Annotated in this window: 74 protein-coding genes and 4 pseudogenes; 22 read left to right on the top strand and 56 right to left on the bottom strand. The window is 33.3% G+C overall.

Features of this window, described 5'->3' with window-relative positions:
- The first annotated feature begins 146 nt into the window (after positions 1 to 146).
- A complete protein-coding gene (locus ACSULM_RS07535; RefSeq protein ID WP_436861805.1) occupies positions 147 to 1040 on the top strand; it encodes a VOC family protein in 894 nt (297 codons plus the stop codon).
- Between the two features lie 76 nt (positions 1041 to 1116).
- On the opposite strand, the gene ACSULM_RS07530 is transcribed toward ACSULM_RS07535, so the two are convergent.
- The 6 genes from ACSULM_RS07530 to ACSULM_RS07505 form a co-directional block, all read right to left on the bottom strand.
- Positions 1117 to 1692 carry a dihydrofolate reductase family protein gene (locus tag ACSULM_RS07530; protein WP_436861802.1) on the bottom strand — a complete coding sequence of 192 codons (576 nt, stop codon included), beginning with the start codon at positions 1690 to 1692 and terminating at the stop codon, positions 1117 to 1119.
- Between the two features lie 171 nt (positions 1693 to 1863).
- On the bottom strand, positions 1864 to 2532 hold the full coding sequence (locus tag ACSULM_RS07525; RefSeq protein ID WP_436861799.1) for a transglycosylase family protein: 669 nt from the start codon (positions 2530 to 2532) through the stop codon (positions 1864 to 1866).
- Positions 2533 to 2955: 423 nt separating this feature from the next.
- Positions 2956 to 3984 (bottom strand): sensor histidine kinase, encoded by a 1029-nt coding sequence (locus ACSULM_RS07520; RefSeq protein ID WP_436861796.1) that lies wholly within the window; start codon positions 3982 to 3984, stop codon positions 2956 to 2958.
- On the bottom strand, positions 3985 to 4668 hold the full coding sequence (locus tag ACSULM_RS07515; protein WP_436861792.1) for a response regulator transcription factor: 684 nt from the start codon (positions 4666 to 4668) through the stop codon (positions 3985 to 3987).
- The gene (locus ACSULM_RS07510) at positions 4643 to 5098 is read right to left on the bottom strand and encodes a DoxX family membrane protein (protein ID WP_436861789.1); all 456 of its coding nucleotides are present in this window, start codon (positions 5096 to 5098) and stop codon (positions 4643 to 4645) included. The genes ACSULM_RS07515 and ACSULM_RS07510 overlap by 26 nt, the downstream gene beginning before the upstream one ends.
- 107 nt (positions 5099 to 5205) lie before the next feature.
- Positions 5206 to 5649: a DM13 domain-containing protein gene (locus ACSULM_RS07505; RefSeq protein ID WP_436861787.1), complete on the bottom strand. Its 444-nt coding sequence runs from the start codon at positions 5647 to 5649 to the stop codon at positions 5206 to 5208.
- A gap of 238 nt (positions 5650 to 5887) precedes the next feature.
- Between ACSULM_RS07505 and ACSULM_RS07500 the strand changes: the two genes are divergently transcribed.
- Positions 5888 to 6136 carry a hypothetical protein gene (locus tag ACSULM_RS07500; RefSeq protein ID WP_436861784.1) on the top strand — a complete coding sequence of 83 codons (249 nt, stop codon included), beginning with the start codon at positions 5888 to 5890 and terminating at the stop codon, positions 6134 to 6136.
- A gap of 91 nt (positions 6137 to 6227) precedes the next feature.
- Here the strand turns inward: ACSULM_RS07500 and ACSULM_RS07495 are convergent, their stop codons facing one another.
- Both ACSULM_RS07495 and ACSULM_RS07490 read right to left on the bottom strand, forming a co-directional pair.
- Positions 6228 to 6737, bottom strand: coding sequence for a YfiT family bacillithiol transferase (locus ACSULM_RS07495; protein WP_436861782.1), 510 nt, complete (start codon positions 6735 to 6737; stop codon positions 6228 to 6230).
- 100 nt (positions 6738 to 6837) lie between these two features.
- Complete coding sequence (locus ACSULM_RS07490; protein ID WP_436861779.1) at positions 6838 to 7281, bottom strand: VOC family protein; 444 nt, start codon at positions 7279 to 7281, stop codon at positions 6838 to 6840.
- Between the two features lie 368 nt (positions 7282 to 7649).
- Here ACSULM_RS07490 and icaA point away from each other — a divergent pair, with 368 nt between their 5' ends.
- The 4 genes from icaA to ACSULM_RS07470 all read left to right on the top strand — a co-directional run bounded on the left by icaA (position 7650) and on the right by ACSULM_RS07470 (position 12142).
- Complete coding sequence (icaA, locus tag ACSULM_RS07485) at positions 7650 to 8879, top strand: poly-beta-1,6 N-acetyl-D-glucosamine synthase IcaA (protein WP_436861777.1); 1230 nt, start codon at positions 7650 to 7652, stop codon at positions 8877 to 8879.
- A 267-nt stretch (positions 8880 to 9146) separates the two neighbouring features.
- The gene (icaB, locus tag ACSULM_RS07480) at positions 9147 to 10001 is read left to right on the top strand and encodes an intercellular adhesin biosynthesis polysaccharide N-deacetylase (protein ID WP_436861775.1); all 855 of its coding nucleotides are present in this window, start codon (positions 9147 to 9149) and stop codon (positions 9999 to 10001) included.
- On the top strand, positions 9994 to 11049 hold the full coding sequence (gene icaC / locus ACSULM_RS07475) for a polysaccharide intercellular adhesin biosynthesis/export protein IcaC (protein ID WP_436861772.1): 1056 nt from the start codon (positions 9994 to 9996) through the stop codon (positions 11047 to 11049). Before icaB ends, icaC begins: the two co-directional genes overlap by 8 nt.
- A 511-nt stretch (positions 11050 to 11560) precedes the next feature.
- Entirely contained in the window at positions 11561 to 12142 is a 582-nt protein-coding gene (locus ACSULM_RS07470; RefSeq protein WP_436861770.1) for a TetR family transcriptional regulator, read from the top strand.
- Positions 12143 to 12671: 529 nt separating this feature from the next.
- Here ACSULM_RS07470 and ACSULM_RS07465 read toward each other — a convergent pair.
- The 5 genes from ACSULM_RS07465 to ACSULM_RS07445 form a co-directional block, all read right to left on the bottom strand.
- On the bottom strand, positions 12672 to 12860 hold the full coding sequence (locus ACSULM_RS07465; protein WP_436861769.1) for a hypothetical protein: 189 nt from the start codon (positions 12858 to 12860) through the stop codon (positions 12672 to 12674).
- A 113-nt stretch (positions 12861 to 12973) separates the two neighbouring features.
- Positions 12974 to 14452, bottom strand: coding sequence for a DUF6056 family protein (locus ACSULM_RS07460; protein ID WP_436861767.1), 1479 nt, complete (start codon positions 14450 to 14452; stop codon positions 12974 to 12976).
- Positions 14433 to 15401, bottom strand: a complete 969-nt coding sequence (locus tag ACSULM_RS07455; RefSeq protein ID WP_436861765.1) for a glycosyltransferase family 2 protein — start codon at positions 15399 to 15401, stop codon at positions 14433 to 14435. Before ACSULM_RS07455 ends, ACSULM_RS07460 begins: the two co-directional genes overlap by 20 nt.
- Positions 15402 to 15723: 322 nt before the next feature.
- The gene (locus ACSULM_RS07450) at positions 15724 to 16944 is read right to left on the bottom strand and encodes a putative glycoside hydrolase (protein ID WP_436861763.1); all 1221 of its coding nucleotides are present in this window, start codon (positions 16942 to 16944) and stop codon (positions 15724 to 15726) included.
- Positions 16945 to 17325: 381 nt separating this feature from the next.
- A complete protein-coding gene (locus ACSULM_RS07445; protein WP_436861761.1) occupies positions 17326 to 17529 on the bottom strand; it encodes a zinc ribbon domain-containing protein in 204 nt (67 codons plus the stop codon).
- A gap of 174 nt (positions 17530 to 17703) precedes the next feature.
- Here ACSULM_RS07445 and ACSULM_RS07440 point away from each other — a divergent pair, with 174 nt between their 5' ends.
- Entirely contained in the window at positions 17704 to 17922 is a 219-nt protein-coding gene (locus ACSULM_RS07440; RefSeq protein WP_436861758.1) for a hypothetical protein, read from the top strand.
- Between the two features lie 115 nt (positions 17923 to 18037).
- Here the strand turns inward: ACSULM_RS07440 and phnE (ACSULM_RS07435) are convergent, their stop codons facing one another.
- From phnE (ACSULM_RS07435) to ACSULM_RS07420, 4 genes are all read right to left on the bottom strand, one after another.
- A complete protein-coding gene (gene phnE, locus ACSULM_RS07435) occupies positions 18038 to 18853 on the bottom strand; it encodes a phosphonate ABC transporter, permease protein PhnE (protein WP_436861756.1) in 816 nt (271 codons plus the stop codon).
- Positions 18850 to 19647 carry a phosphonate ABC transporter, permease protein PhnE gene (gene phnE / locus ACSULM_RS07430; protein ID WP_069995467.1) on the bottom strand — a complete coding sequence of 266 codons (798 nt, stop codon included), beginning with the start codon at positions 19645 to 19647 and terminating at the stop codon, positions 18850 to 18852. The genes phnE (ACSULM_RS07435) and phnE (ACSULM_RS07430) overlap by 4 nt, the downstream gene beginning before the upstream one ends.
- The gene (phnC, locus tag ACSULM_RS07425) at positions 19648 to 20421 is read right to left on the bottom strand and encodes a phosphonate ABC transporter ATP-binding protein (protein ID WP_069995466.1); all 774 of its coding nucleotides are present in this window, start codon (positions 20419 to 20421) and stop codon (positions 19648 to 19650) included. It abuts the gene before it with no gap.
- A gap of 105 nt (positions 20422 to 20526) precedes the next feature.
- Positions 20527 to 21450 carry a phosphate/phosphite/phosphonate ABC transporter substrate-binding protein gene (locus ACSULM_RS07420; protein ID WP_436855919.1) on the bottom strand — a complete coding sequence of 308 codons (924 nt, stop codon included), beginning with the start codon at positions 21448 to 21450 and terminating at the stop codon, positions 20527 to 20529.
- Between the two features lie 312 nt (positions 21451 to 21762).
- On the opposite strand from ACSULM_RS07420, the gene ACSULM_RS07415 reads away from it, so the two are divergent.
- Together ACSULM_RS07415 and ACSULM_RS07410 are read left to right on the top strand one after the other, a co-directional pair.
- Positions 21763 to 23355, top strand: coding sequence for a DNA-binding protein (locus tag ACSULM_RS07415; RefSeq protein ID WP_436861754.1), 1593 nt, complete (start codon positions 21763 to 21765; stop codon positions 23353 to 23355).
- 11 nt (positions 23356 to 23366) lie between these two features.
- Positions 23367 to 24944 carry a bifunctional metallophosphatase/5'-nucleotidase gene (locus ACSULM_RS07410; protein WP_436861751.1) on the top strand — a complete coding sequence of 526 codons (1578 nt, stop codon included), beginning with the start codon at positions 23367 to 23369 and terminating at the stop codon, positions 24942 to 24944.
- Positions 24945 to 25040: 96 nt separating this feature from the next.
- On the opposite strand, the gene ACSULM_RS07405 is transcribed toward ACSULM_RS07410, so the two are convergent.
- From ACSULM_RS07405 to ACSULM_RS07395, 3 genes are all read right to left on the bottom strand, one after another.
- A complete protein-coding gene (locus ACSULM_RS07405; RefSeq protein WP_436861749.1) occupies positions 25041 to 26753 on the bottom strand; it encodes an ABC-ATPase domain-containing protein in 1713 nt (570 codons plus the stop codon).
- A gap of 157 nt (positions 26754 to 26910) precedes the next feature.
- On the bottom strand, positions 26911 to 28419 hold the full coding sequence (locus tag ACSULM_RS07400; RefSeq protein ID WP_436861746.1) for a poly-gamma-glutamate hydrolase family protein: 1509 nt from the start codon (positions 28417 to 28419) through the stop codon (positions 26911 to 26913).
- A 188-nt stretch (positions 28420 to 28607) separates the two neighbouring features.
- Complete coding sequence (locus ACSULM_RS07395) at positions 28608 to 29879, bottom strand: amidohydrolase family protein (protein WP_436861744.1); 1272 nt, start codon at positions 29877 to 29879, stop codon at positions 28608 to 28610.
- Between the two features lie 259 nt (positions 29880 to 30138).
- Between ACSULM_RS07395 and ACSULM_RS07390 the strand changes: the two genes are divergently transcribed.
- From ACSULM_RS07390 to sph, 5 genes are all read left to right on the top strand, one after another.
- Positions 30139 to 30342 (top strand): helix-turn-helix transcriptional regulator, encoded by a 204-nt coding sequence (locus tag ACSULM_RS07390; RefSeq protein WP_069995459.1) that lies wholly within the window; start codon positions 30139 to 30141, stop codon positions 30340 to 30342.
- Positions 30339 to 31067, top strand: coding sequence for a DUF3169 family protein (locus ACSULM_RS07385; RefSeq protein WP_436861742.1), 729 nt, complete (start codon positions 30339 to 30341; stop codon positions 31065 to 31067). The genes ACSULM_RS07390 and ACSULM_RS07385 overlap by 4 nt, the downstream gene beginning before the upstream one ends.
- Positions 31068 to 31092: 25 nt before the next feature.
- A complete protein-coding gene (locus ACSULM_RS07380) occupies positions 31093 to 31935 on the top strand; it encodes an ABC transporter ATP-binding protein (protein WP_436861740.1) in 843 nt (280 codons plus the stop codon).
- Positions 31935 to 32570 (top strand): ABC-2 transporter permease, encoded by a 636-nt coding sequence (locus tag ACSULM_RS07375; protein WP_436861739.1) that lies wholly within the window; start codon positions 31935 to 31937, stop codon positions 32568 to 32570. The genes ACSULM_RS07380 and ACSULM_RS07375 overlap by 1 nt, the downstream gene beginning before the upstream one ends.
- Positions 32571 to 32751: 181 nt before the next feature.
- Positions 32752 to 33732, top strand: a complete 981-nt coding sequence (gene sph / locus ACSULM_RS07370; protein ID WP_436861813.1) for a sphingomyelin phosphodiesterase — start codon at positions 32752 to 32754, stop codon at positions 33730 to 33732.
- Positions 33733 to 33861: 129 nt separating this feature from the next.
- On the opposite strand, the gene ACSULM_RS07365 is transcribed toward sph, so the two are convergent.
- Entirely contained in the window at positions 33862 to 34938 is a 1077-nt protein-coding gene (locus tag ACSULM_RS07365; protein ID WP_436861737.1) for a YkvI family membrane protein, read from the bottom strand.
- A 191-nt stretch (positions 34939 to 35129) separates the two neighbouring features.
- Here ACSULM_RS07365 and ACSULM_RS07360 point away from each other — a divergent pair, with 191 nt between their 5' ends.
- Positions 35130 to 38246: a choice-of-anchor I family protein gene (locus ACSULM_RS07360; RefSeq protein ID WP_436861735.1), complete on the top strand. Its 3117-nt coding sequence runs from the start codon at positions 35130 to 35132 to the stop codon at positions 38244 to 38246.
- Between the two features lie 154 nt (positions 38247 to 38400).
- Here the strand turns inward: ACSULM_RS07360 and ACSULM_RS07355 are convergent, their stop codons facing one another.
- From ACSULM_RS07355 to ACSULM_RS07340, 4 genes are all read right to left on the bottom strand, one after another.
- Complete coding sequence (locus ACSULM_RS07355; protein WP_436861734.1) at positions 38401 to 39393, bottom strand: hypothetical protein; 993 nt, start codon at positions 39391 to 39393, stop codon at positions 38401 to 38403.
- A gap of 80 nt (positions 39394 to 39473) precedes the next feature.
- A complete protein-coding gene (locus tag ACSULM_RS07350; protein ID WP_436861732.1) occupies positions 39474 to 39845 on the bottom strand; it encodes a DUF5084 family protein in 372 nt (123 codons plus the stop codon).
- Positions 39835 to 40248 (bottom strand): DUF4064 domain-containing protein, encoded by a 414-nt coding sequence (locus tag ACSULM_RS07345; protein ID WP_436861729.1) that lies wholly within the window; start codon positions 40246 to 40248, stop codon positions 39835 to 39837. The genes ACSULM_RS07350 and ACSULM_RS07345 overlap by 11 nt, the downstream gene beginning before the upstream one ends.
- Positions 40249 to 40509: 261 nt before the next feature.
- A complete protein-coding gene (locus ACSULM_RS07340) occupies positions 40510 to 40851 on the bottom strand; it encodes a winged helix-turn-helix transcriptional regulator (RefSeq protein WP_436861728.1) in 342 nt (113 codons plus the stop codon).
- A gap of 104 nt (positions 40852 to 40955) precedes the next feature.
- Here ACSULM_RS07340 and ACSULM_RS07335 point away from each other — a divergent pair, with 104 nt between their 5' ends.
- Together ACSULM_RS07335 and ACSULM_RS07330 are read left to right on the top strand one after the other, a co-directional pair.
- A complete protein-coding gene (locus tag ACSULM_RS07335; RefSeq protein ID WP_436861725.1) occupies positions 40956 to 41621 on the top strand; it encodes an MBL fold metallo-hydrolase in 666 nt (221 codons plus the stop codon).
- The gene (locus ACSULM_RS07330) at positions 41618 to 42397 is read left to right on the top strand and encodes a carbon-nitrogen family hydrolase (protein ID WP_436861722.1); all 780 of its coding nucleotides are present in this window, start codon (positions 41618 to 41620) and stop codon (positions 42395 to 42397) included. Before ACSULM_RS07335 ends, ACSULM_RS07330 begins: the two co-directional genes overlap by 4 nt.
- Before the next feature lie 89 nt (positions 42398 to 42486).
- Here the strand turns inward: ACSULM_RS07330 and ACSULM_RS07325 are convergent, their stop codons facing one another.
- Complete coding sequence (locus ACSULM_RS07325; protein ID WP_436861721.1) at positions 42487 to 43101, bottom strand: DUF5067 domain-containing protein; 615 nt, start codon at positions 43099 to 43101, stop codon at positions 42487 to 42489.
- 261 nt (positions 43102 to 43362) lie between these two features.
- On the opposite strand from ACSULM_RS07325, the gene ACSULM_RS07320 reads away from it, so the two are divergent.
- Positions 43363 to 43755 carry a hypothetical protein gene (locus tag ACSULM_RS07320; RefSeq protein ID WP_436861719.1) on the top strand — a complete coding sequence of 131 codons (393 nt, stop codon included), beginning with the start codon at positions 43363 to 43365 and terminating at the stop codon, positions 43753 to 43755.
- Between the two features lie 103 nt (positions 43756 to 43858).
- Here ACSULM_RS07320 and gtfB read toward each other — a convergent pair whose 3' ends face one another.
- The 20 genes and pseudogenes from gtfB to ACSULM_RS07220 all read right to left on the bottom strand — a co-directional run bounded on the left by gtfB (position 43859) and on the right by ACSULM_RS07220 (position 70039).
- Positions 43859 to 45190, bottom strand: a complete 1332-nt coding sequence (gene gtfB, locus ACSULM_RS07315; protein WP_436861718.1) for an accessory Sec system glycosylation chaperone GtfB — start codon at positions 45188 to 45190, stop codon at positions 43859 to 43861.
- A complete protein-coding gene (gene gtfA, locus ACSULM_RS07310; protein ID WP_436861716.1) occupies positions 45183 to 46691 on the bottom strand; it encodes an accessory Sec system glycosyltransferase GtfA in 1509 nt (502 codons plus the stop codon). Before gtfA ends, gtfB begins: the two co-directional genes overlap by 8 nt.
- 16 nt (positions 46692 to 46707) lie before the next feature.
- Positions 46708 to 49094: pseudogene (gene secA2, locus ACSULM_RS07305) on the bottom strand (accessory Sec system translocase SecA2).
- Positions 49078 to 50046, bottom strand: coding sequence for an accessory Sec system protein Asp3 (gene asp3 / locus ACSULM_RS07300; RefSeq protein WP_436861715.1), 969 nt, complete (start codon positions 50044 to 50046; stop codon positions 49078 to 49080). Before asp3 ends, secA2 begins: the two are co-directional and overlap by 17 nt.
- Positions 50033 to 51592 (bottom strand): accessory Sec system protein Asp2, encoded by a 1560-nt coding sequence (gene asp2 / locus ACSULM_RS07295; protein ID WP_436861714.1) that lies wholly within the window; start codon positions 51590 to 51592, stop codon positions 50033 to 50035. Before asp2 ends, asp3 begins: the two co-directional genes overlap by 14 nt.
- Entirely contained in the window at positions 51592 to 53139 is a 1548-nt protein-coding gene (gene asp1, locus ACSULM_RS07290; RefSeq protein ID WP_436861712.1) for an accessory Sec system protein Asp1, read from the bottom strand. Before asp1 ends, asp2 begins: the two co-directional genes overlap by 1 nt.
- A gap of 10 nt (positions 53140 to 53149) precedes the next feature.
- The gene (gene secY2 / locus ACSULM_RS07285; RefSeq protein ID WP_436861811.1) at positions 53150 to 54352 is read right to left on the bottom strand and encodes an accessory Sec system protein translocase subunit SecY2; all 1203 of its coding nucleotides are present in this window, start codon (positions 54350 to 54352) and stop codon (positions 53150 to 53152) included.
- Between the two features lie 147 nt (positions 54353 to 54499).
- Positions 54500 to 56032 (bottom strand): annotated as a pseudogene (locus ACSULM_RS07280) (LPXTG cell wall anchor domain-containing protein); the annotation flags it as partial.
- Between the two features lie 1290 nt (positions 56033 to 57322).
- Positions 57323 to 57442, bottom strand: a pseudogene (locus ACSULM_RS07275) (KxYKxGKxW signal peptide domain-containing protein); the annotation flags it as partial.
- Positions 57443 to 57897: 455 nt separating this feature from the next.
- A pseudogene (locus ACSULM_RS07270) lies at positions 57898 to 58959 on the bottom strand (GTP-binding protein).
- Between the two features lie 90 nt (positions 58960 to 59049).
- Positions 59050 to 60294, bottom strand: a complete 1245-nt coding sequence (gene cntE, locus ACSULM_RS07265; RefSeq protein WP_436861710.1) for a staphylopine family metallophore export MFS transporter CntE — start codon at positions 60292 to 60294, stop codon at positions 59050 to 59052.
- 19 nt (positions 60295 to 60313) lie between these two features.
- Positions 60314 to 61063 (bottom strand): ABC transporter ATP-binding protein, encoded by a 750-nt coding sequence (locus ACSULM_RS07260; RefSeq protein ID WP_436861708.1) that lies wholly within the window; start codon positions 61061 to 61063, stop codon positions 60314 to 60316.
- The gene (gene cntD / locus ACSULM_RS07255) at positions 61056 to 61871 is read right to left on the bottom strand and encodes a staphylopine uptake ABC transporter ATP-binding protein CntD (protein ID WP_436861706.1); all 816 of its coding nucleotides are present in this window, start codon (positions 61869 to 61871) and stop codon (positions 61056 to 61058) included. Before cntD ends, ACSULM_RS07260 begins: the two co-directional genes overlap by 8 nt.
- Entirely contained in the window at positions 61868 to 62731 is an 864-nt protein-coding gene (gene cntC / locus ACSULM_RS07250) for a staphylopine uptake ABC transporter permease subunit CntC (protein WP_436861704.1), read from the bottom strand. The genes cntD and cntC overlap by 4 nt, the downstream gene beginning before the upstream one ends.
- A complete protein-coding gene (gene opp1B, locus ACSULM_RS07245) occupies positions 62731 to 63666 on the bottom strand; it encodes a nickel/cobalt ABC transporter permease (protein WP_436861703.1) in 936 nt (311 codons plus the stop codon). The genes cntC and opp1B overlap by 1 nt, the downstream gene beginning before the upstream one ends.
- 17 nt (positions 63667 to 63683) lie before the next feature.
- Positions 63684 to 65279 carry a staphylopine-dependent metal ABC transporter substrate-binding lipoprotein gene (cntA, locus tag ACSULM_RS07240; RefSeq protein WP_436861701.1) on the bottom strand — a complete coding sequence of 532 codons (1596 nt, stop codon included), beginning with the start codon at positions 65277 to 65279 and terminating at the stop codon, positions 63684 to 63686.
- Positions 65280 to 65307: 28 nt separating this feature from the next.
- Positions 65308 to 66627, bottom strand: a complete 1320-nt coding sequence (locus ACSULM_RS07235) for an opine metallophore biosynthesis dehydrogenase (protein ID WP_436861699.1) — start codon at positions 66625 to 66627, stop codon at positions 65308 to 65310.
- Positions 66620 to 67444, bottom strand: coding sequence for a staphylopine biosynthesis enzyme CntL (cntL, locus tag ACSULM_RS07230; RefSeq protein ID WP_436861698.1), 825 nt, complete (start codon positions 67442 to 67444; stop codon positions 66620 to 66622). The genes ACSULM_RS07235 and cntL overlap by 8 nt, the downstream gene beginning before the upstream one ends.
- Positions 67445 to 67453: 9 nt before the next feature.
- Positions 67454 to 68299, bottom strand: a complete 846-nt coding sequence (gene cntK, locus ACSULM_RS07225) for a histidine racemase CntK (RefSeq protein WP_436861697.1) — start codon at positions 68297 to 68299, stop codon at positions 67454 to 67456.
- A 1341-nt stretch (positions 68300 to 69640) separates the two neighbouring features.
- Positions 69641 to 70039: an Lrp/AsnC family transcriptional regulator gene (locus tag ACSULM_RS07220; protein WP_436861696.1), complete on the bottom strand. Its 399-nt coding sequence runs from the start codon at positions 70037 to 70039 to the stop codon at positions 69641 to 69643.
- Between the two features lie 104 nt (positions 70040 to 70143).
- On the opposite strand from ACSULM_RS07220, the gene ACSULM_RS07215 reads away from it, so the two are divergent.
- Positions 70144 to 70581, top strand: coding sequence for a VOC family protein (locus ACSULM_RS07215; RefSeq protein ID WP_436861695.1), 438 nt, complete (start codon positions 70144 to 70146; stop codon positions 70579 to 70581).
- A 113-nt stretch (positions 70582 to 70694) separates the two neighbouring features.
- On the opposite strand, the gene ACSULM_RS07210 is transcribed toward ACSULM_RS07215, so the two are convergent.
- From ACSULM_RS07210 to ACSULM_RS07190, 5 genes are read right to left on the bottom strand one after another with little or no spacing between them, the layout of a single operon-like run.
- Positions 70695 to 70997 (bottom strand): PTS lactose/cellobiose transporter subunit IIA, encoded by a 303-nt coding sequence (locus ACSULM_RS07210; RefSeq protein ID WP_436861807.1) that lies wholly within the window; start codon positions 70995 to 70997, stop codon positions 70695 to 70697.
- 20 nt (positions 70998 to 71017) lie between these two features.
- Entirely contained in the window at positions 71018 to 71335 is a 318-nt protein-coding gene (locus tag ACSULM_RS07205) for a PTS sugar transporter subunit IIB (protein WP_436855406.1), read from the bottom strand.
- 16 nt (positions 71336 to 71351) lie between these two features.
- Positions 71352 to 72602 carry a glycoside hydrolase family 16 protein gene (locus tag ACSULM_RS07200; RefSeq protein WP_436861694.1) on the bottom strand — a complete coding sequence of 417 codons (1251 nt, stop codon included), beginning with the start codon at positions 72600 to 72602 and terminating at the stop codon, positions 71352 to 71354.
- A 14-nt stretch (positions 72603 to 72616) separates the two neighbouring features.
- Entirely contained in the window at positions 72617 to 73513 is an 897-nt protein-coding gene (locus ACSULM_RS07195) for a DUF7916 family protein (protein ID WP_436861693.1), read from the bottom strand.
- 20 nt (positions 73514 to 73533) lie between these two features.
- Positions 73534 to 74856 carry a PTS sugar transporter subunit IIC gene (locus tag ACSULM_RS07190; RefSeq protein ID WP_436861692.1) on the bottom strand — a complete coding sequence of 441 codons (1323 nt, stop codon included), beginning with the start codon at positions 74854 to 74856 and terminating at the stop codon, positions 73534 to 73536.
- Between the two features lie 158 nt (positions 74857 to 75014).
- On the opposite strand from ACSULM_RS07190, the gene ACSULM_RS07185 reads away from it, so the two are divergent.
- On the top strand, positions 75015 to 76235 hold the full coding sequence (locus tag ACSULM_RS07185) for an ROK family protein (RefSeq protein ID WP_436861691.1): 1221 nt from the start codon (positions 75015 to 75017) through the stop codon (positions 76233 to 76235).
- 97 nt (positions 76236 to 76332) lie between these two features.
- Here the strand turns inward: ACSULM_RS07185 and ACSULM_RS07180 are convergent, their stop codons facing one another.
- From ACSULM_RS07180 to ACSULM_RS07170, 3 genes are all read right to left on the bottom strand, one after another.
- On the bottom strand, positions 76333 to 77490 hold the full coding sequence (locus ACSULM_RS07180) for an MFS transporter (RefSeq protein ID WP_436861690.1): 1158 nt from the start codon (positions 77488 to 77490) through the stop codon (positions 76333 to 76335).
- A 193-nt stretch (positions 77491 to 77683) separates the two neighbouring features.
- The gene (locus ACSULM_RS07175; protein WP_436861689.1) at positions 77684 to 77884 is read right to left on the bottom strand and encodes a hypothetical protein; all 201 of its coding nucleotides are present in this window, start codon (positions 77882 to 77884) and stop codon (positions 77684 to 77686) included.
- A gap of 185 nt (positions 77885 to 78069) precedes the next feature.
- Entirely contained in the window at positions 78070 to 78933 is an 864-nt protein-coding gene (locus ACSULM_RS07170; RefSeq protein WP_436861688.1) for an alpha/beta hydrolase, read from the bottom strand.
- Between the two features lie 210 nt (positions 78934 to 79143).
- Between ACSULM_RS07170 and ACSULM_RS07165 the strand changes: the two genes are divergently transcribed.
- Positions 79144 to 79881 carry an NAD-dependent protein deacylase gene (locus ACSULM_RS07165; protein ID WP_436861687.1) on the top strand — a complete coding sequence of 246 codons (738 nt, stop codon included), beginning with the start codon at positions 79144 to 79146 and terminating at the stop codon, positions 79879 to 79881.
- Positions 79882 to 80281: 400 nt separating this feature from the next.
- Entirely contained in the window at positions 80282 to 80551 is a 270-nt protein-coding gene (locus ACSULM_RS07160; protein ID WP_436861686.1) for a DUF3892 domain-containing protein, read from the top strand.
- Positions 80552 to 80869: 318 nt separating this feature from the next.
- Here ACSULM_RS07160 and ACSULM_RS07155 read toward each other — a convergent pair whose 3' ends face one another.
- Positions 80870 to 81688, bottom strand: coding sequence for a helix-turn-helix domain-containing protein (locus ACSULM_RS07155; protein ID WP_436861684.1), 819 nt, complete (start codon positions 81686 to 81688; stop codon positions 80870 to 80872).
- Positions 81689 to 82141: 453 nt separating this feature from the next.
- A partial coding sequence (locus ACSULM_RS07150) for an Ig-like domain-containing protein (RefSeq protein WP_436861682.1) occupies positions 82142 to 83131 on the bottom strand: 990 nt, incomplete at its 5' end.

Raw genomic sequence — 83131 nt, 5'->3', positions numbered from 1 at the left:
TATAAATCATCGACCAAGAAAGTGTCTTAATTGGTGTACACCTTATGAAATTTTCACTGTAAGTCTGTTGCAGTTAAATTGACAATTCATCGTTTAAAAAAGGGGTATACATATAAAAACACTCTAAACATACAGGAGCTGAACTTATGAAAAATCAGAAAATCGTTCCACATTTATGGTTTGATACTGAAGCAGAACAAGCAGCAAATTTTTATACCAACATATTTCCAGATACGGAAATCATTAAAAAAGTTACGTTAGAAGATACACCTTCCGGAGATGCTCAACAACTTATTTTTAGTATTTTTGATTTCCGTTTTATGGCCATTAGTGCTGGTCCATATTTCGTTAAAAATCCTTCTGTTTCATTTACAGTCCTTTTCAAGGAATCCGAAGTCGAATTATTAGAAGAAATTTATCATAAATTAATAGAAAATGGAAAAGCAATTATGCCATTAAATCAATATGAATTCAGCACACGTTATGGATGGGTCCAAGACCAATACGACGTGTCATGGCAATTACTTGTTACTGATGAACCGATTGAACACCGTATTGAACCAACCCTCATGTTTATGAATCAAAATGTAGGTCGTGCTGAAGAAGCAATAAATTTCTATACTGATATTTTTAAAAATAGCAAACAAGGTGGAAAATTTTATTATCCTGAAGGTCTCGAACCAAACAAGACATCTCACCTTGCGCATGCCCGCTTTAAAATCGAAAATCAATGGTTTACATGTATGGATAGTGCCTACGACTATGATTATCAATTTAATGAGGGTATCTCATTGCTCGTAACCGTTGAGGATCAAACAGAATTAGATGCTTATTGGGAGCAGTTGTCTGCAGTACCAGAAGCTGAACAATGTGGCTGGTTAAAAGATAAATTCGGCGTTTCTTGGCAAATTGCTCCAAGGCAACTCAATGAAATGATGGTCAATGGTTCTCCTGAACAAATCAAACGTGTTACAGAAGCTTTTCTAAAAATGAAAAAATTTGATATAGCTACATTAGAAAAAGCATATTATGGTGAATAAATAATAATAGTACGTAATTTAAGCACGTGTTTCCATAAGTAAAGGGAGCGGTCTACATAACCACTCCCCTTTTTTACTATTTTATTGTTTGATAAGTTAAGCCAAGTGCTCCAGATTCGAATACTTGATGCGTGTTTAATGTGAGATCTGTTTGTTCTTTAATATTTTTAAATAACGGGAGACCCTCACCAATAAGCGTTGGGGATACAGTTATTTTAAATTCATCTACTAAATTCAACGCCATTAATTGATGTGCAAATCTAGGGCTACCTAGAACTACAATATCGCCATCTTCTTGTTGCTTCAAATGATTAATTTCCGCTTCAACATTGTCTTGTACCAATTTTGAATTATGCCAGTCAACTTTACTTAATGTTGTTGAAAATACAACTTTCTCTACATTTTCAATCCATTTTGCATGATTCAACTCATGCTCATTTGCATTTTCATCAGATGGTACCGTTGGCCAATAATCATACATCATTTCATAGGTTTTACATCCCCATACAATCGTATCAGCAGTACCCAACACTTTATCTGCAAAATCTTCTAATTCGCTATTATAAGCTACCCAACCAATGTCCATAGCACCTTGTGGCCCCTCTACAAAGCCATCTAAAGAGCTATGTAAAAACACTACTAGTTTTCTCATAAACAGTCTCTCCTTTTCACTACAATAATACCTTATACCCAAAATTCAATATTACATACATAAAAAAATTATTAACCATGTCATTTGCACCTATTTTTCCTCAAAAAAACTCCAAAGTATTTAAAATACTTTGGAGCTAAATATATTGAAGTATACAATTTCAAATTTTAATTATGCAGTTACCCATTGTGAAGCGCCTGCAGTGTTGTAAAGTTTTACAGCTGCTGCGTCTTGTACTGCTTCAGGAGCTTCTGTTGGAGAAACACCTTTATATTCTGCTGGTGCTACTGAATCCCAAGTGCTTTGTAAGAATTGGTATTTACCTGCTGCACCTGATGATGGGTTTACAGCTTTAAGGTCGCCACCTGATTCACGTTGCGCGATTGCTTGTAAATGAGCGTTAACATTTACTGAAGAACCTTCGCTTGCACTTGATTCATTTGAACTTGAAGAAGCTTGTGTAGTTGCTTCTTGTTGTGGTTGTTGTGTTGCTTCAGTTTGTGGAGCTTCTGTTTGTTGTACTGGCTCTTGCTCAGTTTGTTGCGCTTGTTGTGGTTGTTCAACTTGTTGCGCTGAAGCGTTTGATCCTTCACCATAGCTCCAAGTCCAATATTCACCATTTGATTCAAAGTTATAGTTTAAACCTTCATAGTTAAAGTTAATGTTATAAGCACCGTCTTGTACTGGTGCTGCATTTAATGATTCTGGATTTGTTTGTGCTTGTTGTGCTAATTGTGCTTTATCAATACCTTGTTCTGAAGCGTCTGCTGAGTTTCCTGCTGCGAAACCTGTTACGCCTAAACCTACTGCTAACGTTGATGCTACTACTGTTTTTTTCATTATTAATAATCCTCCCAGAAGATAATTTTTAGATTTTATTATTTTTAAAATTTGAATGTCGAACTTCAATCACCTTACTCGAAAGATGATTTACTACTTCATTCAACTCACAAATAGTACTATAACATCCATAAAAAGCGTGTAGGTTACAGTGAAATTAAAATCCCTCCCGCTTTTTTACAGCCAAATTACAATAAAACCAGTATTTTTTCATCATTATTTCTCTCCTCAATACTGCCATGAAAGTCTATAACAGTTTGAAAACACGAATCCTCTTTGTAATATTCATGTAATTAGTGTGACAATAATACTGAAAAAATAGATAAAATAGTAACTTAAAAACTATTTTCTGTTATGGATTATTTAAAATCATCAATTTTTAAGGTTAATTTCTAAAAACTTCTATAATTAATATTATGAAATTCAGTTTTTCGGGAAAAACAATGTCATATTAGTCCCTTTTCCAAAAGTGCTATCAACTGTAATTACACCATTGATTTGTTGTGATAAAGAATTCGCAATATATAAACCTAATCCAGACCCACCTGTTTGTTGATTTCTAGAATTTTCTACACGATACGTTCGTTTAAATATATGATTTAAATGCTCTTCTTTTATGCCAATACCTTCATCTTTCACAGAAATTGCTAATATATGCTCATTTTCTTCATATACATTAATAGTGATTACAGATGAGGGGCCAGAAAATTTAAGCGCATTATCTATAAAATTAGTAATAATACGTTCTAAAGCTATTTTATCTTGTTTAAATGGTTGTATTTCAGGGTCGATATTAACCTCGAAATGTCTGTTTTCTTTAAGAATTAGTTGTTGATAAGATTCTAAAATAGGCATTAACAATTGATCCATACTCATTTTTGTTTTTTTACGTTGAACATTTAATGACATAACTCCTGTTAAATCATCAAACATTTGGTTAAGTCTGTCAGCTTGTCTAATTAGCACTTGATACGCTTCTTGTTGAGCGGCCTCTGTATGAATCATATCGTCCTTTAGGCCTTCTGAATATGACTTAATACTTGCTAATGGCGTCTTTAAATCATGTGCTAAATTCTGTATCATGCATAACTTTTCCTCTTGTTCAGCCTTAATTACATTCATCTGTGTCTCAACTTTACTCGTCATTTGATTAAATGACTCGCTCAGCGCCTTTAACTCTTTAGGTGATTTAATATTTAAATCATTAACTGTGTAATTCCCCTTGGCAATTTCTGTAGTTTGTTCATTTAACTTCTCTATTTTATGGATTGTTGGCACAGAAAAAAATAAGGCAATTGTCATTGTCATCAAGCTTGCAATAAAAGAACTAACTGTTAATAATATGGTTTGATGCGCATCAAACCACATTAATTTATATAAAACAAAGACTAAAATTGTAGTTAAACACAAAGAACCAATAAAAGAATATATTAACTGTTTACGAATCGTCATTTAGACACTCCTTTGAAACTTGTAACCAAGTCCCCAAACCGTAGAAATTGTATAATCTTGATACTGATACGTTTCGAATTTTTCTCTAATGCGGTGAATATGAACATTTAATGTATTTACATCCTCATAGAATTCATAACCCCATACTTCTTCTATTAAATCAGTTTTGGAAATTGCTTCATTCTCATGCGTCACAAAATACCACAAAAGTTCAAATTCTTTTATACGAAACGGTACTGTCTGTCCGTTTATTTCTACGGTTTTTGTAACATTATTTAAATTTAATGCACCACAACTCATGTATCCTTCATTTTTAGGTTCTTGTGATACTCTATTCAATAAATTTTTAGCACGAATTACGACCTCTCTTGGACTGAATGGCTTTTTGACATAGTCATCTGCCTCTAACATAAGACCATAAATCGTGTCCGTTTCACTTGTCTTTGCAGTCAAATAAATGTACGGAATGTTTAGATGTTGTGCTTTCATTTCCTGCACTACTTCATAACCATCCATTTCAGGCATCATAATATCAAGAATCATTAAATCTATATTTTGATTTAATAATGCGATAGCTTCTTTCCCATTTTCAACAAGTGTTACTTCATAACCTTCAAATTCAAAGTACGTTTTACAAATTTCTCGGATATCCTTTTCATCATCCGCTATAAGCACGTGAGTCATCTTTATCATTCCTTAATTGTTTTCTTTTTATAAAATGATTCAAACTGATTGTTTTTAACGTGTTTTTATTCATTAATAATATTATAAAGAAAAACAATTGGATTGGATACGTAAATATCATATCTGCCAGAATATAATTCAACATGATAAACACACCAAAAAAGCTTGCCGTATACGAAAACACACCTAAAATTAATCCTAGCCCTATAGCTATTTCACCCAGTTGTACCATCCATTTAAATAGCTCTAGATGATTTGCAACAATTACATCGAAAAATGTTTTAAACCACTCTGGTGAATCTTGGTTTTCTTTTATCACAGAAACTAATCCATCAATTGCAAAACCACCCGTCAATTTTTCATATCCTTGGAATAACATATAAAATCCTGATCCTAAACGAATCATCAATAATACAATTTTAGCTATCATTTGAAATCTACTCCTTATATATAAAAGGATGAAACAGAAATCAACATTTCACCATGTGATTTTTCAGTCTCATCCCATTTATGATTTATTTAATTAATTGGATTTTACTATTTCAACATCGCTGAGCCGAAAGTCACATGCGCTTTATCACAATAGATTGTTACAGTGTTATAACCTTTTACGTTAACACCTTTTAAATCAAATGATTGTTCGGATTTATCATAATCCACCATATCTATTTTTTTACCTTTTTTAATATCGCCATCTTTAGTCAAGTACACATGTAAATCTGGACCTTTCGATGAACTAAAGTCTTTCAACATTAATTTACCGTCTTTAATCATCGCCTTACCTTCTACTTTTTCTTTGTTTTCACCTTTAAACATGCCTTCTTTCATAACTTTTGCATTATCCATATCTTTATTTTCCATTTTCGATTCTGATTTTGTTTCTTCTTTCATACTGTCTTTTTTATCGTCCATGTTGTTACATGCGCCAAGTAATAAAGAAGTTGCAATTGTACCTGAAAGTAATAGTGTCTTGATATTCATAATGAATTCCTTTTTCGTTTTAAGTTTTATAATTTACAACTCTTATATTACTGTCTGCGCAGCTGATATAACATTAACTGACTATTAACAATTCTTAACTAAGTCTTAACTTCCAATTGCTAATAGCGTTATATCAATCACATTAGGTGAAATTTGCTCAAACACACTACTTATTAGGTTTTACATCTAAACATTTTTATGTAATGTTTTATTTAACCTGATTTTAAGGAGTATTCATATGAAAAAACAAAAAAGAACTTGGAAATTATATGAAAAAATATTCTTTGCTATTTCAGTCATTTCTATCATCTTACTTTTCATGATAGTCGTTGATTTGATTCCTTCTACAACGTTATTCCAAGCCATTGTACAAACCGTTTTGCCCTTTTCAACTGTGGTTTGGATAATTCGAGAACATAAAGTAGTGGGCATCTTATTCATTATTGCTGGTGTCTTGAATTTAATCAGCTGTATTCAATTACTTTAGTGTGCCGGCACACTAATTTAATACTTATTTCATCTTCATAAAGCATAAAAAACACAGTTCAATTAATTAAAAATTGAACTGTGCGTCTCTTTTATTTTGATAATGCTATTTTTATATGTTCCAAATGATGATTTTCGTGCCATGATAATTTAGCTATTTTAGTAGCTACACTAATCTCACCACTATCTTTAAGCGTAAAGGTTCTTGCCAATTGATCTTCATTAAGGCTTTCACCTATCGCAACAATACGTTCATTGATACCTTCTAAAAGCCTAATAGAACTTTCAATAGGAAGTTCACTATCTGGAAGCTTTGCCCATTCATCTTGAATAAACGCTGGAACCGTAGGATTGTTATCTGTTAATGCGAGTTTTAATCTTTGAAACATATTAAGCTGTGAATCTGCAATATGATGAACAAGTTGGCGGATATTCCAACTACCTTCACGGTATGTCTTAGCCAGCTCCTCCTCATTTAGACCCTCTACTGTACTTCTTAAACATTCAGTATACTGAGCAATATCTGAAGTCCATTTATGAATATCATCTAGCGTTACCTCATTAGGAACTGACAACTCACCAATTGGAAATCTTACATCCATATTTATCACCTTACTTTTATTTATTCACTAGCACTTTATGTTTAATTACATAATTATTATTCTCGTTTTCTAAGTCTAGTAAACATATCCAGATTAACTATTATTCAGGTATAACCAACATATCTTGATCGTCAAATTCCCACATATCACCGTATGCTACTTCCCAGTAATATCCATCTAAATCTGTAAAATACCCACCATAGCCGCCCCAGTCTAATGTTTGTGCTGGTTTGACTATTGTTGCGCCGTAACTTTCAACATTGCTCAAAATGTCATCCACTTCTGATTTAGATTTAGCGTTATATGCAAGTGTAATACCAATGAAACCACCCGTCGTAATTGTTGGCGGATTTTCAGGATCAATATCTCTTGCGAGTTCAGTTATTGGAAACAATTCTAATTTTGTGCCGTTATTATTAAAAAAGACTATTGCTAAATTGTCATCTGTTTCTTCACTAGTCGTCTTAAAACCAATATTTTTATAAAACTGCAACGATGCTTTCAAATCTTTAACACCTAATGTAATTAAATTAATTCTATTCATAGCATTTCCCACCCTTATTAAAGTATCATTCTCCGATTAATGAAGTTTATCTATCTTTACATAATTGATTATATACTTCTCAATATTCAATTCCTAATTCTAAGTATAATTTTGCACTTCGTATTTTATGTCAATTTTTTCTATATTTACTTTTAAAATAACATCAAAAAAATTCATTAAATTAAACATCATATGTTGAATGAATTACTATGTTATCTACTACTTTAATCATAAACACAAAATAATTTTACAATAGTTTTAGAGGCCAGTAATATTTTTGTAATTTAAAAATAATTAAATAATTGTTGCATAATTCAAAATAAAGTAATAAGATTTGTATACTAACTAACGAAAGGTAGGTAGGTAAATTGAAAATATTCAGTCTTTTACTAATGTACCCTCTGTTCATGTCCATTTTTTGGGTTATTGGGACTATTTTCTATGCACTATTTATCGAATTACGGTTAAAAAAACAACCTAACAAAGACATTGGAGACCAAGGCATCTCATTTTTAATTCCTTGCTTCAATGAAGAAGAAACCATTAAAGAAACCATAGAAAGTGTTTTGAAATTAGAATTTCCAAACAAAGAAGTCATTGTAATCAACGATGGTAGTTCGGATCGTTCTGCAGAAGTTATTGAAGCATTAAAAGAAAAATTAGAATTTACTTTTGTCAATTTAAGTGTCAATCAAGGCAAAGCAAATGCACTTAATGAGGGGATTAAACATGCTAGTTTTGAGTATATCATGGGTATTGATGCTGATACTGTCGTTGACAATGATGCGCCGTATTACATGATTGAAAATTTCTTAAATGACCCTGACCTTGCAGCAGTTACTGGAAATCCTAGAATAAGAAATAAAGGTTCAATTTTAGGCAAAATACAAGCTGTAGAATATGCGAGCATGGTCGGCAGTATTAAAAGAGCACAATCTATTACTGGCAAAATAAATACAATTTCAGGTGTATTTACTTTATTTAGAAAATCGGCAATAACAGAAGTTAATAAATGGGATATAGATATGATTACTGAAGACATTGCGATATCGTGGAAATTTCATCTTTCAAATTTAAAAATCAAGTATGAACCGCGTGCACTTTGTTGGATGTTAGTTCCTGAAACTGTAGGTGGTCTTTGGAAACAACGCATTCGTTGGGCTCAGGGGGGACAAGAAGTACTCATTCGAGATTTTAAAAAAGCTGTAAAATCTAAACATCCCGCAATCTATTTATTACTTTTCGAACAAATATTTTCATTAGTATGGGTCTATTTAATTCTGTCTATTCTTATACTTTCGGTTATCAACATGAACTTTTTTGATTACTACTATATGGAATATCAATTCACGATTGTCATATTATCTGCCTTAATTTTAACTTTTATTAATATCATACAGTTTACTATTTCACTTTTTATAGACAGTCGATATGAAAAAATTAATGTTCTAACAGTATTTTTCTTAAGTTGGTACCCCACTATTTATTGGATTATCAACGCATTGGTTGCAATTATCGCTTTTCCAAAAGCATTAAAGAGAAAGAAAGGAGTTTTTGCTACATGGTCCAGTCCAGACAGGGGCAATATCAAACGCTAAAGTCACATCTTAATATTATTCGAGAAGGTATCATACTAATTTTCAGTTTTATGTTTTGGTCTTATTGCAGTATTTCGTTTGTAGTAATTGGCGGCTCGCTACTTCAAATCAACAGTTACCCAGTATTACTCATACGTACCATTCTCAATATTGAACTTGCGAGTATGCATCATTTATTTGAAATTATGTTTATTTTTACGATAATCTCATTATTTATATTTACAAGTAGTTTATTGATTTATAAATATAAAAACAAGGATGCTCATCATGCCAACTAATATTAAAAAAATTTGTTTCATAATTACCTTGTTATTATTTGTTACGCTACTTTCGTCTAAAAATGAATCACATGCTAAAGCAAAGCAACTTAAATTCGAAAAAAATAGCGCACTTGCTTTAAATTATCACCGTGTTCGAAGTGATAGCATTTTAGATAAAATTCTCTACTATGGTTCAAATAGTAAAGAATTAAAAATGTATAGTGTTAGTGAAAAGAAATTCGAGCAACAAATTAAATGGCTTAAAGCAAAAAATGCCCGATTTTTAACAGAAAAAGAATTTTTGTATTATAAAGCCAAAGGTAAATTCCCTGCAAGAAGTGTTTGGATTAATTTTGATGATATGGATTCTACTATTTATCAAAATGCCTTTCCTATATTAAAAAAATATAATGTACCTGCAACAGGTTTCGTAATTACTAGTAAAGTCGGTGCAAATAACTATCATAATCTAAATTTGATTACACTCAAACAGTTAAAAACTATGAAAGACTCAGGTTTGTGGGAATTTAGATCACACACTTCAAATCTACATCGTTTAGATAAGGACAAATCTATGATGGTCAAATCCTCACCTAAAAAATTAACTCAAGATATTAAACAGAGCAATCAATATTTAAAGAAACATTTTGATGAAAACAATCAATCTATAGCCTATCCCTATGGCCAAATAACACCTCAGAATATCCCACCTATCAAGAAAGCGGGCATTAAACATGGTTATATTTTAGAAGATGCAGCAGTTAAACCAAATGCTAATAATTACTTAATTCCGAGAATACTCATAAATGATGACTCATTCGATGAATTAATACGCAATTGGAAAGGATTTAAAGATGAATAAATCTAAAACTGAACTCATTTACTTTAGAGCCATCATTTGTATGCTCATTATTTTGACTCATATTATTACACAATATATGAACAATATTGATGATACTGACCTGAATGCATTAAAATTAGTCTACTTTGTTCAAAATATTTTTATTTTTGGTACGCCTAGTTTCATTATATTGTCCCAATTATTGACAACATTAAATTACAAAGCAGTAACACTTAATTATTTATGGACACGATTTAAATATATTTTTATACCCTATTTACTTATTGGATCATTTTATTGTTATAGTGAAGCATTGAATACGAATACTAGTTTTGTTCACCAATTTATGGAGAACGTAGTTTTAGGGTATTGGTACGGATACTTCATTATTGTTATTATGCAGTTTTTTATCTTAAGTTATATTATATATAAAATTTCTAACAAACTATTTAATAGTAAATTGGTGTTATTTATCTCGTTAATAGTGCAAATCTCATTTTTATATTTGCTAAATCATTCTGAATCATTTGCTCATTATTTTCATATTTTTTATCCATTAAGCGAAAATACTTTTATTCTTGGATGGGTGTTCTTCTTTTTCTTAGGTGGGTACATTGGTGCGAATTATAATCAAGTAACTAACTTTTTGACAAATTATTTATTTATTATTTTATCTCTCGCAATTATTGCTTATACATCATTTGTGATTCTTACACATCATGATTATTGGAATGTAACTAGTTTCACGTACACACTCGTTTTTTATCATACATTTATGTTTTTATTATTACTTGGTATCTGCCTTCATTTTAAAACACTTATGTATGGATCTATTAATTTAATAAGTACTTTTTCATTTTTCATTTATTTACTTCATCCATTTATTTTGGATGCACTTTATAGCTATACCTCTATTTTTGAAAAATCAACAGTTGTTTTTATAGCCATTTCACTATTATTCATTATTGGTTTATGTGTAGGTGTCGGCATATTCCTGCGTGAATTTTATATTTTTCGATTTCTCATAGGAAAGCAACCATATAAACTAAAAATATTTTTAAGTGAGTAAATATACATCACTCATATATCATAACTTCTAAGATAGTATGAACTATTTCGTTCATACTATCTTTTTTATTCGTCTTTAGTCCTCCAAACATTTTCACACTCTCTTAATTTTCTTCACAAAAATTTTGCTTTTATTTCTTCATGCTTTATGGAATACTTTAAATAAGTTAATTAAATACATAAACATCAAATATTATGAAATATTTATTATAATCAATATCAACTCAAGTGAAATTCCATGCATCAGAACAATGTAGAATGTACATTTCAATACATTACGATTCATTTAATCTCGAATAAAAAAAATCCAAATGTTTTACTATTCAAAATTTAATATGAAAATTTAGCACGAATTAACCATATAAACTAATTTTTCCCGAAACACATATTACACTACATTAATACAAATGCTTTCATTTTGTAAATGATTACTGTTATACTGGAAACAATTTATGTTTTGAATTAATTTTGATTTTGACAATATTTGATATAGATGGAGGCTCAAACCTAAATTGACACTAGGAGTAAAAGAACAAATTATTGAAAATGCCATCTCCTTATTTTCAGAAAATGGCTATGAAGGAACTACACTAAACCAAATTGCGAGTAGCGTTGACATTAAAAAAGCAAGTTTATACTATCATTATGCGAGTAAGGAAGAAATTTATCGATCTTGTGTTAATACATGCATCAAGTATTTTATTAATTTCATTGAACAATCACATAATCATTCAATTTATAACGTCCAAACTTTGCATAGATTCCTTTTTGATTTTATTTTCAATATTGATGAAAAATACATTCGACTTTACTTACAACTTTCTTATGCACCATATCAATTTAAAGATGAATTTTTAGAACAGATTAAAAATATACATCTAATTTTAGATGCTAAAATTGCTGAATACTATAATAATATTGATTTCGTTGTAAATAAGGAAGAATTCATAACAGTTATATCAATGTTTTTAGAAAGCTGGTACCTCAAGTGCTGTTTCATTCAAAGATATAGTATTTTAGAAAAATTCAAGCCTTCTTTTGAAAGTGAACTTTCCGCACTATTCAAAATGATACATGCCAAACCAGAAATTTAGACCCCCTTTAGACATACGACCGTCTTCACAGAAAACACTCTTATTAATATAAAAAGCAGATTCATTTCAAAATGAATCTGCTTTTTATTACGAGCGTACTCTCATGTATCTTTACCTGAAATAGAATTTTTGATTAACCTACAGGTCTCGGTCCATTGTCATGCATGCACTAATAATAAAATCTGCATCTTAAACATTAATAAATATACTATTTCTGCAATTCTTCCAATTAACTCATTCGATAGCTATCGTTCTCGTCATTGAAAGCACTTCAACTCTGGCTTCAACCTTTCCGTATCACTGCCACCACCAGTTACAATAAACACTTTATCTTTTATAAGCATAACCTTTGAAACAAAACCTATAGTAAGCAATTGTATTTGAGTATATCAAAACTCTTAAAAATTTATAATCAATTAGTTGTTAAAAGTTTTTAATACAGAAAAAGTCACTCCTTCAAGTAAATATTGAGGAATAACTTTATAAACATAAGATGCTATATTTTAATTTTAACATTACATCGTTCGTATCACATGAATAATTTAACTAAGCTACCTAACATTAATAGCACTAAAATAAGCATACAAACAAATTTAATTGTCAAATACTGTTTCTTTTCTTTTTCAAATAATTTATTAGAATCTGCATTATTTAGTTCATTTTCTATCTCTTTGTTAATTTTTTCTAATTCATCATTGTTATAATCTTCTTTATTCATTACAATACCTTCTCAACTCATATTTTATGTGAACTATTATATCAAATAAGTATATCTCTCTTAAATTAAATAGTGAACTAGGATGTGTCAGTTTTAATATAAAATGATTAGTGTTATTCAGCTTGTGTTCCAAAAGGTACATATTTTATTTTTACATTTTTTGGTATAACCTCATATTGATTAAATAACATTTGGTATTTTGAACTTGTTGGCGTTGCATGATGAAGATAATTTTCAAACGGTAATTTTTCCATGGTATATACTTTGGATTTTGGATGAGCTTTTATTTCCGCTTTTACTTGTGCAATTCTTGACTCATTCACATGATGGATAAAGTAGAATGCGCCTAAATACATCATTGCCAATAGAATCGTTGCCCCAATTAACCATTTTATATTTGAACGATTAAATAACTCTAATCTTGAAATTAAAATAACTGATATAACGACATAAATCACATAAATTGTATAAAAATTGCGCGGTCCAATTGGTGAAACAATGATTAATGGTGCACTCACACATAGAATTGCCCCAATTAAAAAGAATAATGTATACCTTACCTCTTTATCAAAAATCACAGCATGAATTGCAGCAATTAAAGCACATAAAAATACGAAACAAACCAATGTATTTAAAGCATTTGTAATTGTAATCATGTGTGCATTTTGTAATTCAAACTGGCGGTATATTAAGAAATAATAAACTGGTAACAGTATCAATCCACTCACTATAAAATATTTTTTAACACCTTGTACATTGGCATTGCGATAAATCATATATAGTAATATTCCAATTATCAACATAATGATTACAATTTGATTGAAAAATAACCAATCTGGCATCGTTGTAGTTAGTGTTCGATAAACTTTATCTATTAAACCTGTGTCACTTGAAACGTTTTGATAATCGCTACCTTCAAAAAATATCTTTCGATAATTTGGATTTAAAAACATAATAATGGTACCTGATAATGAAATGAGTATGCCAACTACAAACTTCGGATTCATTTTTTTATGCAAAATTACGTGAAGTATAATCGCAATAAATAGAATCATAGTGTTAAATAGCGTAGTATTTTCCATAAAAAATTGTCCTATAAAACAGACAACGTAAAAAATAATATTTAAAATCAGTGATAACCTAGAATTTTTAAAAAGCACACTTACAATGTACCAAATGATAAATAATGCACAGAAAGTTGCTGGTACATAATTGTAAAATCCGGCAAACCAACCATACGTTTGCTTATAAATTTCACTAGGTATCGTCAGCATTAATATGAATGCTAACATGTAATTAACCTTGTCATTAGAATGCTGTGCAAAACGACTAATGACCCATAATATCAAAATACTCATTACTGCATAGGTCAACCATCTAAACAAGTCAATACGTACAGCGACTATTTCTAACATATTACCTAAATAGCGCCCATTTAAATTAGCAAATCGCTCTTGCAACATTTGAATACCATATTGACTATACCAATCCCAATCATCATGAGTTAAAGGTGTGAAGAAAGCCATCAATATATAAAATATAAATAAACCAGCTATAATTAAATACGTTTTATTAATATTTAATATTCTCATATGAAGAAACCTCACGATCTTGTAAATTGGTTTGGCGTACAATATACAGTGGACGGTGCTTCACTTCATAATAAATTCTGCCAATATATTCACCAATAACTCCTAGCGAAGTCAATTGCACCCCACCTAAAAACAGCACTGCAAAGATGGTCGTAAAGTAACCTGGAGTTGCTACGCCATAAGTCACTGTGTATATAAAGTTATATAAAATATAGATAAAACTTATGCCGCATACCAACAAACCAAGGTATAAAATAGCTCGAAGTGGTTTATTATTAAAAGAAATCAGTCCATCTATTCCATAATTCAATAACGAGCTAAATGACCACTTAGACTCACCTTCAACACGTGCAACATTTTGATATTCGATAATTTTAGGTTCGTATCCAATCCAAGCAAACAAACCTTTAGAAAAGCGGTTGTATTCTCCAAGCCTCACTATTTCTTTTACTGCACGTTGACTTAATAATCTAAAGTCGCCTACGCCATCAACTAAATCAACATCCACAATTCTATTTATCAATTTATAATACAATTTAGAAATTGCCTTTCTTGCGATGTTTTCACCTGTTCTATCTCTTTTGGCCACAACCTGATCTTCACCATTTCTATAATGTGCAATCATTTGTGGAATTAATGTCGGCGGATGTTGAAGGTCTCCGTCTAGAATAACAGTTGCTTCTGCTTCTATACTCGCCTGTAATCCTGCATACATTGCAGATTCTTTCCCAAAATTTCGCGAAAACGAAATATACTTTACTGCTGTGTCTTTCATTGCCATTTGTTGAATCATAGATAACGTACCATCTTTACTACCATCATCCACAAATAATAATTCGTATTTATAATTATTGATGTTACTATCTTGTTGCATAATTTCTGTTAACTTAGCATATGTTTGTTCAATAACGGATGCTTCATTAAAACATGGAATTAATAATCTAATCATAAATCAGAGTACTCCTCTTTTTTTATTATATATATAAGTATTTTCATAATTTATATTATACAATATGAATGGGTGGATGTAGTATATTTTTATACTCTATTCACAAAATAATTTTATTACTTAGAAAAGTTATTATTATATTTTTGGGTTTACATATACTTGAATAGTTTAAAAACTTTATTCCCCAAATTAACTACCAACTTTTTTACTGATTCAACAATGTTGCTATCTTTCCCTTTTATCACATCACTAACTACCATATAAACAAAGAGCCTTTGACATATAAATCCATGCCTCAGACTCTTTGATTGTTAAAATAATTTTATTTAGATGCTGCTTCTTTTTTGTTCTCAGCTAGTTTCTTTTCATCTGCTTTTGGTGAGTAATCTACATTTGTTGTATAATCATTGCCAGCATTCCACAGTAAGAATTCATTGATACCATGGTCTTTTAATGCTTTAATTTGCGCTTCAACTGCTTGACTATCATACGTCATATAATTACCTTCATCAAGGTATTGTGCTGTGAAATCTTGTAACCACGGACGTGATTTAGGTTTTTGCTTACCTAGTTTATTCAATACTTCAGTTTCTTTATCTAAATATTTGTCCACAGCACCATACGGCTCTTTGTCAGGTGCATCATATCCAAAGTCACCAGGGCTCCAGTGCGATGGATAAATCATTGAAGAAATTGCATCTGTATTTTGCGCAATTTTAGGGAAACTTTGTCCAATACCTGGTGCTTCTTCCACCATTGCTGAATAACCAAATACATCAGCTGAAATTTCTACCCCATACGGTTTTAATTCTTTACGTGCTGTTTTCAAAAATTGAGTAATTGTATCTACACGTTGATCAACATCACTTAATTTACTATTTTTATAATCGCCCTTATCATACGACAAACTGCTTTCTACATTTTCAAAAGCTTCAGGAAATCTTACATAATCATATTGTATATCTTTAAAGCCTGCTTTTGCTGCTTCTTTAGAAACATCAATATTATATTTCCATACTTTTTTATTAAATGGATTCACAAATTTATCGCCGCCATCGCTTTCCCATACAGAACCATCTGATTCTTTAAAAGACCATTCTGGGTGATTTTCTGCTAAATTTTTATCTTTAAAAGTAACAATTCTAGCAATTGGATAGATATTTTTCTCTTTCATTTTCTTAAGCAAAGGTTTCGCATCTACTAAATCTAAAGTGTTTTTATCAATTTCTTTATTTCCAGTATTAAAATTAACAGTGATATTTCCGCTGTCATCTTTTACATCAATAACCATTGCATTCAAATCAGTATCATCAATGAATTGTGTGAGCTCATTAAATTTGTCACCTTTTGTCGAATTTGCACTTACATAGATACCCTTCACGCCATCTTTAGGATACTTAATAGATTTATTGTTTTTTGTTGCTTGCTCTGCCTGTTTATTGTGACTTTCTTCTTTATTGCTTTTTCTTCCGTCGTTATTAGAACAAGCAGTTATAACTAACATACTCGCGAGTATGGTTGATACAACCCATTTCCCCTTCATTTGCATTGCCCCCTAGGCTTTTTCATCCTTTATTTTTAATATTTCTATATCAAGTGTACGTCACACAATTAATATTGCAAGCATTGTTTTGTGTATATAATTTTGTTTGTACAATATTTAAAAGAATACATATATAATTTCTGGAATTGTTCCATCAACCATATTTTATCAATATTTATGACTTCTTCATTCGCGCATAGTGCCCTCAGACAACCCGATGACTGACCTGACTTCAAAATGCTTGTAATCTATCTACGCTACACTAAATTTAGCAAAGTACTGTTAACGTTTAATTAAATAGACGTAAATATTTTAACTAAAAAAGTTGGGAATTAACCCTCCCAATTTAAATCGTCTATACTTTCTATTAACCTTACACAGCTAACCACCCAAAAAGAAATCTACAACATCACTTGTGGTGTTTTTTCGTGCTTTATATAATTCAGTATAACCACAGCTTTTGTAAGTAATTGTTGTAAAATTATTATGCTGCACATCAAACATTTTAGACAATCCTGATCCATTAGCAGATAATGTACCTTCTTCAATTTCTGTGTAACCATATTTGATACATCCCTTTTCCATAATCTTTTCCCATCTTTTCAAATGAATTATTTATCTTTATCACTCGTCCAACAAGATTAAAACTTATTGTAGTTATATTCACCAAAACCAAAGTACTGTAAAATATATATAACTATTTACTTTCATTTTTAGATTAAAGAGGTGATTAAAATCGTATTCGGCGCCGAAATAATTTTGTTAAAACAGAACAAAGTTATACGCAATTTTTATCAACATCAAGCATTAACTGAAGATTCTGCACTAAGTTACCAAACACTTCAAATTACAAACCATCGCACATTCACCAATCTTTTAAAGGTAGGTGTCATCGTTGAAGTCAATCAAACTTACTACCTTTCAGAAAGTAAGTGGCATGATTTTAAACGTTCAGTAATACGCTTTTTCTTAATTTAAATCTAAAATTTTAAATGAGGCTGGAACTAATAACATTGTTCCAGCCTCACACTATGTTGTATGTCACATATTAATGCTTCTATAACTTACTTTTTATTTAAATACTACTGCCATCTTAAACTATTTTCTTTCTAATTTTCCCAGAAATAAAATCAATAACTGCCACCATAATTACTAAACCGATTAATATGATGCCTACTCTATCCCAAGATCTTGTTTGAAGTGCAAAAATCAATGGCGTACCAATACCACCTGCACCAATCAGCCCTAATATAGATGCCGAACGTAAATTTAATTCAAATCGATATAATACCAATGATAAGAATGATGGTAATATTTGTGGAATAACTGCGAATACTAATGTTGTAATTTTGTTTGCACCACTCGCTTTTAATGATTCTGTCGCGGTTAAATCCAAATTTTCAATGTCTTCAGCGAACAATTTACCCAACATACCAACAGAATGAATACCTAGGGCTAACACACCTGAGAACGACCCTGGACCCACAGCTTTGATAAAAATTAATGCCATTACAATTTCAGGAAACACACGAATGACACTGAGCAAAAACTTACTTGTTCCAGAAACTGGCTTAAATTTCACAATGTTTTTGGCACCTAAAAATGCAAAAGGAATACACACAATTGCAGCGATGAACGTACCAATCACTGCGATGGCAAAGGTTTCTAATAAACCACGAAGTAAATCTTCTCCACCCTTAATGTACACAAATCCAAAATCCGGATGAATCAACCCACTAAAAATAGAACCTAATATCTCCATAGATTTCGATTTAATCTCTAGTGCTGGCATGCCAGCAAATGCCCAAATGAGTATCACTAACACAACTACAGAGATAACGGCACGCTTAATCACTTGCTTATTCTGCTTATTGCTTTTCAATGCATCATATTTTGTCATATCTGTCATGTTAATTTCTCCCTCACTTTCGAGCTGATTAAATCAATCACTACCACAATGACTAATGTGAAGATAATAATCATAGCAGTACGGTCATATTGAAACAGCCCTAGTGTTTGGTCGTAATACAAACCAATACCACCTGCACCAACTAATCCTAATACGGCAGCTGCCCTTATATTGATTTCAAATGCGAATAGTACGTAAGAAAAGAACGAGGCTAATGCTTGTGGCACAACGCCAAAGATAATCCACTTAATTCGATTTGCTCCAACAGCAGTCATCGCTTCCAATGGGCCACGTTCAATACTTTCTAAAGATTCATAGAGTAACTTACCAACAATACTAATCGTGAGAATCATTACTGCTAAAACACCAGGAATTTGACCAATGCCAAATACCGCAACGAATACGGCCGCAATCAATAATTCAGGAATAGTACGTACAATATTTAAAATTAATCGCATAGGTACAGATATCCATTTAGACTGTGCAATATTATGTGCACACAGTAACGCTACAGGAACTGCGATAATCGACCCGATAAACGTACCTACAATCGCCATGCGAATTGTATCAATCATAGGTTGTAATATATCACTTAGGTATGACCAATCTGGTGGAAACATAGCTGTAAACAATTCCCCGATTTGTGGAATACCTATAAACAAATCAGTGATACTGAAACCTGTGTAAATAAAGCTCCAAATAACCAAAAATAGAATTAATAACATTGAAAAGAGTGTCTTTTGGGATAACTTTCGTGTTAAATATTGATCAAATGATTTTTCTGGTGCTGCCATTTAATCCACCCCTAACTTCTCATCCGCACTGATAGAACGTCCATAAATTTCACTAAATGCTTCATCTGTCGCTTCTTCAACTGGACCATCAAATACAAGTTTACCGGCGCGTAATCCAATAATTCTTGTCCCATATTCACGTGCTAAATCCACGAAATGGAGATTGATAATAATCGTAATCCCTAATTCTTTATTAATTCTCTTTAAATCATCCATAACTTGTTTGGTTGTAAGTGGATCTAAGGAAGCTACTGGTTCATCGGCTAATATAATAGATGATTCTTGGCACAACGCACGTGCGATTGAAATACGTTGTTGTTGTCCACCAGATAGTTCATCTGAACGTGCATTATGTTTTTCTAAAATATTCACACGTTCTAATGCTTCTAATGCTTTAATTTTGTCTTCTTTTGGAAATAATCCCAGGACCATTTTCCAAGTTGGATGATAACCAACACGCCCACTTAAGACATTACGCATGACGGAAGACCGCTTCACTAGGTTAAAATGTTGGAAAATCATGCCTATATTACGTCTCATTTCCAATAACTTTTTACCACTCGCTTTTGTAATCGATTCACCTTCAATAGTAATATCTCCAGATGTGATATCATGCAATCTATTCACAGAACGCAATAACGTTGATTTCCCAGCACCGGATAAACCTACAATTACTGCAAAATCACCCTTCTCAATATTTAAATTAATATCATCTAAACCAACATGCCCGTTATCATAAACTTTCTTCACATTTTTGAATTCAATTTGGCTCATTTTCTAACACCCTTCTCATACAAAGAAAAGCTAGCTCAAGTTGAGCGTAGCTTTTAATTTTTTAAATATACTTACGAATCTTGTTCAATATCACATATTATGTGATTATTTTAGGTCTTTAACTTTTTTATCGTATTCTCTTACTTGATCAAAGTTAGAATCTTTACTATCTGTATATCCTTCATGTGAGTAAACTTCACTGATGATCTTGTGACCTTTTTTAGTTTTTGAAATGTCTTTAAATGCTTTTTTCAGTTTATCTCTCCACTTGTTATCCATGTCAGATCTTACAGAGATTGTGTCATTCGGAATTTTTTCAGTAAGTTTTAAAATTTTAGTTTCATCAAAAACTTTAGGTTCATCTTTTTTAACAATATTACGCGCATCTTGGAATACTGCTGCTGCATCAACGTCACCATTCATTAATGAAATAATTGCTTGGTCATGTCCTTTAACATTAACAACTTTCATATCTTTATTAGGGTTAATGCCTTCTTTATCCATATCAACAACTGGATACGTGTAACCTGCAGTAGATGTTACATCTTGTAATGCAATTTTTTTATCTTTTAAATCTTTAATACTCTTGATACCTGAATCTTTTTTCACAAGAATTTCTGATTTATAATTGTCTACTAATTTATCACTGTTAGAACCGTCTTTATTTACACCAAAACGTTGTGCTTGTAATAACACGTCTGCTGCTTTTTGGTCATGCGCTAATGTATATGCAGTTGGTGGTAAGAAACCAACATCTACTTTTTTAGATTTCATTGCTTCTACAATTGTATTGTAGTTTGTAGATACTGATACTTTAACTGGAATATCTAATTCTTTTGATAATAATTTCTCTAAAGGTTTCGCTTTTGCTTCTAACTTATCTGCATTTTGAGAAGGTACAAATTGTACTTTTAACTCTTCTGGTTTATAATCTTTCTTCTTACTATCGCCATCTTTACCACTATCTAACGAACTTCCTTTGCCCCCACATGCTGCTAACAATAACGTCACTGCAACAACTAACACCATTATTGATTTAATTGACTTAAATCTTTTCATAAAAATAATAGCCCCTTCCAATATATGTATAAATTTCACATGTTACTTACAAAATTAATGCTATCATATAATTCTTATATAAATTATTTAATTAAAGTAAAAATAGTAAGCGTTTTGTTAAACTTTATTCATTTTTTAAGTCACTCTTAAGTTTGTGTAAATATTCACTGTTAACCTATGCAATATTTAATTTTAAATTATAATGGAAAAGAAACTGTTTCCATCTTTATTTTCCAAATGATTGATACATAAATAAAAATCAAATTTAGAGGAGTTACTTTAATGAAAAAATCATATCGACTATTATCTAGCCTTTTAATTACTTCAGCCATTACTTTAACAAGTGTCAGTACAATGCAAGCTGCAGAGGAATCTGCACCAACCATCGGACAAAATCAAAACGGTGAAGTACTATTTGACAATACACATGGCCAAACAGCTGGCGCAGCGGACTGGGTCATTGATGGTGGCTTCTCAGACTATGCCAACAGTATTGCGCAACAAGGCTATCAAGTGAAAGAATTACGTGGTGAGTCTAATATTACTCCCGAAGCATTAAGTGGTAAAAAAATGCTCGTTATTCCTGAAGCGAACATTCCTTTCAAACAAACCGAGCAACAAGCAATGGTAGATTACGTTAAACAAGGTGGTAATATTGTATTTATCGCAGACCATTACAATGCAGACAGAAATTTAAATCGTATAGATTCATCAGAAGCAATGAATGGTTATCGTCGTGGTGCTTTTGCAGATATTACAAAAGATATGTCTAAAGATGAAAAATCCTCTAAAGCGATGCAGGGTGTGCAAAGCTCAGATTGGTTATCGGACAATTTCGGTATCCGTTTCAGATATAATGCCTTAGGAGATATGAATACAACGAATCTTGTTAAAGGAAAAGACGGTCTCGGCATCACTGATAATGTGTCATCATTATCTATTCACGCAGGATCAACACTTGCGATTACCAATCCAGAACTTGCTAAAGGGATTGCCTATGCACCAGATAACCTAGATCAGTCTAAAAAATGGTCACACGCTGTTGACCAAGGTGTCTATGCTGGCGGCGGAAAAGACGAAGGTCCTTATGCTGCTGTTTCTAAAGTCGGTAAAGGGAAAGCTGCATTTATCGGTGATTCTTCATTAGTAGAAGATAGTTCTCCTAAATACAAACGTGAAGATACTGGACAATCGAAGAAAACATATGATGGTTTTAAAGAAGAAAATAACGGGCAATTTTTACAAAATTTAACAAAATGGTTAAATAAATCCGATGACAGTCAATCTATCAAAGACATGGGCGTTACATTAGATAATAAGACACCATTAAAAGATTTCGAAGCACCTGCAAATTCAACAGAAACACAAGCAGAGCCATGGAGCCAACCAAGCCCAAATTATAAATGGTATGACCGTTCAACATTTGCTGCAGGTAGCTATGGTTCGGACAAACAAGGTAACACAGGCGGTAGCGGTGACGGAAATACAGGTGGCGATACAAACCCTCCAACTGACCAAGGGGATAGCTCAAGCACCATTCAAAACGCTACTTTCGAACTTCCTGAACATGTGAAATCTGGTGAAACTTTCAAAGTAAATGTAAACATTAAATCAAATCAGCCTAATAGCACACTGAAAGATTTAAAATTAGGTATTTATACTGAAAACGGTACACAAATCGGTCAATTTTCTGCAGATGGTAAAAACTTTACTCAAGCAGGCTATAGTGATAGTCAAACAGTGAAGACAGATGGATCTGGTAACGCGACTTTAACACTTTCTGCTAAAATTATTAAAGATCAACACGGCCAAGCCAATATTAGATTAAAACAAGGTAAAAAAGCACTCAATACACAAACAATTACAATTGACTAAGGAGGACCCATATGACTGAGCTCGTATTCTATGTCGTCAGCGATGTACATGGCTATATTTTTCCAACAGATTACCAACAAGCACACCAGTCATTACCTATGGGACTATTGCAAGCCAAGCAAACTATTGATCAAGACCGTTTACAGCATGACCACACTTTATTAATAGATAATGGGGATTTCTTACAAGGATCTCCATTCTGTTCATATTTATCTTCACATTTAAATAGTAGTCAACCACTTACCAACATTTATAACAATATGGGGTTTGATGTAGGTATTATCGGTAATCACGAGTTTAATTTCGGTATGCGCTACCTAAAAGACACGCTACAGCAATTGAATTATCCTGTACTTTGTGAAAATATTTTAAAAAATGACCAACCATTTACGGGTGAAGGTGTCACTTATATCAAAAAAGCCGGCGTACAAATTGGAGTTATTGGTTTAACCACACAATTTATACCAAATTGGGAACAACCGCAACACATTAAAGATCTTACCTTTGAAAGTGCGAAACAAGGGTTACAACGTGTTCTGCCTAAAGTCAGACAGCAAGCCGATATTGTCGTTGTTTGTTATCATGGTGGCTTTGAGAAAGATATCCATACAGGAGCAACAACCGAATTACTTACAGGGGAAAATGAAGGCTATGATCTTCTTACTGAATTTGAAGGCATCGATGTACTCATTACTGGCCATCAACATCAAACGATTGCTGAAGTGATAAACGGTGTTCCTGTCATTCAACCCGGTACTAAAGGTCAACATGTTGGGAAGATTACTCTGAATATCGAGGAAACGTTAGCGACTAATGTGGATGAAATTAGTGTTCAAAACGCTACGAATAAGCATATTCGTCATGTAAAAAGTGAATTACTGCCAGTAACTGGCGAGCGTCCTTTAATTTTAACTGATTCACAAAAATCATTAGAAAGTGACGTCGAAACTTGGTTAGATACGAATATTGCTACATTAAACCAACCAATGCGTATCGATGACCATTTTGAAGCACGCAAGCAGCCTCACCCGTTTATCAATTTATTGAATTATATTTTATTAGAAGCATCGGGGGCAGATATTTCAAGCACAGCATTATTTGACACAGCCACTGGTTTCGATAGAACTGTGACAATGCGAGATGTGATTAATAACTATCCATTCCCTAATACATTTAACGTATTAGCTATGTCCGGTCATGAGATAAAAGCATCTTTAGAAAAATCCGCAGCTTATTTCGATATTGAAAATGGTGAAGTTGTAGTCAGTCCGACTTCAATTAAACCTAAACCACAGCATTTCAATTATGATATGTATGGTGGTATTTATTATGAAATTCATGTTAATGCGCCCGTTGGTGATCGTGTTAAGAATATCCTGTTTAAGGGTGAACCTATGGACATGTCAGCAACTTATACTATCGTACTTAATAACTATCGTGCTGTTGGTGGTGGTGGTTATACAATGTTCAGTTCCGACAAAATCGTCAAAGATATTCAAACAGAAGGTGCACAACTCATTATTGATTACTTAACACAACACCCAGATGTCAATGTGCCGACCGTTACAGATTTCAAAGTACTGAAATAAACTTGGACAATTTTCGAGAAACAAGACATCCCGCAGTATTAAAAAGACATCAATTTTCGATGAGCCTCGAAAATTGATGTCTTTTTTGTTTCTAAGTTAATTTTTATTTTTCACTTTTAGTCCACGGTAACGACTCAGCGTTGCACAAAACTCCTGTTTTCTTGGTAACGCGAGATTTCCTGGATGACCTTTAAACGATGAAATTACGTCTAATCCTTGTTTTTCAACAACGTCATACAGTTTGTTTGTAGCTTCAAATAATGTATCGTGCTCATTCAGTAAATTCTGTTGATAGTAGTCCAACATTTCCGCCAAACATTGTGTCTGGCTACGATCAACAAGTTGTTCTAAACCTGAAATATCAATAAGTTCTTTTCCATATAAAATCGAAAATTGACCTTTTACTTTAAAACGTGCATCCTTCCCTTTTTTAGCAAAACTAGATTTCAAAGGTACTCTAGCTGGCAATGCACCGAATGTCTGATTTGTCTTCATATTACTCTGACTAGCATCTGCACGTACAATAGATTTAGCATTTTCTGTAACATCCTTGAGCACATATTCATCCATCATCAACACATGATCTGCCGCATCAAAGTAATTTCCAGAACCACCAACGATTAATATTGTAGAAACATCATAATCTTTATAAAGTGCACCCACTTTACTCGCAAACGGCGTAATTGGTTCCTTTTCAGGTGCAATCAACTGCTGCATACGACTGTCACGAATCATGAAATTTGTCGCAGACGTATCTTCATCGATGAGTAATAATGACGTATTAGCTTCTAATGCTTCCATAACATTAGTCGCTTGTGACGTACTACCACTCGCATTTTCAGTTGAAAATTGATGTGTATTTTTATTTCCTGGTAAATTATTAATAAATGGACTAATATCTACCTTCTCAATATTACGACCATCTTCCGCACGTATTTTCATAGCATCATGACAAGTGATAACATATTCTCTACCATCACCAGCAATATGGTTATATACGCCACGTTCTAATGCCTCAAGTATGGTTGATTTCCCGTGAAAACCACCGCCGACAATTAATGTAATACCTTTAGGCACACCCATGCCAGAAATATTTTTACCACTCGGAAGTGACAATGTGACCTCTACACTTTTCGGACTTTGAAAGCTTACAGCCCCTGATAATTGTTTATCTGAAACGCCACTTTTACGAGGTAATATCGAACCATTTGCAACAAATGATACAAGCTGTTTATGTTCAAGCGCTTCACGAATATAAACTTGATCTAACATTAAAGTAACTTGCTGCTCAAGTTCAATTTGATCTATATTTTTATACAATAGTGCCTCTTCCACTATTTTAGGTAACATTTCTATTAATATATTAGAAGCAATATTTCCTAAAATTTTCCTACCAGCAGCCGGTAATCCAATTTCTACTCGAACTTCTATATCTTGCTTATTGATTACAACGGCAGTACGTTCTAGCATTTCTTGACCACAATGATCAATGGAAATATTTCTCACACTTTTAGAATATTTATTACTCTGTTTGAAAGTTTCAATCTTTTCTTTAAATGCTCGCGTTAGAAAATCAGAAGTTGCAACAATTTTTTCTTGTGAATCTAAGAAGTTGTTTGGAATATTTGCAGTTTCACGTTTCATTATGACTCTCATTTTAGAAGGTGGTGCATACGGATCCACTTGTGCATGATCTACTGCTAGACGAAATTGTTCAAATTGATACTCACCCTTAAGCCGTTTGTATGCCCCATATTTCTGACCATCTAATGATTTTAAAAGTTGTGCCAAATCTGTAGCCTGTTTCAATAGAATGCCTCCTAGAATAACTTTGATTTATTATTATTTATTCAATTGACCATTATAGAACAATGAATTCAACGTGTACAACAAAAGTAAATGCATTAATTGTCTTAACAAAAAAAGTACCAATCTCAATGAGACTGATACTTTTTAAAAAATAAAACTATACAGGATAAACATTCTTAATTGCATCATTTAACGCCGTTGCAAAATCATACATCGTTGTTGTCCAATTATCTATATTTTTACGGGCAGCTGTGCTTGAGTTTCCATCTTTAAAGAAAGCTTTTCTTAAAGCCGTCGTTAACTCTAATTGAACACCCGTACTTCCATCTACTTTATTTATAAAATTATTACTATTTGCACCTCCGAGATATTCTGGTGGTACTTTTACGACAAACCCTTTATTTTCTAATTGGCTTTGAATCGCATCTCTTAATGGAGACTTAGCCCCACCTAAATATACGCTTGGTTCGTCTCCCTGAGCTCCATGTATTGAAATCGTAGCAGTACGATCTTCTATCATTTCATGTAATGTCGCATCGTCATAATGTGTAGATGTGACGTGCAATTGTGTATTATTAGACGGTCGGATAGCTTCAAAAGAAAAATAATCATAATTCCCATCATCAGCAACTAATTTTGTTAACTCTGTAGTACCCTGTTCAATATTTCCGCCATGTGGTGCTACAATCAGCACTCGACTTCCTGAATCACGCGTATCTTTTTTCCAATCTATACCTTCTTTAGTATCATTATATAAATCAGTCATTGATTTATAATAGTCTGGTTTACTTGTTTCAACTGGCATATCTAGAGCAAGATTCGTGATTGCTGGTACTGCGGCCGGTTGTTGAGTATGCGTATTATCCGATTTTGACGGTTCTGTTGCTGTTTGCACTTCACTTGGTTTCGTAGGTTCTATTGGTGCCGTCGGTTTCTTCGTTTCTGTACTTGGTTCTTTCACTGATGTTGTTGGTTTCGTAGGTGTTGTGCTCGGTTCTTTCACTGACGTTGTTGGTTTTGCCGGTGTTGTACTCGGCTTCTTCACTGATGTTGTTGGATTCTTCGTTGTCGTGCTCGGCTTCTTCACTGACGTTGTTGGTTTCGTAGGCGTTGTGCTTGGTTTCTTCACTGACGTTGTTGGTTTCGTAGGTGTTGTGCTCGGTTTCTTCACTGACGTTGTTGGTTTCGTAGGTGTCGTGATCGGCTTCTTCACTGATGTTGTTGGATTCGTAGGAGTTGTGCTCGGCTTCTTCACTGATGTTGTTGGTTTCGTAGGCGTTGTACTTGGTTTCTTCACTGATGTTGATGGTTTCTTTGGCGTTGCGCTCGGTTTCTTCACTGTTGTTGTCGATTTAGCAGGCACAACTTTAGAAGTTGTAGGTGCTTTGGTTGTTACCGCCTTAGCTTTGGCTGTTGATTTTGTTGTAGTCGTTGGCTTAATTGACTTAGCTTTAACCGTTGTAGTATTCACATTTTTTAATGTAGTTTTATTAGTTGATGTACTCGTTTTTGGTGTCTTAGTTACAGTATGCGTTTGCGTTGATACAGTACTAGCATGTGCCTGTCCACTCGCTAATATAATAGAGCTTATCCCAATGACAGTTGTTACAATTCCCAATGCCGCTTTTTTATTTGAAAAGGTGCGGACTTGTTTAATCAATTTCATTTAATTTCCCCTTAAAAATTCATCTGTAATTTTAATGATACACAATATTTTGGTTAAAGCAATCATTCAAATAATCTTTTACTAAAGATTCAAATAGCGGTAAAATAATAAACTAATTTGTCATGAAATCTTAATTTAAAAAGACTATTCAATCATTTGAAATTGAATAGTCCTTATGTTTAAAATCTTTATTTTGTTTTTCGATCAATATCTAATTTCGTTACATAATTGGGTCTTTCTTTTCTAAATAAAAACTCACTATTTCTAATAGAAGCAAGACAATCTACCCTACGACGTTGAGCTTCAAATATATCCGGTGCGTCTAACACAATAAAATTTGCTGGTTTCCCTTTTTCTAAACCATATTCATCTTCAATTTGCATCAATTTGGCACCATTGTACGTGATCAAATCAAAATTACGTGGGAAGTCCTCCTCACGCATTAATTGTGTCGCATGAAGGCCGTTGTCTAAAATATTCATTAAGTTCCCTGAACCTGCCGGATACCACAAATCTACAATAGAATCTTGACCAAAGGCAATATTAATATTATTATCTACAAATTCTTTTACACGTGTTAAACCACGGCGTTTAGGATAAGTGTCTTGGCGTCCTTGTAAATATAAATTTTCAGTCGGACATGCCACAAAATTCAAACCAGATTGTTGGAATAATCCCATCATGCGGAATGCATAAGCATCGTCAGCCGAACCGAATGAGCATGTATGTGAGGCAGTTGTTAATTGACCATAACCTTGTTTCATTGCCTCAGCATTCAATTTTTCTAAAAACCTTGCTTGTGAATCATCTGTTTCGTCACAATGTACATCAATCAACTTGTTGTATTTAATTGCGAGACGGACAATCTCTCTTATTGATTCAGCACCTTCTTCTGGCGACCACTCGTTGTGTGGAATACCTCCAACACAATCTGCTCCTAATTGTAGCGCTTCTTCTACCAAGTCTCGTCCGGTTTTACCTTTTTCTTTAAATGAATACATACCATTTTGAGGAAAAGCTACTACTTGAATCATAATATTATCTTTTAATTCATCTCTTACTTCAATCGCTGCCTTAATCCCTGTTAAATTAGGGTCTGTGCAATCTGTTTGTGCACGGATATACTGCGTACCATAACCTGCGACATCATTCACAGCTTGACGCATACGTGATTTCATTTCTGCTTTAGTCGTTCCTTTTTTATAATCATTCCATAAATCAATAGCTTCAAATAGTGTTCCAGATTCATTTTTTATCTTAGGATCTTGACCTGTAAAATAATAATCTAAATGCAAGTGCGCGTCGACATAAGGGGGTAAGACTAACCCACCTTCTAAATCTACAACTTCATCCGCTTCGCCAAGATTGTTACCAAATTCTACAAAGTATCCATCTTCTGTTAAGATCTCGGAAGCCGCATCATGTTTATAAATCGATACATTTTTAAATTTTTTACGCATTTAATAACCTCCTAAAATGACTATTACACTTCATATTATAAAAGTTTGGCCATTGCTTTGCTTAATAAACGCATTACTACTTTTGATAATAAACTTTTATTTTATGTGTTTTTCTATAATTTATGCCATAAACGCCTATTCTATGCTTACTATTTTTAAAAATTAGAACTAAAAAAGACAATTATACTTATCATTTTGACTAATATAGTTGTCAAAATGACATATATGTTATATATTGTATGCAAGGAGTTGATACCATTTGCGAAATCGCGTTAAAGAATTACGTGCTCGTGATGGCTACAATCAAACGCAACTAGCTAAGAAAGCTGGTGTCTCTCGACAAACCATTTCTTTAATAGAGCGTAATGATTTCATGCCTTCCATATTAACTGCAGTTAAAATCGCACGTATATTTAATGAACCTGTAGAACATATCTTTATTGTAGAGGAGACTGATTTATGAAAGTAGGACGTTATTTACTGCTTATAGTATTAGGTGGAATTATTGGTGGCATTATTGGTGCACTGATTGGCGCTTTTGATAGTGTTTCTCGATACACTGATATATTATCACATATTATTCTCTCATTTAATGGTTTAATCATACTGTGTGTTATGGCTTCAATCATTAATATAGTACTTACTTTAGTACTCTATAAAGTACAGCAACAGGCAATTACTTACAAACAACAAACAGAACAAGTAATCGATGAACAACAAGCTGATCATTATGAAAAAAAGGCCAATATAAAATTTATTAACTCGAATTTTATATATTATATTCAAATTTCAGTAAGTTTAGTGACTATGTTAATCATTATTCTCACACATAGTTCTGACGATGCAATTTTATTTTCAATTATTCCATATTTAATTACCATGGTTCCATCAATTATAATTGGCTTTTTTGTACGCAAGTTTGATTCAAGATATCCAAAACAAGGTGAAGAACAATATACCGAAAAGATCCTAGCCATAATGGATGAAGGTGAACGACATATCACGCTCGTATCTATGTTCAAAATATATCATTATAATTTAGTTATCGTTATAACTGGCGGCATTATACTTGGTTTATTCTCACTTAGTACTGGCATCAATCAATCTGCCGGCCTATTCATATTAATCATTCTTTTCATATACAATGCATTCGGATATACATTGAAAGTACGCAAATTCTATAAATAAATTAAATTTTGAAAGTGGGGCAATTATGGAACAGTTATTAAAAGTACAAAATCTCAATAAATCATATAAAAAATCAGAATTTCATCTAGCTAATATCTCACTCACACTTAATTCAAATGAAGTCATCGGTGTCATTGGTAAAAATGGTTCTGGAAAATCCACATTATTTAACACCTTAGTCGGCAATCGTTTTAAGGATTCTGGAGAAATTGTATATTTCGGAGATGCCATTACTGAAAAAGACAATACATTTAAGGAACATATTGGTGTTGTGTTTGACGATTTACGTGTTCCTAATAAGCTTACAATGAATGATATCAATAAGATTTTCTCTAATATTTATAGTACATGGAATTCTGATAAATTCTTTTCACTTATCAAAGGATTTGAGTTACCTACCAAAAATGAAATCAAGTCATTTTCTCGAGGTATGCGTATGAAAGCTGCGCTATCTATTGCGTTAGGTCACGATAGTAAGATTCTCATTCTAGATGAAGCAACTGCTGGCATGGATGCCTCTGGACGTGAGGAAGTCGCAGAGATACTAGAAGATTATGTTGCTGAAGGAAACGGTATTTTAATTTCATCACATATTTCTGAAGATATTGAACAATTAGCAACTAAGCTCATTTTTATGAAAGATGGACAAATCATCCTCGAAGAAAACAAACAATATTTGTTAGACCATTACGGTATTTTAGAACAACCTGAAGCCGAATTTAATGTACCTAACGATATCATTGTTGCTTCAAGATCTCGTAAAGATATGAGAATCACACTGGTTAATCAACGAGATGCAGTAGCTGGTGCACGTCCTCTATACAGCATTGATGATGCTACAAAATTAATTATGAGAGGTGAACACTAATGAAAGGTTTAATATTAAGCAGCTTTTACACTGCAAAAAAATCACTTTACACGTATCTTGTAGTCGCAATTTTTGCCAGTATCGCTTTTTCATTTCTGAATCCAATTATGGCATGTTTTTTACCTATGATTTTCCTTATTTCACCAGTCACAGATAATATCAAACATGAAAAAGACTCCAAATGGATGTACTATATTTCTACTTTGCCAAGCGGTAGAAAGGCATATGTAAACGGCTATTTCACTTTTTATGGTGTGCTAATTCTTATCGGTTTAATACTTGGTACTGTCTCCGTATCAATTGTCACTCAAGATATTGCAATGATTATGACGGCTATATTGGTTGGCATTGGTGGCGCTGGTACTTATGCGATGATGTTTCCACTAACGTTTAAATTCGGTCCTGAAAACTCTAACGTTATTCTTATAACAACATCTATCATCGTAATCGCTCTATTTTTCATTGTCTTTTACGGTGTGATTTTCACAAATTTAGATTCTTCAGTGTCATCGTTAGATACATCAAATATGGGCATCACTTTCATATTTGTTGGTATTTATGCAGCGATTGGTCTGTTATGTTTAATCATTTCTTACATTACATCCATGCGTATTTTCAGTAAACAAGAATTATAATAACTTATTGTTCTATACTAATAAACTATAGTCTTACTTTTCATCACTAAAGCTTGAGGTATATACCCTAGGCTTTAGTTTTTTATTAAAATTTTATTTAGATATAGTAAATTTCAAAAATTACATAATTATATTTGTTATATTCAATACATCAAATGAAGTGAGGTATATCAAGATGTCTTTGAATTGGCAACGCAAGAGTACAATAACAATTTTTTTATTATTAAGCAGTTTAATTTTAGTATTTTCAACAATAGCCCAAGCTGATGAACAAAGTAATAAAGATAGTCTAAAGATTACAACACATAATGTTTATTTTATGCCTACAGCAATATATCCGAATTGGGGACAATCGCAACGTGCTGATTTAATTCCACAAGCTGACTATATCCAAAATCAAGATGTTGTTATTTTAAATGAATTATTTGACCAAAAAGCATCAAATCAACTTTTAACAAATTTACAAGCACAATATCCTTATCAAACTCCGATTGTTGGTCAAGGTACAGAAGGTTGGCAAAATACATCAGGTACTTATAGAAAAATAAAACAAGTAAATGGTGGCGTTGGTATCGTGAGTAAATGGCCAATTGCCCAACAAGAGCAGCACATTTTTAAAAATGGTTGTGGTGCTGATAAGTTAGGTAATAAAGGCTTCGCTTACATTAAAATAAATAAAAATGGCAAATTCCAACATATTATCGGAACTCACCTTCAATCCGAAGATTCAATGTGTATCAAAGGCAAAGATCAAACGATTAGGCAAAGTCAGATGGAAGAAATCAAACAATTTATTAAAGACAAAAACATTCCTCAAAATGAACCTGTATATATTGGCGGTGATTTAAATGTCATTAAAGGATCAGATGAGTATCAACAAATGCCTGATAACTTGAATGTTACAATGCCTACAAAATATGAAGGCCATACTTATAGCTGGGATACACAAAGTAATGGTATAGCAAATTATAATTATCCTAAATTAAACCCACAGCATTTAGATTATATTTTAGTAGACCGAGACCATGCACAACCAAGTTCATGGCACAATTATACACACAAAGCGAAATCGCCAATGTGGTCTGTGAAATCTTGGGGCAAGACTTATCAATATGATGACTATTCTGATCACTATCCAGTTTCTGCATATAGTTCGAAATAGCATGACTTTATTTACATCAAAACTTTAAATACAGATACTTAAAATGGGAGCTATACGGAAATCAAAGTTTTATAACTGATTTCTCATATAGCTCCCTTATTGTTGTAATTTTATTTCAGCATTTTAGTACTATAATAGCTTTTTCTTCGTGAATTTGTTCTGTATCCATCTAATAAAGAGTGCTGCCGTGATGAATAAACCGAGGTAACCAACTACTTTAAATACAAAGTTAACAAGATCAACAAAGCCTACAAAACTTAATATATATGCTAAGATCAAAGTTACTGATAAAAGCAATACATAAGATTTAGACCCAGGTTTTGTAAATCTATTTAAAAATGGATATAACATTCCAATACAACTATTAAAAATAACACCAAACATAACCACTGACATTAAAATACCAATCATTGGATGTATATCATTCGCCAATATTAAGGTCGGAATATCCACTTTGTTTGCATTTTCAATATTCGCCATTAAACCTGCTACCATAATTAATAATAATGCACTAAAAGCAAGTCCACCAAAGTATGCTCCTCTGCCGGCAGTCTTATGACTATGTGCATCATTACCAACAATTGTTAAAAAACTAAAGCTATTACCAATGATTAAACCACCATAAATCATCGCATCCCACCACCAAGACGGACTTGATGATTTAGAAGGTTCAACATGTTGTTGTACTTCCGAAAATGGAATCGTTGGATTTAAAATATTCGTACCTGCAATAATTAATACGGCAATCACTAAAAATGGTGTCACTGCACCCAAAACTGTTAATATCTTATCAAATTTAAGCTGGAGCACAATGAATAGCAGTATCACTATTGCGAGTGACCCTATCCACATAGGTATGTTAAATCCTTGGTTAAGTGCTGATCCGCCACCTGCAACCATAACGACGGTTAAACCAAAAAGGAAAAAGATAATTAAGAAGTCTATAATTTTTCCCATAATTTGACCAAATAAATTATATAACGATATATCGTATGATTCAGCATCAACACGATATCCTAATTTTGAAATTTGACGCGTCCCAAATGTGACAATAATCCCCGTAATAATTGCCGCAAGATAAGCATAATTACCGTGATTCACGAAAAACTGTAATAATTCTTGTCCAGTAGTGAAACCCGCACCCACTATAAAACTGAGATATGCAAGTGCAATTCCAATCGATGCTTTATTATCTTTACTCAACATGATGTAAACTCACCTCAAAAATTATGTATTTCACAACAATCAGTTTAACATATATTTATTTTTTGTAATTTTGCTTTAATTGCGCAAAGTATAATTGCGGTTTACGAATTCTTTATTTTTAAGTAATAATCACCAAACATAACAATGAGATAATTAAAAAGTAAGGGATTTTAACTATTTAGGGGGATTTTATGTTTAAACATATTAAAAAAAACACGAGATATTCTATACGTACAAGTGCAATGGGAGCCGCTTCAATCGTTATCGGTACTTGTCTATTCGTAAGTGCACACAACGACGCATCTGCTGATGAAATTAGTTCAACTCAAAAGCAGCAATCAACAAATACAATTGAAACATCAAATAATGAAAATGCGGTCGACCAAACCGCTGAAGTATCTAGTACAGAACAACAACACGATAATCAAAGTCAAAATCAAAATAAACAAAATATTAGTGATAACCAACTTGAACAACAAGAGACTAAAGTAGCTAATACACCAAAAGAAGAAATTGTTAGCGACAGTAAAAATGTACAGCAAGAAACTGATACGCAAGCTACTGCCAACACAAACAACACTAAAAACATTTCTGATAAAAATAAAGAAACAAATAAATCAAATGAAACAAAAAATAATGATGCAAATTTAACTAATGAACCTAGTATTGATCCAAAATTTTCGGTAGATAAACAAAAAGAGAAACAGCTTGTTGAAAGTACGCCAAAAAAACAAGCTATACCTGAACAATCTAATAATGAAAAGTCGCAATTACATAAACAGGCTAACTCAAATGCAGCTGAAACAACTCAAGTAGATGATAATGTTACTTCTAACCAACATAAGCAAACAACTAAAACAACCAATGATACTAACCAACCATCTAACTCAGTAAAAATACGTACTAAAAACGAAGCTATCCAAGCAGAAACACCTACTTCAGAACAAGCTGTTGCAAGTGCACCTGCAAGTAAACCTAGTGAAAGTCAAAATAATAAAAATGAAGAAATCCATACAAATAAGACATCTTTCAACAAAAACACAAATACTAAAAAAATCGAAACATTAACTACGAAAGAATGCAAACAGCTTTATAACAAAATTCAGAAAGATGCAGCGAAGCAAGATAAGGCACCTAAAGCTACATTAAGTAATGTTTCATCAAACTCAACTACGAGTAACAAAACGCGTAAGACATCAGACAAGTCTTCTTTAAGTATTAATCACTCAGGTCGTTACGAAAGTGGTTCGGATTTTGGAAAAGGCGGCACTGAAATTGTAAAATATAACCCAAAAAACGGTTATGCTTATTCAATAAATGGAGATAAAGAATCATTAGATATTTTAGATATCAAAAACACCAAAAACAAGAATATCAAACATATCAAACGCATTTACTTACAAGATGCTGGTATAGCATCAGGTGATTTAACAAGTGTAGCCATTCATCCAAGTGGTAAATATATTGCACTCTCCGCACCTGCAAAAGACAAAACGCAACCCGGACACGTTGTGTTTTATACTGAAGATGGAAAATATATAAATAATTTGACTGTAGGCAGTCTACCAGACATGCTTACGTTTACAAAAGATGGCTCTTATTTACTCGTAGCCAACGAAGGTGAACCTTCAGATGATTATAAGACTAACCCGGAAGGTTCTGTCTCAATTATTGATACATCTGGTGACCCGGCACACTTAAAATCTAAAAATGTGCGTACCGCTTCCCTGACTAAAGCACATATGAATGATTCAATCCGCAAATTAGGTCCAAACAAAGATGATGCTTACTTAAACTTAGAACCAGAATTCATCGCCGTTGATAAAAGTGGTAAGTATGCATATATCACAATCCAAGAATCAAGTGCGATTGCGAAATTAGATATTAAAAAAGGTGAATTTACAAAAGTTCAAGGATTACCATATAAGGATCATTCTTTACCTGAAAATGCAATGGACCCTTCAGACAAAGATGAAAAAAAAGAATTACGTACTGTACCAGTATTAGGTATGTTACAACCAGATACAATCACGTCTTATGAACATAATGGTGAGACTTATCTATTGATTGCTAACGAAGGTGACTCTCAAGATTATGATGGCTATTCAGAAGAAGTTCGTGTCAAAGATATCAAAAATGATATTGAACTAGACGCTAAATATTATAAAGGCTACACACAAGCTGAATTAGATGAACTTGTAGCAAATGGACTATTCGACGATGACCAGTTAGGTCGACTTAAAGTCACGACTTCTCATAAATTTAGAGATGAAAATGGAAAATATAAAGCGCTTGTCTCATTCGGTGGAAGATCATTTTCAATAGTAAAAGGATCTGATTTATCCCTAGTCTACGATAGTGGCAAAGATATTGAAGAACGCATCAAAGACATCCTACCAGAAAGATTCAATGCCAATTATGAAGATTACAATGACATTGAAGTCGATGGCCGAAGCGATGATAAGGGACCTGAAGTAGAGTCTATTGAAGTGGGTGCAGTCGGTGACAAAACTTATGCCTTCGTTGGATTAGAACGTACAGGTGGTATTATGATTTATAATATTACAGACCCTACCCATCCTGAATTTGTAAAATATGTTTATGACCCAGAAAATAAAGACATTTCACCTGAGGGTGTTACATTTATCCCAGCAGAGGATAGTCCTAATGGAAAAGCAATGTTAATGGTTTCTTACGAATTATCCGGTACAACGTCGACTTATACATTAGATGACCTTTCTGAAACAGACCAGCCAGATTCTAATAATCCGAATGGTGATAATGGCGAAAATGAAGGGCATAACGATAACGGCAATCATAGTGAAAATGGTTCGAATAATTCAAATAATGGGCATCACGAAAACAATCCTGATATGCCAAATTCTGGACAAGATACAGATTCAGAAACTCCTCACAATGCTAATAACAACCATGGTCAAATGACTGATGCTGAATTCAACAATTGGGTGAACCAAACTGACGATGTGCATGGGCAAAGTGAACAACCCATTGATGCAGAATTTAATAATTGGGTGAATCAAGCACACACAGATTCAAATATCGCGCAATCTAGTACAACAGCATCAACAAATATGACACATCAAAATGCGATTCAACACCAAGCAGCTATGACTTCAAATGCAGCTTCAGATAACACTAGCAATTCGAAGTCTGATCAACAATCAAATACTGCAAGTCAATTACCGGATACGGGTAAAACACCAAATCAAGCACCAATATGGAGCGCATTGATTTTAGGTGCTTGCTTGTTATTAATAGGTAGAAAACAAAAAACGAAAACAAAATAACACAGTCATTTCAATTTTCTAACATTTAAGTGAACATGACATCAAAAAATAAAGCGGAGACACTTCTATATGAAATGTCTCCACTTCTATTGTGGTTAAAATTCAAAAAAATATCATACTGATCTTTGATTCCATTTAAATCATTATTGCGTATTTATTCGTAAGAAATATTTTCGGCTTGATCAGCTTGATCACCGATATCATCTGAGCCATCTTTCTCCGTCTGTCTAATATAGTGATACAAAGCAACATATGAAGTATTCCCAAAGTCTTTAGCTGCTTCTGTAAATGGTATGGCACCCACATTCATAAGTAAGTGTTTATCGTCATCATTATATACAATAGGCGACATAGTAAAATAAGCCATAACCGCTGAATCTAGCGCACTTTCTTTACTTCCATCATTTGTTAAAACAGATACATTTGTTAATGGGAACCCTTCGTACTCCATTTGAACTACACCATATGACATCGGTTTAGGATTTTTAATATTCAGTAAATCATCTATCGTTTTTGCATCCTCAAATTCACTTTGTTTAATTATATTTTCAGGTTTCACTGTATAAGCACCTGGTTCTACTGATACTGAAATTAATTTATCGTCTTTAAATTTTGTTAAAATCTCAGCATAGAACACTGGTATATCGGATTTCCCTTGCTTCTTCCCACTCTTGTCGACATACCAATAATCTATCTGTTTGACACCTTTCTCTCCGGAATTCATTTCTTTACGTTGAACACCTTTTTTATCTTTGAAAAACGCGTCTACTTCTTTTACGGAAGATCCTTCTGATTCTTCGACAAATTTACTATCTGCCAATTTGACCTCATCCATTAATTTTTTATAATCTTCCCAACCTCTCATACCTATTTCATTAGTGAATGCTTTTTTAGTCATTAAAGGATCTAATTTTTCTAAAATAGGTAATCGATCAGCAGTACCAACATCTTCTTGAACTTTCTTATATTGTTCCTCTTTACTAGTAGCACCATCTTCTACTTTTGCACTATCGCTATTTTTTTTAACTGTTGTATGTTGTTTTTTCTCAGGTTTATCCGCCAATTCATCATAAAAGTCTTTCATAGAAGAATAACCCGCTAAACCTAACACCATTGATACAATCATATAACCAATTAAAATTCTCATTTTGTTATCCCCTTATTTAGTTTTAAATGACATCACTGCCACTTCTCATACCTCACTTCTTTAACTGCATATGTTGCATTTTAAACACTAAGATAGTGCCAACAATATACAATATACAATATGAATCCCAATACCAACATTATTAAATTAAAACTGTGGAATATATTTCCATAAATCTGTGCACCAATGCTATTAAAGCCCTGGTTCATGGTCAACAGAAATACGACTCCCATAAATGTTATTACTGAAAATGTACCTATAATTGATATGTATATTGTGGGTTTTGCCACCATTTCAAATATACGTGTATTACGTTGCGGAGTGTACACGACAAGCCACATTGCATTCAATGCAATCATTGCCAAACATCCAAATCCTAAAATAAATCCTTTGACACTCAACATGCATAAAATAATGCCACTTGCTAAGACAATCCACCAACTACGATTCATATCTCATATCCTGAGCATCATGGCCCACTTGTTTTTTATTTTGTTGAATCAATAAAATGCCACAAATTAACCAAGCAATAAAGGTAATCATGTTAAAACTTAATACTGCACCAATAATATAAATTATCCCACTTGCTTTTGGCGAAGTTTTCATTTTTTTCAAACCGACGATACCTAATATGTCTACAATAATTGCTCCAATAAAAAACGCACCAAACATAATCGCAAATGTTAATTGCGCTGTTGATTCATCTTGCACAGTCACTTCACCATTTACTGTTGTAGTTAAATCTGGGCTAAGTACCCCTGTCATCGTTAAAATCAATAATAATAATAAAATCAATGCTAAAAAGCTTTGTAATATAATCCCAATCAGCGATGTCACTTTAATCATTTTTCCCATTTAATCCCCTACTTATCTCTTATTTGAAAATCTTCCAAAAAGCTTCATTAAAGCAAAGTCGAACTATTTTATTTATCAAACTTATTATAATCATAATAATATATTGCCTGTCATATTTCTATGCTTTCTAACAATATTCTTCTATTTATTTGAATTAAACAATATATTTAATTACTTAGTTTATTGCTTTTCAGTGAATACACAAATAAAGTCAACGCATCATCTAATACGCTGACTTTATTATTCAAATCTATATACAGTTTAATTTCTTTGTAATAACTGGGACATTTCTTTAATTAAAGGATAGATAGATTTTCCTCTTTCGGTTAATGAATAACAAACTTTTTTTGGATAATCCTTCGTTTCTTCTCTTTTAACTATTTGTAAATCGATGAGTTCATTCAATTGTTCTGTCAGTATTTTCCTACTAATTCCTGAAATATCTCTGTGTAAGGAATTATAAAAATGCGATTCATCATTTAATGTATTTATGATAATCCCTTTCCATTTGCCACCTAGTAACCTTAGCGTTTGTTCTATAGGACATCCTCGCTGAATGATATAGTTACATGTTCCGTATTTAATATTACTTTTAATCGTCATTACTTCCTCCTTATGAAACGAGTTACTTATTTGTGCCTTCTTGTGACTCTGTTTTTAATCATCTACCCTTTATTTATAACACAAATTGAAAGGAAGCGATTGTATTGCAATTCACTCAGATTTCATCACATATTTACAAATTAAGTATCGAAATGACAGTAGGGGTGCCGATAATAATCAACACTTGGTATGTCGTTGAAAATAACGAAGTCTATATTATTGATACTGGTATGGCATCCTATGCTGATTTGCAAATTAAAGCAGCTCAATCTCTCGGTGAACCTAAAGCAATTTTTTTAACGCATGGACATTTAGATCATATAGACGGTGCACAAATCATTTCAGAAACATTAAACATACCTATATTTGCTCATGAAAATGAACTTCCCTTTATAAACGGTGAAGTGCCGTATCCAAATAAAAATAGCGTTGAAAAGACAAAAGTAAGTCAAAAAGTATTGCCTTTCGAACGCGCTGATACTGTACCCTTGGAATATTTTTTAACGCCTGGTCATGCACCTGGACACGTCGTATTTTTCCATAAGCAAGATGAAGTACTTATCTGTGGTGACTTGTTTATTTCAGATTCTAAACATTTACATCCACCAGTTTATCAATTCACCTATAACATGCTAGAAAATATTGATAGCGGTCAAATTATTGATGACATTTGTCCTTCCCTAATCACCACTTCACATGGCCATGATTTAAACTATTCAAAAGACATCTATTCCATTTATAACTTTAAATATAAGGAGCACTCCCAATGAAAATACAAATGTTTCAATTTGAAATTACGGAAGCCAATTTTGAACAAAACAAAGTAAAAATAAGTACCATGTTAGAAAAAAATTATACCGATGCAGATGTAATTGTCATTCCAGAAATGTGGAATAATGGTTATGCTTTACCTCAATTATCTCAAAAAGCTGATAATAACCTACAACAATCACTACCTTTTATCCAGGAATTGGCACAAAAATATAACACGCATATTATTGCTGGTTCTGTTTCAAATAAAAAAGCACAGGCTATTTACAATACTGCGTTTGCTGTATCTAATTATGCATCGCTCATCAATGTTACTGATAAAATTCATTTAGTACCTATGCTTGATGAACACCATTATCTTGAATCTGGTGAAAATGTCCCGAATACTTTTTATATAAATAATGTTAAATCATCACAAATTATTTGTTATGACTTAAGATATCCAGAAATTGCGCGTGCATCTGTCAGAGAAGGTGCAGAAATTCTATTTGTTGTCGCTCAATGGACGACAAAAAACTTACACCACTGGCGTACATTGTTGCAAGCACGCGCAATTGAAAACAACTGTTTTGTTGTTGCTTGTAATAGCATTGGACAAGTACACCACGCAAATCATAAAGGTAATACTTACGCTGGTCATTCAATGATCATCCATCCAAATGGTCAAATTCTCATTGAAGCTGATGCATCGGAAACGGTGTTAGAATTAGAAATTCAAACGGAAGATGTCGCTTCACAACGCACCGCCATACCTACTTTAGATGATCTCTACTAAGATCTTATGTTTTATAGAAATGCTTCAAAATAAAAAAGTCTATCTCCTAATAATAAGGAAATAGACTTTTAGCTCTAAACATGTACCTTCTAGTTCAATTTAATTTCTTTTTTACCGATGTCTTTTCTTTCATAATTTGATGGGTCTTTGGCTTGGACTGTAACAGGTGTTTTTGTATCTTTCAATTTATAGAATTGAACAGATTCAACTTCTCCATCTTTATTTATTTTATCAGTGCTAGTATCTTCATATTTTTCATATAGATCACTTTGATAGCCACCACCAGTTCTCAAATCTCTCTTTGTATCTTTAGAGTTTTGATAAACTTCAAATGCGTCATAGAATGCAGAATTAGCAGTAACTTCTTTATCGCTCTTATTTTTAACTTTAAATATTAATGCAATACTTGGTTTGTCATCCTCATCATATTCTGAAGCTTTAACAATTTTAGTATCTTTCAATTCAATATCGAAGTCTTTACTTTCAAGTTTGTCATTTTTAAATGTTGCATCTGACTTACTGGATTCATCTGATGAATCAGAGTCAACATCTACTGAATCAGTTTCTCCACTTTCATCTTTTGAAGCAGTATCTGATGATTCTTCGCTTTTATTTTCAGAATCCTTTTTAGAAGAATCATCTTTTGCAGCACACGCTGTCAATACAAGCAATGATGCAAATAATAAAGCTAGTAATTTTTTCATTTAAATATCCCCCTATATTATAATTAAATAAATATGTATACCTTAAAATAGTATATCACTATCTTTTTGAAATAGTAACTTGTTTTTTAGGAATATTTTCAAAAATTTAAATAGGTTTTGCATATATTTAACACTCATAAAATTTGACCTACTATAAGTAAATTAGCATGACATTTCAAAAATACAGTTCCCTACTTTGTTCGTTTAATATATAATTGTATACATAATTAATGTAGCTTTAAACAAATGGGGGGCTTTTATATGCAATTTAAGTTAAAAGAAGAGGAAATTATAGATTTTCTAGAATTGAATTTTCCTGAGGAACAGTTTGAAAAAGGGAGATTATTAGTAGGTCAAAACAAACAAAACGAGTTACATATTTTTTACTTAGGGGAAACGTTCAAAGCATGTGTCTTCACTAGCTTTAAGACTTTTGAACACCGCCTTGCAGAATCTATCACAGAGGGTGCCTTACAACGCATTACATTGAAAGACGGATTGCTATATAGAAAAATGTACATTGAATTTGTAGCAGATAATTTCAAATATGGCACTTCTAAATTATTATTATCTGATTTTCAAAACGATAACTATAATGCGTTTATTAATGGAGAAAAAGAACGCGTTATCTTTGAAAATGGTAAGTTCGTATAGCACACAATTTAACTACAACAACCAGCGTCGTTAGTATCTAATATTCTATAATACAAAAAGCAGAACCCTAAATTTGGATTCTGCTTGTCTCGTTTATCAACTATTATTGGAGCGCTTGATTAAAGGCTTCAACAGTTATTTCATTAGCATGCGTGTGTTGCGTTTTTAATGCTTTTTCAAAATTTGAATCTTGTTGATAAATTTCTTGCATATACAGTTTCAGTTTTTCAGAATCATTGGATTTATCAAATCGATGTTGCTGTGCAGTCACAGTGTGATTATGCGTAACATCTGTATAACTTAAAATCAATAAATCGTAATCAAAGGCTTTTCTCACTGCATTTTCAATTTCGTTGCCTTCATTAATATCTAAATATATGTCACATAATGCATATAGCGTTTCAATTGTTTCCTTATCAATTGCTGGGAACAATTTAACATTTTGATATTGTCCTAGATCTAACAGTTTTGATGACATCTCTGTAATCGCACCAATATAGAAATCAATATCTTCGTTTGCTTTCACGATGGCCTCAAGATTGATGATTTGATCAGAATTAGTCATAATCAGTGCCTGCTTTTGATGTTTATTTTCTTTTTTGTACTGATAAATGTAACCAGCAGAAGCGACTAAACGCTGACTATGTTCATCAAGCTGACCGTATATCGAATGAAATTCTTCTTTATCTGGAATAAGCACGCGTGTCTTACGATTCGTCCGTCCATTCAGAATAAGTTGCATGTTACCTGGAATTTCACCATTACTATGTTCTTGCCAGAATAATAAATCGCGCCCTGGCGAATCTAAATTGTAAGTCACTGAGAACGGCGTTGCTAGTGAATTAATAACAATTTCTGTTAAGTCTACTTCAATTTGTTTTAAATAGAATATTAAAAATGCAACTTGTGATTCAAATAGATATGTTCTGCCCTTCCAATCCAACACAATGGTTTGTGTTTTATAATTTTCATAAAACACTTCTTGTCCTTGTTGGTTCATATATTTTTTTAGAATCGGTTCGCCTTGGGCATCCAAAGTCATTTGTGCGAATTTGACACCGTGCTTTGTATAATAGTCGATAAAACGAACTGTGCCATGTTGATCAAGCCACTCTACATGATTTACTATTCTATTTTCATAGTGTTTTTTATAAAAAATTTTACCGCGAATGACGCCCATATCTAAAATTAGAGCCTGATCATTATTTCCTTCAATTTCCCAATATTGTGGAATTTCTACATCATTAAAAAATTTGGCGTTGGCGTTGTCATTTTCAACGTTATAACCAGCGAAAAATTTATATGGTGAATGAATCTCGTCTGGCAGGAAACCATCCTCATGAATGACAATCGTTTCGTTATCATGACCAGCTAGTTTCAAGGTTTGATGCAACTGTTCCGTCTTTTGATTATAATGTTCAAATAAATTAATCATGTAGCACCTCTTCTATCAGATTTTGCCATTTCTGCTCAATTTTTTGGGTTAAAAAGTCAGTTGCAATGTCATAAGAAGTGCGATGTGGATTTGCCATATTACTTTCAAAATAGGCAATGATATACTGTGCGATGCGTTCCACAATGTCATCAGTGCTATCTTCTTTCAACGAGATAGGTACTAGGTACCCATTTTCATTATGCTCAATAAATGTAGGATTACCATAATTGACATCAAAACCTATCATACTTAATCCAGAGCCAACTGCTTCCATAAGTGTCAACCCAAATCCTTCACTTGTTGATGCCGATACAAACAGCTCATACTGACTGTAAACTTCATCTAATTTCACATGACCTAAAAGTCGAATATAAGATTCAGCTTCATGTTGTTGGATTATATTTGAGATATTCTTTTTCTCTCCACCTTCACCGTAAATATCAAACGTAAGTTCCGGCACTGTTTGTTTCGCTTTAATGACTGCACGAACAAGCCAATCAATGTGTTTTTCGCTAGCAAGTCTTGAAGCCGTAATGATAGTGTATGGTTGTCGTCCACTTTGCGGCTGTTGTAATGACGCTAAGCTGCCAACTGGTATCGTGTAGATATTAGGTTGAAACCCTTTATATCTTTGAAATTGTGCACTCAAGATTTTATTTTGTAAGTCTGTTGCTGTGATAAAGAAATCAATATCTTTTGCATTTGAAAATTGATATTCATAATAATTATTCCATAAAATATGTGAGTCATTCATTATGTTATTACTGAAATGTTCCGCGTGCACAACAACGCCTATCTTACTTGGACCTTTATGCTGAAGTACAGCTTGTCCTATTTTTGTCGCTCGGTCTAAAATAATCATATCTTTCGATGTTAACTGTAATCGACGTATGAAATAGCCAACAAACTCTGCCTTGCTATATAACTTGGCATCATCAAATGCAAATGAACTCTCGTCTCCATCCACATATTCATTATATGCAATAGAACCATCCTCATTATAAAATTGTCGCATATAAATTTTTGCACGATTTTCAAAAGGTGCATAATACTCAGAAAATATGCGTACATAGCTATAAAAATCTTTTCTCACTAAGATACCATTAATAACAAACTCAGCACGATCGACATAGGATTCATCATGATTTTTTAAATAACACGTCACGAATGTTTGTTCGTTATTCAAAAACAATCTTACTTTCTTATCAATTTGCTCAGTACGAATGACAGTGTCACCCAATGTATTTTTCAAATCATCTATCGTAAAAGTTGTGGGTGCAATTTTAATATCTGTAAAATATTGATACAACCAAATAATCTCATTGTCATGAAAACCCATATTACTCGTAAGTGTTTGTATGTTCTCATTTTGTATAAAATCTAAATAGACAAATTTTATATTTTGATTCGACTGTCTTAACAACTTTGCACGGTACGCTTGAGCATACTCTACTCCACTACTTGCCCAACCAATTCCAAAATTTATATTATATATAGTCATGCATACTCACCTCATTTTATGGAAAATGTATAACTAAATCATCGTATTCATCATAGGTAATCATACTTTGACATAGATTTCTAATCATGTTGCGTTTAATTTTTATAATCATTTCATCATAAGCGTCCAACGCAACTTTATGATATTCAAAAATAGCATTTCGTTGACCATTTTGACGATTGCCTACACTTGCTTTCAACTGTTGCAAGTTGTCAACTTGGTCAATCCAACCACTATCCACAGCTTTCAATATTGCTTTGCGAACAAAGTTTACATAAAAGTAATCATTTTTAAGTTTTTGTTTGTTCTCTGCCATTTGTTCATGGAATTGATGCATCAAACTTTGTATTGCTGTTTCTTTACTTTGCGTTTGAATACTTGTCATTTTACCTTCAAATTTAAAACTAATATTATTATAAATATAATGCATCAGGCTTTCTTGTGTTAAACGTACCTCTTTGTTCAATGCATATTCAAATACATCTTGTGCCAATCTATCTAAATTGAAATCATCACTTTGAATCATTTCCAAGATTCTGTCGCGTTCTGCGTATACAAGTTCCCTTTGTATACTAATACTTTTTTCATATTCATTTGCCATTTCGCGCATTCTAACACCTTGCTCTTCTGAAACACGTTGCGCTTTATTAACACTGTGCTTTACTCTGTGTTGAAAGACGCGGCTATTTTCAAGACTGTCTGAATCATAACGGTTGAGTCTGAAGTTATGTTTAAGTTTAGCATCTCCCCATCTTTGAACAAGGTAATCATCTAATGAAATATAGATTTGAGAGCTCCCAGGGTCACCTTGACGCCCTGCTCTTCCACGCAATTGCCTATCTACACGGCTATTTTCCATATGTTCACTAATTATTACAGCAAGCCCCCCAAATCATGAACGCCTTTGTCCAACTTAATATCAGTTCCTCGACCTGCCATACTCGTCGCAACGGTAACTGCTGATAAATAGCCCGCTTCTGCAATCATTTGAGCTTCTTTCGCAACATTTTGTGCAATGAGTAAATTGTTGGGGATATCCATTTGAAAGAGTGCTGCTGAAAATGCTTCTGCTGCTTCTGCAGTACGTGTGATCAAAAGTACTGGACGTTGTTCATTGTGGTAGGCAACGACTGCATCTAAAATAGCACTATTTTTATCTTCTATATTGATAAAAACTTTATCTTCATAGTCCTTACGTTGAACAACTTTATCTGTTGGGATTTGAACGACAATTTTTGAGTACAATTCAAAAAATTCTTGTTCTCCTAATTTACCAGTTGCTGTCATTCCTGAAAAATTATCAAATTGCTTAAACAAATTTTGGAAAGTAATCGTAGCCATGACACTTAAATCTTTGGAAATTTCTACATCTTCCTTAGCTTCTACCGCTTGATGTAATCCGGCTTGCATTTTCGTGCCTGGTAGCATTCGTCCTGTGATACGATCAATTAGTATGATTTCACCATTCTGAATAAAATAATCTAAATTTATATCAAATAAATATTGTGCACGTATGGCCAAGTTGATATTGCGTACTAAATCAAAATAAGGCGCATCATAAATATTCGATACGTTGAAATATTTATTTGCCGCTTGTATTCCTTTATCTGTTAACCAAACTTCTTTCTTAGATTTATTAAGTTTAAAATCTTGCTCATCCATTGTTTCGACAAAACGTTTAACGATATGAAACAAGTTAGATTGTACTCTTGGTGCCCCAGAAATAACTAATGGCGTTTGGGCTGCATCTAATATAATGGAATCCACTTCATCTATAATTGCAAAATTTAAATTGGGTAAAAATTTATTTTCTAGATTATCTGCTAAGTTATCAATCAAATAATCAAAACCAAGTCTACCATTCGTTGTATAAATAATATCATGCTCAAATATTGCTCGCTTTTCACCTGGTCCATATTCATAATCCACAATATCAACAAAACCTAATGAGGAAGATAAACCTAGCCATTCGTAAAGTGGTTGCATTTCTAAAAAGTCTCTCTTTGCAAGATAATCGTTTGTAGTGATTAGATAAGCACCTTTCCCCGTTAAAGCATTCAAATAAAGTGGCATGGTTGCTGTCAATGTCTTACCTTCACCGGTCTGCATCTCAGCTATATTGCCTTGATGAAGCACAATAGCCCCCATCACTTGTACATCTTTAGGATACATACCTAAAACACGGCGACTTGCTTCTCTTACTACAGCATACGCTTCTGGCAATAATTGATCTAAAGTCATCTTACCTTCTGACAACATCACTTTGAACGACTCCGTCTTAGCTTGTAGCTCTATATCGCTACATAACTGAAATTGTTCGCTATAAACATTTACTTTCTTAAGTACTCGTTGGACTTTATTTAATCGAATACGATTGACTGTCGAATTAATTTTTTGTTTCATGACTAACCTCACTATTAATAAGACTGCGTTCTAAATATTTTAAGTAACGTGCATGGTTGAGTATATTTCTGAAAATATTCAATTCATCACTTTGCGTTTCATGATTGAAATATATATAAGGTGTGTGGCCATTTATATTGCTTGCATTATTTAATTCAGTCTTTAAGTATTGTGCCAATTGTAAATCTCTATGTGACGTTATATAGACTTTACTTTGAACAATCCGATTTAGCGCTTTCGCTAATTCGTTTGATTGAGCGCCATACCCTATAAGCCTAATCTGTTTGTTTGTATTTTGCTTTTTTAAATAGTCTATTAAAATTTGTAAATTGCTATGAAGACTTTCTGTATTCCAATTGCGTACGACTATAACATTTTGAATATGTTGAATAGCTTGATTCGATAAAGGTAGTACTTCGTCCGTTGATGGTTCTTCAATTACTAAATTTAATACATTTAACAAAATGTTTGTATTTTTCAAATCACTTATTTCAATATCTGTGTGATTTGCTTTTAATACCTGATCATCTTCTATACTAATTTTTTTGAATTTCAAGTGCGTCGCTGCTGCGTTAATCATCTGAATTTTATATGCATAGGCATCTTTAGGATAAGCAACACTTTCCCGTTTTTGCTTGATAATTTGATGACGAATCACTGTTCCATTTTTACGATAAAAAATAATTTTAAAGTAAATGGCTGCTTCAGGCGTCACATCGTAATCAAAATTGAATTGATAATCTTGACCCTTTTCTAAGATTGGTAACTGAGGCGTTGTTTTATCACTATCATAGGTACTTAACATTTTCCATTCTTGAATTATAATTCCTGAAGGCATCAATACATTTTCAAAAATTGTTTCTCTAGGTTTAAATTTTATTTTTGTACCATATAAAAATGTAGATTTATCTGTGTGATTCCATCTTATTGTGAATTGTTTATTTACTTTCATTTTTAACTCTCCCAAATCTACTTTCTAAAATAATATGATAAAAATTTACAAACCAACTTGTAATCGTTGGTGAGTCATCATTGTGTCGCCCTGGTACTGCACGACTCATAACTCTAGCTTGTTGACTGCTCAATAAGGGTAACAATTCTGCAAATGCCTTTGTATCATAGTCATCATGTTTCATGTACGCAATAGCAAATGTCGTATCTGTCAATGTCGCTTGTTGCATGACATCCCAAAATTTCCTATTCAATTTATTAATATCACTCTGAGTTAAATCGCCTTCATTTTTCATCAAAACATCTAATGCCGTACCGAAGTCTTCCGGGCGCTTCAATGTCATATTATCTGCGACTGTACCCACGTTAATTAACGGTTTCCCTATCACAACGCCTGCTGGGTTCAAACGTGCACCATAATAAAGTGCGCCAAAAGATCCCATAGATAAACCTGATAGAATTAAATCCTGTGACTCAAAGCCTAACCATGCTAACTTTTCCTGAATAATATTTTGAATCTCATTTTCATATGCTTCAGACCCCAGATAAAATGCGCCACCTTCAATTCTTGGATCACTGATTAATAAAAACGGTGCATCGAGACCATTCATCATAAAGTATCCTTCAAATCCTTCTTGAGAACGGTAACCACTAAAATACACATTCAGTGGTGGTTTCATATCACCTGGATTGAAATAGTGGAAAAACTCTTCTCTATTTTCATCAACGAAACGCTTTCCACCTAAAATAAATTGACCCAATTCTTTACGTGACCATCGTTTATGAATCGCACCAATATATAATTTCCCTTCACCACTTGCCTTTACAGAAACGCTCACATACGCTGCCTTAGGTCTCGCTTTAATTTCTATAGGATATTGTAATGCTTGCTCATCAACAATATGTTCTTCAATTACGGTATCAACGGTACCACTTTGAATGACTCTGAATATATATTCAACTTTAACAGTGCCTTCCGTCTTAAATTCCGGCCAAATTTGAGTACCTTTCTCTTTGTCACAAACCACGGTATTTCTCCATGAAGCGACAGGAGTGTTAATTTCTCCAAAATCACCAGACAACACTAAATATTTATTACCAATATATTCCATTTCCCCTCTAAAATTGGGATTAACGGTACAATATTTTGGATATATCTTATCTCCATATTGACCTGAAAATGTAATAGCCTGTAACTTTTCTTCAAGCACAGTCTGTGATTCATATGACAACGGTCTTATGAAATTATTCCTTGCAATTAATGACTGTTCAAAATCCGTTCCCCAGTAATATTCGTCAATATACGTGTTATATGGTGTAGTCACTAAATTCAAAACTTCTAGTAACGCATGAGAATACGGTGTTTGAACAAAAACAAAATCAAATTTACCGTTCATTTCTAATACATCTTTAACACTTTGTAAATAGTCTTGATTACTTTGAAATAGCGACGCATCTAAATAATCCCATACTACTTGTTGCTTATGCTCAACGACATATTCTAAGTCAGTTCCACCTATCTGTAATACATTAAATTGTCGCGCCATTATAAATCACCTTCTATAAAATGGTTTAAACGTTCAATAATTTTCTCAGAGGCAAAGGCTTCAACTAATTTTATAGAATAAGCATAAGCATAGTTCCAATTTTTTAAATGCCCTAAAAAATAATCTAAAGCCGGAAGAACGCTGTTAATATCTGAAATAACTAATCCATTCACTTTATCTTTCACGTAGTCTGTGTGTCTTATATTAATTTGTGGAATACATGCACTGATGCTACTAATTTGTAAAAATAAATTGGGTTCTTGATTCAAATCAATAATTATTCGTAATTTCGAAACTGTTTCAATGATGTCTGTTTCAAATGGTACATGTTCGAGTTCCATTACAGTAATATATTCCTCTTCTTCAGCTAATAAAGCTGCGATACCATCCTCAGTTTCACCAATAGTGTTACGACTATCATTAATCTCTTTAATTTGTTCTTTCAACCATGCTGGGATATCTTTGGCTTCTTTTTGACTTAATAAAATGATTCTCATATCAGCATTCTGACCTATATAAGTAATCATCTGGTTTAATAATATCTGTAGTGATTCATCTGTCAAACCGTCTATCCACATTCCGATATAAGTTTCATATAGTTGACTACTAATATTTGGAAGGACTTGAGCATTAAATGGTGTGATACGCATTATTTTGGAGGTAAGATCCTGTTGTACTTTATATTTTTCTAGCATCTGCTTACTATCTACTAAGTCAACTAACCAATAATCACTATTTTTAATTGATGAAAGTTGCATTTCTGACATTGGATAATTCCTATTTTTAAAGATTGAAAAACATATTTTGAATGACTCCAGTGTAGTAGATAAAAAGTTATTATGGCGCTCATCAGCTGCAATAATAACTGAATTCACACCTTTTTTTTCGGTTACATATGTTTCTAATTTTTCTTGTATTAATAAATCCATTCGCTCATAACTCGGCGCATTAAATTCTTGCAAATACGACTCTGTAACCGTGACTTTACCAGTCTTAATATTTTCAGTCAGAATACAATCCCCATTAATTGTCATATATTCTTGTTTAACAGATTGTCCATTAGAATCAAAGTAACGAATTGCAGATAAAAAACCTCTATCGTCTAATATATAACGCTTCGTACGCACCTTCTGTTCAAATACTTCAATCCAAACTATATAACCATCTTGGTTAAAATAAACATTCGAATATTCATGTTTATTCGTGATACATTGTACAAGATACGGTGTATACACAAACTCGGTGCCTTCTGGCCAATTTAATGCTTTAAAATCAATAGGTTTTGGTGTTTGATGTTGAAACCCTTGTATATCATCAAATAAAGACCAATAATTTATTTCAAATAAATCGTGTCTGTGAAGAAATGTTCTTAAATCTGGTTGATAATTCAATACTAAGGTTTGAAAGTTCACATGGTTCTGATGATGCATATTCATCAAACTAATCATTTCATCAAATTCAGAAACTTTACGCTGATGATAAAACGGTACAGACTGATTTCGCCACCATGTCTCTTTGTCATACCACGCTGGAATAAAATATTTCATAAATAGCTCCTCACCAATACTTGTTCAAAAATCTCTTATATTTATCAAAATATAAATACGTTTTAATCGTTTCTGCAATATTAATACTAATATACACTAAAACTATCAACTGTATTGCAAAGTAAATTTGTTGTGCTAATTGTGGCACAAACAATGTACTATACAATGGTACTGCAATAATGCACGCGACAACAATTGATCCAATCCAACATATTTTTCGTGCTTTCTGATTTAAAAATCTCTCAGTTTCTTCACCTGGTTGAATCCCTACAAAATAATTACCGGACCGTAGAAAGTCTTTCGCTTTGTTTTTAGTGTTTAATATGAATCTAGATAACAAGTAACCTAATATAATTTGTAAAAACATATAAAGTGTGATACCCGTTGCATTATTAAAAGTAAGTAACTGCATGGGTGATTTGTCGTGATCCATAAACATAGCTAATACCAGATTAATTACATTATTAAGTATGATAAATACAGATACACTTATCATGATTGAAATACTACCTGCTGGGTTTACTTTCCATGCAAGGTATTTTTTTATTTCCTGATTTTCAAAATTCATAATATCTCGATAATTCATTCGATATTCAATGAGTTCCATCAATAGCAAAACAAATAACGCTATAACAATAGCCACAATAATAAAACTTAAGATGATAGTACTTGTATGTAGCGCTGCTAGTTTTTGTTGAAATAATGATTTCACAATACTCATTAATACAATTGGCATTGGTCCTGCTATGCCATACCTTATATTCTGATCTGCCATCCAAACCAATAACATCGTTCCTGTCACTATGACTAAAAGTAATATAAATATATTTTCCGAATGAATTTTATCTTTTATAACATATTCATGAATTACAAAGTATCCCTGGATAATACTAAGAACTAACGTTAATATTTTTTCTTTATAATGTTTTTCCTTACGTGTTTGTCTAGATGCCTTATCCATGTTTCTATACGCCAACAAACTAAAAAATATTAAGGCAGTCAGCCACGGCCCTAGCCCTAACGAGAAAATATTCAGTGTATGAATGTCTCCTCCCATATTTGAAACTGCTATTTTGTAAAATGAATCATCATGTTTCTGTACCCCATTTTCTGCAACCAATGAGATATTACTTCCTAATATATATATAAATAAAATCAAACAAGTGAATAACAGTCTTTTATAAAGTACTTTATACTCATTTTGCTTAAAAATATGTTTTGTAAATTTATTTTTCACAATACACCTCTTTTTTGAATCATTATATCAAAAAGGCTAAGGATATTATCATTTTATAGCCATAAATTATATGGACTTTAAAATGATTTATCTCTTAGCCTCTTTTTTAACTGAAAATCTTAATTAAGATTTTTCTTTGTTGTCTTTTCGATTCTTTTTAGATTTTCTAACTAATCCAAGACCTGCAAGCATTGCTAATACTGCACCAATCAATCCTGATTGATTATCATAAGACTGGCCTGTTTCTGGTAATGCTTCAGTTTGCTTCGCATGATGACTTGCTTCAGATCCTCTATTAATTTGTGAATCTGTTGATTGCCCCACAGTTGTCTCAGAAGTGCTTAATGATGTTAACTCACTAGCAAAATGACTATTTGATGTTGAAGTATTATCACTTCCACTATTTGACTCTGAGTGTATCACTGATGTACTCATTGATGTCGACGCACTATCTGATCCTGACACTGATGTACTCATTGATGTCGACGCACTGTCTGAATCACTTACTGATGTACTTAATGATGTCGACGCACTGTCTGAATCACTCACTGACGTACTCAATGATGTTGAGGCGCTATCTGAATCACTCACTGATGTACTCAACGATGTTGAGGCACTATCTGAGTCACTCACTGACGTACTTAATGATGTCGACGCACTGTCTGAATCACTCACCGACGTACTCAACGACGTTGACGCACTGTCTGAATCACTCACTGACGTACTCAACGACGTTGACGCACTGTCTGAATCACTCACTGACGTACTTAATGATGTCGACGCACTGTCCGAATCACTTACTGATGTACTCAACGATGTTGAGGCACTATCTGAGTCACTCACTGACGTGCTCAATGATGTTGAGGCACTGTCTGATCCTGACACTGATGTACTTAATGATGTCGACGCACTGTCTGAATCACTCACTGATGTACTCAACGATGTTGACGCACTGTCTGAATCACTCACTGATGTACTTAATGATGTCGATGCACTATCTGAATCACTCACTGACGTACTCAATGACGTCGATGCACTATCTGAGTCACTTACTGACGTACTCAACGACGTTGAGGCGCTGTCTGAATCACTTACTGATGTACTTAGTGACGTTGACTCGCTGTCTGAATCGCTTACTGACGTGCTTAGTGATGTCGACGCACTATCTGATCCTGACACTGACGTACTTAATGACGTTGACTCGCTGTCTGAATCACTTACTGATGTACTTAATGATGTCGATGCACTATCTGAATCCGACACTGACGTACTCAATGACGTCGATGCACTATCTGAATCCGACACTGACGTACTCAATGATGTTGATGCACTATCTGAGTCACTCACTGATGTACTTAATGATGTTGAGGCACTTGCTGAATTACTTAACGATGTACTTGTTGACGTTGATGTACTCGCCGAATTACTTAACGATGTACTTGTTGACGTTGATGTACTCGCCGAATTACTTAACGATGTACTCGTTGACGTTGATGTACTCGCCGAATTACTTAACGATGTACTTGTTGACGTTGATGTACTCGCCGAATTACTTAACGATGTACTTGTTGACGTTGATGTACTCGCTACTTTTGATAATGAGGTGCTCGTTGATGTACTTGCACTTGCTACTGTTGATGTACTCAACGATACAGATGCAACTGGGTCCAAACCTGTTATAGTATTTTTAAAATAATTCGTAGTACCAGATGTTAATCCAGAATATGGCGTGAATGTCCAAGTTGTATCACCGCTACTATTAACTGGGACTGTAAATACGGTTGTTAGTCCATAACCCATTTTTGCATAGTATCCATTCATCCCTACATCTGCAGACCATGAGTATCCACCATTATTGGCAGTAACCGGTACACTGTTATTTGCCGGAATTTGTGTTATAAAGTTACCATTTGTATCTGTTACACCCATCTTCGCAGTTGTAGTTGGTGCACTTAAACCATTACCAATTTTAATCATTGGTGCCCTACTTGTTGATGTATTATAAATTGATACACTATTTGAATAGTTTGTAGGCGCTGTTTCTATTGTTGAAGTATTAGGGTTATCATAAGTGATAGTATAGGTAAATGTAATATTTTTACCATCACTCGTTGCTACTAACTTGTAATAAATTGGAATGTTATAGGTTGTATCTATACCAGAACCAGTATATGTGCTAGTCTGAGTTGTTGTAGCTGCTGCAGCTAACATGTTTGTACTAACTAGCCTTAAACTTCTAAATTTAACAGGAGCTGTACTAGTAGAATCAGATGTGGACATGCTTATAGAATTAGATCCTAAGTCTTTTTCTGATGTACTTAAACTTGTTGTTTCTTTACCTGTACTACTTTCTTTTATAGTTTCAGAATTTGAACTTGTACTTTTTTCAGATGTTGTTTTGTCAGAAGTTGAGATACTACTATTTTCTGATGTTAATTTTTGGCTACTACTATTGTTTATTGACTCTGAATCTGATTTTATGTTGTTACTCTCAGTAGAAGTTGATTTTTCACTTGTGTTACTCTCAGAATTTCCAGCTTCACTTTGTGTATTTCCAGAGTTAGCAGATGTACTTTCACTATTAGCCTTTTCTGAAGAACTACTTGTACTTCCACTATCAGTTTTCTCTGATGTCGAGATGACGCTTTCACTATTTGTTGACTCCGATGATGTTTCAGAATTCACTGACGTTGAATCCTCAGTTTCAGATTGGCTTATCGTTGTCGAATTTTGGTTACCAACAGTTCCACTTAGAGAACTTATTTCTGAAATTACTGGCAATTCCGAAGCTGCCATTGCTTGTTGGTCATGTAACATTGCTATAGTAAAGGTTCCAGTGAGCACACTTGCTGTTTGAATCGATCTTTTCTTTTTGACAGAATTCAAGTTTCTCGCTTCATCTTCAGTTTCGACACTTTCCTTATTGAATACATGCATTCCTATAACGCCTAGTAATTTAATCTCTTTTATTCCCGCTTTAATCCAGTTCTTTCCAGATTTATACATTTTGACACGTGCTGTTTCTTGATTCAAGCTACTTTTAAAATCTCTTTCCCTTTTCGACATCATTTTCCTCTTTTCATTTTTTTCAAAAATAAAATAATACAACAAAATAAAAATTGCACTCTTAATTTCAATTTATCATTAGATTATGCGACATTGAAAAAACTTTTACAATAATTAAACGCATTTTTATGTAAATATTAATAAATATTTCACTCTCATGTAATGAAAAAGTAATATAGCTTACCATTTAGATGTGCTTTATCTTTTTTATCTAAACTAATGTAACAACTGATAAAGTAGCGATTCTACACTACTTAAACAACTTACAACTCCCTTTATTTCATAAAAAAAGACAAGTGATATCACATCACTCATCCTTAAAACTTAAAGCATATTTGATGATAATCTAAATCAAATCTATTAATATTGTAAATTAAATTATCATAATTGCATTCAATTGTATAGTTTTTTTTTAAAATAATTACATACTAAAAATTTAAATTATTAAATTAAGCTCAACCTCTATTAATCACCCAGCCATATGGATCTGCTAACTGACTCCAATCTGCATCAATTTCATTATGCTTCAACAGACATGTGTCAAGTTCACGTTCAATCTTTTCTGTATCTATATCTGTACCAATAATTACAAACTGCGTATTTCGATTTCCATATTCAATGTCCCACGATTCTGCAACATCTGTTCGCTCTTGAAGAATCTATCGTTGTTGTTTTTGTGGCATTGCAGCAACCCAATAAGTCACTGGGCTAATGTTACACGAGGAACCTGCTTGAGATAACAGACATGCAACGCGATTGTATTGCGCGAGCCACACAATTCCTTTAGAACGAACAATATTTCTCGGGGTATTTTCTAGCCATGTATGGAAGCGTTCTGTGTGAAATGGCAACCTTCTTGAATATACGAATGAATCAATATCATATTTTTCAGTTTCTGGTGTGTGATGTGCATGACCACCTTCTGTTAACTCTTTAATCCATCCCGCAGCAGTAACTAAATCTGTTTTATTCAATATTAAAACATCACAGAATTCAACTTGGTCAATCAATAAATCTGCAATTGAACGTTCATCTGCGTTATCTACACCTTGGTCACGATCATTTAATAAATCTTCCGAATTGATATCATGAGTAAAGCGATGCGCATCGACAACTGTCACCATCGTGTCTAATTGACAGATAGATGTTAAATCAATCCCTAGTTCGTCATCAATATAAGAAAAAGTCTGCGCTAATGGTACAGGTTCTGAAATACCAGTAGATTCAATCACAATATTATCAATATTGCCTTTTCGCACTAACTGTTCAACTTCTTTCAATAAATCCTCTCTCAACGTGCAACAAATACAGCCATTTGATAATTCTACAAGCTTCTCGTCAGTTCTTGATATACCGCCATCATCAGCTATTAAATCTTTATCAATATTCACTTCACTCATATCATTAACAATAACTGCAATTTTTCGATTATCTCTATTTTTTTAAATGTGATTAAGTAATGTTGTCTTGCCCGCCCCTAGATAACCACTTAGTACTGTAACTGGAATTTTATGCATTGAAATAGCTCTTATTTACAAATCGTAATTATTACGTTTTGTAATTTAGCCTTAATTACTTAAGATGTCAACTAGGGAATCTGTACATTTCTATTTTAATATCATCACTTTTTTAACAAACAAACTCATAAATATCATACAAATTGCCAAACAACCACAGATAACGTACATCCAGGTAAATCCAAGCCAGTCCGAAATCGGTCCCATCACCGTGCCTCCTAGTGAAATACCTAAATCTGCACAGGCAATAAATAGACCGAGTAACATATTTCTACCATTTTTAGGTAACGTAAAACTTAAATACGCAGTTAATGTAGGATAGACGAGTGCTTGTGTCATTCCAATCATTATAGCTGCACCGTAAAAGAGTAGTATGGGCAAGTGTGGCCCTGCAGCAACTATATAGGATGCCACTGCGAGTAAAGATAATACAATAATCATAAATTTTGAGTGCCACTGCCCATCAGAAGGTATACATTTTCTCAAATAAAATCGTGCAACGACAACCGCAATTGCTTGAATTGTTAAAAATAGACCTGCATTAGCAAAACTACCTTGAATGGTATATAGAGGGATAAATACACTTACTGCACCAAACACCATCGATGCACCTATCATTATCGTTCCACAAACCAATAATTCTCGATTTTTGAAAAATTGTGTAAAAACCGTAATTCCATTAAAAGGTGGGGGTTCAACATCAGTTGTATCCTCTGAATTTGGTGTATTTCGCGTAATTCGATAACCGAAAAATGTAGTAGACAGTGCAATCACTATCATTATAATCGCAAATATACTGATATGATTCATTTGCCAAATACCTACTGCAATAAATGGCCCAATCAAATTAGGTATCGTAGAAAATAGAGAATATAATGAAACTCCCTCAGCGCGTTGTTCTTCAGGTAACGCGTTGATAATACCTATTTGCAATGACATAGAAAAGAATGCCGTACAAACTCCTTGCATCACACGTGCAATGAAATAGCCTTCTAAACCAGTGAAACCATAAATAATTAAAGCAATCGCATTAATCACTAATATCAGTCTAAGTACTTGAAGTGCACCCACTTTAGCAATAATTTGCCCTGCCCATGGACGAAATAGCATTGCAGTCAGCATATATGCACCCATAACGATACCGATAACAGTGTTCGTTGCCCCAAGATCATGACCTCTAAGTGGAATAAACACATTTAGAATGGCATTGGCACTGAAGAACATTAACGTCAATACATATAACCTTAAAAATTGCCACGACAGTGCCGTTTTGACAAGAGGTTTTTGTACGTTGTCCACTTTATCACCTGTTCCTTTCCTAACTTTCTTGTTCAAATGGTTCAACTCCTTCTTCTTAAAGTGATAATTGTTTGTCTAACAGTGCCCGTGTATATGTATTTTCTGTTCTGTATAATTCATGTGGTGTCATTTGTGCTTCAATCGTGCCATTTTTAAAAATAATTAGGTCGTCGCAAATATAGGTCGCAACCTGTATATCGTGTGTGATAAAAATAAAACTAAGTGCTCGGGTCTCGCGCAGTCTTATGAGTAAATCTAGAATCTGTGTCTGAATTGACATATCTAATGAACTAATTGCTTCATCTAAAACAATATATTGGGGATTTAAAGCAATTGCACGTGCAATTGCCACGCGTTGTGCTTCACCCCCAGACAACATATGTGTATATTTGTCTAAATATATTTCGGATAACCCAACTTCTTGTAATAGCTGTATACTTGTTTCTTTAATACTTCCCCTAGACACCTCTCCACTAAAAGTCAAAACTTCATAAAGTAATTTTTGTACTGTGTGAAATGGGTGTAATGACGAAATGTAGTCCTGAAACACTGCACTTATTTTATTTTCTCGAGCATTTCGTCGATGAATAGGTGTACCGTCTAATGTAATGCTTCCCTTATCTGGCTTCTCAATACCCAGTATCATACGCGCCAAGGTTGATTTCCCGCTACCACTCTCACCAATGATTCCAAGTGTTGTGTTAGATGGACAATCAAAATAAACATCATGAATAATCTGTTTCCTTTGTGAACCGAAGAAATGTGTGCGTTTATAACTTTTATATATCACAGATACTTCAAGCATGATTCTCACCTCTCATAATCGTCTTAAAATGGTGATTAATTTTTTGCTTTGTCGATAATAGATACTTTGTATAATCATGTTGTGGGTTAAATAACACCGCTTCTTTTGGGCCCGACTCTACACATACGCCCGCTTTCATCACCATGATTTTGTCCGCAACCTTATTAATGACTGCTAAATCATGCGAAATAAAGATAATCGCACAATCAATTTGTTTTTTTATATCTGAAAATGCCTCAAGCACATCATATTGCGTAATCGTATCTAGTGCTGTCGTCGGTTCATCAGCAATAATAAGTTTTGGCTTTAGCGCTAATGCGAGCACAATCATCAGTCTCTGTAACATACCGCCAGACAGCATATGAGGATAAGACTGCAGGATTTGTTCAGGGTCCTTCAATTTCATAAAATGCATATATTTAATAAGCACCGCTTCAATACTTTTTTTAGAAAGGTCTGTATGCATGACCATCGTTTCAAACATTTGCTTACCTACTTTTGAAGATGGATCAAATGCACGACTACCTTGTTGCATAATCATTGCAATATCACCACCACGACGCTGACGCAACAATTGATTAGGTAATTTCAATAAATCTACATCATCAAAATAAATATTTCCTTCAACCTGTAAACGCGGGTCATTTAACCCCATCAGTGCTCGACATGTAATTGTCTTACCACTGCCACTTTCACCAATTATGCCTAGTGTTTCTCCTTTTTCTAGTTGGAAATGAATGTCATATACCAGTTGTTGGTGTGTTTGTATATCCGTAATATTCAATTGTTTTACTGTTAATAAACTCATGATGTCATCACACCCTTTTTCGTTGGATTCACACTTTTCTTCGATTCAATACGCGGATCAAGCGCAACTTGTAGCGCATCTGATAAGAAGTTGAAAGACATGACTATAATGACAATCGCAATGCCTGGTGCAAACATCATTTCTGGATGCGTAAACATGACTTTTCGAGCTTCATTAAGCATCATGCCCCATTCAGCTGTAGGTGCCTTCACTCCTAATCCTAAAAATGAAAACCCTGATATTTGTAGAATCATTGAACACATTGAACTGCTCGCAATGATAGCAATGTCTGCTAAAGTTAAAGGTAATATGTGCTTTCTGATAATGCTTGAGTCTTTCATACCAATGACCTTGGTAAATTTAACGTGATCAGCAGCAGTATATTGCATCACACTTGTTCGAATTACCCGACAGAACCATGCCCAACGTGTCAGTATAAATGCAAGCATAATATTTTCAGCACCTGCCCCTAACAATGCGATAAGCGCAAGTGCTACAACATAGCTAGGAAAAGCTAGCATGATATCGCAAAGATGCATAATGACAACATCAACATAACCTTTTATATAACCCGACATGAAACCTAATGTTGCACCTATACTTACCGATGCAAACAAAGCTACAAATACATACAATAAACTCGGTCGAATTGCATAAATCAAACGCGTTAAAATATCTCTACCTAAATGATCTGTACCTAATAAATGTTGTAAACTCACATTTGCATACTTATTGGACACATTAATACTGTTAGGGTGATAAGGCGTTATTATTGGTGCCGCAATACCTAACACAATATATAGCGCTATAATTACAATTGCCACCACTGCCATTTTGTTATTTATTAAACGTTTCATCATTATTCATGCACCTCCCTCAACCTAGGATTGAGCCATGCATTAATGACATCAGCTAATGTATTAAAGACGATAAATAATACAGCTACAATGAGTACATATGCTTGAATTACTGGAAAATCTTGTTCAAGAATTGCTTTTAAACTGAGTTGACCTAGCCCAGGCCATGCAAAAATATACTCAATCACGACCATGCCAGCCATAATCATTGGTATAGACATGCAGAATATGGATACTGCAACTTGTAACGCATTCCTCAAGACATGCCACATCACCGTTGATGACTTTACGCCACATGCTTTTAAATACAAAACATAGTCCTTGTTGAGTTGTTCAACCATGGAACTTCTCACATTTCTAAAATAAATCCCAGCATAGGATAACGTTACTACGGTTACTGGTAAAATATAACTTTCTACACCATTTAACCCAGACGTTGGTAACAAATTCAGCTTGACTGAAAAGTAAATAATGAACATCGATGCCACCCAATACGAAGGTAACGCTGTCAGGAAGAAAGCCAGTGAACGTATAATACGGTCGGGTAGTCTACCCGCTGTATAAGCACTCACCACTCCTAAAGTAATCGATGTGATGATAATCGCTGTACTCGCAACAACTGTAAGTTTAAGTGTATTGAAAAATGCAGGCGCAATCCTTCCCGCAACAGAGTCTCCTGTGATATAACTTGTTCCAAAATCAAGGTGAACGGCTTGTACGAGCCATTGCCAATACTGAATTAACAACGGTTGATCAAAACCATATTGTGCATTAACATCATCGATAAGTTGTGACGTTATATTCGGTGCACCTTGCGCATGTAGAATTGCCACAGCCGGATTTTCATTCGTAAGATACGTGAGTCCAAATGTGATAAAGCTGACCGCTAATAACAGTGGAAACATAAACAGAACTCGCTTTAATATAAATTTGAACATTATTATGAAATCGCTCCTTATTTATATTGCATTTCATTGAATGGTAATTCATATTGTGATTGCGTAAATGTCACACCGCTCAAGTCTTTCGGCGCTACAACTGTCATACGGCCATGAGAAATCGGTATAAAGATACTTTCATCATCTAATTCTTTCAAAATATTTTTGTAAGCATTTGAGCGTTCCTGCTGATCTTGAATTTTAAAGGCTTCATCAATGTTGTTATACAATGCTTTTTTGTTTTCTATACCTGATGTTGCACTTGCATAGCCATTTTTAGACTTAAATGCTGCCATTGTACTTTGTGGATCATACAATAATCCCCATGTTTGGTTGAACATTAAATCGTAATCTCCTGAACTACGGCGCTCAGCCACTTTTTCAGATGTTTCTCCATTAATATTTAACGTTACACCTAATTTTTTAAATGCTTCCTGTAAAAACTCAGCTTGTTCTTTCTGACTTGCAGACGCTTTATCATAATACATTGTGAGCGTTAAATCCTTGCCATCTTTTTGGCGTACACCCGCTTTATCAGACATTTTCCAACCTGCTTGATCTAATAATGTTGCTGCTTTCTTCGTATTAAATTTTCTTGTTGGTAAATCAAAGTCAACATCTGTTACATTTTTTGAAAATAACTGAGTTGCCGGTTTTTCCTGATTATCTAAAATGTCTTTAGCAATCTTATCGAGATCGACCATGTGACCAATTGCTTGTCGTACCGATTTATCACTTACAGCACTGTCTTTTTTACCAGAATTCGCGACAATCATTTTTGTGTTCATTGGCTGACTACGTAATGTTCTATAGTCACCACTTTCCTTTAGTTGTTTTAAAGCATCTTTATCTAAACTATCCGTACCTCTATCGTCCGTAAATGCGAAGTTTGCTTCGCCTTTTTTCATCGCTAGAAATGATGTCTCACCTGCTGGCATAACTTTAGCGATAACTTTGTTTAGTTTAGCTTTCTCGCCCCAATACTTATCATTTTTCACAAATTCAGCTGACTCATCTTTTTTATGTTCACCCGATTTAAATGGTCCAGTCCCGTCAAAACCTTTTACGCCGTCTTTTGTCGTATTATTCTTAAAATCTTTAGGCGAAACAAACACATATGGTCGTGGCATTGCTAATTCGGCTAAAGCAGGTTGATATGCTTCTGTTAAATTGAGTTCTACCGTGTGCTTATCCTTCACTTTCACATTATCAATTAATGTCGAAATTTTAAGCCATGAATGCAAATCTTTATTTTGTTGCACTGCATCGATATTTTGTTTTACTGCATTAGCATCAAAAGGTGTGCCATCATGGAATTTAACATCGTCACGCAAATGGAATGTATATGTTTTCCCGTCATTCGTAACATCCCATTTTTTGGCTAATAATGGTTTAATACCGTCCTTTGTATTTTTAACGAGTGGCTCATAAATCATACTTTCTGCAGACATTGAACCACCATATACGTGCGGGTTCATATCACCAATATCTTTCACAGTCGTGTATGTTAATTGCTTTTTATCCCTTTGTTCTTCTGCGCCGTTATTACCACATCCCGCTAAAATTAAGCCAGATGCGATAACAATTGCGCTCATTTTTGAAATTTTGTTCATATCGTTACCTCTTTCTTTTATTTTTTGTTTAATGTGAAACATTTTTTAGATAGCTTTTTATCAAATCGACATCCGCTTCAAAATATTGTTGTTGAAACTGCTCTGAATATTCGAATTCCGTATGTCCTTCCACAAACTTTGATATATGCAATGCATATCGCTGCAAAAATCGATTTATCATAGGTGTCTCAATACCTACTAACGCACCAATTTGTTGAATAATCGTTGTACGATAATAATCTTCATAAGGCATACGTGGTATTTGCATCATGCCTTGTTCATTTTGATAAATTTGTTTAAATGGCACCGCAGAAAAATCAAAATATTTACCATTTATATCTGGCTTTGAAAATGGATCAATTAGAATCGCACTATAACGCACATATAATAAATACTCTTGATGAATAGCTGCTAATTTTTGAAATTCTGTAATTTCATGATTACTTAATGTTTCATTTCGTACTGGGTAGTTTTCTTTCACCATAAATTCCAATAAATTTAGGGAGGGCACATTCAATTTTTCTAAAATCAAAGTTATCTCTTGCCACAACACGCGCATTTCATGAATTAATGCCATTGTAATTGGACCTTCTGGAAATAGTTTATAAACATATACAGGAACATCACTTCCATTCAGAATGACATCCAATGAAAAGTCATTCATAAATAACGGAGGATGCACATATAAAGAACTATTTCGCGATTCTGCAAATAGCGGCGTATCTAACGCTATTAAACGCACACCAACATCTTCAAATAACCTTTGCATCTTCAGCATAAAGTCTGACTCTTTTTTGTTACTTGTGGATCCCATATATACATGCTTCTTAACACCTGTAGTCATAACTTGATTCGGTGTTGTCTCATTCATTACTCGTGTATCTCCGATATAAGTTGAAAAAGAAATAACTTCAACTTGTTTATTTAGTTCAACTAATAGTTGTTTAACAATCATATGCGAACCGATTGTTGGCGATACTAATACGATGTGGTTTAAATTTTTAATTATGCGTTGTGATAGTTGTTGAATAACTGAAATATATGCATCCGCATTGCACGCCAACACCAATGTGTCATAGTGATTCATAGTTGCCGTCTGAGTTATATCGCCGTAATCTGCGTACAAGTGATGGATGCGAAAGCGCCCCGAGAGTGCTTGATGCTGATTATTTTGCACTGTGACTTCTAATTGCTGTTGCTGTTGGTGATAAGCCTGACAAAATCTTTTAGACCTTTGTGAGTACTTTGCACGCCCGACCATATCCACTTGATTATGCCGTTCAGTCGTAAAAATATAGGCGAGTTGAACTGCTACAGGTCCCGTCCCTGCGATTAAGATATTAGACATCCTTTACACCGACCTTCGAGGGTACTTTTCGATAAAGTGCAATATCAAATATTTGATTAGAACGTAATTGTTTATGCGCGCACTTCCATTTTTCAAAATTAGTTTTCTCAGTTGGATAATTAAACAGTGCTTTAAATCCATTTCCATAACGCATCGAAACTACAACTTGTTCATTCGTTAATTCATATAATTGATCCAAAATTTTATATTTTACCGGTACCGTAGAACTGAAAATGATATGTGTTACTGCTGAAATATCTTCAAGTTGGTCCACTGTTTGATTTGTTATATGTATATTTGCTTCTGGAGCGAACATATTAATCACTTTTCGCCCTAAATCTACTGCTGTTTCATCAATATCGATACCAATCACTTTGGCACCAGTTTCCTTTGCCACTTGAATTAATGTCATTGGATATGCACCTGACCCTACAAGTAACAACGTGTCATTTGCCGTTACTTTGCATTGTCCAAATTCTTCGTTGATACAATGTTCAATATTTTCAAAATATTGCGATGTAGACATCTTTCCGTCTAATAAACGTTGCGCTCTTAATATCTCCATCTGTTTCACACTTTTTGCAGTAATATCCGCAAGACGACACGTTAGACGATTTTTTTCTTGCCTGTCTAACCATGCAGAATATGCTTGTTGATAACTTTGATTCAAAATGAAGTCACTATATGATTCAATAAGTGCTTCTAATTTATGTATATTTTTACTATTTGCTACTACTTCCTCATATTGAATTTCAAATTCACTGAGATAGGCTTCTAATTTTTCTCTAATATTTATCTTAGAATTTATTTCAGTCATTTCTGTCTCCTATTCTATGTATGCTATTCCAGTTGCTACCGATGCAACTTTGCCTTTGATTGTTGTATCGTACGTGTTCTCGTTAAAATATGTTGAAACTATAATATGTCCACCTGGTTGATTTACCACTAGTGATTCACAAGGGCTTTTGGTATGAAAGGCTTCAAAAATACCAATCGAAGCTGTCCCTGACCCACAACTATTTTCCCAAATGATGCTTTGAATTTCTGGTAAATAAATCAATGGCGTTAAGAATTGTTCCGCTCTATTAAAAAGCATAATACCAACCGTCTTAAATGACTGATTCCATTGCGTCGTTCTTACAAAATGCTCTATTTCTTGTTGCAACTCTTGGGAAGTGTAATCGATTGGAATAACGTAGTGAAGGTAACTTTCGTAGTTAATTCGTGTGACTGTGATACTTTGAGTACGAAGTGTTAATTGAACTTGATTCACACATTGAGGCTGTGGCATGGATACTTCATAATAACCGTCATTGTGAACTTTACAATCTACTAAATCCGAACATCCCGATACTTGAATTTGCAGTGTCTGCTTATTTGATGAAGCTTGTTTATGAAATTCTTTGATTAAGCGCTGTTCATTTAAATAATGTAAAAATGATATCGTCGCATTTCCACAAAACTCATTACCACTCATTACTAATTTGAAATTTTGATTATTTTCAGATCGCGCTGATTCAATAAAACCAACTTGTTCACAACAAATATGTGATGTCTGCATCATTTGATTCGCTATTTCTGCATATTCGGTTCTATCATGTTTAGAATGTACAAGTACGGTCATGTTGCCTGTGGGATTATATTTTGAAAACTGTACACGCCTCTTACACATATATGACTCCTTTCTTTTGTATTAAAATTTTTTGTCGTTTTTTAATTGATAATAAGAATCGTTTCGATTTGTTATATATAGTATAACGTTAAAAATATAAAGTCAATTACCAAAATAAAATTAAATAAGAATAAATAATGAGTTTTTTTAATATTTACGAAATCTATCGTGAAAATTATAGTTCAATTATAAAAATATATATGTTAAATATGGCAACATAGGTTTATAATTAAATGCCCTCAAATATTCATTTTAGACTTTGAATTTTGAGGGCTTTCTTTATATTATTTCATATAACAATTACGACGCATTGCTAGTATGACATTTTTTATGTTGTATAATACAAGTCACTAAATAACTATTATATGGGTGCTGGTTATATGGCATTTGTATGGTCAGTAATTATTTGAACATTAATCGTATCGCTCATTTTATCTTTTGTTTTATATAAAATTAATTTGTATAAAGATGGATTCATAAATTTAAGTCTATTTTTATTTATGTTTGTATTTTATATTCTAATAATAGATACCAATAATCAATGGCTAAGACTTCTTTTCGTATTCATTGCCGCATTTATTATTTTAATTTTTCCACTATTCTTCTTATTAGTTATAGGAATCTAAATTTATTTAGGATGGCAACTCATGACTAAAGGAGGTACTCGCTTAACAAATTTTCTATCATTTGAATTAGCTTTAATTATGATTACTTTAATGACCCAAAAGCATTATGCTATATCGTTACGAATAATTCTCACACTTTAAGAGCTGGTCAATTTGCAAATCAATTCAATCTACATTATGAAGTCTTTGGATCCTCGGTAAAATTATATTTTTGGACAAATGCTGCAATCATTAGAGAATACGTCGCAACACTAGAACTACACAAATGTCGACACCTTAGCCTCATTTCGCTTATTACATTGGTCTACCTTGCAATCAGTATCATTGGCTATATATTTCAATAATTGTATTCAATAGCTATTTTTACGTAAAACATTGCTATTTAAGTATGTCCACTATAATTATCGTAACCCCTTTTATATCGGGGTCTAAAACACTGCCATTATGCTTACCGAAGACAAGCCGAAGACTTCTATCAATATTGGAGTCTTTACATATTCTGCCATCTTATTTTGTTAACTCACTTAGAAATAAGGTATTGTCAAAATAATTTCGTTCACGTATTATTCGAAAGTTTCTGATCATGAAGCGCAATTACTTCGCGACAGAATTGATCAAAAGATTAAAAATAATTAAATATACATTTAAAAACGCTAATACTCATTTCCGAAATACTTTTCAGAAGATGAATATTAGCGTTATTTTTACACATTGCTTATCTTAATTTTTCAGTAATGATATGTAACTGCGATGGTCCAAAAACTCTTAATGATTTTTGAAATGCTAACAATTTGAGATTATCTGTAGCATGAACCTCCAAGCAATAATTGTAAGTACCCGCCATTCGATAACAGTGTAACGTTTCTACACTTTGACTCACATAATTTTCCAATTCCTGACAATTTGTAGTTTTAATATAAATAAACGCGATGACTTCATCAGTATGCACTGGTGTTTCTATTGTGAATTTGGTGATTGCATTTCGTTCAATCAATTTCAATATACGTTCCTTAACTGCAGGTTGTGATAAGTGAACATCTTGCGCAATATGCTTGTAAGACTGCCTACTATCTTCCCTCAATAATTCAATAATCCTTTTATCTGTTTGGTCCATTTAAGCGAACTCCTTATAAAATAAACTTTTTTGATCTATAGCCTTATTTATCCAATGTTCCCTCGCAACTTCTTACCTTATATTGTACCTAGGAGGCGATAATAATGAAAATATATGGGTTAGCACACATTGCCATAATGGCTGAGCACTATGATGAAACAATTGAATTTTACACATCTCTTTTAGATTTTACTAAAGCACATAGTTGGTCATTACCAGCGTATACAATAAAAGAAGCTTGCATGTTAACATCTCGAGATCAACGCACATATATTGAAGTATTTGATAAAAATGCTGATGTCCCAAGAGAAGGAAATGTACTAAAGTCACTTCACGAAACCGTACACGGTCATATTTTACATTTTGCATTAACTGTAGATTCCGTAACTGAAGTCGTAGAACATTTACAACGCAACGGTGTAACCATAATCAATCCAGAAGAATCTCTTGCATTAGGAAACCCAGCAGTCAATGTCAAAAATGCTATTATCAAAGGACCGAACGGTGAAATTATTGAACTCTTGGAACCTGTTGAATTTTAATTAATTCACCGATTACCCACAACTTTCTAAGTTATATATTCAAAAAAGCTACTCATCTTCTGCATAATACAGAAAATAAGTAGCTCATTTTATACATATTCAATTTCTTGAACCTACTGATCTATTTTTTTGTATACTTCAATTAATTCTTTTGCCATATCTTTGAATGTAATTGCAGTCATTAAGTGGTCTTGACTATGCACCATCAACAAGCTCACTTCATTTTTAACACCCTGTGCTTCTTGAGTTAAAAGTTCAGTTTGTGCGTTATGTGCTTCCACAAGTGATTGTTCAGCTTGTACTATTTTATTATCCGCTTCACTAAAGTTACCTTTTTTCACTTCTTGTATTGCTTCCATAGCACTACTTTTAGCATCTCCACCAAAAGTAATAAGTTTCATTGCAATTTCCATCATTTCAGCCATTACTCTTCCTCCTAATTTGTTAACGATTCCGCTAATTTTAGTACATTTGCACCGTTCATTGTTCCGTAATCCATATTAGGGATGACTTCAACTGGAATATTTTGGTCACTCACTTTTGATTCAAACTCATTTTTCAAGAATCTCACTTGTGGTCCAAGTAATAACACGTTAATATTGTCCTCTTTCAACTTCGTGTCCACTTCTGAACTTGCAATTGCGTAAATTTCTCTATCTAATCCTTGCTCTGTTGCTGCATCTTGCATTTTTTTTACTAACATACTTGTACTCATACCTGCCGCACATACTAATACGATTGTTTTTTCTGCCATTTTCAATTCCTCCTATTTATTTCACTTCTAAAGTTACTGCTTTACGATCAATTTGTGTTTTAATATCTGATGGTGACGCATCTTTATTATACGCACTGTAATACAAACTATATTTACCTGGTTTAAGATTTGCAATTCTATCTTTATTGGCAACGCCATCAACTAATAATTTAACTTCTGTATTTCCACCTGCTGATTGGAACATTGGCGCATCATTAATTGAATAATCTACTTTGTTACCGTCTTGTGTTTTAATATTTTTCAGTAAATCAGGCACTTCGCCTTGATTTATAACCACATTTTGAGCCCCTTCAATCTTAGGTGCTTTAGAATAATAAGCATTCGCATCAGCTTGTTGTGTACTGTTTCTTGAATATTTTACATAGTCAATATCAAACTCTTTATTATTCAAGTTGTCACCAGCCGGACCAGGCCAAGCACCACCTGTTGCTAAATTCAATTGCATGTATTGCGGTTTGTTGAAAATTGTTTTCGCAGTTGGATCATCCGCGTAATTAACCGTACGAACCACTTTACCATCTACAAGCCATTTCATAGAATCTTTATTCCATTCTAGCGCAAATGTATGATAAGCGTCGTTAAATACACCTTTATCTAATTTAAACTCTGTACCGTTACCTGCATATTTACCGTTGTCATCTACACCTGTGCCATAGTGTAGCGTTTGATAAACACCATTATTTCCGTTCACTTCAGTTTCAGGTTTACCGATCAACTCTGTAATGTCGATTTCACCTGTTGATGGCCATCCATGGCCTTGATTATTCGCTATCTTGCCATCTAATGTAAAGTCACTACCTAAAGTCCAAAATGCTGGAAATACACCTTGCCCTTTAGGTAATTTCGCTCGTATTTCTAATTTACCGTATAAGAATTCTCGTTTGCCATTTGTATGAATACTACCTGAATTGTACTTCACAATTTCACTTGTATCACGTGGATTGCCGTATTGGTCTGCTTTAGGACGATCCGTTGCTTTTAAAACCAAATTACCATCTTTTTGGTACACATTTTCCGGATTATTAACATAATGTTGCTGCTCAATCCCTCTAATAGAACCTAACTCATAGTTCCAGTTAGCAGTATTTAAATTAGCACCATTAAAATCGTCTTTCCAAACTTCTGTATAACTCGTGTCGGTACTACCTCCAGCAGCTTTAGCTTCATTTTTATTCAAACCCACTGTCGACACCAACATTACACTCGCAACACTTACAGTCAAAACTTGTTTAAATTTCGTATTCATCAAATGCCCCCTATTTATCTATTTATAGAACGTGCAATCATAGACATTGTATGTCTCTGACCTCTGATTGCTTTACTCATGGCAACAATATTCTCAACTGGCGCAACGCCACCGTATCCAGAATCACCGATATGTTGAATATCTACACCACAGATTTTGTTCTGAATACTGATTTGTTTAATTGTATCTGCATCTGAACTCTCTTGGCTCGTACCAATTGCTGATAACACTAACGCACCATGACTATGCACTGTTGTTGTAATTTTTGTCAGTTGTTCTGCTGTAAATCCTGGCACAGTACCAACTGCTGGTACTAAGATAATGTCAGCGCCTGCTTCGATAAAGCGAGCAACTGTTTCGTCATCAATAATTGGACCACTTACACCAGCACCATGCATTTTACCTGCAATAATTAACCCAGAAAATCTTGATTTCGCTAATTTAATCGCATTTTCAATTTCTTTGTTGGTAACGCCTGTCCCAGGATTACCTGTGAAACATACAAAATCTACATTTAGCTTCTCAATTGCTTCAATTGTTTCAATATGAGCTTCTCTACCTTTAGAAATGTTTAATTTATTTTCTGCCATATCCGCATTGTTATCAACAGGCTCTAAATTCACTCCGATAGGTCTTCCTACTAAATGGTGTAATGTCTCAACAAAATTCTCACTGTTTTCTAAACCATGTACTTTAGGTTCAAGCATATCGATACCATTCAGTAAAATTAAATCTGCACCGAATGCACGTGCAATTTCTGCGTTTGTAATATCATCAATATAAGTCTCTCTTGGTGCTACATTTTCAGATAAAATTGTTCTACCTTCACTTGCTTTAATACTTTGTTTAAGTTCTTGAGCATTCATTTTTAAAATATCTGATGCGTTACTACTAATGAGTCGTTTGACCATGATCCTAGTCCCCTTTTAAATTATTCAGCTACCTTAGCATTTTCATTTGATTCTGCTTCGTGTTCAAGTTGTGCATTATACTTGTCCATTGCTTTATAGAATGGGTAGTACAACGCCATATCTATGATAATTAAGACAATTTGTAAGATGGACCCACTAATGTGGTTTGTTGATAAGAATCCACTAATAATCGGTGGTGTTGTCCATGCCGGTAAGTTCATTGTTAAATGTACTAATCCTGTAGCCATCGCATAATATGAAATGATTGCGTTGAGCATTGGTGCAATAATAAACGGTGCTATTAGTCTGATGTTTAAGACAATTGGTAAACCGAACATTGCAGGTTCGTTAATATTGAACAGACCTGGTGTTAATGTTAATGGTGAAATAACTTTCGTTTGCTTACTTGAACCTTTTTTAAGGGCCAAAATCGCAATAACGATTACTAAACCTAAAGTCGCACCACCACCACCGATATATACAAAGTTTTCCATAAATGGTTGTGTCACAATATGTGGTAAATCTGCTGAATGATCTTTCTGATAAGCTGCAGTGTTTTCGCCTAAGTTTTTCAACCAAGTCGGTAACATAACACTGTTGATAATATTTTGTCCGTGAATACCTACGAACCATAACGCACTGTTTAGACCTACTAATATAATTGTTCCGAATAACGTACCACCCATTAAACCAAGCGGTCCGCCTAAAACTTTTGTTAAAACTTCGTGAATATTACCGATATTGAATTCTTTCAATACTACATATACAATTATCCATAAAGCGACAATTACAAATCCAGGGATAATCGCACTGAAACTTCTAGAAACTGCTGGTGGTACTGTATCTGGCATCTTAATTTGAATATTTCTGTTGATAAACCATTGGAAGATGAGCGCCGTAAAAATACCGACAACAATTGCTACAAATAGCCCCTGACTTCCCATCAAGGCTACCGGAATTCCCATTTGCGGCTCTTTGCCTGCTGTTGAAATCGTCGGTGTTACTAAAATAAATGAAGCCAATGATAGCAATCCAGCCGATACGCCATCAACTTTATGTTGATTAGCTAGACTGTATGCCACACCAAAACTTGTTATTAATCCCATTAAACCAAATGTTCCATTAATACCAATGTTTAAATACTCGCTAATCCCAGTTTTTTCTAGCCAGTTTAACCATGGATCAATTGCTAAGTTATTAATTGTTAATAACAAGGCTCCAATAATAATTAATGGCATCGCAAGCGCTATCCCATCACGAATCGATGTCAAAACTTTGTTAGAACCTATCTTTGAAGCAATCGGCATCATTTTTGTTTCTAAAAACTGATCTACTTTTCCCATAAAAATCACCCTTATTTTTTATAAAATATAATTAAATATCCGATGTAAGCGTTGTCTTTAATTTCTTTGATTATATTTTATAATTAAATAATAGTCAACACTGTTCTCTTTTTTTGTTACACTAAAATTAAATTTATCGTAAAGGATGCTTTTTAAAAATGGCTAAAACTAAACAGCAAAGTGAAAATTTCAAAAAAATAATCAATGAACTTTACACTAAAAGACCTATTTCAAGAATTGATATTTCCAGAAACACAGATATTACAGCCGCCACTGTGACCGACATTACTTCACAGTTAAAGGCAGAACATTTAATCAGCGAATGCGGCAAAAATAAGATAGATGAAAATAAAAACGGTAGAAAAAAGATTTTACTTACTGTCTCTGACAACCACAGTCATTATATTGGTATCGAATTTGCTCGAGATACGATTAATATGTCGCTCACTGATAACTTAGGAAAAGAAATTGATTCACAACATATCTTTTTAGATAAAATTTATAGCGAATCATCACAAGAAATTGAACAAATACTTAAAGCGATTCAAAATTTTATACAAATGCATGAATCCTATCATCCAAAAGCGATTGGTATTGCTATTCCGGGACATTATGACGCCGTTGAACAAAAAATCGCTACTAATAATACATTTTGGAATAATTTCAATTTAAAAGAGTTACTTACCCAAATAGATTTACCAATTTATTTAGAAAACAATGTGCATTGTATGAGTATTTATGAACAATATTTATCTCAAAATATGTACAATCCTAACTTTATGTTCTTTCATGCAGCCAAAGGTATTTTTGCTTCTAATTTTTATAATGGTAATTTATATGGTGCACAAAATTTCAATGTTGGAGAAATCGGACATACTATTGTGATGCCAAATGGAGAACAATGTCAGTGTGGTAGAAGAGGTTGCTTACAAACATTTCTCGGTGAAGAACAATTAGTAAATAAAGCTAAAATGATGTATCAACAATCAAATCATACATTTTTGCATAGTTTAGTAAGTAGTGAAACAGAAATTCAATTATCAACAATTATTGACGCCTATAAAATAGGAGATCCTGGATGTATTAAAATCATCGAAGACGCATTTAACAGTGTGGTTACAACTTTAAATAACCTTAGAATGACGTTAGATATTGAAAAAATTTACATTCACGGTCCTTTATTAAGTCATTCTGATGTGAACCATCTACTCTTTGAATTTATAAATTACAAAAAATTATTTTCTGAACAACAAGAAATTGATATTGAAATCGTGCCATATTCTAAGAAAAACGGTTCACTTGGTGCATGTGCGCTTGCTATCAGAAATTATTTAATCATGTCAATGCCACCTAGCAATAATGTAGATATTGAGATATAGATCAACATTCAACAATATACAATAACGCAAAAATTAAGCCGGACAATCAGCATTACACTGATTGCTCGGCCTATTTATATATATTGGTATACGCGATTTATAGTTCTGCTTGTTTTGCAACTTTTAAAGACACCAATAAACAAATAAATCCAACTGCGACAATAACACTACCTAATACAATCAACATATAATACGAATGCATAGATTCAAGTAAGACTGCGCCTAAGAATGACCCCATGGCAATACCAAATTGTACCGTTGATGTACTAAACGTTTGGTTAAAGCTCGCATATTTGGGACTTAAATGTATCAAATACGTTTGTTGCGGTGTATTGATAGACCAACTTAGCATCCCCCACACACCAGTATTGATTACTAGTAACACCAACCAATTTGATGTAATAGAGATTGAGAGCATCATCAATATATAGATTAAAATGACAATTATCAGTGTTTTTGTGGCCCCCACGCGTTCGACTAATGTGCCACTTACCGCACCTCCAAAGACCGCACAAATACCATAGACAAGATATAGCATACTTGAGGTACCTGCAGAAAAACCGAGTTCATCTTGTATAAAAGGTGTGAAATAAATATAAAACATACTCTGCCCAGTAAAAAAGAAAAATGTTGTTAAATGCGCAAAACTAATGCGTTTATTTAACAATGCTTTTGATTGTTCCATAAAAGTGACCGTCTCGATTGAAATATTACCTGGGAAATATTTCATAATCAGTACTAAAATGACGAGGCACGCAACAGTAACAAACATGAATATCGCTTTCCATCCAAAATACTCACTAATCATAATGCCCATTGGTATACCGAGTACGAGCGACGTACTGATTGACATCGTTAATATGCTAATAACGCGAGATTGTCGATAAATTGGCACCAATTTTACACTGAGCGATAATGACAATGCGATAATCATTGAAACCCCAATTGCTAAAATAATACGTGAAAGCATAAATAAGAAAAATGTTGTACTGATGAGCGTCAGTACATTACCGATGATGAAGATGAGTATGAAGCTGATAAATAATTTTTTTCTATTGAATTGGGTTGTAAAAGCAATAATAAGTGGTCCTGACACTGCAAAAATAAAAGCAAATATCGTTACTGATTGACCTGCAGTTGCAATGGATACACTAAATTCTTGAGCGATATACGGCAAAATGCCCGAGATGACTAATTCTGTTAATCCTGCAACAAAACATAATAAAGCGATAATACATATATTTAACCTAACCATTATGTCCTCCAAATGAAAAAGCACCTCCCATTGATTTGCAATGAAAGGCACTACGTTACTGATTTCACGTCAACAAGCCAAAGCTTGTCACCTACTCGTTTCGTTCATTATATCGCATCACATCATACATGTGTAGTATGGTAGGCATATTTCAAAATACGATTTTTAATTAGAAGACGTCTTTAGTTGCAGGTTATGCAATTTTTCTTTTTAACATAATTTTCACAGCATATAATGTCACACCAATGTGTAATGTTGTCATGATACTATTCAAACCTGATACAAAGTCAGGAAACAATAATTTTTCAATACCTACGTTTACAGCAATACCAATGATGATTCTGAAGTCGCTCGCAATAACACCATTGATAAAGTTGAAGATTACAAAGGTCATATATTAAATGCTTCTTCATTAAAATATATAAAGAACCCGAGCAAGATGGTAATGGCAACCTCGCTAGATCTTACATTGTCGATAAAGATGGCACAGTAACGAAATATAAGATGGCGAACCAGAATAGGATGATGAAAAAGCGATGTGCTGAGCGCACTTCGCTTATTTTATTACTTTCAATGCTCTTATTTACCCCACAGAAAGTCAATAAGTTCATCGGCAACTGCTTTATTTTCGTGTAACTGACTATGTTGCGCTGATTTACCTTTATATAATGATTCTTTGTAGCTTTTCGGACTATCTCCTAGTAAGTATTTCAATGATTTTGATGAACTATTGGAAACACGACCGTCAGAGTGCGTACCGTCTTCCAAGCCTCCATAAATATTCAACACTTCAATATTTTTCCCATTATAAATATCTTTAAGTACTCGTAATTGCTGAAATGGTGGATTCATGCGACTAGGTTTACCATTATCATCTACACTGATTTCATTTACCTTTTCATTCATGCCTAAGACACCATTAAACGTTCCAGCAATATTCACCTGCTTATTAAGCTGTGGTAATGCGTCGTCTTTACCATAAGTCATCATATATTGTGCAAATGTTAAGTTACCCATAGAATGCCCTACAAAATTAAAGTGCTTAATATGATATTCATTTTGTAATTTTATAAGTACATTTTTAAACCACTTCGCATTTTTATCAAGGTACCCTTGCTTATTGTCTTCTAATTCTATTTTGACTATCGGATTACTCGCATTTGACTTAAGCTTTCCTTTTAATTTAACAGCGCCTTCTTTTGAGACAATCGCTGTGATTGTATTATTAGTAGCCCCTCGTTGTTCAGCTCGCTTAACCATAAATTTTTCGGAATTGGCGCTTCCACCATAACCATGTAAAAACAATGTTGGAGTTTGGCTTTTTGTAAAATTTGAGTTTCCCATACTTTTATGATTAGACTGATGTTGACTAATAACTATACCTAGAACCGCGACAACGATAATGACTACTATCATAGTTAGCCAAACCCATAATTTTTTCATGACATTACCTCTATCTTCATAATATTGCTTATTATTATAGTTTAATTCTTAAGAATAGTACTTTATTTTGCTTAAGATCTATGACAAAAAATTCTTAACAACTCACTTCTATTTGCTAAAATGTTTACTGCATCCTAAAATTAAATTATTACTTTTAAAACTAGGCAGCAAGTAAAGATTTGATTATAAACTATTAATGGAGTGAACACTATGGATACTAGTATCGAACAACTCAAAAATATCATTGATAACTCTAACAAAATCACCTTTTTTACAGGTGCCGGGGTATCAGTCGCAAGTGGTGTACCAGATTTCCGCTCAATGGGTGGCTTATTCGACGAAATTTCAAAAAATGGTTATTCACCTGAGTATTTATTAAGTACAAATTATATTCAAAATGACCCCAAAGGTTTCGTTGACTTTTATCACAAACGTTTATTAGTAGCCCATAAACAACCAAACCTTGTACACCAGTGGATTGCTCAACTCGAGCAGGATGAACGTTCATTAGGCGTCATCACTCAAAATATTGATGGTTTACATGCCGATGCAGGTAGTTCGAATGTAGATGAACTTCACGGTACGTTGAATCAATTTTATTGTATTGACTGCCATAAACAATATTCAAAAAATGAAGTCATGACACAGAATATACGTCAATGCGGCATATGTGGAAATCCTATAAGACCCGATATTGTATTGTATGGCGAAATGTTAAATCAAAATACGATATCACGTGCAATTAAAAAAATTCAAAAAGCAGACACTTTAGTCGTTTTGGGATCTTCACTTGTAGTCCAACCAGCAGCAGGACTGACTTCATATTTTAAAGGACAGAACTTTATCATTATTAATAAAGACGCTACGCCATATGATAGAGATGCTGATTTAGTTATTAATGATGACATGGTTTCAGTAATTGAAGCTGTAAGTTTACAAGTATTTTGAACGAAAAAATTATAATTCTCCAACATTCTAACTAAAAATACATATAATAAAACCACTCCGGAGAGTGGTACGTTAAGGTTGGATATGAACTTAGAAAAATTCTAGGGGAGGTGGAATACACTTCATATTATCTATCAAGCACATCGCACCCTATGTACATCATATATAATTATTTTAATATTATAAATACCGTCCTTATTTATGGTAAAAAATATGCTCTTTTTGTAAAAAATGAACAATATTTCTATAGCTTGTTATGCTTTAAAAGAAATGATTCAATCTTATATTAATTAAAAATATCTTGATGATTTGTATTTTTTCGTCATTTCTTTACTTCTTTCGATTCAATCTCCTTAATTCCTCTTATATTTGTTATGTTAGTACATAGGAGGTGATGTATATGCCATTTCAAATTACTCATATTAAATTAGGAAATATTAAAGAACATGGTACTAAACAAATTTCTCAAGTAAAACTCTCCAATAACATTATCGAAAGCACTAATTTAGTTGTACTATATATTGATGCAGGTATGAAGTATTACTATGTCGGTCCAGACGAAATAAAATATAATGTTGAAACCGCACATTTTGATAATCAAAATACATATATTAGAACCGCAAATAACATTAACGTTTTAGATAACTTATTAAATTTACCTAAATTTTGATAATGTACTTATCTTCTTTTAATTAAGTGTAGAAAAGGCCACTCTTACGAGTGGCCGGAGCATATTTATGCCGAATTTTTGGGATATAGAGACTGAGTTAATTATGTATTGGAGACACCTCAATCTCATATAATTATTTTATACTACTTTTTAGAGACTTCATACTCTATTTAACTCAATAGTAATAAACTCAATCGATAAAGTAAAAATATGAAAAAGTTATAAAGAATAAAAACGTCCCTATCAAAATAATCAAATTTATAATATCCATACAAAATAAAAAGGGCTTATTGTTTTGAAAATGAAATTATTTTAAATTCAAATATTTTTTATTAATTCTTTTAAATATAAATATAAGTCGTCAGAAATTAAAACATCATGCTTTTTAAAATGTTTATTTTTTCTCACAAAAGACTCTGGAGTCATCGAAAAAATTGTTTGGAAATTTTTTAAATACGTAGCATAAGATATATACCCATAATCTTTCCAAATATCTTTCATATCTTTTGAGTTTTTTAAAGTCAATATTTCAGTTGCTAATCGATAAATTTTAACTTTTCTAATATATTTTATCAAAGAAATATTCATTGCTTCAGAAAATATCCTAGATAAGTAACTTGGGTTAACATAAAATTTATCGGCCAATTTTGATAAAGTTATCTTGCTTTTGTAATTATTATTGATATAATTCAGTACATTCTTCACAAGTGGATTAGAATATTCAAATGCTTTTTCATCATAATAACCAGCAATCCTAATGTAATTTATAAGTTTAATTACACTAATATCTGCATTAAACACGTCTTCATTATATACGGACATTATAGTATCTATATATGTTTTCTTAATAGATGTATCTATTTCTTTTTCGTCCAAGCGATAAGATTCAATATCTAACAATGAAAATCTATTGTAACTAAGTCTATTTATCTGTAATTTTATTACTTTTCCAGAGTTCATTATTAATTTAGGTGTATAATGTGCACCTATAACAAAGAAATCATCTTTACTATAATGAGCGTTTATATTTTTATTTTTTATGAATATTTCCCCAGACAATACATAAAAAATATTTATAGAATCAAAATCAGGATTTATACTACTATTTTCTTCAATAATCTCATAACTATAATCCATTATTTAGCCCTCCCCTTTAACTTTATATCTCTAATCTACCTCATCAATATTATCACTCCTATTAATTGAAATATTTACTTAAATATAATATTTTTTACTAATTTTAAATGTATAATGATTTATTCTTACGTGTTTAATTCCCATCATAAAAATCATTCAAACAAACTTCGTATTTGCAACAATTTTCATTATTAAATATCTTAACTTGATATAATATGGTCCTATAACAAATTGAACTAATAAATCATAAGTGATTTATCAGTGTATTCTTCAACAATGGTTGTCTTTACTGGATTTATCCGAGCTATATACATCCTAGATCAGAAATTCACATTAAAAGAAACTAAAACTCATATTACCCATTAACCTTTGTAATTTCATTTATTATAGAACTCCAAAAAGCCTTCCACCCAAATGGATGAAAGGCTTTTTTACCTTAATTTTTCATAAGGCTTATTTTCTTTCTTTTCTTTGTCGCTTAGCAAATAATAATAGCGTGCCTATTCCTGCAAATAAAGTACCAAATAATGTACTACTATAAAATTCATTTTCTCCAGTTTCTGGTAGTTTTCCATCTTTATTTTGTTCACTATTAAGATTATCAGAAACTAATATACTTTTGAATATATTACTATTTTCATCTGTTGATGTTACTACTAACTCTTCTCCACCTTCAAGATTAACATTTGCTGGAATTTCAACTGTGTAGTTTCCTTCATCGTCAGTTGTTCCTGTCGCTGTTGTTCCGTCTGGGAACGTTACTGTTACTGTTGAGCCTGGTTCTGCTGTACCTGAAATTTGTGTGTCGTCACTTGTTACGTCTTTCACCGTTGGTGCTTCTGGTGCTGTCGTATCTGTTACTGTTGTTGTTGCTTCATCCGACACATTTCCATCTTTATCTGTTGAAGTGACGTTTAACGTTTCTCCACCTTCAAGATCAACATTTGCTGGAATTTCAACTGTGTAGTTTCCTTCGTCATCTGCTGTTCCTGTTGCTGTTGTTCCGTCTGGGAACGTTACCGTTACTGTTGAACCTGGTTCTGCTGTTCCACTGATTGTTGTATCGTCACTTGTTACGTCTTTCACCGTTGGTGCTTCTGGTGCTGTTGTATCTACGACTGTTGTCTTCGCTTCTGCTGATTCATTTCCTGCTTCATCTGTCGCTGTTACTACTAACTCTTCTCCACCTTTGAGGTTCACATTCTCTGGAATTTCGACTACATAGTTTCCTGTTTCATCTACTGTTCCTGTCACTGTTACTCCTTCTGGGAAAGTTACTGTTACCATTGAATGAGGCTCTGCTTTACCAGCAATTTGTATAGATTTACTTGTTACTTCACTCACTATTGGTACTTCTGGCGCTGTTGTATCTACGACTATTGTCTTCGCTTCTGGCGATTCATTTCCTGCTTCATCTGTCGCTGTTACTACTAACTCTTCTCC

This window comes from Staphylococcus caeli (genome assembly GCF_051413795.1).
GTDB classification, from domain to species: Bacteria; Bacillota; Bacilli; order Staphylococcales; family Staphylococcaceae; genus Staphylococcus; species Staphylococcus caeli_A.
This window is presented reverse-complemented; position numbering and strand designations above follow the sequence as displayed.

What these genes read in the sequence shown, in the direction of transcription:
- ACSULM_RS07535 (WP_436861805.1), top strand. Translation starts at nt 147, where the DNA reads ATGAAAAATCAGAAAATCGTTCCACATTTATGGTTTGATACTGAAGCA.
- ACSULM_RS07530 (WP_436861802.1), bottom strand. Translation starts at nt 1,692, where the DNA reads ATGAGAAAACTAGTAGTGTTTTTACATAGCTCTTTAGATGGCTTTGTA.
- ACSULM_RS07525 (WP_436861799.1), bottom strand. Translation starts at nt 2,532, where the DNA reads ATGAAAAAAACAGTAGTAGCATCAACGTTAGCAGTAGGTTTAGGCGTA.
- ACSULM_RS07520 (WP_436861796.1), bottom strand. Translation starts at nt 3,984, where the DNA reads ATGACGATTCGTAAACAGTTAATATATTCTTTTATTGGTTCTTTGTGT.
- ACSULM_RS07515 (WP_436861792.1), bottom strand. Translation starts at nt 4,668, where the DNA reads ATGACTCACGTGCTTATAGCGGATGATGAAAAGGATATCCGAGAAATT.
- ACSULM_RS07510 (WP_436861789.1), bottom strand. Translation starts at nt 5,098, where the DNA reads ATGATAGCTAAAATTGTATTATTGATGATTCGTTTAGGATCAGGATTT.
- ACSULM_RS07505 (WP_436861787.1), bottom strand. Translation starts at nt 5,649, where the DNA reads ATGAATATCAAGACACTATTACTTTCAGGTACAATTGCAACTTCTTTA.
- ACSULM_RS07500 (WP_436861784.1), top strand. Translation starts at nt 5,888, where the DNA reads ATGAAAAAACAAAAAAGAACTTGGAAATTATATGAAAAAATATTCTTT.
- ACSULM_RS07495 (WP_436861782.1), bottom strand. Translation starts at nt 6,737, where the DNA reads ATGGATGTAAGATTTCCAATTGGTGAGTTGTCAGTTCCTAATGAGGTA.
- ACSULM_RS07490 (WP_436861779.1), bottom strand. Translation starts at nt 7,281, where the DNA reads ATGAATAGAATTAATTTAATTACATTAGGTGTTAAAGATTTGAAAGCA.
- icaB (WP_436861775.1), top strand. Translation starts at nt 9,147, where the DNA reads ATGCCAACTAATATTAAAAAAATTTGTTTCATAATTACCTTGTTATTA.
- icaC (WP_436861772.1), top strand. Translation starts at nt 9,994, where the DNA reads ATGAATAAATCTAAAACTGAACTCATTTACTTTAGAGCCATCATTTGT.
- ACSULM_RS07465 (WP_436861769.1), bottom strand. Translation starts at nt 12,860, where the DNA reads ATGAATAAAGAAGATTATAACAATGATGAATTAGAAAAAATTAACAAA.
- ACSULM_RS07460 (WP_436861767.1), bottom strand. Translation starts at nt 14,452, where the DNA reads ATGAGAATATTAAATATTAATAAAACGTATTTAATTATAGCTGGTTTA.
- ACSULM_RS07455 (WP_436861765.1), bottom strand. Translation starts at nt 15,401, where the DNA reads ATGATTAGATTATTAATTCCATGTTTTAATGAAGCATCCGTTATTGAA.
- ACSULM_RS07450 (WP_436861763.1), bottom strand. Translation starts at nt 16,944, where the DNA reads ATGAAGGGGAAATGGGTTGTATCAACCATACTCGCGAGTATGTTAGTT.
- ACSULM_RS07445 (WP_436861761.1), bottom strand. Translation starts at nt 17,529, where the DNA reads ATGGAAAAGGGATGTATCAAATATGGTTACACAGAAATTGAAGAAGGT.
- phnE (WP_436861756.1), bottom strand. Translation starts at nt 18,853, where the DNA reads ATGACAGATATGACAAAATATGATGCATTGAAAAGCAATAAGCAGAAT.
- phnE (WP_069995467.1), bottom strand. Translation starts at nt 19,647, where the DNA reads ATGGCAGCACCAGAAAAATCATTTGATCAATATTTAACACGAAAGTTA.
- phnC (WP_069995466.1), bottom strand. Translation starts at nt 20,421, where the DNA reads ATGAGCCAAATTGAATTCAAAAATGTGAAGAAAGTTTATGATAACGGG.
- ACSULM_RS07420 (WP_436855919.1), bottom strand. Translation starts at nt 21,450, where the DNA reads ATGGTGTTAGTTGTTGCAGTGACGTTATTGTTAGCAGCATGTGGGGGC.
- ACSULM_RS07415 (WP_436861754.1), top strand. Translation starts at nt 21,763, where the DNA reads ATGAAAAAATCATATCGACTATTATCTAGCCTTTTAATTACTTCAGCC.
- ACSULM_RS07410 (WP_436861751.1), top strand. Translation starts at nt 23,367, where the DNA reads ATGACTGAGCTCGTATTCTATGTCGTCAGCGATGTACATGGCTATATT.
- ACSULM_RS07400 (WP_436861746.1), bottom strand. Translation starts at nt 28,419, where the DNA reads ATGAAATTGATTAAACAAGTCCGCACCTTTTCAAATAAAAAAGCGGCA.
- ACSULM_RS07395 (WP_436861744.1), bottom strand. Translation starts at nt 29,879, where the DNA reads ATGCGTAAAAAATTTAAAAATGTATCGATTTATAAACATGATGCGGCT.
- ACSULM_RS07385 (WP_436861742.1), top strand. Translation starts at nt 30,339, where the DNA reads ATGAAAGTAGGACGTTATTTACTGCTTATAGTATTAGGTGGAATTATT.
- ACSULM_RS07380 (WP_436861740.1), top strand. Translation starts at nt 31,093, where the DNA reads ATGGAACAGTTATTAAAAGTACAAAATCTCAATAAATCATATAAAAAA.
- ACSULM_RS07375 (WP_436861739.1), top strand. Translation starts at nt 31,935, where the DNA reads ATGAAAGGTTTAATATTAAGCAGCTTTTACACTGCAAAAAAATCACTT.
- ACSULM_RS07365 (WP_436861737.1), bottom strand. Translation starts at nt 34,938, where the DNA reads ATGTTGAGTAAAGATAATAAAGCATCGATTGGAATTGCACTTGCATAT.
- ACSULM_RS07360 (WP_436861735.1), top strand. Translation starts at nt 35,130, where the DNA reads ATGTTTAAACATATTAAAAAAAACACGAGATATTCTATACGTACAAGT.
- ACSULM_RS07355 (WP_436861734.1), bottom strand. Translation starts at nt 39,393, where the DNA reads ATGAGAATTTTAATTGGTTATATGATTGTATCAATGGTGTTAGGTTTA.
- ACSULM_RS07350 (WP_436861732.1), bottom strand. Translation starts at nt 39,845, where the DNA reads ATGAATCGTAGTTGGTGGATTGTCTTAGCAAGTGGCATTATTTTATGC.
- ACSULM_RS07345 (WP_436861729.1), bottom strand. Translation starts at nt 40,248, where the DNA reads ATGGGAAAAATGATTAAAGTGACATCGCTGATTGGGATTATATTACAA.
- ACSULM_RS07340 (WP_436861728.1), bottom strand. Translation starts at nt 40,851, where the DNA reads ATGACGATTAAAAGTAATATTAAATACGGAACATGTAACTATATCATT.
- ACSULM_RS07330 (WP_436861722.1), top strand. Translation starts at nt 41,618, where the DNA reads ATGAAAATACAAATGTTTCAATTTGAAATTACGGAAGCCAATTTTGAA.
- ACSULM_RS07325 (WP_436861721.1), bottom strand. Translation starts at nt 43,101, where the DNA reads ATGAAAAAATTACTAGCTTTATTATTTGCATCATTGCTTGTATTGACA.
- ACSULM_RS07320 (WP_436861719.1), top strand. Translation starts at nt 43,363, where the DNA reads ATGCAATTTAAGTTAAAAGAAGAGGAAATTATAGATTTTCTAGAATTG.
- gtfB (WP_436861718.1), bottom strand. Translation starts at nt 45,190, where the DNA reads ATGATTAATTTATTTGAACATTATAATCAAAAGACGGAACAGTTGCAT.
- gtfA (WP_436861716.1), bottom strand. Translation starts at nt 46,691, where the DNA reads ATGACTATATATAATATAAATTTTGGAATTGGTTGGGCAAGTAGTGGA.
- asp3 (WP_436861715.1), bottom strand. Translation starts at nt 50,046, where the DNA reads ATGAAAGTAAATAAACAATTCACAATAAGATGGAATCACACAGATAAA.
- asp2 (WP_436861714.1), bottom strand. Translation starts at nt 51,592, where the DNA reads ATGGCGCGACAATTTAATGTATTACAGATAGGTGGAACTGACTTAGAA.
- asp1 (WP_436861712.1), bottom strand. Translation starts at nt 53,139, where the DNA reads ATGAAATATTTTATTCCAGCGTGGTATGACAAAGAGACATGGTGGCGA.
- ACSULM_RS07260 (WP_436861708.1), bottom strand. Translation starts at nt 61,063, where the DNA reads ATGCTTGAAGTATCTGTGATATATAAAAGTTATAAACGCACACATTTC.
- cntD (WP_436861706.1), bottom strand. Translation starts at nt 61,871, where the DNA reads ATGAGTTTATTAACAGTAAAACAATTGAATATTACGGATATACAAACA.
- cntC (WP_436861704.1), bottom strand. Translation starts at nt 62,731, where the DNA reads ATGATGAAACGTTTAATAAATAACAAAATGGCAGTGGTGGCAATTGTA.
- opp1B (WP_436861703.1), bottom strand. Translation starts at nt 63,666, where the DNA reads ATGTTCAAATTTATATTAAAGCGAGTTCTGTTTATGTTTCCACTGTTA.
- cntA (WP_436861701.1), bottom strand. Translation starts at nt 65,279, where the DNA reads ATGAACAAAATTTCAAAAATGAGCGCAATTGTTATCGCATCTGGCTTA.
- ACSULM_RS07235 (WP_436861699.1), bottom strand. Translation starts at nt 66,627, where the DNA reads ATGTCTAATATCTTAATCGCAGGGACGGGACCTGTAGCAGTTCAACTC.
- cntL (WP_436861698.1), bottom strand. Translation starts at nt 67,444, where the DNA reads ATGACTGAAATAAATTCTAAGATAAATATTAGAGAAAAATTAGAAGCC.
- cntK (WP_436861697.1), bottom strand. Translation starts at nt 68,299, where the DNA reads ATGTGTAAGAGGCGTGTACAGTTTTCAAAATATAATCCCACAGGCAAC.
- ACSULM_RS07220 (WP_436861696.1), bottom strand. Translation starts at nt 70,039, where the DNA reads ATGGACCAAACAGATAAAAGGATTATTGAATTATTGAGGGAAGATAGT.
- ACSULM_RS07215 (WP_436861695.1), top strand. Translation starts at nt 70,144, where the DNA reads ATGAAAATATATGGGTTAGCACACATTGCCATAATGGCTGAGCACTAT.
- ACSULM_RS07210 (WP_436861807.1), bottom strand. Translation starts at nt 70,997, where the DNA reads ATGATGGAAATTGCAATGAAACTTATTACTTTTGGTGGAGATGCTAAA.
- ACSULM_RS07205 (WP_436855406.1), bottom strand. Translation starts at nt 71,335, where the DNA reads ATGGCAGAAAAAACAATCGTATTAGTATGTGCGGCAGGTATGAGTACA.
- ACSULM_RS07200 (WP_436861694.1), bottom strand. Translation starts at nt 72,602, where the DNA reads ATGAATACGAAATTTAAACAAGTTTTGACTGTAAGTGTTGCGAGTGTA.
- ACSULM_RS07195 (WP_436861693.1), bottom strand. Translation starts at nt 73,513, where the DNA reads ATGGTCAAACGACTCATTAGTAGTAACGCATCAGATATTTTAAAAATG.
- ACSULM_RS07190 (WP_436861692.1), bottom strand. Translation starts at nt 74,856, where the DNA reads ATGGGAAAAGTAGATCAGTTTTTAGAAACAAAAATGATGCCGATTGCT.
- ACSULM_RS07185 (WP_436861691.1), top strand. Translation starts at nt 75,015, where the DNA reads ATGGCTAAAACTAAACAGCAAAGTGAAAATTTCAAAAAAATAATCAAT.
- ACSULM_RS07180 (WP_436861690.1), bottom strand. Translation starts at nt 77,490, where the DNA reads ATGGTTAGGTTAAATATATGTATTATCGCTTTATTATGTTTTGTTGCA.
- ACSULM_RS07175 (WP_436861689.1), bottom strand. Translation starts at nt 77,884, where the DNA reads ATGACCTTTGTAATCTTCAACTTTATCAATGGTGTTATTGCGAGCGAC.
- ACSULM_RS07170 (WP_436861688.1), bottom strand. Translation starts at nt 78,933, where the DNA reads ATGAAAAAATTATGGGTTTGGCTAACTATGATAGTAGTCATTATCGTT.
- ACSULM_RS07165 (WP_436861687.1), top strand. Translation starts at nt 79,144, where the DNA reads ATGGATACTAGTATCGAACAACTCAAAAATATCATTGATAACTCTAAC.
- ACSULM_RS07160 (WP_436861686.1), top strand. Translation starts at nt 80,282, where the DNA reads ATGCCATTTCAAATTACTCATATTAAATTAGGAAATATTAAAGAACAT.
- ACSULM_RS07155 (WP_436861684.1), bottom strand. Translation starts at nt 81,688, where the DNA reads ATGGATTATAGTTATGAGATTATTGAAGAAAATAGTAGTATAAATCCT.